108 protein-coding genes, 3 pseudogenes and 2 riboswitches (1 of these 113 only partly in view) are annotated in these 112,527 nt (G+C 70.9%); of the genes and pseudogenes, 53 read left to right on the top strand and 58 right to left on the bottom strand.

All coding sequences use genetic code 11. The features are described from left to right. The 3 genes from infC to ACFPCV_RS36635 all read right to left on the bottom strand — a co-directional run. Positions 1–324 carry the 5' portion of a translation initiation factor IF-3 gene (gene infC, locus ACFPCV_RS36645; RefSeq protein ID WP_378061939.1) on the bottom strand. It extends 231 nt beyond the left edge of the window, so the window shows 324 of its 555 coding nt (coding positions 1–324); its start codon is at positions 322–324; its stop codon lies off the left edge, out of view. 289 nt (positions 325–613) lie between these two features. Then, positions 614–1,288 carry a response regulator gene (locus tag ACFPCV_RS36640; RefSeq protein ID WP_378061900.1) on the bottom strand — a complete coding sequence of 225 codons (675 nt, stop codon included), beginning with the start codon at positions 1,286–1,288 and terminating at the stop codon, positions 614–616. Beyond that, positions 1,285–2,889: an ATP-binding protein gene (locus ACFPCV_RS36635; protein WP_378061898.1), complete on the bottom strand. Its 1,605-nt coding sequence runs from the start codon at positions 2,887–2,889 to the stop codon at positions 1,285–1,287. Before ACFPCV_RS36635 ends, ACFPCV_RS36640 begins: the two co-directional genes overlap by 4 nt. Before the next feature lie 149 nt (positions 2,890–3,038). Between ACFPCV_RS36635 and ACFPCV_RS36630 the strand changes: the two genes are divergently transcribed. Next, the gene (locus ACFPCV_RS36630) at positions 3,039–4,382 is read left to right on the top strand and encodes a cation:dicarboxylate symporter family transporter (RefSeq protein WP_378061896.1); all 1,344 of its coding nucleotides are present in this window, start codon (positions 3,039–3,041) and stop codon (positions 4,380–4,382) included. A gap of 33 nt (positions 4,383–4,415) precedes the next feature. Here ACFPCV_RS36630 and ACFPCV_RS36625 read toward each other — a convergent pair whose 3' ends face one another. Next, positions 4,416–4,874 (bottom strand): pyridoxamine 5'-phosphate oxidase family protein, encoded by a 459-nt coding sequence (locus ACFPCV_RS36625; RefSeq protein WP_378061894.1) that lies wholly within the window; start codon positions 4,872–4,874, stop codon positions 4,416–4,418. A gap of 44 nt (positions 4,875–4,918) precedes the next feature. Here ACFPCV_RS36625 and ACFPCV_RS36620 point away from each other — a divergent pair, with 44 nt between their 5' ends. Next, entirely contained in the window at positions 4,919–5,497 is a 579-nt protein-coding gene (locus ACFPCV_RS36620; RefSeq protein WP_378061892.1) for a TetR/AcrR family transcriptional regulator, read from the top strand. On the opposite strand, the gene ACFPCV_RS36615 is transcribed toward ACFPCV_RS36620, so the two are convergent. Beyond that, positions 5,481–6,443 (bottom strand): AraC family transcriptional regulator, encoded by a 963-nt coding sequence (locus ACFPCV_RS36615; RefSeq protein WP_378061890.1) that lies wholly within the window; start codon positions 6,441–6,443, stop codon positions 5,481–5,483. The two genes, ACFPCV_RS36620 and ACFPCV_RS36615, sit on opposite strands and share 17 nt — an antisense overlap. 127 nt (positions 6,444–6,570) lie before the next feature. Between ACFPCV_RS36615 and ACFPCV_RS36610 the strand changes: the two genes are divergently transcribed. After that, a complete protein-coding gene (locus ACFPCV_RS36610; RefSeq protein WP_378061889.1) occupies positions 6,571–7,389 on the top strand; it encodes an SDR family oxidoreductase in 819 nt (272 codons plus the stop codon). A 314-nt stretch (positions 7,390–7,703) separates the two neighbouring features. Beyond that, complete coding sequence (locus ACFPCV_RS36605; protein WP_378061888.1) at positions 7,704–8,579, top strand: oxidoreductase; 876 nt, start codon at positions 7,704–7,706, stop codon at positions 8,577–8,579. A gap of 9 nt (positions 8,580–8,588) precedes the next feature. Here the strand turns inward: ACFPCV_RS36605 and uvrA are convergent, their stop codons facing one another. Continuing rightward, positions 8,589–11,441 (bottom strand): excinuclease ABC subunit UvrA, encoded by a 2,853-nt coding sequence (gene uvrA / locus ACFPCV_RS36600; protein ID WP_378061886.1) that lies wholly within the window; start codon positions 11,439–11,441, stop codon positions 8,589–8,591. A gap of 187 nt (positions 11,442–11,628) precedes the next feature. Between uvrA and ACFPCV_RS36595 the strand changes: the two genes are divergently transcribed. Then, the gene (locus tag ACFPCV_RS36595) at positions 11,629–12,423 is read left to right on the top strand and encodes a maleylpyruvate isomerase family mycothiol-dependent enzyme (protein ID WP_378061884.1); all 795 of its coding nucleotides are present in this window, start codon (positions 11,629–11,631) and stop codon (positions 12,421–12,423) included. A 201-nt stretch (positions 12,424–12,624) separates the two neighbouring features. Here the strand turns inward: ACFPCV_RS36595 and ACFPCV_RS36590 are convergent, their stop codons facing one another. Further along, on the bottom strand, positions 12,625–13,167 hold the full coding sequence (locus tag ACFPCV_RS36590) for a DUF1349 domain-containing protein (protein WP_378061882.1): 543 nt from the start codon (positions 13,165–13,167) through the stop codon (positions 12,625–12,627). A 47-nt stretch (positions 13,168–13,214) separates the two neighbouring features. Here ACFPCV_RS36590 and ACFPCV_RS36585 point away from each other — a divergent pair, with 47 nt between their 5' ends. Continuing rightward, on the top strand, positions 13,215–13,892 hold the full coding sequence (locus ACFPCV_RS36585) for an MBL fold metallo-hydrolase (RefSeq protein WP_378061881.1): 678 nt from the start codon (positions 13,215–13,217) through the stop codon (positions 13,890–13,892). Positions 13,893–13,929: 37 nt separating this feature from the next. On the opposite strand, the gene ACFPCV_RS36580 is transcribed toward ACFPCV_RS36585, so the two are convergent. Then, positions 13,930–14,286, bottom strand: coding sequence for a hypothetical protein (locus ACFPCV_RS36580; RefSeq protein WP_378061879.1), 357 nt, complete (start codon positions 14,284–14,286; stop codon positions 13,930–13,932). A gap of 181 nt (positions 14,287–14,467) precedes the next feature. Here ACFPCV_RS36580 and ACFPCV_RS36575 point away from each other — a divergent pair, with 181 nt between their 5' ends. From ACFPCV_RS36575 to ACFPCV_RS36545, 7 genes and pseudogenes are all read left to right on the top strand, one after another. After that, complete coding sequence (locus ACFPCV_RS36575; RefSeq protein WP_378061877.1) at positions 14,468–14,734, top strand: type II toxin-antitoxin system Phd/YefM family antitoxin; 267 nt, start codon at positions 14,468–14,470, stop codon at positions 14,732–14,734. Then, complete coding sequence (locus ACFPCV_RS36570; protein WP_378061876.1) at positions 14,724–15,188, top strand: type II toxin-antitoxin system VapC family toxin; 465 nt, start codon at positions 14,724–14,726, stop codon at positions 15,186–15,188. Before ACFPCV_RS36575 ends, ACFPCV_RS36570 begins: the two co-directional genes overlap by 11 nt. Before the next feature lie 29 nt (positions 15,189–15,217). After that, positions 15,218–15,408, top strand: a pseudogene (locus tag ACFPCV_RS36565) (MBL fold metallo-hydrolase); the annotation flags it as partial. Between the two features lie 151 nt (positions 15,409–15,559). Beyond that, a complete protein-coding gene (locus tag ACFPCV_RS36560) occupies positions 15,560–16,810 on the top strand; it encodes an ATP-binding protein (protein WP_378061874.1) in 1,251 nt (416 codons plus the stop codon). A gap of 134 nt (positions 16,811–16,944) precedes the next feature. Then, complete coding sequence (locus ACFPCV_RS36555) at positions 16,945–17,844, top strand: hypothetical protein (protein ID WP_378061872.1); 900 nt, start codon at positions 16,945–16,947, stop codon at positions 17,842–17,844. A 137-nt stretch (positions 17,845–17,981) separates the two neighbouring features. Further along, complete coding sequence (locus ACFPCV_RS36550) at positions 17,982–18,185, top strand: cold-shock protein (protein ID WP_378061870.1); 204 nt, start codon at positions 17,982–17,984, stop codon at positions 18,183–18,185. A 167-nt stretch (positions 18,186–18,352) separates the two neighbouring features. Continuing rightward, on the top strand, positions 18,353–18,832 hold the full coding sequence (locus ACFPCV_RS36545) for a hypothetical protein (RefSeq protein ID WP_378061868.1): 480 nt from the start codon (positions 18,353–18,355) through the stop codon (positions 18,830–18,832). Between the two features lie 51 nt (positions 18,833–18,883). Here ACFPCV_RS36545 and ACFPCV_RS36540 read toward each other — a convergent pair. Further along, positions 18,884–18,940 (bottom strand): annotated as a pseudogene (locus ACFPCV_RS36540) (SEC-C metal-binding domain-containing protein); the annotation flags it as partial. Between the two features lie 330 nt (positions 18,941–19,270). On the opposite strand from ACFPCV_RS36540, the gene ACFPCV_RS36535 reads away from it, so the two are divergent. Further along, on the top strand, positions 19,271–20,020 hold the full coding sequence (locus ACFPCV_RS36535) for a GNAT family N-acetyltransferase (RefSeq protein WP_378061866.1): 750 nt from the start codon (positions 19,271–19,273) through the stop codon (positions 20,018–20,020). Here ACFPCV_RS36535 and ACFPCV_RS36530 read toward each other — a convergent pair. The 3 genes from ACFPCV_RS36530 to ACFPCV_RS36520 are packed head-to-tail and all read right to left on the bottom strand — an operon-like array spanning position 19,981 to position 22,867. After that, positions 19,981–20,922, bottom strand: a complete 942-nt coding sequence (locus tag ACFPCV_RS36530) for a phosphotransferase (protein WP_378061864.1) — start codon at positions 20,920–20,922, stop codon at positions 19,981–19,983. The two genes, ACFPCV_RS36535 and ACFPCV_RS36530, sit on opposite strands and share 40 nt — an antisense overlap. Positions 20,923–20,966: 44 nt before the next feature. Then, positions 20,967–22,142 (bottom strand): DUF4268 domain-containing protein, encoded by a 1,176-nt coding sequence (locus ACFPCV_RS36525; RefSeq protein WP_378061863.1) that lies wholly within the window; start codon positions 22,140–22,142, stop codon positions 20,967–20,969. Positions 22,143–22,174: 32 nt separating this feature from the next. Further along, entirely contained in the window at positions 22,175–22,867 is a 693-nt protein-coding gene (locus ACFPCV_RS36520; RefSeq protein WP_378061862.1) for a DUF429 domain-containing protein, read from the bottom strand. Between ACFPCV_RS36520 and rnhA the strand changes: the two genes are divergently transcribed. Beyond that, entirely contained in the window at positions 22,857–23,303 is a 447-nt protein-coding gene (gene rnhA / locus ACFPCV_RS36515; RefSeq protein WP_378061860.1) for a ribonuclease HI, read from the top strand. The two genes, ACFPCV_RS36520 and rnhA, sit on opposite strands and share 11 nt — an antisense overlap. 41 nt (positions 23,304–23,344) lie before the next feature. Beyond that, on the top strand, positions 23,345–24,130 hold the full coding sequence (locus tag ACFPCV_RS36510; protein WP_378061859.1) for a nucleotidyltransferase domain-containing protein: 786 nt from the start codon (positions 23,345–23,347) through the stop codon (positions 24,128–24,130). Here the strand turns inward: ACFPCV_RS36510 and ACFPCV_RS36505 are convergent. Then, positions 24,099–25,274, bottom strand: a complete 1,176-nt coding sequence (locus ACFPCV_RS36505) for an aminotransferase-like domain-containing protein (protein ID WP_378061857.1) — start codon at positions 25,272–25,274, stop codon at positions 24,099–24,101. The two genes, ACFPCV_RS36510 and ACFPCV_RS36505, sit on opposite strands and share 32 nt — an antisense overlap. 118 nt (positions 25,275–25,392) lie before the next feature. On the opposite strand from ACFPCV_RS36505, the gene ACFPCV_RS36500 reads away from it, so the two are divergent. Next, on the top strand, positions 25,393–25,767 hold the full coding sequence (locus ACFPCV_RS36500; protein ID WP_378061855.1) for an FKBP-type peptidyl-prolyl cis-trans isomerase: 375 nt from the start codon (positions 25,393–25,395) through the stop codon (positions 25,765–25,767). Between the two features lie 36 nt (positions 25,768–25,803). On the opposite strand, the gene ACFPCV_RS36495 is transcribed toward ACFPCV_RS36500, so the two are convergent. After that, complete coding sequence (locus tag ACFPCV_RS36495; RefSeq protein ID WP_378061853.1) at positions 25,804–26,574, bottom strand: alpha/beta fold hydrolase; 771 nt, start codon at positions 26,572–26,574, stop codon at positions 25,804–25,806. 38 nt (positions 26,575–26,612) lie between these two features. On the opposite strand from ACFPCV_RS36495, the gene ACFPCV_RS36490 reads away from it, so the two are divergent. After that, on the top strand, positions 26,613–26,738 hold the full coding sequence (locus ACFPCV_RS36490; RefSeq protein WP_378061852.1) for a hypothetical protein: 126 nt from the start codon (positions 26,613–26,615) through the stop codon (positions 26,736–26,738). Here ACFPCV_RS36490 and ACFPCV_RS36485 read toward each other — a convergent pair. From ACFPCV_RS36485 to ACFPCV_RS36475, 3 genes and pseudogenes are all read right to left on the bottom strand, one after another. Then, the gene (locus ACFPCV_RS36485) at positions 26,717–27,265 is read right to left on the bottom strand and encodes a hypothetical protein (protein WP_378061851.1); all 549 of its coding nucleotides are present in this window, start codon (positions 27,263–27,265) and stop codon (positions 26,717–26,719) included. The two genes, ACFPCV_RS36490 and ACFPCV_RS36485, sit on opposite strands and share 22 nt — an antisense overlap. Positions 27,266–27,427: 162 nt before the next feature. Further along, a pseudogene (locus ACFPCV_RS36480) lies at positions 27,428–28,820 on the bottom strand (MFS transporter). 176 nt (positions 28,821–28,996) lie between these two features. Next, positions 28,997–30,994, bottom strand: a complete 1,998-nt coding sequence (locus ACFPCV_RS36475) for a beta-propeller domain-containing protein (protein WP_378061850.1) — start codon at positions 30,992–30,994, stop codon at positions 28,997–28,999. 150 nt (positions 30,995–31,144) lie between these two features. On the opposite strand from ACFPCV_RS36475, the gene ACFPCV_RS36470 reads away from it, so the two are divergent. After that, positions 31,145–31,732 carry a nucleoside/nucleotide kinase family protein gene (locus ACFPCV_RS36470; protein WP_378061848.1) on the top strand — a complete coding sequence of 196 codons (588 nt, stop codon included), beginning with the start codon at positions 31,145–31,147 and terminating at the stop codon, positions 31,730–31,732. A 51-nt stretch (positions 31,733–31,783) separates the two neighbouring features. Here the strand turns inward: ACFPCV_RS36470 and ACFPCV_RS36465 are convergent, their stop codons facing one another. The 3 genes from ACFPCV_RS36465 to ACFPCV_RS36455 are packed head-to-tail and all read right to left on the bottom strand — an operon-like array spanning position 31,784 to position 34,938. After that, the gene (locus ACFPCV_RS36465) at positions 31,784–32,056 is read right to left on the bottom strand and encodes a DUF4342 domain-containing protein (RefSeq protein WP_378061847.1); all 273 of its coding nucleotides are present in this window, start codon (positions 32,054–32,056) and stop codon (positions 31,784–31,786) included. After that, positions 32,040–33,533, bottom strand: a complete 1,494-nt coding sequence (locus ACFPCV_RS36460) for an FGGY-family carbohydrate kinase (RefSeq protein WP_378061845.1) — start codon at positions 33,531–33,533, stop codon at positions 32,040–32,042. Before ACFPCV_RS36460 ends, ACFPCV_RS36465 begins: the two co-directional genes overlap by 17 nt. Continuing rightward, positions 33,526–34,938: an L-fucose/L-arabinose isomerase family protein gene (locus tag ACFPCV_RS36455; RefSeq protein ID WP_378061844.1), complete on the bottom strand. Its 1,413-nt coding sequence runs from the start codon at positions 34,936–34,938 to the stop codon at positions 33,526–33,528. The genes ACFPCV_RS36460 and ACFPCV_RS36455 overlap by 8 nt, the downstream gene beginning before the upstream one ends. Before the next feature lie 168 nt (positions 34,939–35,106). Here ACFPCV_RS36455 and ACFPCV_RS36450 point away from each other — a divergent pair, with 168 nt between their 5' ends. Then, the gene (locus tag ACFPCV_RS36450) at positions 35,107–36,102 is read left to right on the top strand and encodes a LacI family DNA-binding transcriptional regulator (RefSeq protein WP_378061842.1); all 996 of its coding nucleotides are present in this window, start codon (positions 35,107–35,109) and stop codon (positions 36,100–36,102) included. A gap of 113 nt (positions 36,103–36,215) precedes the next feature. On the opposite strand, the gene ACFPCV_RS36445 is transcribed toward ACFPCV_RS36450, so the two are convergent. From ACFPCV_RS36445 to ACFPCV_RS36430, 4 genes are all read right to left on the bottom strand, one after another. After that, on the bottom strand, positions 36,216–38,684 hold the full coding sequence (locus ACFPCV_RS36445) for a glycoside hydrolase family 172 protein (RefSeq protein WP_378061840.1): 2,469 nt from the start codon (positions 38,682–38,684) through the stop codon (positions 36,216–36,218). After that, the gene (locus ACFPCV_RS36440) at positions 38,684–39,688 is read right to left on the bottom strand and encodes a substrate-binding domain-containing protein (protein ID WP_378061839.1); all 1,005 of its coding nucleotides are present in this window, start codon (positions 39,686–39,688) and stop codon (positions 38,684–38,686) included. The genes ACFPCV_RS36445 and ACFPCV_RS36440 overlap by 1 nt, the downstream gene beginning before the upstream one ends. Positions 39,689–39,739: 51 nt before the next feature. After that, positions 39,740–40,708: an ABC transporter permease gene (locus ACFPCV_RS36435; RefSeq protein WP_378061937.1), complete on the bottom strand. Its 969-nt coding sequence runs from the start codon at positions 40,706–40,708 to the stop codon at positions 39,740–39,742. 74 nt (positions 40,709–40,782) lie between these two features. Continuing rightward, positions 40,783–42,351, bottom strand: coding sequence for a sugar ABC transporter ATP-binding protein (locus ACFPCV_RS36430; RefSeq protein ID WP_378061837.1), 1,569 nt, complete (start codon positions 42,349–42,351; stop codon positions 40,783–40,785). Positions 42,352–42,498: 147 nt separating this feature from the next. On the opposite strand from ACFPCV_RS36430, the gene ACFPCV_RS36425 reads away from it, so the two are divergent. The 3 genes from ACFPCV_RS36425 to ACFPCV_RS36415 all read left to right on the top strand — a co-directional run bounded on the left by ACFPCV_RS36425 (position 42,499) and on the right by ACFPCV_RS36415 (position 44,077). Further along, positions 42,499–43,074 carry a DNA-binding protein gene (locus ACFPCV_RS36425; RefSeq protein ID WP_378061836.1) on the top strand — a complete coding sequence of 192 codons (576 nt, stop codon included), beginning with the start codon at positions 42,499–42,501 and terminating at the stop codon, positions 43,072–43,074. A gap of 1 nt (position 43,075) precedes the next feature. Continuing rightward, positions 43,076–43,729 carry an RES family NAD+ phosphorylase gene (locus ACFPCV_RS36420; protein ID WP_378061835.1) on the top strand — a complete coding sequence of 218 codons (654 nt, stop codon included), beginning with the start codon at positions 43,076–43,078 and terminating at the stop codon, positions 43,727–43,729. Between the two features lie 120 nt (positions 43,730–43,849). Then, positions 43,850–44,077, top strand: a complete 228-nt coding sequence (locus ACFPCV_RS36415) for a hypothetical protein (protein WP_378061834.1) — start codon at positions 43,850–43,852, stop codon at positions 44,075–44,077. A 4-nt stretch (positions 44,078–44,081) separates the two neighbouring features. Here the strand turns inward: ACFPCV_RS36415 and ACFPCV_RS36410 are convergent, their stop codons facing one another. Beyond that, positions 44,082–45,173 carry a TerC family protein gene (locus tag ACFPCV_RS36410; protein ID WP_378061833.1) on the bottom strand — a complete coding sequence of 364 codons (1,092 nt, stop codon included), beginning with the start codon at positions 45,171–45,173 and terminating at the stop codon, positions 44,082–44,084. 212 nt (positions 45,174–45,385) lie between these two features. Here ACFPCV_RS36410 and ACFPCV_RS36405 point away from each other — a divergent pair, with 212 nt between their 5' ends. Further along, positions 45,386–48,388 carry an alpha/beta fold hydrolase gene (locus ACFPCV_RS36405; protein ID WP_378061832.1) on the top strand — a complete coding sequence of 1,001 codons (3,003 nt, stop codon included), beginning with the start codon at positions 45,386–45,388 and terminating at the stop codon, positions 48,386–48,388. 109 nt (positions 48,389–48,497) lie between these two features. Next, the gene (locus ACFPCV_RS36400) at positions 48,498–49,445 is read left to right on the top strand and encodes an ABC transporter permease (RefSeq protein WP_378061831.1); all 948 of its coding nucleotides are present in this window, start codon (positions 48,498–48,500) and stop codon (positions 49,443–49,445) included. A 437-nt stretch (positions 49,446–49,882) separates the two neighbouring features. Here the strand turns inward: ACFPCV_RS36400 and ACFPCV_RS36395 are convergent, their stop codons facing one another. Together ACFPCV_RS36395 and ACFPCV_RS36390 are read right to left on the bottom strand one after the other, a co-directional pair. Next, positions 49,883–51,814: a vWA domain-containing protein gene (locus tag ACFPCV_RS36395; RefSeq protein WP_378061829.1), complete on the bottom strand. Its 1,932-nt coding sequence runs from the start codon at positions 51,812–51,814 to the stop codon at positions 49,883–49,885. A 22-nt stretch (positions 51,815–51,836) separates the two neighbouring features. Further along, positions 51,837–53,252, bottom strand: coding sequence for a sigma 54-interacting transcriptional regulator (locus ACFPCV_RS36390; protein WP_378061827.1), 1,416 nt, complete (start codon positions 53,250–53,252; stop codon positions 51,837–51,839). A 377-nt stretch (positions 53,253–53,629) separates the two neighbouring features. Here ACFPCV_RS36390 and ACFPCV_RS36385 point away from each other — a divergent pair, with 377 nt between their 5' ends. The 3 genes from ACFPCV_RS36385 to ACFPCV_RS36375 are packed head-to-tail and all read left to right on the top strand — an operon-like array spanning position 53,630 to position 55,572. Then, complete coding sequence (locus tag ACFPCV_RS36385) at positions 53,630–54,112, top strand: YcxB family protein (protein ID WP_378061825.1); 483 nt, start codon at positions 53,630–53,632, stop codon at positions 54,110–54,112. Between the two features lie 47 nt (positions 54,113–54,159). Continuing rightward, positions 54,160–54,957: a hypothetical protein gene (locus ACFPCV_RS36380; RefSeq protein ID WP_378061823.1), complete on the top strand. Its 798-nt coding sequence runs from the start codon at positions 54,160–54,162 to the stop codon at positions 54,955–54,957. Positions 54,958–54,993: 36 nt separating this feature from the next. Further along, positions 54,994–55,572, top strand: a complete 579-nt coding sequence (locus ACFPCV_RS36375) for a hypothetical protein (RefSeq protein WP_378061822.1) — start codon at positions 54,994–54,996, stop codon at positions 55,570–55,572. On the opposite strand, the gene ACFPCV_RS36370 is transcribed toward ACFPCV_RS36375, so the two are convergent. The 6 genes from ACFPCV_RS36370 to ACFPCV_RS36345 form a co-directional block, all read right to left on the bottom strand. Further along, positions 55,554–56,588, bottom strand: a complete 1,035-nt coding sequence (locus tag ACFPCV_RS36370) for a ferrochelatase (protein WP_378061821.1) — start codon at positions 56,586–56,588, stop codon at positions 55,554–55,556. The genes ACFPCV_RS36375 and ACFPCV_RS36370 overlap by 19 nt on opposite strands. A gap of 32 nt (positions 56,589–56,620) precedes the next feature. Beyond that, complete coding sequence (fabI, locus tag ACFPCV_RS36365; RefSeq protein ID WP_378061935.1) at positions 56,621–57,388, bottom strand: enoyl-ACP reductase FabI; 768 nt, start codon at positions 57,386–57,388, stop codon at positions 56,621–56,623. Positions 57,389–57,588: 200 nt separating this feature from the next. Further along, positions 57,589–58,293, bottom strand: coding sequence for a 3-oxoacyl-ACP reductase FabG (gene fabG, locus ACFPCV_RS36360; RefSeq protein WP_378061819.1), 705 nt, complete (start codon positions 58,291–58,293; stop codon positions 57,589–57,591). A gap of 102 nt (positions 58,294–58,395) precedes the next feature. After that, complete coding sequence (locus ACFPCV_RS36355; protein WP_378061818.1) at positions 58,396–59,388, bottom strand: VWA domain-containing protein; 993 nt, start codon at positions 59,386–59,388, stop codon at positions 58,396–58,398. Beyond that, the gene (locus ACFPCV_RS36350; RefSeq protein ID WP_378061933.1) at positions 59,388–60,272 is read right to left on the bottom strand and encodes a DUF58 domain-containing protein; all 885 of its coding nucleotides are present in this window, start codon (positions 60,270–60,272) and stop codon (positions 59,388–59,390) included. The genes ACFPCV_RS36355 and ACFPCV_RS36350 overlap by 1 nt, the downstream gene beginning before the upstream one ends. Positions 60,273–60,357: 85 nt before the next feature. Beyond that, positions 60,358–61,428, bottom strand: coding sequence for an AAA family ATPase (locus ACFPCV_RS36345; protein WP_378061817.1), 1,071 nt, complete (start codon positions 61,426–61,428; stop codon positions 60,358–60,360). Between the two features lie 111 nt (positions 61,429–61,539). Here ACFPCV_RS36345 and ACFPCV_RS36340 point away from each other — a divergent pair, with 111 nt between their 5' ends. Continuing rightward, complete coding sequence (locus tag ACFPCV_RS36340) at positions 61,540–61,878, top strand: TfoX/Sxy family protein (RefSeq protein ID WP_378061816.1); 339 nt, start codon at positions 61,540–61,542, stop codon at positions 61,876–61,878. Positions 61,879–61,935: 57 nt separating this feature from the next. Here ACFPCV_RS36340 and ACFPCV_RS36335 read toward each other — a convergent pair whose 3' ends face one another. After that, positions 61,936–63,177, bottom strand: a complete 1,242-nt coding sequence (locus tag ACFPCV_RS36335; protein ID WP_378061931.1) for an NlpC/P60 family protein — start codon at positions 63,175–63,177, stop codon at positions 61,936–61,938. 275 nt (positions 63,178–63,452) lie between these two features. Between ACFPCV_RS36335 and ACFPCV_RS36330 the strand changes: the two genes are divergently transcribed. Both ACFPCV_RS36330 and ACFPCV_RS36325 read left to right on the top strand, forming a co-directional pair. Further along, positions 63,453–63,929, top strand: a complete 477-nt coding sequence (locus ACFPCV_RS36330; RefSeq protein WP_378061814.1) for a hypothetical protein — start codon at positions 63,453–63,455, stop codon at positions 63,927–63,929. Next, a complete protein-coding gene (locus ACFPCV_RS36325) occupies positions 63,926–65,413 on the top strand; it encodes a flagellar basal body protein FliL (protein WP_378061812.1) in 1,488 nt (495 codons plus the stop codon). The genes ACFPCV_RS36330 and ACFPCV_RS36325 overlap by 4 nt, the downstream gene beginning before the upstream one ends. Before the next feature lie 77 nt (positions 65,414–65,490). Here ACFPCV_RS36325 and ACFPCV_RS36320 read toward each other — a convergent pair whose 3' ends face one another. Then, complete coding sequence (locus ACFPCV_RS36320) at positions 65,491–65,856, bottom strand: VOC family protein (RefSeq protein WP_378061810.1); 366 nt, start codon at positions 65,854–65,856, stop codon at positions 65,491–65,493. Between the two features lie 100 nt (positions 65,857–65,956). Between ACFPCV_RS36320 and ACFPCV_RS36315 the strand changes: the two genes are divergently transcribed. Further along, on the top strand, positions 65,957–68,761 hold the full coding sequence (locus ACFPCV_RS36315) for an aconitate hydratase (protein WP_378061809.1): 2,805 nt from the start codon (positions 65,957–65,959) through the stop codon (positions 68,759–68,761). 141 nt (positions 68,762–68,902) lie between these two features. Here ACFPCV_RS36315 and ACFPCV_RS36310 read toward each other — a convergent pair whose 3' ends face one another. The 6 genes from ACFPCV_RS36310 to egtA form a co-directional block, all read right to left on the bottom strand. Then, positions 68,903–69,802, bottom strand: a complete 900-nt coding sequence (locus ACFPCV_RS36310) for a DNA-3-methyladenine glycosylase family protein (protein ID WP_378061807.1) — start codon at positions 69,800–69,802, stop codon at positions 68,903–68,905. A 108-nt stretch (positions 69,803–69,910) separates the two neighbouring features. Then, positions 69,911–70,099: a hypothetical protein gene (locus tag ACFPCV_RS36305; protein WP_378061806.1), complete on the bottom strand. Its 189-nt coding sequence runs from the start codon at positions 70,097–70,099 to the stop codon at positions 69,911–69,913. Between the two features lie 241 nt (positions 70,100–70,340). After that, positions 70,341–71,309 carry an L-histidine N(alpha)-methyltransferase gene (gene egtD, locus ACFPCV_RS36300; protein ID WP_378061804.1) on the bottom strand — a complete coding sequence of 323 codons (969 nt, stop codon included), beginning with the start codon at positions 71,307–71,309 and terminating at the stop codon, positions 70,341–70,343. After that, on the bottom strand, positions 71,306–72,052 hold the full coding sequence (gene egtC, locus ACFPCV_RS36295) for an ergothioneine biosynthesis protein EgtC (protein ID WP_378061802.1): 747 nt from the start codon (positions 72,050–72,052) through the stop codon (positions 71,306–71,308). The genes egtD and egtC overlap by 4 nt, the downstream gene beginning before the upstream one ends. Before the next feature lie 3 nt (positions 72,053–72,055). Continuing rightward, a complete protein-coding gene (gene egtB, locus ACFPCV_RS36290) occupies positions 72,056–73,381 on the bottom strand; it encodes an ergothioneine biosynthesis protein EgtB (protein WP_378061800.1) in 1,326 nt (441 codons plus the stop codon). Beyond that, positions 73,378–74,604, bottom strand: a complete 1,227-nt coding sequence (egtA, locus tag ACFPCV_RS36285; RefSeq protein WP_378061798.1) for an ergothioneine biosynthesis glutamate--cysteine ligase EgtA — start codon at positions 74,602–74,604, stop codon at positions 73,378–73,380. The genes egtB and egtA overlap by 4 nt, the downstream gene beginning before the upstream one ends. A gap of 168 nt (positions 74,605–74,772) precedes the next feature. Between egtA and ACFPCV_RS36280 the strand changes: the two genes are divergently transcribed. The 4 genes from ACFPCV_RS36280 to ACFPCV_RS36265 all read left to right on the top strand — a co-directional run bounded on the left by ACFPCV_RS36280 (position 74,773) and on the right by ACFPCV_RS36265 (position 78,533). Next, the gene (locus tag ACFPCV_RS36280; RefSeq protein ID WP_378061797.1) at positions 74,773–75,351 is read left to right on the top strand and encodes a TetR/AcrR family transcriptional regulator; all 579 of its coding nucleotides are present in this window, start codon (positions 74,773–74,775) and stop codon (positions 75,349–75,351) included. A gap of 9 nt (positions 75,352–75,360) precedes the next feature. Continuing rightward, on the top strand, positions 75,361–75,924 hold the full coding sequence (locus ACFPCV_RS36275) for a TIGR03086 family metal-binding protein (protein WP_378061795.1): 564 nt from the start codon (positions 75,361–75,363) through the stop codon (positions 75,922–75,924). 145 nt (positions 75,925–76,069) lie between these two features. Next, positions 76,070–77,422: a hemolysin family protein gene (locus tag ACFPCV_RS36270; RefSeq protein WP_378061793.1), complete on the top strand. Its 1,353-nt coding sequence runs from the start codon at positions 76,070–76,072 to the stop codon at positions 77,420–77,422. 61 nt (positions 77,423–77,483) lie between these two features. Beyond that, the gene (locus ACFPCV_RS36265) at positions 77,484–78,533 is read left to right on the top strand and encodes a hemolysin family protein (RefSeq protein WP_378061791.1); all 1,050 of its coding nucleotides are present in this window, start codon (positions 77,484–77,486) and stop codon (positions 78,531–78,533) included. Positions 78,534–78,619: 86 nt separating this feature from the next. On the opposite strand, the gene ACFPCV_RS36260 is transcribed toward ACFPCV_RS36265, so the two are convergent. Continuing rightward, a complete protein-coding gene (locus tag ACFPCV_RS36260) occupies positions 78,620–79,546 on the bottom strand; it encodes a DMT family transporter (RefSeq protein ID WP_378061789.1) in 927 nt (308 codons plus the stop codon). On the opposite strand from ACFPCV_RS36260, the gene ACFPCV_RS36255 reads away from it, so the two are divergent. From ACFPCV_RS36255 to ACFPCV_RS36240, 4 genes are all read left to right on the top strand, one after another. Then, complete coding sequence (locus ACFPCV_RS36255) at positions 79,545–80,936, top strand: aminotransferase-like domain-containing protein (RefSeq protein WP_378061787.1); 1,392 nt, start codon at positions 79,545–79,547, stop codon at positions 80,934–80,936. The genes ACFPCV_RS36260 and ACFPCV_RS36255 overlap by 2 nt on opposite strands. A gap of 155 nt (positions 80,937–81,091) precedes the next feature. Beyond that, positions 81,092–81,943 (top strand): 3-methyladenine DNA glycosylase, encoded by an 852-nt coding sequence (locus ACFPCV_RS36250; protein WP_378061785.1) that lies wholly within the window; start codon positions 81,092–81,094, stop codon positions 81,941–81,943. Next, positions 81,940–82,434 (top strand): SecDF P1 head subdomain-containing protein, encoded by a 495-nt coding sequence (locus tag ACFPCV_RS36245; protein WP_378061783.1) that lies wholly within the window; start codon positions 81,940–81,942, stop codon positions 82,432–82,434. The genes ACFPCV_RS36250 and ACFPCV_RS36245 overlap by 4 nt, the downstream gene beginning before the upstream one ends. A gap of 98 nt (positions 82,435–82,532) precedes the next feature. Beyond that, positions 82,533–83,636 (top strand): serine hydrolase domain-containing protein, encoded by a 1,104-nt coding sequence (locus ACFPCV_RS36240; protein WP_378061781.1) that lies wholly within the window; start codon positions 82,533–82,535, stop codon positions 83,634–83,636. A 250-nt stretch (positions 83,637–83,886) separates the two neighbouring features. On the opposite strand, the gene gcvP is transcribed toward ACFPCV_RS36240, so the two are convergent. From gcvP to ACFPCV_RS36190, 10 genes are all read right to left on the bottom strand, one after another. Beyond that, positions 83,887–86,754, bottom strand: a complete 2,868-nt coding sequence (gcvP, locus tag ACFPCV_RS36235; protein ID WP_378061779.1) for an aminomethyl-transferring glycine dehydrogenase — start codon at positions 86,752–86,754, stop codon at positions 83,887–83,889. Between the two features lie 41 nt (positions 86,755–86,795). Continuing rightward, a riboswitch (glycine riboswitch) is annotated at positions 86,796–86,905 on the bottom strand. Further along, positions 86,906–86,996, bottom strand: a riboswitch (glycine riboswitch). Between the two features lie 157 nt (positions 86,997–87,153). Next, positions 87,154–87,711: a MerR family transcriptional regulator gene (locus tag ACFPCV_RS36230; RefSeq protein WP_378061777.1), complete on the bottom strand. Its 558-nt coding sequence runs from the start codon at positions 87,709–87,711 to the stop codon at positions 87,154–87,156. 274 nt (positions 87,712–87,985) lie between these two features. Next, positions 87,986–88,459, bottom strand: coding sequence for a bifunctional nuclease family protein (locus ACFPCV_RS36225; protein WP_133907224.1), 474 nt, complete (start codon positions 88,457–88,459; stop codon positions 87,986–87,988). Positions 88,460–88,622: 163 nt separating this feature from the next. Beyond that, positions 88,623–89,321 carry a transcriptional regulator FtsR gene (ftsR, locus tag ACFPCV_RS36220; RefSeq protein WP_378061775.1) on the bottom strand — a complete coding sequence of 233 codons (699 nt, stop codon included), beginning with the start codon at positions 89,319–89,321 and terminating at the stop codon, positions 88,623–88,625. A 19-nt stretch (positions 89,322–89,340) separates the two neighbouring features. Further along, a complete protein-coding gene (garA, locus tag ACFPCV_RS36215) occupies positions 89,341–89,787 on the bottom strand; it encodes a glycogen accumulation regulator GarA (RefSeq protein ID WP_378061773.1) in 447 nt (148 codons plus the stop codon). Between the two features lie 84 nt (positions 89,788–89,871). Beyond that, positions 89,872–90,252: a glycine cleavage system protein GcvH gene (gene gcvH, locus ACFPCV_RS36210; protein WP_378061772.1), complete on the bottom strand. Its 381-nt coding sequence runs from the start codon at positions 90,250–90,252 to the stop codon at positions 89,872–89,874. Between the two features lie 37 nt (positions 90,253–90,289). Next, a complete protein-coding gene (locus ACFPCV_RS36205) occupies positions 90,290–90,886 on the bottom strand; it encodes a CDP-alcohol phosphatidyltransferase family protein (RefSeq protein ID WP_378061771.1) in 597 nt (198 codons plus the stop codon). Positions 90,887–90,907: 21 nt separating this feature from the next. Further along, positions 90,908–91,102: a hypothetical protein gene (locus tag ACFPCV_RS36200; RefSeq protein ID WP_378061769.1), complete on the bottom strand. Its 195-nt coding sequence runs from the start codon at positions 91,100–91,102 to the stop codon at positions 90,908–90,910. Positions 91,103–91,123: 21 nt separating this feature from the next. Then, the gene (locus ACFPCV_RS36195; RefSeq protein WP_378061768.1) at positions 91,124–92,008 is read right to left on the bottom strand and encodes a class I SAM-dependent methyltransferase; all 885 of its coding nucleotides are present in this window, start codon (positions 92,006–92,008) and stop codon (positions 91,124–91,126) included. A 247-nt stretch (positions 92,009–92,255) separates the two neighbouring features. After that, entirely contained in the window at positions 92,256–92,414 is a 159-nt protein-coding gene (locus ACFPCV_RS36190) for a hypothetical protein (protein WP_378061767.1), read from the bottom strand. Between the two features lie 158 nt (positions 92,415–92,572). On the opposite strand from ACFPCV_RS36190, the gene ACFPCV_RS36185 reads away from it, so the two are divergent. Then, complete coding sequence (locus ACFPCV_RS36185; RefSeq protein WP_378061766.1) at positions 92,573–93,397, top strand: crotonase/enoyl-CoA hydratase family protein; 825 nt, start codon at positions 92,573–92,575, stop codon at positions 93,395–93,397. A gap of 13 nt (positions 93,398–93,410) precedes the next feature. Beyond that, positions 93,411–95,120 carry an AMP-binding protein gene (locus ACFPCV_RS36180; protein WP_378061765.1) on the top strand — a complete coding sequence of 570 codons (1,710 nt, stop codon included), beginning with the start codon at positions 93,411–93,413 and terminating at the stop codon, positions 95,118–95,120. 57 nt (positions 95,121–95,177) lie between these two features. Here the strand turns inward: ACFPCV_RS36180 and ACFPCV_RS36175 are convergent, their stop codons facing one another. Continuing rightward, complete coding sequence (locus ACFPCV_RS36175; RefSeq protein WP_378061763.1) at positions 95,178–96,542, bottom strand: hypothetical protein; 1,365 nt, start codon at positions 96,540–96,542, stop codon at positions 95,178–95,180. Positions 96,543–96,669: 127 nt separating this feature from the next. On the opposite strand from ACFPCV_RS36175, the gene ACFPCV_RS36170 reads away from it, so the two are divergent. Beyond that, the gene (locus tag ACFPCV_RS36170; protein ID WP_378061762.1) at positions 96,670–97,278 is read left to right on the top strand and encodes an AMP-binding protein; all 609 of its coding nucleotides are present in this window, start codon (positions 96,670–96,672) and stop codon (positions 97,276–97,278) included. 199 nt (positions 97,279–97,477) lie between these two features. Here the strand turns inward: ACFPCV_RS36170 and uvrB are convergent, their stop codons facing one another. After that, positions 97,478–99,619, bottom strand: a complete 2,142-nt coding sequence (uvrB, locus tag ACFPCV_RS36165; RefSeq protein ID WP_378061761.1) for an excinuclease ABC subunit UvrB — start codon at positions 99,617–99,619, stop codon at positions 97,478–97,480. 58 nt (positions 99,620–99,677) lie between these two features. Next, a complete protein-coding gene (locus ACFPCV_RS36160; RefSeq protein WP_378061760.1) occupies positions 99,678–100,787 on the bottom strand; it encodes a DUF5685 family protein in 1,110 nt (369 codons plus the stop codon). Between the two features lie 91 nt (positions 100,788–100,878). On the opposite strand from ACFPCV_RS36160, the gene ACFPCV_RS36155 reads away from it, so the two are divergent. The 7 genes from ACFPCV_RS36155 to moaA all read left to right on the top strand — a co-directional run bounded on the left by ACFPCV_RS36155 (position 100,879) and on the right by moaA (position 106,847). After that, entirely contained in the window at positions 100,879–101,385 is a 507-nt protein-coding gene (locus ACFPCV_RS36155) for a ribonuclease FAU-1 family protein (RefSeq protein WP_378061758.1), read from the top strand. 142 nt (positions 101,386–101,527) lie between these two features. Next, a complete protein-coding gene (locus ACFPCV_RS36150; protein WP_378061757.1) occupies positions 101,528–102,046 on the top strand; it encodes a ribonuclease FAU-1 family protein in 519 nt (172 codons plus the stop codon). Positions 102,047–102,149: 103 nt separating this feature from the next. After that, positions 102,150–103,058, top strand: a complete 909-nt coding sequence (locus ACFPCV_RS36145) for an ABC transporter ATP-binding protein (protein ID WP_378061755.1) — start codon at positions 102,150–102,152, stop codon at positions 103,056–103,058. Positions 103,059–103,067: 9 nt separating this feature from the next. Further along, positions 103,068–103,808, top strand: coding sequence for an ABC transporter permease (locus tag ACFPCV_RS36140; protein ID WP_378061753.1), 741 nt, complete (start codon positions 103,068–103,070; stop codon positions 103,806–103,808). A gap of 3 nt (positions 103,809–103,811) precedes the next feature. Beyond that, positions 103,812–105,086, top strand: a complete 1,275-nt coding sequence (locus ACFPCV_RS36135) for a sensor histidine kinase (RefSeq protein ID WP_378061752.1) — start codon at positions 103,812–103,814, stop codon at positions 105,084–105,086. After that, positions 105,083–105,712, top strand: a complete 630-nt coding sequence (locus ACFPCV_RS36130) for a response regulator (protein WP_378061751.1) — start codon at positions 105,083–105,085, stop codon at positions 105,710–105,712. The genes ACFPCV_RS36135 and ACFPCV_RS36130 overlap by 4 nt, the downstream gene beginning before the upstream one ends. A 94-nt stretch (positions 105,713–105,806) precedes the next feature. Continuing rightward, entirely contained in the window at positions 105,807–106,847 is a 1,041-nt protein-coding gene (moaA, locus tag ACFPCV_RS36125) for a GTP 3',8-cyclase MoaA (RefSeq protein WP_378061749.1), read from the top strand. Here moaA and coaE read toward each other — a convergent pair. Then, positions 106,844–108,037, bottom strand: a complete 1,194-nt coding sequence (gene coaE / locus ACFPCV_RS36120; RefSeq protein ID WP_378061748.1) for a dephospho-CoA kinase — start codon at positions 108,035–108,037, stop codon at positions 106,844–106,846. The genes moaA and coaE overlap by 4 nt on opposite strands. A gap of 38 nt (positions 108,038–108,075) precedes the next feature. Next, positions 108,076–108,381, bottom strand: a complete 306-nt coding sequence (locus ACFPCV_RS36115) for a hypothetical protein (protein WP_378061747.1) — start codon at positions 108,379–108,381, stop codon at positions 108,076–108,078. Between the two features lie 114 nt (positions 108,382–108,495). On the opposite strand from ACFPCV_RS36115, the gene ACFPCV_RS36110 reads away from it, so the two are divergent. Further along, positions 108,496–108,669, top strand: a complete 174-nt coding sequence (locus ACFPCV_RS36110) for a hypothetical protein (RefSeq protein ID WP_378061745.1) — start codon at positions 108,496–108,498, stop codon at positions 108,667–108,669. A 108-nt stretch (positions 108,670–108,777) separates the two neighbouring features. On the opposite strand, the gene rpsA is transcribed toward ACFPCV_RS36110, so the two are convergent. Next, positions 108,778–110,277, bottom strand: coding sequence for a 30S ribosomal protein S1 (rpsA, locus tag ACFPCV_RS36105; RefSeq protein ID WP_378061744.1), 1,500 nt, complete (start codon positions 110,275–110,277; stop codon positions 108,778–108,780). 291 nt (positions 110,278–110,568) lie between these two features. Here rpsA and ACFPCV_RS36100 point away from each other — a divergent pair, with 291 nt between their 5' ends. Together ACFPCV_RS36100 and ACFPCV_RS36095 are read left to right on the top strand one after the other, a co-directional pair. Further along, positions 110,569–111,426 carry a class I SAM-dependent methyltransferase gene (locus ACFPCV_RS36100; RefSeq protein WP_378061929.1) on the top strand — a complete coding sequence of 286 codons (858 nt, stop codon included), beginning with the start codon at positions 110,569–110,571 and terminating at the stop codon, positions 111,424–111,426. Continuing rightward, entirely contained in the window at positions 111,423–112,358 is a 936-nt protein-coding gene (locus ACFPCV_RS36095) for a GNAT family N-acetyltransferase (protein WP_378061742.1), read from the top strand. Before ACFPCV_RS36100 ends, ACFPCV_RS36095 begins: the two co-directional genes overlap by 4 nt. Positions 112,359–112,527 lie beyond the last annotated feature (169 nt).

Raw genomic sequence — 112,527 nt, 5'->3', positions numbered from 1 at the left:
GCGCATCACGTGCCCGCGCTTGGTCTCGTAGTCGTGGGTGTCGATCTTCGGGCGGAGCTTCTGCTCCTTGATCACGGTGAGCTGCTGGTTTCGACGCGACTCGCGAGCCTTCTGCGCGCTCTCGTACTTGAACTTGCCGAAGTCCATGAGCTTGCAGACGGGCGGGCGAGCCTGCGGGGCAACCTCCACGAGGTCCAGGTCCGCTTCCTGAGCGAGCCGCAGTGCGTCTTCGATGCGCACGATGCCGACCTGCTCGCCGTTCGGTCCGACCAGGCGGACTTCCGGGACTCGGATGCGGTCGTTGATACGTGTCTCGGAGCTGATGGGGCCTCCTCGGGCCGGGTTCGTCTTCTCATCCGCGACCCTCGCGGATCCCCATCAAGCACGAAGCCCCGGTCGTCTGATGACGAACGGGGCCCGCTTCCGATCACCCGTCACGCATGACGGGCACACCGCGCCCTGAGTGCCGGAGCTGTCCGGCACAGGTCGCGGCGACCGGAACCCGGCCACGGTGTGACTCGGGTGGGAGCGGGGCTCCACTTGGTCAGCCTCGCAAGCAAGGCTGGTCGCGTCGTTCAGAATAACACCCCTGCCCGGCCGGTTGTTCCACCGGTCAGGTCCTGGCCCACTGGTAGCGCAGTTCGGGGCGTCCCACCTGACCATACCTCGGTTGCCGGAGGGCCATCCCGTGGTCGGCCAGGTACTCCAGGTACCGGCGCGCGGTCACGCGGGACATGCCGAGCGCGTCCCCCGCCGCGCTCGCCGACAGGCCGTCGTCCGCGCCACGCAGCGCGGCGGCCACCGCGTCGAGGGTCGGCGCACTCATGCCCTTCGGCAACCGCGCGCCCTCGGTGCCGCGCAGCGTGGCGAAGAGGTGGTCGACGCCGGTCTGGTCGGCCTCCTCCGCACGGTCGACGCCGCGCCGGAACCGCGCGTACCGCTCGAGCTTGTCGCGCAGGGTCGCGAAGGTGAACGGCTTCAGCAGGTACTGCACGACGCCGCTGGACACCGCGGCCCGCACCAGTGCGAGGTCCCGCGCGGAGGTCACCATGATCACGTCGACGAGCCTGCCCTCGGCCCGGAGCGTCCGGCACAGGTCGAGCCCGTTGCCGTCGGGCAGGTACTGGTCGAGCAGCAGCAGGTCCACGTCCAGCCGCCCGAGCGCCCGCCGTGCCTCCCCCGCCGAGTGCACGACGCCGGCGACGGCGAACCCGGCGACCCGCTCGACGTAGAGCCGGTGCGCGTCGGCGGCGACGAGGTCGTCCTCGACCACGAGCACGGAGATCACCTCGGTACCAGAGCGGTGGGGAGCCGGACCGTGAACACCGCGCCGCGTTCTCCCTGGTTCACCTCGATCGTGCCGTTGCAGCGCAGCACCGCCTGCCGCACCAGCGCGAGCCCGATGCCGCGGCCGTGTCCCGTGCCGCCGGCCTTCGTGGACCAGCCGCGGTCGAACGCCACCTCGCCCGCCGCGAGCCCGGGGCCGGTGTCCTCGATCCGCAGCAGCAGCGCGCCGTCCTCGGCGCGGGCGGTGACGAACACCTTGGGCGCCCTCAGCTGGGCGGCGCCGCCCTCGACCGCCGCGTCGAGCGCGTTGTCGATGAGGTTGCCGAGGATCGTGACCACGTCCCTCGGCGCGAGCGTGCCGCCGAGCACCGTGTCATCGATCTCCGTCTCCGGCGTGATCACCAGCTCGATGCCGCGTTCGTTCGCCTCCGCCGCCTTGCCGAGCAGCAGCGCGGCGAGCACGGGTTCGGACACCGCGTCCACCACGCGGTCGGTGAGCTGCTGCGCGAGGGCGAGCTCGGCGGTGGCGAACTCGACGGCGTCGTCGTAGCGGCCGAGCTCCACCAGCGACACCACCGTGTGCAGCCGGTTCGCGGCCTCGTGCGCCTGCGAGCGCAGCGACTCGGCGAACCCGCGGACCGAGTCCAGCTCGCCGGTCAGCGCCTGCAGGTCGGTGTGGTCCCGCAGCGTGACGACCGTGCCGTGCGCGCGGTTGCCGGACCGGACCGGCGTGCAGTTCACGACCAGCACCCGCCGCTCGGTCAGGTGGATCTCGTCGCGGGTGGTGCGGTCCGGCGCCATGCTCGCGACCATCGCGGCGGGCAGCCCCAGATCGGACAGCACTGCGCCCTCGACCTGGCCGTCCAGGTCGAGCAGTTCGCGGGCGCCGTCGTTGCACAGCGTCACCCGGCCGGCCTGGTCGACCAGCAGGAGGCCCTCGCGGACGGTGTGCAGGATCGCCTCGTGGTACTCCAGGCGCCTGCCCAGCTCGGCGGGACCGAGGCCGTGGGTCTGCCTGGCGAGCCGCCTGCTGACCAGGTAGGTGCCGGTCATGCCGACCGCCAGCGTCACCAGTGCCACCAGCACGAGCGGCACGAGCCGGTCGCTGACCTGCCCGGCGATCGCGTCGAGCGTGATGCCGACGCTGACGAGCGCCACGATCCGGTCGCCGTCGCGGACCGGGACCACCGCGCGGACCGACGGGCCGAGCGTGCCGGTGTAGGTCTCGGTGAAGACCTTCCCCGCGAGCGCCTCGTCGATGTGGCCGAGGAACCGCTCGCCGATGCGCGCCGGGTCCGGGTGCGTGAAGCGGCGGCCGTCGGGGTCCATGATCGTGATGAAGTCCACGCCGGTGTCGCGGCGAACGCGCTCGGCGAAGGGCTGCAGTATCGCGCTCGGCTCCCTCGCCAGCACGGCGTCGACGACGGCGGGCGAGTCTGCGATGGTCAGCGCGACCGACACCACCTCTTCCCGCGTGGAGTCCTCGGTCCGGTCGGCGACGTCGAGGTAGGCGAGCACCGCCCCGGCGACGACCAGCATCCCGACGATGATCACCTGGATCACCAGCAGTTGCCGCGCGAGGCTCCAGCGCTCACCTGTCATGCGCACCAGTGTGTCCCGCCTCACATGATCTTGAAAGCTCGTCTACTCAATGAACACAAAGGTGACCCAGGTCATACGGGTTCGCACAATGCCCGTGGTCGCTGCGCGAGCTTCGCCCCGCAGCACACCCGTCCCTGCCAGGAGGTCCTGTGTCCAGCGTCGAACAACCGGTCCGGCCACGCCGTCGTGACCGGACCCACTTCCTCTACATCGCCGTGGTGGCCGCCGTCGCTGCCGGCATCCTGATCGGCCTGGTGTGGCCGGCGGTCGGGAAGGAACTGAAACCGCTCGGCACCGGGTTCGTCAACCTGATCAAGATGATGATCAGCCCGATCATCTTCTGCACGATCGTGCTGGGCGTCGGCTCCGTGGCCAAGGCGGCGAAGGTCGGCAAGGTCGGCACGCTCGCCATCGGCTACTTCCTCCTGATGTCGACGGTGGCGCTGGTCATCGGCCTCGTCGTCGGCAACATCCTGCACCCGGGCGAGGGGTTGCGGCTCACCGAGAGCGTCCGCGAGGCGGGCAAGGAACAGGTGGCCGAGTCGGAGGGCACGGTCGACTTCCTGCTCGGCATCATCCCGGAGACGCTCGTGTCGGCGTTCACCCAGGGCTCGGTGCTGCAGACGCTGCTCGTCGCGCTGCTGGCCGGGTTCGCGCTGCAGGCGATGGGCGCGAAGGGTGAGCCGATCCTGCGCGGGGTCGGGCACCTCCAGCGGCTGGTCTTCCGGATCCTCGCGATGATCATGTGGGTGGCGCCGGTCGGCGCGTTCGGCGCGATCGCGGCCGTGGTCGGCGAGACCGGCGTCGACGCGCTGAAGAGCCTCGCGATCATCATGATCGGCTTCTACGCGACCTGCCTGCTGTTCGTGTTCGTGGTCCTGTCGTCGCTGCTGTGGCTGGTCGCGCGGATGAACATCCTGACACTGTTCCGCTACCTGTCGCGGGAGTTCCTGCTGATCCTGTCGACCTCGTCGTCGGAGGTGGCGCTGCCGAGGCTGATCGCGAAGATGGAGCACCTCGGTGTGAGCAAGCCGGTCGCGGGGATCACGATCCCGACCGGGTACTCGTTCAACCTCGACGGCACGGCGATCTACCTGACCATGGCGACCCTGTTCGTCGCGGAGGCGATGGCCGCGCCGCTGTCGGTCGGCGAGCAGATCGGGCTGCTGCTGTTCATGATCATCGCGTCGAAGGGCGCGGCCGGCGTGACCGGCGCGGGCCTCGCGACGCTCGCCGGTGGTCTCCAGTCACACCGGCCGGAACTGGTCGACGGCGTGGGTCTCATCGTGGGCATCGACCGGTTCATGTCCGAGGCGCGGGCACTGACCAACTTCGCGGGCAACTCGGTCGCGACGGTGCTCGTCGGCACGTGGACCAGGGAGTTCGACCGCGACCAGGCGAACCGGGTGCTGTCGGGTGCGGACCCGTTCGACGAGAGGACACTGGTCGACGACCACGCGGTCACCGAACCCGCCAGGGAACCGAGCAGGTAGGACCGGGCGGCCCTTCGCGACGCGGAGGGCCGCCTACTTCCTCGTGCGCCGCCGGTAGCCGCGGCCCTCGTGCCAGGACTCGATCACCAGGTGGTCGGCGGGGGTGCCGACGTGGGCCAGGGCGACCTCGGCGATGTCGATGCGGAAGTACCCCGCACCGGGCTCCGCGCCCTCGGCGGGCGGCGCCACCTCGATCGCCCTGCCTGCGAGCTTGGCGTCACCCAGCCACGTCGTGGGGTCCTCCGGCGGGTCGACCGAGGGGCTGTGCACGGCGACGCGGGGGTCGCGCCGCACGTCGAGCAGCTTCATCGAGCCGCCCATCATGCCGAGGGTGACCTCGCCGTCCTTGAAGTCCAGTTCGGATCCGCTGATCCGCGGCGACCCGTCCTTGCGCAGGGTCGCGATCGTCTTGTGGATGCCTGCCGCGAACCGGCTCCGCACCCGCTCGGCGAACTCCGGAGCGTCCGCCTCGATTTCCCGCCACGTCGCCATGGCGCCGATCCTACGCCGTTTCCGAACCGTGGTTCAATAACTGTGTGGCCCGCCCCCGCAAGGTTTCCGACGACGAGCTGATGGCCGCGTGCGGCCGGGCCATAGGCCGGTTCGGCCCGGGGTTCACGCTCGCGCAGGTCGCCGGGGAGGCGGGCGTCGCGGTGGGCACGGTGGCGGGCCGGTTCGGCTCGAAGCGGAGACTGCTGCTGGCGATGATGACCACCGGCGCCGAGGGCGTGGCCCCGCTGTTGCGCGCGGCCGCCGAGGGCCGGCCCCCGCTCGACGCGATCACGGCGGCGGTCCTGGCCACGACGGAAGGCGTCGCCGACCCGGCGAGCACGTCCAACCACCTCGGTCAGCTGGGGATCGATCTGGCGGATCCCGCGCTGCGGGCAGGTTTCGCCCGCCTGCGGGCCGCGGTGCGCGCGGTGCTGACGGACCTGTTCACCGCGGCGGACCTGCCCGGGGCTCCCCCACCGGCGCAGGCGGCCCGCATCGTCGCCGCGATGGCGCACGGCGCGCTGATGGACTGGGCACTCGCCCCGGAGGGCGCGGTCGCGGACGTGCTCAGGGCCGACCTCGCCGCGGTGCTCGCCGGGTGGCGGGTCAGCCCGCCTGCCTGAACTCCTGTTTCCTCGCCGCGCCGGGTGAGACGCCCAGCACCCGCTTGAACGCCCGCGCGAACGCGGCTTCGGAGCGGTAGCCGAGCTTGCGGGCGAGCTCCGCTGTGGTGGCTCTGCCCTCCTCGCAGGAGCGCAGAGCCACCTGCATCCGCCAGCGCGTCACGTACGACATCACCGGCTCCCCCACCACCTTCGTGAACCGCGCGGAGAACGCCGAACGGGACATCGCCAGCTCACTCGCCAGTTCGGCGACCGTCCACGCGTGGTCGGGCCTGCGGTGGATCAGCGCGAGCGCGCGACCGAGCTGCGGGTCGTGCAGTGCGCCGAGCCAGCCGGTGCGGGCGGCGGGGTCGGACTCGAGCCACACACGGATCGCCTGGATGACGAGGATGTCCGACAGGCGGGTGATCACTTCCTCGCCGCCGGGCCGCAGCTCCTTCGCCTCAGCCGCCATGAGCCGCAGCAGGCTCGGCAGCCAGCTGTCCGGTGCGGCGTCGGCTGCCTCGATGTGCAGGGTCTGCGGCAGCACCTCGATCAGGTGCCGCGCGCCTGGCTGGTCGAACCGGATGGCGCCGCAGATCATGTGCGTCGTCGCGCCGCCACCGCCGTGCCGCAGCGACTCGTACCGGTCGCTGACCAGGTCGCGGGGCAGGTCCATGACGTTCGGCGTCGCCACGCCCGGCTCGCTGAGCAGCGCGTGCCCCTGCCCGTGCGGCACGAGGACCAGCTCGTGCGGGCCCATGGCGCGGGGCGGGCCGTCGTCGGTGCGCAGCAGGCAGGAGCCCGCGGTCACGACGTGGAACCACAGGTGCCCCGGCATCGCGGGCATCGTCGCGCCCCACGGCGCGGACAACTCCGTGCGGCAGTAGAACGCGCCGTTCATCCGGAGCAGGTGCAGTGCCTCACCAAGTGGATCAGTGGGCGCCCACGGGTCGAAGCCCTTCATGGGCAGGACTGTACTGGACATCCAAGACATCTGGACGATCGAGCATGGAATCGCGCCAAGCAGTCATGGATTCTCCAGCCAAGCGGTGGTCTGCTGGATGTACTGCCAAAGAGCAACGGAGGATGACATGAACACACTCGTGCTGGGCGCCAACGGCAAGACCGGGCGACGGGTCGCGGACCGCCTGACCGCACGCGGCGTGCCGGTGCGGCGGGGCACCAGGGCGGGCACGCCGCGATTCGACTGGGAAGAACCCGGGACCTGGTCGCCGGCGCTGGCCGGGGTGGACGCGGTGTACGTGTCGTACTTCCCGGACCTGGCGGTGCCGGGCGCGGTGGACGCGGTGCGTGAACTGACCGACCTGGCGGAGAAGGCGGGCGTGCGGCGACTGGTGCTGCTGTCCGGTCGTGGCGAGACGGAGGCGCAGGCCGCCGAGGACGTGGTGCGGGCGGGCGGTATCGAGTGGACGGTGGTCCGCTGCGCGTGGTTCAACCAGAACTTCTCGGAGGGCCACCTGCTGGACCCGCTGCTGGGTGGCGACGTGGCGCTGCCCGCTGAGGAGGTGCGGGAGCCGTTCCTCGACGTCGAGGACATCGCGGACGTGGCTGTCGCCGCGCTGACCGAACCGGGCCACGGCGGCCGGACGTACGAGATGACCGGCCCACGGCTGCTGACGTTCGCGGAAGCGGTGGCTGAGATCGCCGAGGCCACCGGCAGACCGCTCACCTACCGGCCGACAGACCTGGGCACCTACCTGGCCGCCACGGGGATGCCCGAGGACGTGACCGGTCTGCTGGGCTACCTGTTCAGCGAGTTGCTGGACGGCAGGAACGCGTGGGTCGGCGACGGTGTGGAGCAGGCACTGGGCCGCCCGGCGAAGGACTTCAGCGAGTTCGTGCGGGATAACGTGCCGGTGTGGCAGGTGACGGCTCAGCCGGCGAGGTAGGCACGGAGCGCGCTGGCCACACCAGTCCGGGTAGCCCGCGACGTCGACGAGCGCGGCGAAGACCCGCCCGGCGGCGCGCACGGACCAGACGCCGCGGAAGCGGTAGTCGTTGAGCGACACCGTTCGTGTGAGCCGGGGCTAGGGCGTGTCCCGCGGATCTTGATCGCGGTATTCGCGCCCATCTGGCCGCTGGCCGCGTTGCCGGAAAGCCCGAGTACAACCCGGTACGAGGGCCTTCCTCCGCCTTGCCAGCGACCAGATGGATCACGAATCCCATCGACCAAGATCCACGGGACACGCCCTAGGGTGCTGCCATGGCGAAGTGGACACCGGCCGACATGCCACCGCAGAAGGACCGCACGGTGATCGTCACGGGTGCGAACAGCGGCATCGGCCAGGCGGCGGCCGCGGCCTTCGCGTCGGCGGGCGCCAGGGTGATCCTGGCGTGCCGCGACGTCGACAAGGGCAACGCGGCGGCGGCGACCATGGCCGACACCGTCGAGGTGCGGGCACTGGACCTGGCGAACCTGGCCTCGGTGCACGAGTTCGCGAAGTCGGTCGACGAGCCGGTCGACGTGCTGGTGAACAACGCGGGTGTGATGGCGATCCCCCACCGCCGCACCGCCGACGGTTTCGAGAAGCAGATCGGCACCAACCACCTCGGCCACTTCGCACTGACGGGCCTGCTCCTGGACCGGCTCCGCGACCGGGTCGTCACGGTGTCCAGCACCATGCACTGGGCGGGCAAGGTCGACCTGACGGACCTGAACTGGGAACGGCGCCGCTACCAGCGGTGGCTCGCGTACAACCAGTCGAAGCTCGCGAACCTGCTGTTCACCCACGAGCTGGCCCGCAGGCTGACGGAAGCGGGGTCACCGCTGAAGGCACACGCGGCCCACCCCGGCTACGCGTCGACCAACCTCCAGTCCCACACGGAAACCCTGCTGGACATGGTCATGGCTCTGGGCAACCGCCTGGTGGCCCAGAGCGCGAAGATGGGCGCCCTGCCCACCCTGTACGCGGCGACGATGGACCTGCCGAACGGCTCCTTCGCCGGCCCTGGCGGCATCACCACCCAGCACGGCTACCCGAAGCTGGTCCGGTCGAGCAGAGCCGCCCACGACAGGGAAACCGCGGCAGGGCTGTGGAGCCTGTCGGAGAAACTGACGGACGTGACGTTCACCATCTGAAGAACGACCTCACAGCACAGTCTTCAAGAACTGCCCGGTGTACGAGGACGACATACCGGCGACGTCCTCGGGCGTGCCCTCGGCGATGACCATCCCGCCACCGGAGCCGCCCTCGGGTCCCATGTCCACGATCCAGTCCGACGTCTTGATCACGTCGAGGTTGTGCTCGATCACGATCACCGTGTTGCCCTTGTCCACCAACCCGTTGATCACGCCGATCAACTTGCGGATGTCCTCGAAGTGCAACCCGGTCGTCGGCTCGTCGAGGACGTACACCGTCTTCCCGGTGGACCGCTTCTGCAGCTCGGACGCCAGCTTCACGCGCTGCGCCTCACCACCGGACAACGTCGGCGCGGGCTGTCCCAGCCGGACGTAACCCAGGCCCACGTCCACCAACGTCTTCAGGTGCCGGTGGATCGCCCGGATCGGCTCGAAGAACTTCTCCGCCTCCTCGATCGGCATGTCGAGGACCTCGGAGATGGTCTTGCCCTTGTAGTGCACCTCGAGCGTCTCGCGGTTGTACCGCGCGCCCTTGCAGACCTCGCACGGCACGTACACGTCCGGCAGGAAGTTCATCTCGATCTTGATGGTGCCGTCGCCCGCGCACGCCTCGCAGCGGCCGCCCTTGACGTTGAACGAGAACCGGCCCGGCTGGTAGCCGCGCACCTTCGCCTCGGTCGTGGCCGCGAACAGCTTGCGGACGTGGTCGAACACGCCCGTGTACGTCGCCGGGTTGGACCTCGGCGTGCGGCCGATCGGCGACTGGTCGACGCGCACCAGCTTGTCGACCAGGGTCAGCCCGTTGATGCGGGTGTGCCTGCCGGGGACCTGCCGCGCGCCGTTCAGCTTGTTCGCGAGGACGGTCGCCAGGATGTCGTTGACGAGCGTCGACTTGCCGGACCCGGACACGCCGGTGACCGACACCAGGCAGCCGAGCGGGAACGACACGTCGATGTTGCGCAGGTTGTGCTCCCGCGCACCGACCACCGTCAGCTGCCGCTTCCTGTCGACCGGCCTGCGGATCGCGGGCACCTCGATCCGCTGGCGCCCGGACAGGTACGCGCCGGTCAGCGACTTCTTGTTCTTCAACAGCTTCTCGTACGGTCCGCTGTGGACGATCTCGCCGCCGTGCTCGCCCGCGCCCGGCCCGATGTCGACCACCCAGTCCGACGAGCGGATGGTGTCCTCGTCGTGCTCGACCACGATCAGCGTGTTGCCGAGGTTGCGCAGGCGGGTCAGCGTCTCGATCAGCCGGTGGTTGTCGCGCTGGTGCAGGCCGATCGACGGCTCGTCCAGCACGTACAGCACGCCCACCAGCCCGGACCCAATCTGCGTCGCGAGCCGGATGCGCTGCGCCTCGCCACCGGACAGCGTGCCCGCGGCCCGGTCGAGCGACAGGTAGTCCAGGCCGACGTCGAGCAGGAACCGCAGCCGCGCCTGGATCTCCTTCAGCACGGCGCCCGCGATCATGGTCTCGCGCCTGCCGAGCTTGAGCCCGGCGAGGAAGTCCGAGCACTCGCCGATCGACAGCGCCGACACCTCGGCGATGGACCGCTCGCCCTGCGACTTGTGCGACAGCGTGACCGCGAGGATCTCCGGCTTGAGCCGCGTGCCCTCACAGGCCGGGCACGGCACCTCCCGCATGTAGCCCTCGTACTTCTCCCGCATGTACTCGGACTCGGTCTGCTCCTGGCGCCGCTCCAGGAACGGGATCACGCCCTCGTAGTTGGCGTAGTAGGAGCGTTCGCGGCCGTACCGGTTGCGGTACCGGACGTGCACCTGGTCGGCCGTGCCGTGCAGGACCGCCTTCTGTGCCCTGGCTGGCAGCTTGCGCCACGGGGTGTCCATGCGGAACCCGACGGCCTCGGCGAGGGAGGTCAGCAGGCGGTGGAAGTACTCGGCGGTCTGCCCGCCCGCCCACGGCGCGATGGCGCCGTCGCCAAGGCTCAGCTCGTCGTCCGGCACGACCAGCTCCGGGTCGACCTCCTGCCGGACCCCGATGCCGGTGCAGACCGGGCACGCGCCGTACGGCGAGTTGAACGAGAACGACCTCGGTTCGAGGTCCTCGATCGCGAGCGGGTGGCCGTTGGGGCAGGCCAGGTTCTCGGAGAAACCGCGGATGCGGTGCGGGTCGTTCTCCGGCAGGTCGACGAACTCCAGCTCGACGAGGCCGTCGGCCAGCCGCAGCGCGGTCTCGACCGAGTCGGTGAGCCGCCGCTTGGAGCTCGCCTTCACCGAGAGCCGGTCGATCACGACCTGGATGTCGTGCTTCTCCTGCTTCTTCAGCTTCGGCGGGTCGGTCAGCTGGTGTACGACCCCGTCGATGCGCGCGCGGGAGTAGCCCTGGGACTGCAGCGACGAGAACAGGTCGACGTACTCGCCCTTGCGGCCGCGGATGACCGGTGCGAGGACCTGGAAGCGCAGGCCCTCGTCCATCGCCATGACCTGGTCGACGATCTGCTGCGGCGTCTGCTTGCTGATCGCCTCGCCACACTGCGGGCAGTGCGGCTTGCCCGCGCGCGCGAACAGCAGGCGCAGGTAGTCGTAGACCTCGGTGATCGTGCCGACGGTCGACCGGGGGTTGCGGTTGGTCGACTTCTGGTCGATCGACACCGCGGGCGAGAGCCCCTCGATGAAGTCGACGTCCGGTTTGTCCATCTGGCCGAGGAACTGCCGGGCGTACGCGGACAGTGACTCCACGTACCGGCGCTGGCCCTCCGCGAAGATCGTGTCGAACGCCAGGCTCGACTTGCCCGAGCCGGACAGCCCGGTGAACACGATCATGCTGTCCCTGGGCAGGTCGATGTCAACGCCGCGCAGGTTGTGCTCCCTGGCGCCGCGGACGACGAGGCGGTCAGCCACTGAAGTCCCTTCGAAGTTCTGTTCTCACTGGTCACGGACCGGTTCAGGGACCGAGGACCATGGCCGGGGTCATGCTAGAACGGGGCACCGACAATTTTCCGGTTCGCTCGGTGACTACCGGTCAACTGCCGCGCTCACCTACGCTGGAGTAACCAGGTCTGCCACCGAACACGCGGGAATGGGCGGTATGAGCATCTCACCTGAAGCATCCGTCGGGCAGAACGACGTACCCGCGCAGCGGCGCGCTGACGAACGCTCGGCAGCGGAACGCGCGGTACGCCTGCTTCCCTTGGTGCGACAGGCGACGGAGAGACTCGACCACGTTGTCGCGGGACTCGACGAGAACACCGTCCACCAGCCGAGCGGGCTGCCCGGATGGTCGAGGGCCCACGTCGTGTCCCACCTCGCCCGCAACGCCGACGGGCTGGTCAATCTCTTGACCTGGGCACGCACCGGCGTCGAGCATCCAATGTACGCCAGCACCGCGGACCGCGACGCGGACATCGAGGAGGGCGCGGGACGGCTCGCCCAGATCCTGGTCGAGGACCTCCGCGCCGCGAGCGACCGGCTGATGGTCGCCGCCACCGGCATGCCGGAGCACGCGTGGTCCGCGCCGGTCATGGCCAGGCTGCCCGCCTCGTTCCCCGCGGCCAACATCCCGTCGATGCGCCTGCACGAGGTGTGGGTGCACCTGGTGGACCTGGACGCCGGGTTCTCGTTCGACCAGGTTCCCAACGACCACCTCGAACACCTCGTCGCCGAGGCCGTCACCCGGCACATCAACCGGCCAGACGGCAAGCGTGTACGCCTCACCGTCGAGCTGCCCGGCGACCGCGAGCGCGTGTGGGACCTCGTGAACGGCGGCGAAGAACCCCGCCACGACGTGACCGGGGACGCCGCGACCGCGCTCGCGTGGCTGACCGGCCGCTCCGACGGCACCGGCCTGCGCGGAGACGTCCCCGTCCTGCCCGCCTGGGGCTAGAGTCCCTGGCTGACCGAGTCCGTGTGGGCGCTGCGGTTGGGGCGGGCGCGTCGACGGCGCGGGCTGATGCCCTGAAAGGCGCGTTCACGGCGCTGAGCGCCCTGAACGGCCCATTCACGGCACTCGTTGCGCCGTCGAAGGGCTCCCCACCATCCCCGGGACCTGCCCGTCCAGGCAACGCCGACTCACGGAATCAATCGGCTAGATCGCGATGTTCTCGAATCGGGTGGTGAACCCCTTCCCGGTCGGTGACGCGCACATCACACCGGCGAGCACCGACAGTTCCGGCGGGAAGTAGGCGAGCCGCAGCATCGTCGCGGGTGGCGCACCGTTCAGGCCGTAGGAGATGGTGACCGTGTCCCCGGTCCGCGCGGCCTTGACGGTGACCGACGCGGCCGGCTCGGCGAGCGCCACGACCGACCAGTCGGACACGTCGCGCGTGACCACCGCCGAGACCTGCTGCTGCCCGTCGACCAGCTCGACACCGCTCTTGATCCAGTTCTTCTCGTCGAGCCGGATCGCGACGCCCGCCTGGTCGTACTGCTCGGTGTAGTCACCCGTGAAGGTGGCGGTCAGCTCGAAGTCCCCGGCCTTGTCGATGCCCAGGATGTGCCCGGTGTCCCGGACGTAGCCGTAATGGGTGGTGTGCCAGAAGTCCGTGCCGGGGTCGGTCGTGACCGTGTTCCCGCTCCACCGCGCGGGCTCGTTGAACCAGCGCCAGCCACTCTTGATGAGGTCCTCCACGAGGCCATGCTGTCAGCCCTCCGGCCCGGGCCGCTAGGGTCCGTGGCGTGGACGTTGTCGAGGAGTACACCGGTCATGTCGAGCCGGGCGGCCCCGCCGCCCGGCGCACGCTGGACGCCCTGACGATCACCAAGATCTCGGTCGGCCCGATGGACAACAACGCGTACCTCCTCGTGTGCAGGCGGACGCACGAAGCACTGCTGGTGGACGCCGCGAACGACCCGGAACGCCTTTCGGACCTCATCGGCCACGGCGACGACCGGCCCACCCTCCGCACCATCGTGACCACCCACCAGCACGAGGACCACTGGGGCGCACTGGGCGCCGTCGCCGGCGCCTACGGCGCGAACACCATCGCCCACGAGGCCGACGCCGACGTGCTCCCCGTGCCGCCGGACCAGTACGTCACCCAGGGCGACACCGTGCCGGTCGGCGACGCCGTGCTCGAGGTCATCCACCTCCGTGGCCACACCCCCGGCTCCGTCGCCCTCCTGTACCGCGACCCGGCGGGCCACCCCCACCTCTTCACGGGCGACTCCCTCTTCCCCGGCGGTGTGGGGCGGACGACGTCGCCGGAGAACTTCACGTCGTTGATCAACGACGTGAAGTCGCGGATCTTCGACCAACTTCCGGACGACACCTGGTTCTACCCAGGGCACGGCGACGACTCCACGCTCGGCGAGGAGCGCCCCAAACTCGACGAGTGGTGCGAACGCGGCTGGTAGTGCAGCCTCGACCTACGGTGAGCTGCGCCCAGGGTGACTAGACCTCACCTTCATCGGCGAGGAGTGCACGGCACTGAACGCATGTGACGTTCGACAATGGCTCACGCAAACGCCACTTCACCCGACGGGTGCCAGCACGCGAGCACAGCGTTGATGACGCGACCCTCGTTCGCACATTCTTCTGCCGCACCTCGGCAGCGTGCCGTCTCGTGGATGAATGCACCGTCTCGACCGGCGTATAGAACACGATCTCACCGTAGGCAGGCTCGTCGATTTCCTCCACGACCTTGGTGTTCTCGACCAGGATCGTAAAGTCTCCGCGCACCAGTTCCACGGTCTCGCCAGGTCCTGGCAACTCTTCCGGGGAGACGGTGATCGTCAGATCTTCGCTCATACATTCCTCCGGGCTGCGTTGCGCAGTCACTCCGTACGCGACCAAGGTCGCCAGATATCGCCGTGCGTTACAGACCGCTGGTACCGCGCCGACACCGACGCTGCTCGGCTATGTGGCGTGCCGCAGCCCAGCAAGCGTGCCACAAGGTGCCACCGGGTGGCACATCGCGTACCATGGCGACATGGCTCAGCCTGAGATCAACCAGCGGGACCTTCGCAGCCGGTCCAAAGAGATCATGGACGCCGTCGCGGGTGGTCAATCCTTCACGGTCACTCGTGACGGGCATGAAATCGGAGAGCTGATTCCGTTGCGTCGGCGCCGACGCTTCGTAGCTCGAGATGAGTTCACCGCCATGTCACGTAACGCCGTGAGCGTGGACATCACTGCGTTCCGCGCGGACCAGGATGCCGCAGCAGATTCGGAGGCCGTCGATCCCTATGAGCAGTAGCCCCCATCGCCAGGGCCTCCTCGACACGACCATCCTGATCCTTCGCCGCTGGGTCGATCCAGCCGAGTTGCCGGAGGAAATGGCGATCAGCGCGATAACGCTCGCCGAACTCTCCGCAGGTCCACACCAGGTACGACCGAACAGCGAGCAGAACACCTATGACGAGCACGCGGAACGCGCCCGACGCCTTGACATACTCCAACGTGCCGAGCACGAGTTCGACCCGATCCCCTTCGGTGTCGAGGCAGCCAGGACCTACGGCCGAGTGACTGCCTCGGTGGTCGCCGTCGGACGAAAGCCACGACGCCGCATCGGCGACCTGATGATCGCGGCGACGGCCATCGCTGAGGACCTTTCTCTGTTCACAACGAATCCCGGTGACTTCGACGGGCTTCATGACCTGCTCACCGTCGTGCCAGTCGCCCGGCCTGTCGTACCTCATGAAGGTCGCTGACCATCACCCCTGTTGTTCACCGTCAGTGCGACTCGCTGTTCCCGGGCGGTGTGGGCAGGACGACGTCACCGGAGAACTTCACGTCCCTGCTCAACGACGTGAAGTCCCGGATCTTCGACAACTCCCGGACGACACCTGGTTCTACCCCGGCCACGGCGACGACTCCACCCTCGGCGCCGAGCGCCCGAAACTCGACGAGTGGCGCAAGCGCGGCTGGTGAGTTGCCCTTGCGGAGCGTCCAGGCCACCACGTGTCGCCCGTCCAGCTGACCGAACAAATACCGTCTAGATGACCAGGATCCGGTCGGCTAGATGACCACGCAACGACCGTCCAGATGACCGTTGATCTTGCTCGTGCGGCACACTGTCACCATGCCTGCGCCTCCCGGCCTGATCCCTCGCCGCGCCGAATCCCTGGTTCACGAAGCGCTCGGAGATACGCGTGTCGTTCTCGTCAACGGCGCTCGCCAGGCCGGCAAGAGCACGTTGACCAGGCTCGCCACCGAACGCCAGCCGACAGTGCTCCGGCTTCTCGACGACCCGGCCACGTTGCGGGCCGCCAAGGACGACCCAACCGGGTTCGTGGAGCACGACAGCCTGATGGTCATCGATGAGATACAGCTGGTTCCGGAGCTACTTCAACCGATCAAGGTGTCCGTCGATCTGGACCCGACACCCGGCCGCTACCTCCTGACAGGCTCCTCACGCATCCTGGCCATGCGAACTCTCCCCGACGCGTTGCCCGGCCGGATGGAGGTGATCGAGCTGTGGCCGTTCTCCCAGGGAGAGCTGCACGGGGCTCCCGACAGGTTTGTGGACGCCGCTTTCAGGCACGGACCCCGGCTCGACCACTCATCGGACCTGCGCCGCCGTGACTACCTGGAGCGTCTCGTCGTCGGCGGCTTCCCAGAAGCCACCCGTCGCGCTCCCCGCCGCCGAACCGCCTTCTTCGACTCCTACCTGTCGACCCTGATCGAACGCGACGTCCTGGAACTGGCCAGCATCGAGCGCCGAGGTGACTTGCTCAAACTGATCGCACTGCTTGCCGGACGCGCCGGCGGCCTGCTGGAACCGACCACACTCGCCGCTCAGTCCGGAATACCGCGAACCACACTCGTGCGCTACTTGGAGTTGCTGGCGTCGGTCTTTCTCATCAAGAGCATTCCGGCCTGGTCATCCGGACAGACGCGCCGGGCCGTGGGTACCCCGAAACTCGCGTTCGTGGATACCGGCATTGCCAGCCATCTCATCGGGCAAGATCCCATACGGCTGGGGGAACCGGGCGGAGCGGCCGGGGCGATGATGGAGAACTTCGTCGTCATGGAACTCGCCCGCCAGCTCACCTGGTCCGAGGAGCGTGGACGGCTGTATCACTACCGCACCAAGGACAAGCAGGAAGTCGAGGCGGTCATCGAAACACCCGACGGCAGGGTGATCGGAGTAGAGGTCAAGGCGGGCGCCACAGTGCGCACCGAGGACCTGGCCGGCTTGCGGAATCTTGCAGGCCATCTCGGTGATCGGTTCGTCGCCGGCTACGTGCTCTACACCGGGCAGCAGACCTTGCCGTTCGGCGAGAAGATCAGGGCTCTACCGGTGGATGCGCTGTGGCGCCTCACCCCGTGAGTTCGGGCCGCGGCGCAACCGGTGTGCACCGCAGACGCGACTCGCTGTTCCCCTGACGTACGTCGCCGGGAGAAGACCGGTACCGGTCCGAAAGCTTCAAGACGCCCGGTTGCGGGCAGGCGACAATCGAAGGCGTGACTGTCGACATCGCTGCTGCCGCTTCCTTCATGGCCACGCACGCCAGGCTGCTCGACCGGCGTCGGTTCGAGTACTTGTCCGGGCGGGGGGACGCCGGGGCTGTGCTCGCCGCCGTCGACGGGTACCGGAACGCTGACGGCGGGTACGGCTGGGGGCTTGAGCCTGACCTGCGGGCGCCCGAGAGCCAGCCCGGTGGGGCGTTGCACGCGCTCGAGGTCTTCGCCGAGGTCGGGCCCGCCGGCCGGGCGGTGGAGGTCTGCGACTGGCTCGGGCGGGTGGCCCTGCCCGACGGGGGTGTGCCGTTCGCGGTGCCCGTGGCCGACTCGGCCGGGTGTGCGCCGTTCTGGGCGCGGGCCGATCCGCGGGTCTCGTCGCTGCAGAGCACTGCCTTTGTCGCCGGGGTGGCGTGGCGGGTGGCCGCAGCGGACGAGCGGGTGGCCGGGCACCCGTGGTTGGCGGCCGCCACCCGGTACTGCCTTGACGCCATCGCCGCGCTGGAGGAGGCGCCGCACGCGATCGAGCTCCGGTTCGCGGTCGGGTTTCTCGACGCGGTGTCCGGGGTGTCCGACGAGGCCGGGCCACTGCTCGACAGGCTGCGAACCTTCATCCCGGCCGACGGGTTGTTGCCAGTTGCCGGTGGCAAGGAGGGCGAGACCATGCGGCCGCTGGACTTCGCGCCGTTGCCGGGGCAGCAGAGCCGGCAGCTGTTCCACGACGACGTCATCGCCGCTGACCTGCGGCGACTCGCCGACGGGCAGCAGGACGACGGCGGTTGGGCGGTCGACTTCGACAGCCACTCCCCCGCCGCGGCGCTCGAGTGGCGGGGGTACGCGACCGTGGAAGCCGTGTCGATCTTGCGTGCGAACGGCACGATCCCAGCGGATCGTGTACTGTAGAACGTGGTCGTTGGTTTTGTGTTCGTGTCATTGCGCGCTCGCGAAACATTGTTGCGGGCGTTCGCACCTCCTCCGTGTGGTCGGACCTTCCGCCGCAGACAGCGGCGTACGTATCACCACAAAGTTGAGGAAGAAATATGGCTCAGGGCACCGTGAAGTGGTTCAACTCCGAAAAGGGCTTCGGCTTCATCGCGCCGGACGACGGCAGCGCCGACGTCTTCGTGCACTACTCGGAGATCCAGGGCGGCGGCTTCAAGTCGCTCGACGAGAACCAGCGCGTGCAGTTCGAGGTTGGCCAGGGCCAGAAGGGCCCGCAGGCGACCGGCGTCACCGTTCTCTGACGTACCCCCAGCGCTAAGCGGCCGGCAGGTCCACCCCCATCGGGTGAACCTGCCGGCCGCCCGCTTTTACCGTCCCCGGGTGCTTCGACAGGAGTAACCGCCTCGGCCATTGTGCGGCAGATCTCGTTCCCGCGTAACGACTTCCGCGCCCCGGCGACAGACCAGACATGGGTTTGGCCGACTGGCTGCGGGACCGCCTCGTCGCGGGTCCAAGCGGAACGGGAATACCCGACACCTCCCCCTCCGCCCGGCGTCCGCACTGGATGCGTGACGGCATGCGGGCCACCGAGATCACCGGCGCCGACGAACTGCGTGTGGTCGGCCTGCCCGGCCACCAGGACGTGCTGTGGTCGATCGTCGGCCGGGACGCGCCCACGCCGGTGTGGCAGGACATCCACGCGCTGCTGGTCGCCGAGCACGGCAACCCGTTCGACCGGAACGCGGTCGCCGTGTGGGTCGGCGGGCACCGGATCGGCAAACTCCCCGACGACGAGGCGGGCAGGCTCCGGGCCGGGCTCATCCGCCTGCAGCGGCGACACCGCAGGGCCGTCGCGCTGCCGGGCCACGTCGGCGGGGACCACTCGCACGGCCTCGGCGTGTACCTGACCTTCGACGCGGACGCGTTCGGCGTCCGTCAGCGGACGTAGTAGTCGCCCATGGTGTCGTCGTAGCGGCCGGTCGGCCTGCAGCACCGGCGGAAACCGCCGCCCCGAGCCGCACGGGCACGGGTCGTTGCCGCCGAGTTTCTCGACCAGTTCCTTGTCCGCGCCAACGATCCGGTCGCCGCGCTTGACCCTGGTCTCGCTAGAGGGAACCCCCTGCGGCGCTTGCTGGTTCGCTCAAAAGGACGCCTCGGCGTCGTGGTCGTTGCGCATGGCTGCCTCCTCTGTCCGATGCTCCCACGCTAGCGGGGCTGTCACCCGGAATTCGGTTGGTGCGCGGGCAGGCGCGTGCCAGACTGGCCACGAACCCGACGGACCGAGATAGGGAACGCCTCATGCCTGACGCCCGCGATGGGCGTCGCCTGTAGTGCCGGTGGCGCCGTTCCGCTGTCGATTCCCATGCTCGTGAAAGGGTTCCCCATCTTGTCTGCTCTGCAGTCACACATGCGCCGGGCCGCCGCGGCCGGGCGCGACACCGAACAGGTCGGTCCGTTCCTCGCCACGTTCTCGCGGCGCTCGGCCAACCCGTTCCTCAACTACGCCATCCCCGACGACGGCGCGCGGCCGTCACGGTCCGATGTAGACGGTCTGAGGGACGCCTACGCGCGGCGCGACTTGTCGCCACGCGTGGAGTTCATGGCCGACACCGCGCCGGAGGCCGAGCGGGCGCTGCTCGCCGCGGGCTGGTCGGTCGAACGGCGCATCCCCGTCATGCTGTGCGCGCCGGGGTCCGCGCTCACGGTGCCTGCTCCCGCCGGGATCGAGCTGGTCGTGCCCGGCACCGACGACGAGGTCCAGGCCATGCTCGCAGTCCAGTACGAAGTGTTCGGCGAGTCGCCGGACGTGCCGGACGACGAGGTCGTGAAGACCCGCGAACAGCTGCGCACCGGCGGTTTCGCCGTGCTGGCAAGGGATGCGGCGACCGGTGCGCCGGCCGGCGGCGGCGTAGCCGAGGTGATCGTCGACGGGACGACCGAGGTCGCCGGCATCGCGGTGCCGGCGCCCTACCGCAGGCGCGGGATCGGTGCGGCGCTGACCGCATTCCTCACCTCAGCCGTGCACGACGCGGGCGCGCGGACGGTGTTCCTCACTCCCGCCGGGATACCAGAACAGCGGATGTACGCCCGCGCGGGCTACACACCGACGGGTGACATGCTGCACGTCAGCCGCTGAGTTCGCGCAGCCACGACACCACGACGTCCGCCCGGGCCTGCTGGAACGCACGCAGTGACGGCAGGCCCGGGCGGCGCCAGGTGCCTGGCGGCGTCGACGAAGAACCCGCCGAACCCCGCGAGGACACCGACGAGGTCGGCGCGGTCGGCGTCGACCGTGGCCAGGTCGGGGTCGCCGCCGTACAGGCGGATGTTGAGCAGCAGCAGGAGCGTGTCGAGCCACCGGGGGCCACGGGCGCCCCACGGCCAGTCGACGACGGTGACGGTGCCGTCGTCACCGATCAGCAGGTTGTCGGCACGCAGGTCGGTGTGGGTGAGGGTGTCACCGGCGAGCGCGGCGAGACCGTGGTCGGCGCGGCGGCACAGGTCGCCGAGGTGCCCGGCGACCCAGGGGTCGAGTTCGGCTGGTGGGTCGTCGCGGAGCCGGTGCCAGCCGGCGAAGTCGGGCGCGAGCAGGTCGCGGGTGGCGGGTGCGTCCGGGATCGGGCACGGGGTGAGCACGCGAGCCAGGTCGGCGAGCGTGGCGCGGACCGCGGTCACGTGCGCGGGGTCGTCCCAGGACGGGTGACGGCCGTCGACGTCGGTGAGCACCAGCGCGACCCAGTCGCCGTCGTCGTGGACGCCGAGGAGCTTCGGCGTCGGCGCTGCGAGCGGCAAGGCGGCGGTGACGACGGCCTCCTGCCGGTGCAGGCGCGGGCTGTGCTCGTTCAGCACGGCACCGACGGCCTTGACGAACGCGCGCCCGCCGTCGGCGGTGCGGACCCGGTCCGCGGTACCCGGCGAGAACCCACCGGCCTGGGAGACGGCGTCGGTCACCGGCGCGCCCAGGATCTCCTCGACCGCGTGCCGCACGGACCCGGGCAGGTCACGCCACCCGATCCGCGTCCCGGAAGCCACCACCATGCTGACGATGGTCACCGATCGGCCCGACGATCCGCATCCCGATTTCACACGTCCGTGCTGTCCGGAGGTGCCACGACGGTCGGCACACCACCCACGGCGTCGACCGCCGCGCGAAGCCGCAACTGGGTGTCTTCCAGCCACCGGTGCACCTGCGGCCACCCGGCCCGGTCGGTGATCTTGGGACCGTTCAGCCGCGTCTCGATCCGGCATCCCTTGTTCTTCGGGAGTTCGTCGAAGAACAGCTCACCGCCGAATCCGGCCATGATCTCGTCACGGCGCTCGTGGAGGACTCGCCACCGCGCGAGGTTGGTCGCCGGGTCGACGTGTTCGAAGTACAACTCGGACCGGCACCCGAACATCGCGTAGGACAACCCCCAGACAGCTCCGGTGACGCCGGCCGGCATGTTCCACCAGTTCTGGGCGGGCGGATTCGACTTCGTCCAGCCGTGCCGTTCGACGACCGGCTTGAACTCCGTCCAGAACTGCCGGTACAGCTCCTGTTTTGGGGTCAGGCCGATGGCCCCGTTCTCGGACTCGACGTCATGGACCGGCTGAACGGGCATGACAGGCGGTGCGCCGAGCACCGTCGCGATGGCGGCAGCGATCAGTTCCACGTGCTCGATCGTCTGCATCACCTCGTCGGCGGAGATCGAAAGCCGCGTCGTGCCGTCCTCCGGGTCGCGATCGGTTTCGTGCGCGATCCTGTTCCGGCGATTGACGATGTTCCTGAGGCACTCCACGGCCTCGGCCTGCGACTTCAGGTCGCCATTCCCGTTGGCGGCGAGAACCTTCCCAACGCTCGGCCACAACGGCTCAGTGCTGACGTGCCCGAGTGCCTGCCTGATCTTGTCCGGCGCCTGGAACGACTGGTGGCCGAAATGACTGCGCAGGTGCGTGGCGAACGCCTCCTGCAGCGTCACCGAGCCGTGGTGGTGCACGTCCTCGAACATCTGCATCGGAATCTGCAGGTCGAAGAATCGGGGCGGTCGCGGTTGGTCGACGTTGAGTGCGAACCCGAGCGCACGGTCGTACAGCTCACGGTGAACCCAGTGATCCAACGCCGAGACCGCTTGCACCCAGGCTGCGCGATACAGGTCGCCCACGTCGAACTTGCGGGTGCCGAGCTTCTCGAGGAGATTTCCTCCGCTGACAAGGTCGCGGGCGTAGTTCAGGTTGTCTCGCAGCCCCTGGAATGCCGCGGTCGTCCATCCTTCTTCCATACTTGGTCAAATAGTGGAAACCACCATGATCGTTACCGCCAGATCGCCACCGGGAAATCGTCGAACTCGGCCGGTGCGTCGGGCAGTGACAAGGCGGTGCCCGACGCGACACGGGCGGCCGTCCAGGCGACGGCCGCCGCGTCGAGGACATCGTCAGGGGCCGCTTGGCGGCCTGCCTCACCAAGGTCGGCTGGGAGGTGGATGCTCTGATCGGCGAGGAGCCCACGGCGGTGTTCGAGTCCTGCCCACGTCTTCTTGGAGTCGGGCAGCGGTTCGCCCGCCATCTGCCGGAAGGTCAACTCGGGGTGCGGCTCGACGACGCGGCACGGCGCCGTTCGGCACCACGCGTCCACCTCACGGATCTTCGGGAACAGGCCGAATGCCTGCATGGACATGCCCTCCCCCGCGAGTTCGCGGTTGACCGCGCTCGCGCGCTCGTGGGTCGGTTCGGTCAGGGCCGTGCGGACCGGCGTCAGGAAGACAGAGGACCAACGGCTGCCGAGCAGTTTGCGGGCCTCGACGTCAGCGGCTCGGCGGCCACGCTCGGGGAAACCGATCGGAATGTCGATCGCGACGATGGCGGGCTCGGTCTCGGCGACCAGATCGGCCACGTGCCGGGCGAAGTGGGCGGTGACGTCCTGGCCGAGGCGGATCCCGATCCAACCGGACTTGCACGCGTCCACCCCGAGGACCGGGTTGGCTAGGCTCCACGCTGTGTCGAACACCGTGGAGATATACACCGACGGCGCGTGCAGCGGGAACCCCGGACCGGGTGGGTGGGGCGCCGTGCTCAAGTACGGCGAGCACGAGAAGGAGCTCTACGGGGCCGAGCCGACCGTCACCACCAACAACCGCATGGAACTGATGGCGCCGATCGTCGCGCTGGAAAGCCTTACGCGGCCGTCGGTGGTCGCGATGTACACCGACTCCACGTACGTGCGGAACGGGATCATGCAGTGGCTGCCCAAGTGGAAGAGCAACGGGTGGCAGACGTCGGCGAAGCAGCCGGTGAAGAACGCCGACCTGTGGCGGCGGCTCGACGATGCCGTGAAACCGCATGAGGTGCAGTGGTTCTGGGTGAAGGGGCACGCCGGGCACCCGGAGAACGAGCGCGCCGACCAGCTCGCCGTCAAGGGCTCCCACGAGGCCGCGGGCCGGTAAATCGGCGGCGCACCAACACAATCGCGTGCCACCATGCGCGCATGAACCACACCGAGCACGGAAACCGTGATCTCGCCGTGCGCGGCGAGATCCTGCGTACCGTCGTGGGCTCCGGTGTGCACGGAATCGCGATCGCCGGCACCGACGACCACGACGAGATGGGTGTCTACATCGAGCCGCCCGCCAACGTCGTCGGCACGGACGATCCGGCGGAGCACTACGTTTTCCGCACGCAGCCGGAAGGCGCGCGGTCCGGGCCGGGTGACACCGACCTGGTGAGCTACTCGCTGCACAAGTACCTGCGGCTCGCGATGAAGGGCAACCCGACGGCGCTGCTGCCGCTGTACGCGCCTCGCGACGCCGTCATCACGAGCACGCCGCTTGGCGAGGAACTGCGGGCACTCGCGTCGAAGGTGCTGTCACGCGCGGCGGTGCACCGGTTCCTCGGTTACCTCGCCGCGCAGCGGGAGCGGCTACTCGGCCGCGGCGGCCACGGCAGGGCGCCGAGTCGTCCCGAGCTGGTGGCGAAGTACGGCTACGACGTGAAGTATGCGTCGCACGCGCTGCGCCTCGCCTACCAGGGTCTCGAGGTGGCGCGGGACGCGCGGCTCACGCTGCCCATGGCAGACGCCGAGCGGGAGCGGGTGCTGCGGGTGAAGCGGGGCGACGTCCGCGATCTCGACGAGGTGCTCGCCGAGATCGCCGTCGTCCAGGCCGAGGTCGAGGACCTGCTCGGCACCGGGAGGACGCCGCTGCCCGACGAGCCGGATCGGCAGGCGGTCTCCGAGTGGGCCATCAGCGCTCACCGTCGGCACTGGGGCTGGTGAACACGGCCGCCAGCCTGCGCATGCCCTCGGTGATCTCCTCCGGCGGGTTCGTCGTGAACGAGAGCCGCATCGTCGCCGTGTCGGGTGTGGTCGCGAAGAACGGGGCGCCCGGCACGAACGCGACGTTGTGCGTCAGCGCCCGCTTGAGCACGTCGGTGGTGTCGACCTCGCCCGGCAGGCGCAGCCACACGAACATGCCACCGTCCGGGTCCGTCCACTCGGTACCCGCCGGGACCGTGTCCGGGAGCGCCGCGATCATCGTGTCGCGGCGTTCCAGGTAGGCGGCGCACAGCCCGGCCACGTGCGCGTCGAGGTCGGCGCTCGTCAGGTACACGGCCGCGGCGGCCTGGTCGATCGTGCTCGTGTGCAGGTCGGCGGCCTGCTTGGCGATCACCGCGGCAGGCATCAGCGACCTCGGCGCCCGCAGCCAGCCCAGCCGCAGGCCGGGCGCGCCGATCTTGGACAGGCTGCCGAGGTGGAGCACCTTCTCGCCGTAGGACGCCAGCTGCGGCACCCGCTCGCCGCGGTACCGCAGCTCGCCGTACGGGTCGTCCTCCACCACCCACACGTCGTGCCGGTCCGCGAGCGCCGCGATCTCCTGCCTGCGCGCGGCAGGCAGCGTCCTCCCGCTGGGGTTGGCGAACGTCGGCACCAGGTACACCAGCGTCGGCCGGTCCCGCTCCAGCACCTCCGCCAGCGCCGACGGGACCACGCCGTGCTCGTCGCTCGCCACCGGCACGACCCGCGCGCCCGCCAGCTGGAAGCACTGCAGCGCCGCGAGATACGTGGGTTCCTCGACCGCGACCACGTCACCCGGTTCGAGCAGCGTGGTCGCGACCAGCGTGAGCGCCTGCTGCGAACCGGTGGTGACGAGAAGGTCGGCACCGGTGGTCGGCAGGCCGCGGCGCGTCATCCGCTCCGCGATCAGCTCGCGCAGCAGGGGGTCGCCCTCGGTCGTCGCGTACTGGAGGTTGCGCCGGTCTTCCGCGGCCTTGGCGAACGCCGCGCGCCAACCATCCACATCGAACAGTTCCAGTGCTGGCAGCCCGCCCGCGAAGGAGATCACCTCCGGCCGCAGGGTGAGGGCGAGAAGGTCACGGACGGGCGAACTCTTCACGCCGTGGAGCCGACGGGCCGGAGACATGCCGCGATGTTAACGAACGCTCACGTGCGGGTGCCAGTACCAGCCCACGGGGCGGGAGAACGAGGTGGCTGGTTGGATGGACCGGTACGCCACAAGCACCAACCAAGGAGGAACACGCATGGCGCTCGAGAAGCCCGTTGTCGACCCCGTCGATGGTCCGGCCCCGGCCGACCTGGTCGTCGAGGACATCACGGTCGGCGACGGCGACGAGGCGAAGCCGGGCCAGAGCGTGAGCGTCCACTATGTCGGCGTCGCGCACTCGACCGGTGAGCAGTTCGACGCGTCGTGGGACCGCGGCTCACCGTTCAGCTTCGCGCTCGGCGCGGGCCAGGTCATCGCGGGCTGGGACCGTGGCGTGGCAGGCATGAAGGTCGGCGGCCGCCGCAGGCTGGTCATCCCGCCGCACCTCGGCTACGGCGACCGCGGCGCGGGCGGCGCGATCAAGGGCGGCGAGACCCTCATCTTCGTGGTGGACCTGCTCGGCGTCCGTTAGAGCCCCGACCGCCCTGGCGCCCGCCGGGGCCTCGCGCTACTGGCCGAGCGCGTCCGTCGCCGAGGCCAGGAGTCTGTCCATGATCGGCCACAACGCGAGCGGGTTCTCGACGTGGACGTTGTGGCCGGTCGCGGGCAGCACCACACCGTCCGGGGCGACCGCACGCAACTGGTCCGGCGGACACATCGGGTCGTTCTCCCCCGCCGCCAGGACCGTCGTGCCCTTCGCGGCCGCGAGCAGCGCTGGCACGTCCGGCGCGCCGACGCCGAACGCCTTCTGGTCGACCGCCACCCGCCAGCCGTCCGGTCCATCGCTGACCCCGGCGTCGACGCGGGGCGAGTCCGGCGGCACCAGCCCGGCCAGTCCGGAGAGCCTCAGCCAGCGGTCGACCGCCTGCTCGCGGGTGGCGAACACCCGCTCCTGCCTTCCTGCGACCTCGGCGGCCTTGGCCAGCTCCGCCGCCGACCAGTTCAGCTTGATGCCGACGCCGCACGCGGCCGCGACGTCGAGGCCGTAGGAGCCGTCGGCCAGCGTCAGCGCCAGCACGCCGCCGAGCGAGTGACCGAGCACCACCACCCGCCGCCCGGCGGGCACCACCTCGGCGACCGCGGCCGCCATCGACGAGAACGTGTACTCGGCGAGCCGCTCCGAACGGCCGTGTCCTGGCAGGTCGGGTGCGAGCGTCTCACCCGGCCAGTTGCGTTCCAGCAGGTCGTGCCACACCTCGCCGGTCGCGCCGAGGCCGTGGAGCAGCAGCAGGACGGGGTCGCCGCCGAAGTCGTGCCGTGCGAGGTGCAGGTTCGTCACCCTCTGATCCTGCCGCATGGCGGGGCAGAATGGTGATCGTGCCGAGCGACACCGATGCCATCGTCAACCCGGACACCTGCCTGCGCGGCGTCCCGCCGGACCACCAGGCGCTCGCGTTCGTGCGGCAGATGCTGCTCTCCGCTCAGCACCCACCACAGTTGTAGTACGTGACGTCCCAGTGGTTGCTTTCCAGGAAGTAGATGTTGCCCGACCCCGACTGCCACTTGTTGCCACCGATGTAGCCGAAGTTGTTGCGGATGTAGTTGCCGACGCAGGAGTACAGGCTGTAGTCCAGCTTGTAGCCGTTCCAGTGGCTGTAGGTGCCGCTCGCGTGCCCGGTCTCGGTGCCACCGGTGATGTTCAGCGCGCACCCGCTCGCCGACTTGAGCGTCTGCGCGCCCTGGATGGTCGCCAGGTTGACCTGATCGAACGACGTGCACGTCGGGTTGTTGCGGTTGCTGCAGTTGCCGCTGGAGGACCACGTGATGCCCGACGAGCGCAGCCGCGAGGTCGCCTGCGAGTGGGTCAGCTTCGTGACGTACGGCCCGACGTCGGCCGTGACGGCCGGGCGGTCGAAGACCGGATCGGTCTCCCCCTGCTGCACGGATGCCTGCGCACCCGTGGTCGTGAGCAGTAACGCGGTGGCCGCCGATGCGGCGACGACAAGCGCTCGGACCACGATGTTCCGCATGTCGATCTCTCCGTTCCACGGGCAGTGCCGACCCGCCTGCGCACGCCGCGACGGGCCCTTTGTCAGGAATGAGCGAAGGAAAGCGGCCCACTGACCGCGACGGGTATCAGCAGGGGCCGCGCGCCGCGATCGGTGGAACGCTTCCGCACAGCACGTTAGTAGTTACTGACCGGATGTTATAGGGCTTGATGAGAAATTTTCCAACTCGGTGTTCCCATGGTTCCCAATGTGTCCACGACGTTCCGCTATCGCGAGCACCAGGGCGACCAGGATCAGCGCGACCGCGGCGAGCATCGCCACCGCGAAACCCGTGGCCGGGGCGGCCGCGGCCGCGACGCCGTGGAACACCGCCGCCAGCAACGCGGTGCCGACCGCCGACCCGATCCGCTGCCCGGTCTGGAGCACCCCGCTCGCGACCCCCGACATGCGGGCAGGCACGCGCGCGAGCGTAAGCGTCGTGTTCGGGGAGATCACCGCGCCGCCGCCGATGCCCGCGACGAGCAGCGGCAGCGCGATCGCCCAGATCAGGTGGGACCGGTCGACGGTGAACCCGAGCAGCGCGACCGTGGCGAGCCCGGCCACGATGAGGACGAGGCCCGTGATCGTGACGCGCCTGCCGTACCGGTCCACCAGCCTGCCCGCGAGCCACGCGGACACCGCGGAGCCCAGCGAGAACGGGGTGACCGCGAGCCCCGACTCCAGCGGAGTGAGGCCGAGGTCGGACTGGAAGTACACGGCGAACACCAGCCAGATGCCGGAGAACCCGCAGAAGTACACGGCGGCGAGCGTGGCGCCGGATGGGTAGCCGGGCGTCGCCGTGAACAGGCGCGTGTCGACCAGCGGGACCCGGTCTGCGCCGCCTGCGCCGCTCCCACAGCAGGAACGCCCAGCCAAGCGGCACCGCGACCAGGAACAGCCACCAGAACCGGCGGAAGCCGTCCGACTCGGACAGCACCACCGGGAACAGCACGCACAGCACGGTGAGCCCGAGCAGCAGGATGCCCGCGAAGTCGATGTCGGTGCCCGTGGTGCGCCGCGGCGTTCTCGGCACCAGCAGCACCGCGAGCAGGAGCGTCAGCAGCCCGAACGGCAGGTTCACGAGGAACACCCAGCGCCAGCCGTCCGGCTCGCCCGCGACCCCGAGGATGAACCCGCCGATCACCGGTCCCGCCGCGGTGGACAGCCCGATGGTGGCGCCGAGCAGGCCGAACGCCCTGCCGCGTTCCGCGCCGCGGAACAGGTCCTGGATGAGCCCGCCGTTCTGCGGTGTGACCAGCCCGCCGACGAGGCCCTGCAGCAGCCGCGCGACCACGAGCATGGTCAGCGACGACGCGAGGCCGGCGAACACACTGGTCGCGACGAAGGCGGTCAGGGCGACGAGGTACATGTTCCGCCGCCCGAACGCGTCCCCGAGCCGCCCGCCCGCGACCAGCGCCAGGCCGAACGTGAGCGGGTAGCCGGAGACCACCCACTGCACCCCGGCCGCCGAGGCGCCGAGCCCCTCCTGGATGGACGGGATCGCGACGGTGACGATGCTGACGTCGAGCAGGATCATGAACCCGCCCGCGAGGGTCACCACCAGTGCACGCCACCGCCGAGGATCGGTGCCTGGCTCGTGGTCGGTCGGCTGTGTCGCTGCTCGGCTCACCACTGATGTCTACCCACACCGGCACGCGTGTACCACTTGTGTGATCGACAGCAAATGCTGAAACGGACCTATCCGCGCACCGGTCAGGTGAACGCGACCCACGCCAGCTGACCGAGCGAGTCGAGATCGCTCACCAGCACCCCCGCCTCCGACACCGTCCACAGCTCGTCGCCGATCACCATGGCACGCCGCGGCGCCATGGGCACGCCGTCGTAGCGGTCCGACGTGTGGGTCAGCATCCCGGTCTGCCGGAACGAGTTCCCGTCCACCTTCAGCACCAGCGCACCCGCGGTCATCCGCTCCGGCTCGCCGCCGGTGACCGCGACGCCCCCGGACACCGGGACGACCAGCAAACCCTTGTCCGGCCAGTAGAGGAACGCGTGCGGGTCGCCCTCGACCTCCGTCCACGAGTCCTCGAGGTGGTACTGCGCGAGCCGGGTCGCGCCCGGTTTCGTCGTGTCGAACAGGGAGATCTGCGCGCCCGTCACGCGGCCGCTCGTGTCGGCCTCCTGCCCGACGCCGATCAGCCTGCCCTCACCGGCCGGGTGCAGGTAGGCGGAGTAGCCGGTGATCTTCAGCTCGCCGGTCACCTTCGGCGCCGCCGGATCCGAGAGGTCCACTGTGTACAGTGGGTCGGTCTGCCGGAACGTCACGACGTAGGCGGTGTCCCCGAAGTAGCGGACCGCATAGATCCGTTCCCCCACCCCGAGGCCGTCGACGAGGCCGACCCGGTCGAGGGTGTTCCCATCGCGCCGCAACACGGTGATCCGGCTCTGCGAGCCCGACCGATCCGAGGTCGTGGTCGCGACGCGCAGATCACCGTCGTGTTCGGACAGCGAGTACTGGTTGAGCAGCGTGCCGTCCACACCACCGGACGCGACGTGCACCGGTTTGCCCGCACCCGAGATGTCGAACTGGTACAGCTCGGTGCGCCCGCCGTCCGCGCGGGTGCCGCCCATGGCGTGGGCGACGTGGTCGTCCGCGACGTACAGGTTCGCACCGGTGCCGTACACGGTGTCGCCGTCGGCGACGATCGTCACGGGGTCGCCGGTCCCGAGGTCCTTCGTCAGGTCGAACGTCAGCACCGTCAGCATCGCGGTCGCCGAGTAGTCCACCGGATGGCTGACGTCCGCGCAGTCGGTCAGCTGCCCGGTCGTGGCGCCCGTGCCGGTCTCGAGCCGGTAGGCGGGCAGCCAGTCCGCGATGGTCGAGTTCGCCACGACGTCCTTGTTGGCGAGCATGGCGTGCGCAGGGCCCGCCTCCTCGCCTGGATAGGTGAACTCCAGCCTGGGGACCGACCGCACGACGACGCGGGCGACGGCACCGACCTGGCGCGCGTCGAGGTAGCTGCCGTCGAGCGACAGCGTGCCGAGCACCCTGCCGGTGCCGGTGAGGTCGACGAGTGTGAGCGTCGAGGCGTACTGGAACGTGTCGGTGGGAGCGGGTTTCGGGGTCCTCCTCGGTGCGGGTTCGCCCGGCGCGATGCCGGGGGTGTCGTAGGCGATCGCGTCGCCGCCGGACATCACGAGCGCACGGTCGCCCGCGAGCAACAGCTGGGTCGGGTGACCGCCCTCCAGCGACACGGCCGCGGTCTGCGCGCGGGACGCGACGTCCACGACCCGCACCACGCCGTCGGCGACGCTGACCACCCGCCTGCCGTCGGTCTTCACGAGGTCGGGTTCGTCGACGCCCTGCTCGTGCACGTTCGTCGTCGAGTGCTCGGGTGCGGCCTGTTTCGACGCCGCCGAGTCCTCGGCGGGCGCTGCGCCCGGAGCGGCGGGTGCCTCGGCACGGCCGCCCGCCGCGGGCAGGTCGCCGTCCTCCATCTCCACGAAGGTGCCCTCGTCCAGCCCGTACGGGCCCACCCTCGGCAGGACCCGTGACTTCATCTCCGCGAGCGCGGCGTCGCAGGTGTCGAAGGAGACCAGGCTGATCCCGTGCCGCACAGGTGGTCCGCCGTCACCGTCACGGTCGTCGTTCGCGCCGACGACCAGCGCGCCGATCGTCACACCCACACCGAGGGCAACCACCACCGCCGCGGTCAGCGCGAGCCGCGGCCTGCCGGATAAGTCGTGCTTCATGCCGCCAGGACGGACCACGGTGGCGATTGCGTTGCTCGTTCGGGCGAAGACCTTGGAAATCGACCGGTTACACGGTTCACTGACGGCATGCGCCCCTGCCATCACGTAGCGGAAGCGATACTCGCGCTTCCGGCAGACCGGGTCCGCCGGGTGACGATCGACGGGGTCGACGGGGCCGGCAAGACCTACTTCGCCGACGAACTCCGCGCCGAGTTGTCCTCCCGCGGCGCCACGGTGATCCGCGCGACGACCGACGGCTTCCTGAACTCGCCGCGGACGCGGCACCGCCGGGGCCGCGACTCGCCGGAGGGCTACTACCGCGACTCGTTCGACTACGGCCGGATGTGCCGCCTGCTGCTCGACCCGCTGAGCCCTGGCGGCAACCGCGAGTACGTGCGCGCAGTCTACGACGTGCGCCGCGAACGGGAGATCCGGATGCTGCCGGAACTGGCGCCCGACGACGCGATCCTCGTCGTCGACGGCATCTTCACCCACCGCGACGAGCTGAACAGGTACTGGGACTACTCCGTCTGGCTGGAGGTCCCCTTCACGGTCTCCATCCCCCGCGGCGCGAAACGCGGCTACGGCGACCCGGACCCGGCCGCGCCGAAGAACCGCCGCTACATCGCGGGCCAGCGCCTGTACATGGCGGAGTGCAACCCGCAGACCAGGGCGACCCTGGTCATCGACAACACGGACCTGAACAACCCGCTGCTGCTCCCGGACCCGCCGGGGTGACGCCTACCCGGGGTCGGTGAGGCAGCCGGTGCCTGCCCATGCGGGGACGGCTCAGGATGCGGGCTCGTCCTCGGCGGGCACCACGCCCGGCTCGGTGTGTTCCACCTGGATCCGCCAGCCGCCTGCCAGGGCCAGCGCGCCGCCAGCCGCCATCAGCATCGGGAAGAACACCGCCGCCACGACGCCCGCGTTCACCGGGACGTCGAGGATCTTGCGGCCGGACTTGTCGGTCACCACCAACCGGCGGACGTTGCCCTCGCGGACCAGCTCGCCGATCCGGTCGACCAGCGCCTGGACCCCGGTGCCCTCAGCTTCGTGCCCCATCGTCGCCCCCACCTGACGCGTTCTGCTGTCCGGCCAGGAAGTGTGCCACGTCCGAGGTGGCCGGGTACAGCTCGCGGTACCGGGCGTAGAAGTCGTCGTAGACACCGGCACCGGAGGGGTGAACCACGTGGTCGTCCGGGTTCCAGCCGGTCACGTCGACCCCGGCCGCGCCGGCCGCCAGCATCGCGTCGCCGAGGCACGCGCCGACCGTCTCGGCGGGCACGACCTGCGCCGCGCCGGTCACGTCCGACACGATCCGCGTCCACAGCCCGCCCTGCGTGCCGCCGCCGACCGCGACCAGCCGCCGCGCCGGGCCACCGGCCGCGCGCATGACCTCCAGGTTGTGCCGCACCCCGTACGCGATGCCTTCGAGCGCCGCCCGGTACAGCTCCGCCCGCCCGTGCCCGAGCGTCAGCCCGGCGATGATCCCGCGTGCGTCCGGGTCGAAGATCGGTGTCCGCTCACCCGCGAAGTACGGCAGCAGCAACAGCCCTCTGCTCCCGGGCGGCACCCGCGCCGCCTCGGCCACCAGCGTCGCGAAGTCCGCGCCGACGAGCCTGCGCAGCCAGTCGGTGACCGCACCGGAGGTGGCCATGCCCGCGGCGAGCGACCACGTGCCAGGGTGCACGCCGCTCGTGGTCCACAGCGCGGGGTGCGGCGACGGGGCCGCGACCACCTGGACGAGGAACATCGTGGTGCCGTACATGACCATCACGTCACCGGGTTCGCGCACGCCGACGCTCGTCGCCTCGGCCCACGCGTCGACCGTGCCCGCGGTCACCGGCAGCCCTTCCGGCAGCCCGGTCTCCCGCGCGGCGGCCGAGGTGACCGTGCCGACGACCTCCGTCGGCCACGCCAGCTCCGGCAGCCGCAGCCCCGGCGCGACCACCGCGGCCCAGTCGTGTGCCCAGTCGAACGCCGTCTGGTCGTACATCGGGTCGCACTGGCTCGCCGAGTGGTGGTCGAGCACGTACCGCCCGGTCAGCCGGTGCACCAGGTAGGAGCTGGCCATGAGCAGCAGCTCGGTGTGCTCGTACACCTCGGGTTCGTGCCGCGCGAGCCACCGCAGCTTCGGCCCGACCGCCTGGCTGGAGAGCGGGGTGCCGCCGCGTCGCAGGATCTCCTCGGCACCCAGCTCTCCGGTCAGTTCCCCGATCTCCTCGGTGGCGCGCGTGTCGACGCCGTAGAGGATCGCGGGGCGCAGCGGTCTCCCCGTGCCGTCGGCGGGCAGCAGCACCGGGCCGATGCCGCTCACGGCGAGGCCCGCGATCCGGTGGCCGGTCGCCGTCAGCTCCCTGGTGAGCGCGAGGAAGTCGGCCCACCACACGCCGTCGGCGTCGTGCTCGGCCCAGCCGGGGCGCGGCGTGGCGGTGTCGTGCGCCCGGCTCGCGCGCGCGACGATCGCGCCGTCCGCGGTGACGAGCACGCCCTTGGAGCTGGCCGTGCCGATGTCGATCCCGCAGTAGACCTCAGCCACGGGCGAACTCGTCGAGGGTCACGTCGAGCAGTTCGCACACCGCCCGCAGCTCCGCCCGCCGGTCGCCGGGGACGGCGTGGATGTGGTTGGCGCCGAAGCGGGACAGGAACACCTCGGCGGGCGCGTCGAGCCGCGCGAACGCGTGCGGCCACTCCGGCGTCGACATCTTCGTCAGCGCTTCGGTGGTGGCGTCGTCGTAGTTCTCGAACTCGCCGAGCATGAGCTGCAGCCGGTAGCGGCCGTCGTTGCGGGTCAGCCGCGCGAGGGTCATCTGACCGGGTGCCGCGATGTGCTGCACGGACGCACCGCCCGCTGGGAAGAAGAACACCTCCGGGTACAGGTGCACCTTCGCGAGGTTCTCGGCCGGGTCGTCACTGCGGGCGGCGTACCAGGTGGCGTGCTGGCCGGAGTTGCACAGGTCCCAGATGTCCCGGTCGCCGTGGTAGTGCCGCACGTCGGCGAACAGCACCGGTGTGCGCGCGATGTGTTTGAGGATCTGCATGGTCAGCGCGCCGTCCATGTCCGCCTCGGTCGCGCACACGTGCGGTTCCTTGGGCCCGTTCCAGTCGTAGGGGTCGTTGAGGAACGCCTCCGCGATGTCCATGGTGGCGAAGTACTGGGTCAGCTCCGGCTGGCCCTTGATGCCGGTGAAGTCGAGGTGCCACTCGTCGATGAGCTCACGCATCGCCAGGTAGGAGCCGATCTGACGCTCCAGCAGCTCCTCGGTCAGCTTCCTGCCGTCGTAGTGCACGGTGGCGTGCTGCTCCAGCCACTGCCTGGCCCTGGTCTTCTCCGCCTGGTCGGCGGCATCGGCGCGGCGGACGATCTCCCACTGGTCGATCTCCTCGACGTCCACGCCGAACTGCTTCTGCCACTGGTCGGTGTTGGCGGTGGCGGTGTTCATGCCCATCGGGCGGCCGCCGATCCGGCCGAACGTCTGCCCGCGCAGCGCCCTGACCGCGGCCGCGGCGGTGGCGCGCACGCCGATGGCGGCGATCAGGTCGCTGTCCTCCGGGTCGCCCCACAGGCGGGTGTGTGCGCGGCCGACCTGGTCGAGCGCGCCTCCCGCGGCCAGCATGCCGACCATGCCGGGCTGGACCGGGTCGATGTTGGCGAGCAGCAGCAGCGGGCTGGTGAGCTGGCCCGCGGCGAGCATCGTGAAGTGCGGGAACGCCCACACGCAGTAGTGCAGCACGGTCAGGTCGACACCGGCGGCCTCGACCTCGCGGGCCACCGAGGTGGCGATGGTGTTCGCGGAGACCGGCTGCCGCGCGCGGACCACCTCGTGCCCGGCGGCTTCGAGCCCGCGGACCAACTTGTCCTCGCCCGCCAGGATGAACTCGGCGATGCCGCCGTGGACGTAGTCCCGCCCGTCCGAAATGTTGATCACGCCGATCCGGGCCACCGGTGTCCTCCTGCGTCGTTGAAGTCGGTCCCTGCGCTGCTCCGACAAGGCGCGACGCGCGGTGCGCACCTGTGGAGTAATCGTTTTCTCAGAAGCTATTCTTAGGCCCGGACCGTGTCAATAGCGGTCCGCGTAGGGTCTCGTCAGAGGCTGGAAGCGAGGCGGTAAGTGGCGACCATCAGTGACGTTGCCGAACTGGCCGGCGTGTCGACGGCGACGGTGTCCCGTGCGCTGAACGGCAAGTCCACAGTGGACCCCGAGTTGGCCGCGCGGGTGCTGGCGGCCGCCAGGGAGCTGGGCTACCAGCCCAACGGCCCCGCGCGGAACCTGCGACGCCAGGAGGCGGCCGTCCTCGCGCTCGTCATCAGCGACGTGGAGAACCCCTTCTTCACCGCGATCGCACGCGGCGTCGAGGACGTCGCGCACTCGGTCGGGTACTCGGTCGTGCTGTGCAACACCGACGAGGACGCGGTGAAGGAGCGCAAGTACGTCGACGTGGCGATCCAGGAACGGGTCGCGGGCGTGATCATCTCCCCCACGGCCACGGCGGCCGGGGTGGAACAGCTCACCCGGCGCGGCACCCCCGTGGTCGCGGTCGACCGCCCGCTGCCCGACCGCGAGTGCGACACCGTGCTGGTCGACACCAGGCTCGCGGCCAGGCAGGCGACCACCCACCTCGTCGAACAGGGCTACGGACGGATCGGCTGCGTCACCGGCCCGTCCGGGCTGCGCACGGCGGACGACCGCCTGGCCGGTTACCGTGACGCGCTCCGGTCGAGCAAGCAGCGCAGTTCACCACGCCTGGTGCGACGCACGGAGTTCAAGGCGGCCGGCGCACAGAAGGCGGCCGCGGACCTGTTCGCACAGGAGGAACCACCGGACGCGCTGCTGGTGGCCAACTCGGCGATGGCGATCGGCGTACTGGAGGCTCTGCGGGCCCACGCCCTGCGCCCCGGCCGCGACGTGGGCGTCGTCGCCTTCGACGACGTGCCGTGGGCGGGCCTGGTGGACCCGCCGATGACGGTCGTCGCCCAGCCCGCGTACGAGATCGGCACGGTCGCGGCACAGCTGCTGCTGGCCCGCATCGCCGACAACACCCGCGCCCCGACGACCACCACACTGGGCGCCCGCCTGATCGAACGCGGCAGCACCGTCCGCGCCTGACCTGCCCGCGACCGGGCGACTGGGTGCAGCGGTGCCATGCCCCGAAAGGCGCTTCCGGGACGTTCAACGTCCTGAAAGCGTCTTTCGGGGCATCGGCTGCTTCGCCGGGGCCCTCAGCCGCGGGACAGGACCCGGTAGGTGGCCGCCGACCAGGCGGGCCCGTCCGGCGCGGGCCGGATGGTCACGGTCACCGACGACTTCCCTCCGGTCGCCGACGCGGGTAGCTCGAAGCTGTCCTCCAGCCACCGCGAGTGGGTGTTGCCGAGCGGTTGCAGCCACTCGCCGACGCGCTTGCCGTTCACCAGTACCGTCGCGCGCTGGTATGCCGCGTTCTGGTCCCCCAGCCGCAGCAACCGGACGCCCTTGTTGTCGCGTGCCATCTCGACCGTGAACGACACCTCGCCCGTCGCCGTGGTGACGTCCCTGGTCACCGGAGTGGTGTCGCCCCGGCCCTCGAACGTCGAGGTGAGCGGTCCCCGGGTCTCACCGGCCGCCTCGTACCCGTGTGCGGCGCGGCTCTCGTCGGACGTGGCGTCCACCGCGTCGGTCTCGGTCAGCGACTTCCCGGTGGTGCCGTACCAGTACGCGGTCGAGCTGTAGTCCGCCGGCTCGTTGTCCGCCGGGCCGTGCTCGATGTCGAAGCGCAGGGACGCGCCGAAGGACACCGCGTCGGCGACCATCAGCCGGTAGGCCCCCGTGCAGTCGTACCGGCAGCCGTCGCCGTCCAGCTCGTAGGCCGGGTTGCCGGCCTCCGGCATGACGAACGTCGTGCCGTCACGGAAGTACCAGCCGGACTCGTAGAAGTCCTCGCTGCCGGTGCCGTACAGCGTCGGGCTCGCCGCGCCGTCGACGTACACGGTCTCGTCGCCCTCCAGGTAGTTGCGGCGGTTACCGGCCGGGATGTTGCCGCGCATCGAGTGCGTCACGCCGTAGAACACCCCGGTGCCCTCGGCCTCCAGGAAGTTCCACGACCGGTCCGGCACCGTGTCGCCGCGCCGGTGCGTGGCGTTGAAGTAGCCGAGGCGGCCCGACGACAACCCGCCCGCCACCGCGCGGTCCCGCGCCGAGGTCACCTCGACGACGGCACCCGTGATCGGCACGCCACTGCCGTTGACCAGCTCGAACGTCGCCGAGCGGCCGTAGGGCATCGGCCACCACGCGGTGTACCAGCCCTCCGCCGTCGCGTCGATCGACGAGAACAGGGTGCGGGTGTCGTACTCGCCGATGCCGGAGCCGAAGAACTCGCCGACCGGTGCGTCCACAGTGGTCCTGCCGTCGAACGTGGCTCGCAGCCGCGCGCCTTCCAGCAGCGCGTCGGACCGCGTCACCTGCGCGGGGTCGGCCGGGTAGCGGTACACCCGCGTGCCTTCCCAGCTCTGGTTGCGGATCGTGTACCCGTGCGCCTCCTCCTCGCCGTCGTGGCCGGGGCCGAGGTCCAGCACGTCGGTACGGGTCCATGTGTCCCCGAGCCGGGAGTGCACGTCGTAGCGGAACTCGTTGACATCCAGCGCCGAGGACACGTACTCGACGCCGACCTTCAGCGACGACTTGCCCCTCGCCACCGCGGCAGGCACGTCGATCACCTGGTCGACCCACTGCCCGTTCCGCACCGGTCCACTGTCGACGGTGCCGATCTCCCTGCCGTCGACGGTGATCCGCGCGACCTGGTTGGCGATCACCGGGTCGACGCGGCGGGTGAGCCGCACCCCGTTGTTGTTCCTGTCCACGGCCACGGTGAACGCGCTGCTGCCACCGGCGCCGAACGCGCGGCCGTCGTTGCCGACCCGCGGGCTCGCCACCACCTCGGGCAGCCGCACCCGCACCTGCGACACCCAGCCGGAGCCGGACAGCGACGCGACCGAAGCGGCCGCACCAGGCGCGACGTCACCGGAGAACCGCTGCGCCCCGGCGCCCGGCAGCGCGGGTTTCGGGTCACGGACACCGAAGCCCCGCAACCGGTTCACCACGTCCTGCGCCGCGTCGCGTGGGTTGAACGTGGTCACGCCGCGCGCGTCGGGGAACTCGCGGTAGGTGACGTGGTAGAAGAACGGGTCCTTCTGCACGGTGACCCGCATCGACTCCCGGTAGGGCATCGGCACCTTGATCACCGAGCCGCCCGCGGTGTCGTCGCCGTTGCCGACCAGCGGCCACACGAACGGCGCACCCGCCCTGCCGTCGACGAGTTCCTGCAGCAGCTCGTCGACAACGACACGGCCGTCCAGCTCGACCCTGATGCGTCCGTTGTGGACCATCGAGCCGTAGTCGCGGGTGAACCACATCGAATCGATCTCACCCGCGCCCCGGCGTTCGGCGATCACACAGCCGTCGGAGGAGTGGCGCAGGCACGAGTAGGTGTTGTCGAAACCGTCGTCGTTGCCGCCGGTCCGGTCGTAGCTGGAGAACTGCCGCACCTGGCTGTCCTGGCGCAGCTGGGCGGCGGCCGTGAGGTCGCGGTAGGTCTGCCAGCCGACCGGGCCCCTGGCGGACAGCACGTCCTGTGTGGACGGATCGGCGGGCGCGGCCGGCGCCGTCACGAAGGCGGCGGCGCCGAGCACGGCCGCGAGCACGATTCTGCCGCGCATCAGCTGTTGGCCTCGTTGTAGACGGTGGCCGCGTTGTCGACGGTGATCAGCTCCGTCTCCAGCGTCTGCTCCTTCGGCACGGCCTGGCAGTCGACGAGCAGCTTCTTGGCCGTGTCGACGGCTTCCCGGCCACCGGTCGGGTAGATCAGCGTGGCCGACAGCCGCCCCTGCTCGACCGCCTTGAGACCGCCGGACGGGATCGGCAGGCCGTCGATACCGATGAACTTCATGTTCTTCTCGATGCCCGCGGCCTTCGCGGCGAGGTACGCACCCTCGGCCATCGGGTCGTTGTGCGCGTACAGCACCTGGATGTCCGGGTGCGCCTTGAACAACGCGTCGGCCTGCGACTGGCCCTTCTCCCGCAGCCAGTCACCGTCGACGCTCTGGACGATCTCGATGTCCTTGCCCTCGATGCCCGCACGGAACCCGTCACCACGCTCCTTGGCCGGGGTCGAGCCGGCCAGACCGCGGATCTCACCGACCTTGCCGCCGTCGGGGAGCAGCGTCGAGGCCACGTACTCGCCCGCCGTGCGGCCGATCTCCACGTTGTCCGCGCCGATCCAGGTGGTGTAGGCGTCGCCGTCGACCTTGCGGTCCAGCACGATCACCGGGATGCCCTTGTTGTAGGCCTTCGCCACCACCGACGTCAGCGGTGTCGCCTCGTTCGGGCTGATGATCAGCAGGTCGATCTGCTTGGTGAGGAAGTTCTCCACATCGGACACCTGTTTGGCGTTGTCCTGCTGCGCGTCGGCGAACTCCACGCTGAACTGCGGCACCTCCGCCGCGGCGGCCTTGATGTCGTCGTCCATCCGCTGCCGGTACGGCTCGGCGACGTTGGCCTGGCTCATGCCGATCGTGTACTTGCCGTCGGGACCACCGCACTCGCTCTCCTGCGCTCCCGCGTTCCCCTGCCCGCTGTTCTCGCTGGTCGTTCCACATGCGACGGACAGGCTTAACGCGGTGGCCGCGGTGAGCACGGCGGCCACGGCACGACGACGGGCCATGTCGGATCCTCTTTTCGTTGTGTGACAGACGGTGTGTGGCAGTGCGATGTGTCAGACGCTGGGCCGCAGGCGTTGCAGCCCGGCCGCGACGACGATGACGAGCCCCTTGACGAGCAGCTGGACGTTCGGGTCCACACCGTGGAGGCCGAGGAAGTTGTTGAGCACACCGAGGAGCAGCGCGCCGGCGACCGTGCCGACGACCGAGCCCCGGCCACCCATCAGGCTGGTGCCGCCGATGACGACGGCCGCGATCGCGTCCAGCTCGTAGCCGAACCCGTCGTTGGGGCTGCCCTGGTTGAGCTGGCCGGCGTGCACGATGCCGGCCAGTGCCGCCAGGAACCCGCAGATGCAGAACACGGTGATCTTCACGCGGGTCACCGGAACCCCGGAGAGCCGCGCGGCCTTCTCGTTGCCGCCGATCGCGTACACGTGCCGGGCGAACGCGCTGGTGCGCAGGAACACGATCGCGACGACCGCGACCACCACGAAGATCAGCGCGGGAATCGGCACGATCCCGTTGAACGTGCGCTCCCCCAGCAGCGAGAACGCCACCGGCGCCTCACCAGGCCCCTCGCCGTACGCGATGGCCACCCCCTGCCCGCCCGACCAGATGCGGGCGATCCCCCTGGCGATCTGCATGCCCGCGAGCGTCACGATGAACGCCTGTATGCCGAACAGTGCGGACGCGAGCCCTTGCAGGAAGCCGAAGAACAGCCCGATCAGCAGCACGATCACGACGGTGGCGGCGACGCCGAAGTCGTCGTTCACCATCAGCACTGCCGAGCCGACCGCGGCGAGCCCGAGCACCGCGCCGACGGACAGGTCGATGCCGCCGACGAGGATCACGAACGTCATCCCGACCGCCATGATCCCGATCTCGGACATCGCGCGGACGACGTTGGCGAGGTTGTCGGCGTCGAGGAACAGCAGCTCCCCGTTGTGCCGCGGCGAGAACACCACGGCCACGACGAACACCGCGACCAGCCCGAACAGGCTCTGGAAGCGGAACAGCGTGGACACGAAGTCCGTGCGCGTCCTCCGCTGCGACGGCGGTTCCGGGTCGGCACCGGCCTGCTTCGTGGTCACCTCGCCGCTCACGCCTCTCCTCCCGGAACATCCACCGCCAGTGCCGCGCCGCCCTCGCCCATCGACGCGGCCAGCAGGTCGGCCTCACCCGCCTGCCTCGTGTCCAGCTCACGCACGCTGCGCCCGCCCGACAGCACCACCACCCGGTCACACACGCCGACCAGCTCCGCCAGCTCCGACGACGCGAGCAGCACCCCGATCCCCTGCTGCGCCGCCTCGCCGAGCAGTTGGTAGATCTCCGCCTTCGCGCCGACGTCCACCCCTCTGGTCGGCTCGTCGAGCAGCAGCAGCACCGGCTCGGTCAGCAGCATCCGGCCGAACACCACCTTCTGCTGGTTGCCGCCCGACAGCGTGCCGACCGCGTCGCCGATCGAGCCGAGCTTGACCTTCAGCTCCGACACGATCCGCCGCACCGCACCGTGCTCCCGCGCCCTCGGCACGAACCCGGCGGTGCCGATCCGGTCCACGATGGACAACACGGTGTTCGCGGTCACCGAGTGCTCCAGCGAAAGGCCCGCGACCCGCCGGTCCTCCGGCACGAGCGCCATGCCCGCGCGCACCGAATGCCGCGCGCCGCGCGGGTGGAAAGGCTTGCCGCGGAACAGGATCTCGCCACGCAGTGTCCCGGCCGGGCCCGCGCCGTACAGGGTCTCGAGCAGCTCCGTGCGTCCCGAACCGAGCAGCCCGCCCACGCCGACGATCTCGCCGCGCCGGACGGTGAGGCTGATGCCGTCGGGTTCCCGCCGCCCGGACCGCTCCCGTCTGGGGGTCAGCACGAGGTCGGTGACCCGCAGGATCTCCTCGCCGGGATCGACGTCGCGGGTGCGGAACATGGTTTGCACCGGTCTGCCGACCATGGCCTCAGCCGCGGCCTCGGCGGTCAGCTCGCGGGCGTCGAACCCGGCGACCACGGCACCGTTGCGCAGCACGGTCGCCCGGTCGGCGATGCGGCCGATCTCGTCCATGCGGTGGGAGATGTAGACGATCCCGACACCCGACCTGCGCAGCTCGGAGATCACCGTGAACATCTGCTCGACCTCGGCCGACGAGAGCGCGGACGTCGGCTCGTCCATGATCAGGACCTTGGCGGAAAGCGACAGCGCCTTGGCGATCGTCACCAGCTGCTGCTCGCCGGTGCGCAGCTCGCCGACCGGTCTGCGCGGGTCGAGCGCGACACCGCACCGCTCCAGGAGCCCCCTGGTCACCTGGTTCATGCGGCGCCGGTCGACCGTGCGCAGCCGGGTCCGCACCTCGCGGCCGAGGAAGATGTTCTCCGCCACCGAGAGGGCGGGTACGAGGTCCAGTTCCTGGTGGATCATCGCGACGCCCGCGCGCTGTGCGTCGGCAGGCGCGGTGAAGCGCACCGGCTCACCGTTGATCGAGACCGTGCCGTCGTGGTCGGTGACGTCGCCGGACAGGATCTTCATGAGCGTCGACTTGCCCGCGCCGTTCTCGCCGAGCAGCGCGTGCACCTCACCGGCTCGCACCGTGAGGTGGATGTCGCGGCAGGCGCGCACACCGCCGTACGACTTGCTGATGCCGATCATCTCGACCAGCGGGCTGACAGCGTTGTCCATGCTCCCTCGTCGCCAGTCTTCAGCGTCTGGGAAATCGATTACCCGAGACGCTAGGGGCGGGGCAGGACCGTGTCAAGGGGCACACTCACCACCGCTCACACGGGTGCCGTGCGCACGTTCGCGCACGGCCGTGCTAGCCTGAAGGGTATGTCTGCTCTGCGGTCCGCCCTTGCGCGTGCCGGGCTGCGCGTGGAGGCGGACGAGTTTCTCGCACTGGTCGAGGACGCCGCCAAGCGGCTCTCCCCCCTCGACCCGCGCCCGGCCGACTACTTCACCGCCGAGCAGCGCACCGCGCTCACCTCGGTGGGGCTGGACCTCGCGCCGCAACGGCGGGGCGAACGGGACGTGCGTGCCCGGACGGTCGCCCTGCAGGCGGTCCTGCGCGACACCGCGCTGACCGTGGCCGGCGCGGCGGAACGGATCGGCGTCGACGCCAGCCGGATCCGGCACCGGCTCGCGGCGGGCCAACTCGTCGGATGGAAGGACCGCGGCGGCTGGCGGCTGCCGGTGTGGCAGTTCACCGACGACGACGTCCTGCCCGGCCTCGCGACCGTGCTCGCCGAGGTGCCGGCCGACCAGCCCGCGCTGGTGGTGGCCGCGTTCATGACCACGCCGCAGGCCGCGCTCGGCGATCCGCCGGTGGCGCCGAGGGAGTGGCTGATGGCAGGCGGGGCACCGGAGAAGATCGCCCGGCTCGTTTCGGTACTGGGGACGCCTGCCTGACGTGTCCCGACTCCCCCTGCCCCCTTCGCCCGCCGTGCTGCGCGCGCGTCTGCGCCCGCACGAGGACGTCGTCGCGCTGCCGACCTCCACCCGGCTCGTCCGGGTGTTCGTCGCCGCGGGCGCGCACCAACAGCGGTGGAACACCTTCCGCCACACCGGTCCGCTGCCGCACGCCAGGTTCGACCCGCACCCGCCGCCCCCGAACGGCGGCGTGGTCGCCGCGGCCGGGCACGGCGTGCTGTACTTCGGCCTGTCCGTGCGGACCTCCATCGCCGAGGTGTTCCAGGCCTCGTCCATCGTGGACCGCTCGACGCGGCGGCCGCACCTCGCCGTGTTCGCTCCGGTCCGCCCGCTGCGACTGCTCGACCTCTGCGGCCTCTGGCCGACCAGGGCAGGCGCGTCGCAGGAGATCTCCAGCGGCCCGAAGGACATCACGCAGGCATGGGCGCGGGCGATCCGCGACGCGTTCGGAGACCTCGACGGGCTGTGGTACCGCTCGTCGATGGACTCCGGCGACCCGGCGGTCTGCCTGTGGGACCCGCCGGCAGGCGACGCGATGCCGCTGACGCCGGAGGTGCTGCTGCCGCTGGACTACCCGGGCCTCGACCTGCCGCTGGCCCGCATCTGCGACTCGCTCAACTACGTACTCAACTGAGGGTGGAGCCGGGGTGGCCCCTCGGTGGAATCCGGGTCGTCCCCGGGTGTTTCGAAGACGCCGCGAACTTACCGTAAGGATCGAGCCGGCTCGTGAGTCACATCACACAAGGAGGTCGTGATGAACGAGTCAACCGAAAGACCCGAGAACATGCCGAACCGCCCGCGTGTGTGGCTGGTCGGCCGGATCGGGAACACCCCCGGCCCAGCCGACCTGCCCGCCGTCCGGGACACCTGGTTGCGCACCTGGCTGCCCGGTGCCGACGGGATCTACCACACCGCGGACGGCAGGCACCACGCCACCTGGGCCGAGTTGCACGCGCGGTGCGACCTCGTCGAGGTGGCGTGATCGGTCACCTGCCCGTCGTCCGGTCGGTGGCGGTGTCACCGGCCTCGAGCGGCGGCCGGTCGGTCTCCGTCAACTCGCCCCGTTCGATGTCGGAGGCGATCGCCGAGGGTGACTCCGCCTTCCGTCCGTCCCTGCGGGTCTTCATCAGGCTCGCGACGGCGGTGATGAACAGGACGCCGATGATCACCGACAGGGACAGCGGGATGCCGATGGTCGGCACGTTGAGGTGCTCGCCGCCGTTGATGAACGACAGCGTGTTGGTGTGGAGCGCCTCGAGGATCATCTTCACGCCGATGAAGCCGAGGATGACCGCGAGCCCGATCGACAGGTAGACAAGGCGCCGCAGCAGGCCGCCGAGCAGGAAGTACAGCTGGCGGAGGCCCATCAGCGCGAACGCGTTGGCCGCGAAGACCAGGAACGGCTCCTTGGTGAGGCCGAAGATGGCCGGGATCGAGTCGACCGCGAACATGATGTCCGCCGAGCCGATCGCGATCATCACGATGAACATCGGCGTCGCGAAGCGCTTGCCGTCGATCTTCGTGAACACTTTCGAGTGGTGGTATTCGTCGGTGACGGGGAAGAGCTTGCGGGCCAGCTTCGTGACCCGGTTCTCCTCGTAGTCCTCGCCGTCGTCGTGGCCGATGCCCGAGCCGGACAGCTTGACCGCCGTGTAGACGAGGAACGCGCCGAACACGTAGAACACCCAGCTGAACTCGGAGATCGCCGCCGCGCCGATGGCGATGAAGATGCCCCGGAAGACCAGCGCGAGCAGGATGCCGACGAGCAGGACCTTGTGCTGGTGGATGGACGGCACCTTGAAGGCCGACATGATCACCAGGAAGATGAACAGGTTGTCCACCGAGAGGGAGTACTCGGTGATGTACCCCGCGAAGTACTCGCCTGCGTGGGTGCCGCCGGAGAACATCCAGATGCCGATGCCGAACAGCACCGCGCAGGCGACGTAGAAGGTGACCCAGCGAGCCGCCTCACCGACACCGACCTCGTGCGGCTTGCGGTCGACGATCACCAGGTCGATCGCAAGTAGCACGAGGAGGCCGCCGATGGTGGCAAACCAGATCCACACGGGAACGCTCATCCAATGAACCTCCGGTTCAACGGTTCTTACCGACAACCGGAGGTCTCTTCCGCGGGCCACATGGCCAGCCGGGGGCGCCGGGCCCTGCCTATTACCCAGGTCCGTGTTGACGACGCCGCCGCGAAGGAATACTCCCCTCCAACACAGCCATTGTGGTGGTCACGATCGAAACGCACCAGTCAGGCCGGGTTGTCGAACATCACATTCGGGCGATGCGGACGAAACGGTCGGGGGTTCTCAGCTCCTCTCAGGAACCGTCCAATACGTTGCTCAGCGTGCCCCGTATTCCACGTCCTCAACCTCGGTGGGTCGCCGCCGGACTGGTCGCCGTCCTCGCCGCCGCCGGTGGCCTCGTCTGGCTGAACAGTGGCGACGACCCGGCCCAGGTCCAGACCCGAGAGCTGACGCTGACCGGCGCCCAGGGTCCAGGCGACCCGGCCGCCGTCCGGCTCGACGCCACGCTGTACCTGCCGGAGGAGACACCCGCGCCCGCGGTCATCGTGGCGCACGGGTTCGGCGGCTCGAAGGAGAGCGTGGACGGCGACGCGCGTGAGCTGGCGCAACGCGGGTTCGTCGCGCTCGCCTACTCCGCGCGCGGGTTTGGCCGCAGCGAGGGGCAGATCGGGCTGAACTCGCCCCGGTACGAGGTCGCGGACGCGTCGAAGCTCGTCGACTGGCTCGGCGAACAGCCCGAGGTCACCCAGGACGGCGACGGCGACCCGAAGGTCGGCGTGACCGGCGGCTCCTACGGCGGTTCGCTGTCGCTGCTGCTCGCGGGCACCGACAAACGCGTCGACGCGCTGGCGCCCTCGATCACCTACAACGACCTCAGCCAGGCGCTGCTGCCCAACTCGGCCACCACCGGCGACACGGTCCCCGGCACGCCGGCGGCCAACGCGTTCGCAGACGACGGCGTGTTCAAGCGGTCATGGGCCGGCATCTTCTTCGCCTCCGGCGCGGGCGGCGGCGGGCTCGCCGACCCGAGAGCGGACGCGGTGGAGGAAGGCGACGAGGACGACGACATCGACCTGCCGTCGGGCAACACGGGTGGTACCGACGCGGGCGGCGACGGCGACACCGACAGCGGCGCCGGTGCGGACGGTGGGGCCGACGGTGCGACCGCGGGTGCCGCGACGGCCGGGCAGCCGGGCGCCGGGCAGCAGAGCGGGAACCCGTGCGGGAAGTTCCGCCCCGAGTTCTGCGCGGCCTACGCCGAGGTGGCGACCACCGGCCGGGCGAGCGAGCAGACCGTGGAACTGCTGCGGTCGGTGTCCCCCATGCAGGTCACCAAGAACATCACCCAGCCGACGATGCTGGTGCAGGGCGAGCAGGACACGCTGTTCGGTCTCGACCAGGCCGACGCCAACGCCAGGCAGATCGCCGAGGCGGGCGGCAAGGTGAAGGTCGTCTGGTACACCGGCGGGCACGACGGCGGCCGGCCGGGCCCCGAACTGCGTGGTGAGATCGCCGACTGGTTCGACTTCCACCTCCGCGGCCAGGGCAGCGACCCCGGCGAGGGGCTGTCGTACGCGGTGCAGGGCGCGCTGCGGGTGCAGGGCGCCCCTTCGGTGCGGACCGTCAGCACCGACGCCTACCCCGGCCTCGACGGCAACGCCGCGACCGAGCGCAGGAGCGTGCCGGTCTTCGGCGAGGAGCAGACGATCGTCAACCCGCCGGGCGGCAACCCGGCGTCGGTGAGCAGCCTGCCGGGGCTCGGCTCGATCATCGGCAGCTCGTCGCGGCTGGTCGGCCGGGTGTCGATCGACCTGCCGGGACAGGCGGCGCGGTTCCAGAGCAGGCCGCTGGACTCGCAGTTGCTGATCGCGGGGGCCAGCACCGTGCGGCTGCGGGTGGCCGCGGTCCCCGGCGCGGCGCCGCCGGCCACGGAAGGCGCGGTGCTGTTCGCGAAGCTGTACGACGTGAGTCCCGACGGCGTCCGGGTCCTGCCGGGCTCCGCGGTGTCGCCGTTCCGGATCCCGGCGCTGCCCGCGGACGGCTCGCCGGTCGAGGTGACCGTGACACTGCCGGGCATCGTCCGGCCCGTCGAGACCGACCGGACCATCGAGCTGGTGGTCAGCACCACCGACCAGGCGTACGCGCCGTCCACGCAGGCGGCGGCCTACCGGGTGGCGGTCGTCGACGGAACGGCCGTCGAGGCGCCGGTCGTGTCCGGCACGCGCTCGGACAGCGGCCCGCCGGCCGGCCCGATGATCGGCATCGCGGTGGTGCTCGGCCTGGTCGTGGCCGCGGCGATCTGGGGTGCGATCCGCAGGCGCCGGTCGACCGACCTGGATCCCGGCCTGGTGGACGTGCCGCTGGTGATCGAGGGGCTGTCGAAGAAGTACCCGGGTGGCGTGACCGCGGTCGACGACCTGTCGTTCCGCGTCGAGGCCGGCCAGGTGCTGGGTCTCCTCGGGCCGAACGGCGCGGGCAAGACCACGTCGCTGCGGATGCTGATGGGCCTGATCCAGCCGAGCGACGGCAACATCCGGGTGTTCGGGCACAAGGTGTACTCCGGTGCGCCGGTGCTGTCCCGGATCGGCTCGTTCGTCGAGGGCGCCGGGTTCCTGCCGCACCTGTCCGGGCGGGAGAACCTGGAGCTGTACTGGGCGGCGACCGGCAGGCCGCCGGACAGGGCGCACATCGAGGAGGCCCTGGAGATCGCGGGCCTCGGCAAGGCGGTGCACCGGCGGGTGCGGACCTACAGCCAGGGCATGCGGCAGCGGCTCGCGATCGCGCAGGCCATGCTCGGCCTGCCCGACCTGCTGGTGCTCGACGAACCGACCAACGGGCTGGACCCGCCACAGATCCACCAGATGCGGGCCGTGCTGCGGCGGTACGCGTCGACCGGCCGGACCGTGGTGGTCTCCTCGCACCTGCTCGCCGAGGTGGAGCAGACCTGTGACCACGTGGTGGTCATGCACCAGGGCAGGCTGGTCGCGTCTGGCGAGGTCGAGGAGATCGTCGGCGGCAGCGGCGAGGCGACGTTCCGGGTGGACCGTCCGGCGGAGGCCGCCGAGGTGCTGCGCGCGGTGGACGGCGTGGACGGCGTCGAGGTGGACGGCAACCAGGTCCACGCGGACCTCGACGGCCTGCCCCGCGCCGAGGCGCTGGCCAAGCTGGTCGGCGCGGGTGTCGCGGTGGAACAGGCAGGCCCCCGGCGCAGGCTCGAGGACGCGTTCCTGCAGCTGGTCGGAGAGGAGACGTCCCGGTGACCGAGGTGAACGAGGCGCGTGAGAGCGACGGAGCGCGCGCCGTCCGGACTGACGAGCAGCGCAGGGAGCTCGGCCACGAGCGACCGGGCAGCGCAGGGGGGAAGACGGCGTGGTAGCGGAGGAGCGGCACACGCGGTTGGACACGGTGCACACGGACGAGGCGGCGATCGAGCAGCTCGCGGCGGCCGCGTCGCACGAGGAACAGGGTGTGCAGGCGGACGGCTCGGTCACGGGCTACCGCGCGGGCCGGACGCTGCGGCTGCGGGTCGAGCTGGTCCGCCAGCTGCGGCGGCGCCGGGTGCAGCTGGTGCTGGGGTTCCTGGTGCTGCTGCCGTGGATCCTGTGGGCGGCGTTCGAGTTCGGCACGGACACGAGCGGCAACCGGTCCGGTGGGTTCGTCGACCTGGCGACCTCGTCCGCGCCGAACTTCGTGGTGTTCGTGCTGTTCGCGGTGTCGAGCTTCCTGCTGCCGATGATCGTGGCGCTGTTCTTCGGCGACACGATCGCCAGTGAGGCGTCGTGGTCGAGCCTGAAGTACCTGCTCGCCATGCCGGTCCCCCGGCACCGCCTGATGCGGCAGAAGGCGATCGCGTCCGGCCTGCTGTCGTTCTTCGCGGTCGCGCTGCTGCCCGCCGTGGCGCTGCTCGTCGGCGTGATCTTCTACGGCACGGGTGAGGCGGTCAGCCCCACCGGGGACGCGATCCCGTTCTCCGACGCGATGATGGCGCTGCTGTTCACCGTGCTGTACCTGGCGGTGCACCTGCTGTGGGTGGCCGGGCTGGCGCTGTTCCTGACGGTGTCGACGGACGCGCCGCTTGGCGCGGTCGGCGGCACGGTGCTGGTGGCGATCCTGTCGTCGATCCTGGACCAGATCACGGCGCTGGAGGGGCTGCGGAACTACCTGCCGACGCACTACGCCTTCGCGTGGTCGGACCTGATCTCGACGGACATCGACTGGTCGAACATGGCGGCGGGCGCGTTCTCGGCGGTGGCGTACGGGGCGTTCTTCGGTCTGCTCGCCGCTCGCCGGTTCCGCACGAAGGACATCACGTCGTGACGTGACCGCGGCATGATCGCGCGGGCAGGTGGGGAACGCCGCGCGGGTCGTGGACATCGACCCGCGCGGCGTTCCCACACCGTTGCCGGGCTGCCGTGCACCGTGCCGGTGCTCGCCCGCTGATTGCCGCCGCGCCCGAACGGGTCGCCGACTGGCACGTCCGAGCGGCCGCAGGGAGGCGTTCCATGGCCCGACCCGTGCACTTCGAGATCCACGCGACCGACCCCGAACAGGCGAAAGCCTTCTACGGGAACGGGTTCGGCTGACCGATCGAACAGTGGGGCACCAACCCGTACTGGACGGTCAACACCGGTGAGGGCCCCGGCATCAATGGCGGTTTGCTGCCGCGCGAGGGTCCCCACCCCGGCCACCGAGACTCCGGTCGGCTCCTTCGTGATCACGGTCGAGGTACCCGACCTGACCGCCACGATGGCGGACTAGCCCCGGCGGCCCCGCAGGTAGTCGCCGACCACCGCGGCGCCGAGGCCGTCGAGGTCCGGGGCCACCACGCGCCCGCCGCTGCGGCGGGCGATCATGTCGACGAACTGTTCCAGGCGCGGGTCCTCGCCCAGCATGAAGACCGTCACCGACGCGCCGAGCTTCGCCAGGGCGTCCACCTCGGCCAGCGTCTTGCGCAGCGTTCTCGGCAGCGGCGGGTACGAGAACTCCGCCTCCCCGTCCGGTTCCAGGTGCGCGGTCGGCTCGCCGTCGGTCACCACCAGCACCACCGGCTGCGCGTCCGCGTGCTTGCGCAGGTGCCGCCCGGCGAGGAGCAGCGCGTGGTGCAGGTTCGTGCCCTGCTCCCACACCCCCTCCAGCCCGACCAGCTCCGGCAGCTCCACCGACGCCGCGTGGCGCCCGAACGTGATGAGCTGCAACGCGTCCGTGCGGAACCGGGTCGAGATCAGCTGGTGCAGCGCGAGCGCGGTGCGCTTCATCGGCACCCACCGCCCGTCCTGCACCATCGACCACGACGTGTCGACGCACAGCGCGACCGCGGCGCGGGTGCGCTGCTCGGTCTCCACGACCTCGACGTCGGCCACGTCCAGCGACACCGGGCCGCCTGCCGACCGCGACACCGCGTTGCGCACCGTCCGCGCGGTGTCCCACGGCGCGGTGTCCCCGAACTCCCACGGCCTGGTCGCGCCGGTCGGCTCACCGGCGGCCCCGGACAGCGCCGAGTCCCGTTGCCCGGTGCGCCGGGCCATGGCGAGCACGTCCTTCAGCGCTGTCTGGCCGAGACGCCGCAACGCCTTTGGCGACAGGCGAAGCGACCCGTCGGGGGCCCGTTCGAGCAGCCCCTGCGCACGCAGCTGCTGTTCCAGCTCGGCGAGCCGCCGGGCGTCCACCCTGGCCTCGTCGCCAAGCTGGCGTTCCAGCGCCTCCAGGTCGATGTCCTCCAGCCGCGCACCGGGGTAGGACTGCGACAGCTGCTCGGCCAGCGCGTCCAGTTCGGCGAGGTCGGCCATCGCCTCCGCGCCCTCGCCCATGCCCAGCGGCTGGTTGCCCCGGAACCGCGCCGAGCCGGTCCAGTCCTCGCCGGGGCGCAGCGCACGCAGGTTGGCGTCGAGCGTCGCCACCTGCTCGACCAGCCGGGGGTCGCCCAACGCGGACGCCATCAGCTCCGACAGCTCGGCCCGCTGCTGGTCGGACATCGAGTTCATCATCCGCTGCGCGGCGGCCGCGCGGGCGGCGAGCGCGTCGACCAGCTCCTCGGTGTTGCGCGGGTTCTCCGGGAAGAACTCGCCGTGCCCGCGCATGAAGTCCTGGAACTGCTGGGTCGTGTCGTCGCCTCGCAGGTGGGCCAGCAGGAGGTCGTTCAGGTCCGCCATCATCGCGCGGATCCGCTCGGTGTCCTCCTGGCTCATGTGCTGCATGGCCTGCTTCATGCCCTGGAACCGGGACTCCATCAGCTCCTGGCCGAGCAGGTCGCGAATCTGCCGGTACTTCTCGCGTGCCGCAGCGGACCGCCAGTCGTACTCGGACAGCTCCCGGACCGCGGCGGCGGTGCCCGATGGCAGCGCGTCGAGCTGTGCCTCCCGGAACCGGGCGTCGTCGTCCGGGTCCGGGAACAGCGCGGTCTTCTCCTGCGCCACCGCCTCGTCGAGCAGCTGCCGCACCTGCCGCAGCGTCCCGTCGAGGTTGTGGCGGCGCTGGATCCCCGACCGCTTCTCCCACAGCTTCCTGGTCAGCTCGTCCAGGCCGGCGGTCTCCCCGGTGCCGCGCCGGAGCAGCTCCTCCAGCGCGGACCGGGGGGACCGGCCGTCCATGACGTCCCGCCCGATCGCGTCGAGCGCGTCCCGCAGGTCCACCGGTGGCGCGAGCGGGTCGGGACCGTCGTAGTACCGGCCGTAGGTGAAGCGGGTCACAACGCCCCCTCGCAAGCTCCGCTCACGGCCCGTACACCGTGGTGCCGTCGTTGCTGTCGGAGTCCTTCGCGAGCTTGCGCCGCAGGTACAGCGATTCGAGCGCCAGCTCGATGGCCGCCGCGATCCGGCCGGGGTGGTCCTTCGGCGACACGTTCAGCCGGGCCGCGACCTCGTGCAGCACCGGCAGCTCGGGCAGTGCCTCGAGCACCTCGCTACCCGCCACCCGCTCGCCGGTGGCGACCAGGTGCCCGTCGACCACCGCGTCCACCAGGGGCCGCAGGTCGAGACCCGCGAACCGGTCCTTGGCGGTCTCGGCGACCGCGCGGCGCAACAGGTGCGTCAGGTGCTCGGTCTCGCGGCCCTCCTCGCCGGACTCGAACTCGAGCTTGCCGCGCAGCACGGCGGGCACCGAATCGAGGTCGATGGGCCGTGCCACCGCCGGGTGCTCGTCGATCAGCGCGGACCGGCGCAGCGCGGCGGCGGCGACGGTCTCGGCGGCGGCCACGGCGAACCGCGCGGAGACCCCGGAGCGCTGGTCGATCGCCGACGACTCACGCAGGTTGCGCACGAACCGGGCCAGCACCTCGAGCAGCTCGTCGCCGACCTCGGCGACCAGGCTCGCCTCCTGCTTGATCACGTCCACCTCGGCGGCGACGGACAACGGGTAGTGCGTGACCACCTCGGCGCCGAACCGGTCCTTCAGCGGGGTGATGATGCGGCCGCGGTTGGTGTAGTCCTCCGGGTTGGAGGTGGCGACCAGCAGCACGTCGAGCGGCAGCCGCAGCGTGTAGCCGCGGACCTGGATGTCCCGCTCCTCCATGACGTTCAGCAGCGCCACCTGGATCCGCTCCGCCAGGTCCGGCAGCTCGTTGATCGCGACGATGCCGCGGTGCGCCCTCGGCACCAGTCCGAAGTGGATGGTCTCGGGGTCGCCGAGGGTGCGGCCCTGCGCGACCTTCACCGGGTCGACGTCGCCGATCAGGTCGCCGACGGACGTGTCCGGGGTGGCGAGCTTCTCGGCGTACCGCTGCGACCGGTGCCGCCACGCGACCGGCAGATCGTCGCCCAGCTCCGCCGCGCGCCTGCGCGACTCCGGCGTGATCGGGTCGAGCGGGTGCTCACCCAGCTCCGAGCCCTCGATCACGGGCGTCCACTCGTCGAGCAGGCCGACCATGGTGCGCAGCAGCCGGGTCTTGCCCTGGCCGCGCTCACCGAGCAGCACGACGTCGTGACCCGCGATGAGCGCGCGCTCCAGCTGCGGCACGACGGTCTTGCCGAACCCGACGATGCCGGGCCACGGGTCGCGCCCCGCGCGCAACGCGGCCAGCAGGTTGTCACGGATCTCGGTCTTCACGCCGCGCGGCAGGTGTCCTGCCGCGCGCAGTTCGCCCGCGGTGCGCGGGAGGTTCTCGGGTGGGGTGGGAACAGCGCCTGTCACCGTTACGACGCTACGCACGTTCGGCCGATCAGTCGACGTGGAGTGACTCCAGCCGCCGGCCCACCGGTCCACCTCCCCGGAATCGCGACCCGGCGACACCCGCGGACAGCGGGGTGGTTGGCCCAGTGCCGTCAATGGGCCGTTCAGGGCGCCCAGCGCCCTGAACGCGCCTTTCAGGGCATTGCCACGCGGTCCAGAGGGGCTCCCGAGACCTGCCCGTCCGGCGAGGACAAACCCACAACGCCAACCGGAACCAGGCAACGCACCGGGCCGATCCGACGCGACCAGCACACGACGACCGACCGCCCACTCACACGGAATCAATCCTCTAGCCTGGCTGCTGCCGCCGCACCACCCGACCTGGAGGATCACACCCGATGGCGCTCGAGCTGAGATGGGATCCCGCGCCGTCGGACTGGAACGACGCGCTGCGCGCGGTCTACCCGATCTACCGGTGGGCGCCGTGGTTCGCGCTGGCGCTGGCCGCGCTGGCGGTGGTGCTGCTGATCGCGGGCCAGCCGATCCCCGGCGGATTCGGGCTGGTCTGCGCGGCGATCATCGTGGCGCTGCCGGTGCTCGGCGTGCGGACCCAGTTCCGCCGCAACCCGGTGGCGGCGGCGACCGTGACGGCGACGGTGGACGACCAGTCGCTGCGGATGATGACGATCGACGGCACCGCCTACACCGACCTGCGGTGGCAGACCATCGACGGCTGGGTGGAGACCAAGCACAACTTCGTGCTGCGTACGGGCGAGTCGGCGCTGTTCCCGGTGCCGGGCCGGGCCTTCGGCGCGCAGGAGGATCTCGACGGTTTCCGGGACCTGCTCAAGGACCGTCTCGGCGAGCCGTCGAGGCGCTGAACAACCACCCGGGGAACAGCCGACCATCGTCGCGTAATCTTCTCCCCGTGTCATCCCCCAGCGCGACTTTGGCGGTGTGGAGCTCGGCTTGGCTGAGTGGCGCCGCCGCCGCGGACGATGTGCTCGACGCCCTGCAGGACTGGGCCGAGTTCCATGAGGTGGTCGCCGCGGACGAGCGGCTCGCCACCACCCTCGAGATTCCCCTCCGTGGCACGGCAGGCGGGTCCCCCGCCGCGTTGCTCGCGGCACTGCGCCGGTCCGGCGCGGTGACCGCGGAGCTCGTGATGCCGGTCCCCGGTGACGTGCGCGGTCTCGGCGGGGCGGGCCAGTTCGCCGCCCACGCGTTACGCGCAGGCGAGGCGGTGGTGCTGAACGGGCTCGGCGCCGTGCCCGAGAAGCTCGGCAAGAAGGTCGACACCGGCATCATCCGCTGGACCGTCTACGAGATCGAGCGCACCACCCCGACCCCGAACATCCCGATCGGCGAGGCTGAGCACGAGCTGACCGGCGCCATGCGCGTCGCGGCGGGCATGCTCATCGAGCTCGGCGTGGCCAAGCAGCGCGCGGGTGTGCGTGAGGAGCTACAGGCCCGCATCGCCGAGCGCACGGGCGCGCGGTGGCCCGATGGCATGCCGCAGCGCGCGCTGCGGGTGCTGCAGCGCGCGGCCGAGGTGGCGGCGATCCTGGAGCTGGCGATGGAGGACGAGCCGGGCGGCGCGTTGTCCGCGTCGGCGGCGCACAAGCGTGCCGAGGCCCTGCGCCCGCTGTTCCAGGCCGTCCGCCTGGCCCGCTGCGCGGCGGTCGCCGACGCGGTCCGCGCGCTCGACGTCTCCGATGCCCACTGAGCGGGTAGGCCGGGTCAAGGGTCGCGGAGCGAGGCCATGCTCATCGAGCAGCGGTTGCACCAAGGGATTCGGGACGGCTCCATCACGGTGATGTTCCGCCGCTGGAAACGACGGCAGGTCACCGCGGGGAACACCTACCGGACCGCGGCCGGGCGCGTCGTCGTGGCCGAGGTGACCGAGGTGGCGCCGAGCCGCATCCGCAGCGCCGACGCGCGCGCCGCGGGTTACCCGTCCGTGGCCGCGGCGGTGGCGGATCTGCGTGGCACGCCCGGGGATCCGGTGTTCCTGCTGCGTCTGCGCCTGGCCGAGGACGAGGATCCGCGCACCGCGCTCGCCGCGGCCGCTGAACTGTCCACTGAGGACGTCGCGGAGATCGCGCTGCGCCTGGAACGACTGGACCGCGCGAGCAACCACGGCCCGTGGACCGCGGCGACGCTCGACGCCATCCGGCGCAGGCCCGCCGTCCGGGCAGGCGACCTCGCGGCCGGACTGGGCCGCGAGACGCCCCCGTTCAAAGTGGACGTGCGCAAGCTCAAGAACCTCGGCCTGACACTGAGCCTGGAGGTCGGCTACCGCCTCTCCCCACGCGGCGAGGCCTACCTCCGCGAGCGCTGAGGCGGCTCACAGCACCCGACGGCACACGGTGCGCCGTTGACCGTGCGGCCCGCCACCGGGAAGTCCGACAGCTTCCGCGCCGGTGCGTCCGACAGGTGCTCCCGCACCAGCTCCACCACCAGTCGCGCGAACCTCGGGTCGCTGCTCGGTGCCGCCGCACGGGCGAAGCCCATGCCCAGCTCCCTCGCCTTGTCCCTGGCCTCCCTGTCCAGGTCCCACACGACCTCGAGGTGGTCGCTCACGAACCCGACCGGGCACAGGACCACGGCGGGCACCCCCTTGGCGTGCAGGGCATCCAGGTGGTCGAGGATGTCCGGCTCCAGCCACGGCACCCGCGGCGGCCCAGACCGGGACTGCCACACCACGTCGTACTCCCCGGCCCCCAGGTCGGCCGCGACCAGCCAGGCCGCCTCCGCCACCTGCTTCGAGTACCGGTGCCCACCGGACTCGGGCGGGCCCGCGGCCTGGTCGGCCGAGATCGGCACCGAATGGGCGGTGAACACGAGCCGGTACTCGCCGTCGATCTGCTCGGCAGCGGCCCGGACCGCGTCCGCGAACGCCGAGACGAACAGCGGGTGGTCGAAGAACTGCCGCAGCTTCGTCAGCTCCGGCGCGCCCTCCCCCACGGCGGCACGCGCACGCAGGATGTCCTCGTCGTACTGCCTGCACGCCGAGTACCCGCCGTAGGCACTGGTCGGGAACACCAGCGCCGAGGTGACGCCGTCCCGGGCCATCGCGGCGACGGTGTCCTCCACCATCGGGTGCCAGTTGCGGTTGCCGAAGTACACCGGCAGGTCGATGCCCAGCGCGGCCAGCTCCGCCTCGACGGCCTCGATCGCGGCACGGTTCAGCGCGTTGATCGGGGACACGCCGCCGAACCCGAGGTAGTGCTGCTCGACCTCGTCGAGCCGCTCCGGCGGCACCCCGCGTCCCCTGGTCACGTTCTCCAGGAACGGTCGCACGTCCGCGGGCTTCTCGGGCCCGCCGAACGACAGCCACAGCAACGCGTCAGGCATGATCCTCGCTCCGCAGGGTCCGCTTCACGAAACTACTGGCCCGTCGCGTGCACTCCGCCGTCGACCATGATCATCGAGCCGGTCGTGGCGGGCAGCCAGTCCGACAGCACCGCGCAGATCGTCTTCGCGACCGGGGTTGCGTCCTCGGCGTCCCAGCCGAGCGGCGCGCGGTCGCCCCAGCCGTCCTCCAGCTCGCCGAAGCCGGGGATCGACTTGGCGGCCATCGTCTTCACCGGTCCCGCGGCCACCAGGTTCACCCGGATCCCCTTCGGCCCGAGGTCCCGGGCCAGGTACCGGTTCACCGACTCGAGCGCGGCCTTCGCGACGCCCATCCAGTTGTAGGCGGGCCACGCGACGCGCGCGTCGAAGTCCATGCCGACGATCGAGCCACCCGGCCCCATCAGCGGCAGGCACGCGACGGCCAGCGACTTGAACGAGTACGCCGACACCTCGATCGCGACCGAGACGTCCTCGCGCGGCGCGTCCAGGAACGGTGTGCCCAGGCAGGTCTGCGGGGCGAATCCGATCGAGTGCAGCACGCCGTCGAGTCCGTCCACGTGCTCCCGGACCCGGTCGGCCAGCGTGTCGAGGTGCTCGTTGTCCTGCACGTCCAGCTCGATCACCGGCGCGGCCTGCGGTAGCCGCTTCGCGATCCGCTCCACGAGGCTCATCCGGCCGAAGCCGGTCAGCACGACCGTCGCACCCTGTTCCTGCGCGGCCTTGGCCGCGTGGAACGCGATCGACGCGTCGGTGATGACACCGGTGATGAGCAGGCGCTTGCCTTCGAGCAGACCGGGCACGAAACCGTCCTCCTGGCTGAGCGGAGCTTGCGGAGCGAACATCAGGACTGAGCGGAGCTTGCGGAGCGAACATCAGGACTGAGCGGAGCTTGCGGAGCGAACATCAGGACTGAGCGGAGCTTGCGGAGCGAACATCAGGACTGAGCGGAGCTTGCGGAGCGAACATCAGGGCTGATCAGATCCGTTGGAACCTCAGTCTGTCAGTGCCCCATACCGAGGCCGCCGTCGACCGGCAGGACCGCGCCGTTGACGTACGCGGCGGCGTCGGAGGCGAGGAACGTGACCGCGGCGGCCACCTCGTCCACCTGCCCGTAGCGGCCGGCCGGGACGCTCGCGAGGATCGACTTCTTGCGGTCCTCGGTGACCGCGTCGGTCATGTCGGTCGCGATGAAGCCGGGCGCGATCACGTTCGCGGTGATGTTGCGGCCGCCGAGCTCACGGGTGATCGAGCGGGCCACGCCGATCAGGCCCGCCTTGCTGGCCGCGTAGTTCACCTGACCAGGACTGCCCGCCATGCCGACCACCGACGAGATGAACACCATCCGGCCCCAGCGGGCCTTGAGCATGGCGCGGGCCGCGCGCTTCGCGACGCGGAACGCGCCGGTCAGGTTGGCGTCGAGGACGCTGGTGAACTGCTCCTCGGTCATCCGCATCAGCAGTGTGTCGTCGGTGATGCCCGCGTTGGCGACCAGCACCTCGACCGGGCCGTGCTTCGCCTCGATCTCCGTGAACGCCGCGTCCACCTGCTCGGTGTCGGTGACGTCGCACCGCACCCCGAACAGGTCCTCCGGTGGCGGCTTGCCCCGGTAGGTCACCGCGACGTCGTCGCCCTGCGCGGCGAACGCCCTGGCGATCGCCAGGCCGATCCCCCGGTTGCCACCGGTTACCAGTACTGAACGACCCACCGTGAACTCCTTGCGCGTACCACCGCCACGTCCGCACGCAAGGCTATCCGTTCCCCGTTCCCTGGTCCCGCCGACTCCACGAAGGTGTCGGCGGGACCACCGTCATGGCAGGCGCTGCCCGATGAACAGTGCGCTGCCCGCGGCGACCAGAGCGGCGAGGGTGCCGAGCATCAGCCACGGTCTGCTCGCGTCCGCGTTCTTGGTCTCGTACCCGATCTGTTCCCCGAGCGTGTCGTACACCCGGTGCAACTGGTCGGCGGTGGCGGCCTTGTAGAACTCGCCGCCGGAGAGCTCCGCGATCTCCTTCATGGACTCGTCGTCCACCGGCACCGGCTGGCTCTTGCCGTCGATCGTGACCGCGCCGTCGCCGGTGCCGAACGAGATCGTCGACACCGGGATCTTCTGGTCCTTGGCCGCCCGCGCCGCGGTGAACGCGCCTCTCGGGTCGTCGCCGTCGTCGGTCGGGACGGTCTGCTTCCCGTCCGTCATCAGCACGATGCGGGCCGGTGGCGCGCCGGTCGCGCCGCCGACGATCTGCGCGAAGCCCTCGATCGACTGCAACGCGGCGAAGATCGCCTCGCCGGTCGCGGTCGACTCGGCGAGCTTCAGGTTGTCGATGGCCTTCGAGACGCTCGTGCGGTCGGTCGTCGGCGACACCATCACGCTCGCGGTGCCCGCGAACGAGATCAGGCCCAGGTTGATGCCGGGGGTGAGGCCGTTCGCGAAGTCCTTCGCCGCGTCCTGGGCGGCACGCAGCCGGGTCGGCGGCACGTCCGTCGCCTCCATGGACAGCGACACGTCGATCACCAGCATCACCGTCGCCCGGTTGCGCGGGACGCGCTGCGTGTCGGTCGGGCCCGCCATCGCCGTGGTCAGCAGCATCAGCGCGATCACCAGCACCACGGGCGGGAGGTGCCGGATCCAGCCCAGCCGCTTCGGCGCGACCTTCTCCAGCAGCTCCAGGTTGGTGAACCGCATCGTGCGCTTGCGCCGCATCCGCTGGACCATGACGTACCCGGCGACGATCGCCGCGACCAGGATCAGCAGCAGGAACCACCATGGCGCGGTGAAACCGCCGAAGCTGAGACCGAGCATCAGGCCACTCCTCCCCCTGACCACCGTCGCTTGCGGGCGACGACGAAACGTACGGTGTCGGCGATCCAGTCCGAGTCGGTGCGCAGCACCAGGTGCCCGGCGCCGGCGCCGCGGATCGCGGCCGCGACCCGGGCCCGGTGCTCGGCGGCCGCCGCGGCGAACTCCCTGCGCAGCAACGCGGAGGCGTGCACCTCGCGCTGGCGGCCCGACTCCGGGTCGGACAGCACCACGGTGCCCACCTCGGGCAGGTCGACGTCGCGCGGGTCGAGCACCTCGATCGCGATCAGCTCGTGCCGGGTGGACAGACCGCGCAGCGGCCGCTGCCAGTCGATGTCGCCGAGGAAGTCGGAGACCACCACGGCGAGTCCCCTGCGGCGCGGCGGGCGGCGCAGCTGTTCCAGTGCGTCCCGCAGGTCACCCCTGGTGCCCTCTGGCGCGCGGGGGGTCTCGGCGACCTTGCGGACCAGGCCGCGGGCGTGCGCGAGCCCACCACGGGCAGGCACCCTGGTGGTCCTCTCGCCGGTGCCGATGATCGCGCCGATCCGGTTGCCGCCACCGCCGGTCAGGTGCGCGATCGCGGCGGTCGCGGCGACCACGAGGTCCCGCTTCTCACACGCGGCGGTGCCGAAGTCGAGGCTCGCGGACAAATCGGCCACCAGCCACGTCTCCAGCTCGCGGTCGGCGACCGTCTCGCGGATGTGCGGCTCGGTCGTGCGCGCGGTGACCGCCCAGTCCATCCGGCGCACGTCGTCGCCGGGCTGGTAGACGCGGGCCTCCCCCGGCTCGGAGCCCGGCCCCGGCACGAGCCCGAGGTGGTTGCCCTGGAGCAGCCCGTCGAGTCTGCGGCGCACGTCCAGTTCGAGCAGCCGCAGCCCGTGCTCCATCCGGTCCCCGTGCAGGATCGGCGGTGCCCACGACGGCCGCTCCTTCTCCCTGCTCACTGTTTCCCCGGTTCCCTCTCGCCCACGACTAGCGGCCCACCCCGACCGGCGGTGGCTGCACCCCGCCCGACTGCGGGCGGGCGGAGACCTGCGGCAACGGCACGGTCTGCAGCACGCGGGACACGATGTGGTCGACCGGCACCCCGTCGGCGAGCGCGTCGTAGGACAGCACGAGGCGGTGGCGCAGCACGTCCGGCACCACGTCCACGACGTCCTGCGGCAGCACGTAGTCGCGACCGCGGATCAGGGCCAGCGCGCGGGACGCGGAGACGATGCCGAGGCTGGCGCGCGGCGACGCGCCGTAAGCCACCCAGCCCGCGACGTCCTGCAGGCCGTGCTCGGCCGGGGTGCGGGTCGCGAGGACCACGCGCACGGTGTAGTCGACGAGCGCGTGGTGCACGAAGACCCGCGCGGCGACGTCCTGGAGCCGGACCAGCTCGGCCGGGCTCAGCACCTGCTGGGGCTCCGGCGGGGTCACGCCCATCCGGTAGACGATCTCGCGCTCCTCCTCGGCCGTCGGGTAGTCGACGATGATCTTGAAGAGGAACCGGTCGCGCTGCGCCTCCGGCAGCGGGTACACGCCCTCGTTCTCGATGGGGTTCTGCGTGGCCAGCACGAGGAACGGGTCGGGCATCGGGAAGGTCTGGCCGCCGATCGACACGTGCCGCTCGGCCATCACCTCCAGCATCGCCGACTGCACCTTCGCCGGCGCGCGGTTGATCTCGTCGGCGAGCACGAAGTTCGCGACGACCGGCCCGAGCTCGACGTCGAACTTCTCGGCGCCCTGCCGGTAGATCCGGGTGCCGAGGATGTCGGCCGGCACCAGGTCCGGGGTGAACTGCACACGCGTGAACGAACCGCCGACGACCTTCGCGAAGGTCTCGACCGCCAGGGTCTTCGCGACCCCCGGCACCCCCTCGAGGAGCAGGTGCCCCTTGGACAGCAGGCCGACGAGCATCCGCTCGACCAGCCGATCCTGACCCACGATGACCCGCTTGACCTCGAACACGGTGCGTTCGAGGAGCTGAGCGTCCCGCGCCGGGGTGCTGGCGGGCGCGTCGCCCGCCGATCCGTTCACCGACTCCGCCGGCTCGGTCACTGACCAACCTCCTCGTGAAGCGTCATTTCTCCGGTTACTAGGCAACCGGACGAGCGGTGTGACGGCTGTGAACTGCCCAGGACCGCCGGTGGGCGGGGGCATACTCCGGCCATGGCGTACGACACCGATCTGGCCGACCGGATCCGCGAGCTGGTCGCCGCCGAACACGGGGTCGACGAGCGGCGCATGTTCGGCGGCCTCGCGTTCCTGATCAACGGCAACCTGTCCGTCGCGGCCGGCAACAAGGGCGGTCTGCTGGTCCGCGTGCCCCCACCCGAGTCCGACGCGCTGGCCGGCGACGACCGGGTCACCCCGATGGTGCTGGCAGGCCGGCCGAGGCGCGGCTGGCTGCACGTGGCCGCCACGGCCGACGATGACGACTGGGTCGGGCAGTGGGTGGCCCGCGGCGTCGCCTTCGCCAGGACACTGCCCGCGAAGGGCGGCCGCTGACCTGGGCGATCCGGCCGGTTTCGCGGTGCGGGCGGGCTCACCCCGGTGTGACCGGCGTCAGAGCAGTCTGGTCGCGTAGCCGACGATGCCGCCGTAGCGGACGGAGGTGATCCGGACGCGGGAGCCCGAGTACGGCGCCTCGATCATCTGGCCGTTGCCGATGTAGAGGGCGACGTGGTGGATGCGTCCGCGCGTCGACCAGAACAGCATGTCGCCGGGGGCCTTCTGGGACAGCGGCACCCGCCTGCCCGCGTTCGCCTGGTAGCCGCTGTAGTGCGGTAGCCGCTTCCCGACCGCGGCGAACGCGTAGATCATCAGGCCGGAGCAGTCGAAGCCGACCTTGTTGTAGTCGCCGTGCGCGTCTGCGACGCCGCCGTCGCGGATGCCCCTGGTCGGGCCGTGGGCGTTGCCGCCGCCCCAGGCGTACGGGACGCCGAGCTGCGACATCGCGCGGTTGATCACCGCCCGGACACCGCCGGACGCCGGTGGCAGGGCCACTCCCCCGCCGCCACCACCACCGCCGCCACCGGACGGGCGGGTCTGCGCGGCTTCCTCCGCCTGCTTGACGGCTAGCCAGTCGAGGTAGCGCTGCCGCTGGTTCGACAGGCCCGACGCGTTGGCCTGTGCCGCGGTGAGCTGTGCCTCCGCGGCACTCTTCTGCGACTCGAGCCGGGCGGTGGCCGCTGCCTGGTCGAGCCGCGCCTGCTGCGCGTCGGCGGTGGCGGCGTCGGCCGCCTGCTTGGCAGCCTGTGCCGCCACCTGCTTCTGGTTCGCGAGGTCGAGCGCCTTGCGCGCGGCGGAGTCCTTGTTGGCCTTGTCGGTCCTGGCCACCTCCATGGCGTCCAGTGCGTCGAGCCTGCTCTTGCCGACCGCCTCCAGCAGCTGCGCGCGCTGGAGCAGGTCATCCGGGCTCTTCGAGCCGATGTAGGCGGACATCGAGCCGACCGCCGAGCCCTGCTTGTAGCTGCCCGCGGCGAACTGGTCGAGCTGCTCGCGGGCGAGGTCCACGTCGGACGACGCGGTGTCGGCCGCCACCTTCGCCGCGTCGGCGTCCACCTTCGCCTTGGCGGCCTCGTCCTCCGCCGCCTGCAGGTCGACGAGGGCGCGGTTGGCGTCCTCCATCTTCAGCGCCACCTCGGCCTGCAGCTGCGTGAGCTGGGCCTCCGCCTGCGCGACCTGGTTGGTGAGCCTGCCGACCTTCGTGGCCTTCTCCCGTGCGTCGGCCTTGCTGGCGCCCAGCTCGGAGTCGCTGGGGTTCGGCGGCGGTGGCGGGACGGCGACCGCTGTGCCCGCGCCCATGCTCACTACGAGCAACAGTGACGCCGCGACGATACGAAGCCCGGTACCGGCCACCCCACTCACGCCGCAAACCCTCCTTCGCGCCGACGCGCGGTCCCCTGAACAGCGGGGACAGCGAACTCACTGTGCCACTGTGGACAGATCGCGCACCAGCCGCAACACCGGCAACTCGCACAACATGCGTAACTTTCACCCCTGTGGGCACCCCAGGCACACCGAGAGTTGTCACGGAGGGTGTCCCGCGCGGGTGGCACGAGTGCTGCGACCATGGCGGCGTGCTCTCGCGAACCGGGGCCGCGCGGCACCCGCCCGCCGCCGCGCTCACCGCGGCCGGCCTGACGACGGTCGGGATCGGCACGTTCCTGCCGTGGGTGGTCTCGGGGACCGTGCTGCGCGACAGCTACCAGTCGATCGCGGTCATCCGCACCGTCGGGGTGCTCGACGGGAACCCGCTCGCGCTGCTGCTCGACGCGTGGACACTGCTGATCCCGGTGATCACGCTCTGCATTGTCGTGTACGCGGTGGGTTTCCGCAGGTCGGCCGCAACGATTTCCACCGTTGTGGCGATAATCAGCGGAACCGTGGCGGGGTTCGCCACCGTCCTAGGCGGTGGCGAGGACATCAGCCTCGGCATCTCGAGCACCGGCCCCGTGACGACGCTGATCGGGTCCGTACTGGCACTGGTCGGGGTCGTCGGCATCTTCACAGGCCGGCGCAGCAGCGCGACCGAAGACGCAGGAGGGGAACCGTGACCTATCCAGGTTCTGGCGGCCAGTGGCAGCCGAACGATCCGAACCAGCAGGGCCCGGGTGGCTACCCGCAGCAGGGGTACGGCCAGCAGCCCGGCTACCCGCAGCAGGGCGGTTACCCACAGCAGGGCGGTTACCCACAGACCGGACCACAGCCCCCGCAGGGTGGCTACCCGCAGACCGGCCCGCAGGGGTTCCAGCAGCCGCAGACCGGCCCGCAGGGCTTCCAGCAGCCCTACGGGCAGCCGAACTTCGGCGGTCTGGGCGGCGAGCCGCCCAAGAAGCGGGGCAAGGGCCCGATCATCGGCGCGATCGCCGCGGTGGTCGTGGTCGCGCTCGGCGTCGGCGCGACGATCTTCGTGCTCAACCGCAGCGGCAGCGACCAGGCAGGCCAGGACAACCCGACGCAGGCGGCGACCAACCTGGTCAACAGCCTCAGCCAGGGTGACGTGCTCGGCGTGCTGGAGAGCCTGACGCCCGCGGAGTCCGCGCTGCTCGTCGACTTCAACTCGCGGACCACCGAGCGCCTCAAGGAGCTGAAGGTCTACAAGGAGGACGCCGACCCGAACAAGCTGCACGGCGCGTCGGTCGAGGCGACCAACCTCAAGTACGACGAGCAGGGCGCGGAGAAGGTCAACGACCATTTGACCATCACCAAGCTCATCGGCGGCACCGTGTCGCTCCGCTCGGACGTCAGCGAACTGCCGCTCACCGAGGAGTTCATGGACGCGGCGTTCCCGGACGGCATGGTGAGCACCGAGCCGACCGACGAGAAGGTCGACATCGCCGAGGTCGTCAAGGAGTCCGGCGAGCCGATCCGCATCGCGACCGTCAAGGTCGACGACAAGTGGTACCCGAGCCTCTTCTACACGGTCGCCGACTACGCGCTGCTGGAGTCGGGCGAGGAGTGGCCGTCGGAGCCGATCGCGAACAACGGCGCGGGCAGCGCGGAAGAAGCGGTCGAGGAGATGGTGCAGGCCTCGATCAACGCCGACGTCGAGCGGGTCATCGAGCTGCTGCCGCCGGACGAGATGGGCGCACTGCACGACGCGGGCCCGGTCCTGGTCGAGGCGGCCGGCAGGCCGTCGCCCGCCCCGGTCGAGGTCACCAGCCTGGAGACCGATTCGGCGGCCGCCGAGACCGGCGGCATGCGCGTCACGCTGAAGGAGGTCGAGGTCAGGGCCGAGGGCCAGACCTTCCGCGTGGTCAAGGACGGCGACTGCTACACCGCCGAGGCCGAGGGCGAGACGCAGCAGCTGTGCGCCGCCGACATGGCCAAGGAGATCGGCGGCACCGACATGCCTGCCGACGTCCGGCAGGCGCTGGCCAACCTCGCGTCCGGCATGCTCAAGAACACCGGCGTGGTCGCCACCGAGTTCGACGGCAAGTGGTACGTCAGCCCGCTGCGCACCTACAGCGAGCTGGGCCTGACCGCCCTGTCCGACCTGACGCCGGAAGACGTGCTCGCGCTCGTCTCCATGGGCTAGCCCGCCTCCCGGAATTGTCGCGGGCAAGCAGCGGCGGCCCGGCACTCCCCACGGGGGTGCCGGGCCGTTTCGCGTGCTCAGCCCGCCAGGAACTCGAGCCTGTTGCCGACCGGGTCGCTCGTGTGGAAGCGGCGGCGGCCGGGGATCTCAGCCGGGTCGGCCCACCGGATCTCGTGGCCCGCGGCCGTGATCGCGGCCGCCATGGCGTCGACGTCCACGACGAAGGCCGGGTGGGCCTTCTTCGCCGGGCGGAAGTCCTCCTCGACGCCGACGTGCAGCTCGGCGTCCGGGCCGCCGAGGCCGGGGACCCGGAACCAGCAGCCGCCCCTGGCCGCGAGCAGCGGCGGTTTCGGCAGCTCAGTCCAGCCCAGCACCCCGGTGTAGTACCCGCGCAGGTGATCTTCGCTGCCGACCGGCGCGGCGATCTGTACGTGGTGCAGCATGGGTGGGACCCTCCCTTGGCGTCGAATACAGGACAAGCGTACTGTTTGACGTGAGAGAGGTCGTTCCCGAACCACACACCACCGGCCAATGGAGTTGGACGTGACCGCACCAGCAAGCAAGGACACCTTCGGCGCCCGCCAATCGCTGACCGTCGGCGATGCCTCGCACGAGGTGTTCCGGCTCGATGCCGTCAAGGGCTCCGAACGTCTCCCGTACAGCCTGAAGATCCTGCTCGAGAACCTGCTGCGCACCGAGGACGGCGTGAACATCACCGCCGACCACGTCAACGCGCTCGCGGGCTGGGACCCGGCGGCCGAGCCGTCGACGGAGATCCAGTTCACGCCGGGCCGCGTGGTCATGCAGGACTTCACCGGCGTGCCGTGCGTGGTGGACCTCGCGACCATGCGTGAGGCGGTCACCACGCTGGGCGGCGACCCGGCCAAGGTCAACCCGCTCGCACCCGCCGAACTGGTGATCGACCACTCGGTGATCGCGGACATCTTCGGCCGCCCCGACGCGTTCGAGCGCAACGTCGACCTGGAGTACGAGCGCAACAAGGAGCGCTACCAGTTCCTGCGCTGGGGCCAGAGCGCGTTCGACGAGTTCAAGGTCGTGCCGCCGGGCACCGGCATCGTGCACCAGGTCAACATCGAGCACCTCGCGCGCGTGGTGATGACCAGGGGCGGGCAGGCCTACCCGGACACGCTGGTCGGCACCGACAGCCACACCACGATGGTCAACGGCCTCGGCGTGCTCGGCTGGGGCGTCGGCGGCATCGAGGCGGAGGCCGCGATGCTCGGCCAGCCGGTGTCGATGCTCATCCCGCGCGTGGTCGGCTTCAAGCTCGACGGTGAGCTGCCCCCGGGTGCCACCGCGACCGACCTGGTGCTGACCATCACCGAGATGCTGCGTGAGCACGGCGTGGTCGGCAAGTTCGTCGAGTTCTACGGCGCAGGCGTGCCGGCCGTGCCGCTCGCGAACCGCGCCACGATCGGCAACATGAGCCCCGAGTTCGGCTCCACCTGCGCGATCTTCCCGATCGACGGCGAGACGGTGGACTACCTGAAGTTCACCGGCCGCTCCGCGGAGCAGGTCGCGCTGGTCGAGGCGTACGCCAAGGAACAGGGCCTCTGGCACGACCCGTCGGTCGAGCCCGCCTTCTCCGAGACGCTGTCGCTCGACCTGTCCACGGTGGTGCCGTCGATCGCGGGCCCCAAGCGCCCGCAGGACCGCATCGCGCTGACCGACGCGAAGCCCGCGTTCCGCTCCGCGCTGCGCAACTACACCACCGGCGCCGAGAACGACTCCACAGTGGACGAGGCGTCGAAGGAGTCCTTCCCCGCGTCCGACTCCCCCACGTACACCGATGGCGGCAACGGCGACGGCACACCGGCGCACTTCACCGCCGCCGAGGGTGCGCAGGGCCGCCCGAGCCGCCCGACGAAGGTCACGCTCGACGGCGCGGGTTTCGAACTGGACCACGGCGCGGTCGCGATCGCCGCGATCACGTCGTGCACGAACACGTCGAACCCGTCGGTGATGCTCGGCGCCGCGCTGCTCGCGAAGAAGGCGGTCGAGAAGGGCCTGTCCCGCAAGCCGTGGGTCAAGACCACGCTCGCGCCGGGCTCGAAGGTCGTCATGGACTACTACGAGCGCGCGGGCCTGCTGCCCTACCTGGAGAAGCTGGGCTTCCACCTGGTCGGCTACGGCTGCACCACGTGCATCGGCAACTCGGGCCCGCTTCAGGACGAGATCTCCGCCGCGGTCAACGAGGCCGACCTCGCGGTCGTGTCGGTGCTGTCCGGCAACCGCAACTTCGAGGGCCGGATCAACCCGGACATCAAGATGAACTACCTCGCGTCCCCGCCACTGGTGGTCGCGTACGCGCTGGCCGGTTCGATGGACAAGGACATCACCACCGAGCCCCTCGGCACCGGCAACGACGGTGAGCCGGTGTACCTGTCGGACATCTGGCCCAGCCCGCAGGAGATCCAGGACGTGGTCGCGTCGGCCATCTCCTCGGAGATGTTCTCGAAGGACTACGCGGACGTGTTCGCGGGCGACGAGCGGTGGCAGTCGCTCCCGACCCCGTCCGGCAACACCTTCGAGTGGGACAGCGAGTCGACCTACGTGCGCAAGCCCCCGTACTTCGAGGGCATGGAGCCGACCCCGGCGCCGGTGACGGACATCGATGGCGCCCGAGTCCTCGCCCTGCTCGGCGACTCGGTGACGACGGACCACATCTCCCCGGCCGGTGCCATCAAGCAGGACTCGCCCGCGGGCAGGTACCTGACCGAGCACGGCGTCGAGCGCAAGGACTTCAACTCGTACGGCTCCCGCCGGGGCAACCACGAGGTGATGATCCGGGGCACCTTCGCCAACATCCGCCTGAGGAACCTCCTCCTCGACGACGTCCAGGGCGGTTTCACCCGCAACTTCCTGGCAGGCGGCGAACAGACCACGATCTACGACGCGTCGGTCGCCTACGCGGAGGCGGGCGTGCCGCTGGTGGTGCTCGCGGGCAAGGAGTACGGGTCGGGCTCGTCCCGCGACTGGGCGGCGAAGGGCACCTCCCTCCTCGGCGTGCGCGCCGTGATCGCGGAGTCGTTCGAACGCATCCACCGCTCGAACCTGATCGGCATGGGTGTGCTGCCCCTGCAGTTCCCGGCCGGCGAGTCGGCCACGTCCCTCGGCCTCGACGGCACGGAGACCTACTCCGTCGAAGGTGTCACGAAGCTCAACGACGGCGGAAACCCCCGCACCGTCAAGGTGAGCGCCACCCGAGAGGACGGCACCACCAAGGAGTTCGACGCGGTGGTCCGCATCGACACCCCGGGCGAAGCCGACTACTACCGCAACGGCGGCATCATGCAGTACGTACTGCGGAAGATGGTCAACAGCTAGGACCTTCCCGACCGGTGCCCGGCGACGAGATGTCGCCGGGCACCTTGTCGTTGCGGGACAAGGAACGGCTCGCAGGGCAGCGCCACCGGGCCGGGCCACCTCCCAGCGGGCTCTCGACTGCCCCGAAGGACGGCTCACGTGTCAACCACGTTCCTCCCGCTGTACCCGGAGCAGCAACGACACCCACGTCCGGAAAGGACGCCAGTCATCCGCGACCTCCCGCAGCTCGGCCCTGGTGCCGACCGGATAGACGCGCCGCATCTCCTCGTGCAGCCGGGTTTCCGCTTCGGGAAAGCCGTCCGGGTGTGCGGCCCCGCGCAACAGCACCAGCTCCGCAGAGAAGTCGCCGATGCCCGGCAACGTCCGCAGCCGCGCCAGCGCCTCCGCCACCGGTACGGACCTCAGCTCCTCGGCGTCCAGCCGGCCCGCCTCCGCCGCCTCCGCGATCGCCTTCAGCCGGTCGCTCTTCGTTTCGCTCACCATCGGCACCCGGGGCTGGGCACGCAGCACCGCGGGTGACGGGAACGACGGCAACTCCACTCCGTGCACATCGACCGTCGAACCCAGCTCGATCGCCAGCTTTCGTTTGATCGTCGCCGCCTGGGTCATCCGGATCCGGTGGGCGATGACGGCGAAACACGCCGCCTCGTACGGCGAGTGGAACGCCACCGGCCGCAGGCCCGGGTAGCGCGCCAGCAACTCGCCCACCACCGGATCTCGCGCGGCGACAGCCGCGAAGCCCGTGCCGTCCACGTCCAGCGACAGGATCCGGCGCGCGGCCGCCACCGCCTTGTCCACGTCGGACGGTTCGCCGCGGACGGCTATGCGTACCGGGCCGTTGGGGAACGGTTGCCGCACCAGCACACCGACCGGTCGCCAGCTCGGCGCCACCGGGAACGCGAGCCGCAGCTCACCGGGACGGGACGCCGCGTCGGCGCGGGCGGCGGGTGCGAAGCCCTCCAGGAAGCGGGCGCTCGCCGTGAGGTCGAACGGGCCGTGGACGGGAACGTCAAGCCAGGTCACCTGGTCGATGGTTGTCATGGGGGACACGATGCCCCGGGGCACCGACAGAAACCGGCGGGGAGGCAAGCGAATGGGACACTCGTACGGAAAGGGTGGAGCTGGGGACGTGCGGGCCGGTCGCGGCGTTCAGTCAAGCCCGAGAGCAGGGTCCTTCTCCGGCCACCGGAGATCCAGCGGTCGCCTGTCCACCGCACGGGATTCGTCCCGCTCCTCCGCCGGGAAGCGCTCGTTCAGGTCGACCAGTGCGGGGGCCACGGCCATCAACACGATGACGGCCAGTCCGACGACGATGCCCAGGGTCGCGATGACGCTCATGTTCTTCCTCCCCTGTCGTTGCTGTGGTACCTCCAGGTTCGTCGTCCGGGCTGGTCGACGGATCGGCCGATGGGCCCGACGCCATCGGCCAACTGGTTCGACCGGTTCCCTTCCCGACCGCGCAGGCACCACGCGCACGTCGCGCTGGACCTGGTCGCCTCGTGCGGGCGAACCCGGCGCGGGCAGCGCGTTGCTGCCGCGCCGGGTCTGCCCGGGCGCCGTGCTGTGCGGCCGACGTCGGCTACTCGGCGGCCTGTGACAGTGAGACGCCGAAGCGGCCCAGCTTGTCGGTCCACCACTTGGTCAGCGCGAACCCGGCGTCCGCGAGTTCGCTCGCCACCCGGTCCGGTTGGAACTTCGACGAGACCTCGGTGCGCATCTCCTCACCCTCGGCGAAGTCGACCTCGAGGTTCATCGCCGGGATGCGCACCCGCATCGCGCGGGTGGCCCGCAGGCGCATCTCGATCCGCTCCTCCTCCTCGTTCCACACCGCCACGTGCTCGAACGCCGCCACGTCGAAGTCCGCGGCCAGCTCGCGGTTCAGCACGTGCAGCACGTTGCGGTTGAACTCCGCCGTCACGCCGTCGGCGTCGTCGTAGGCGCGGACCAGCGTGTCGCGGTCCTTCGCCAGGTCGGTGCCGAGCAGCAGCCACTCCCCCGGCGCCAGGTTGTCCCGCAGCGCGGACAGGAACTTCGCGCGTTCGACAGGCACGAAGTTGCCGATCGTGCCGCCGAGGAACACCACCATGCGGGGCGCGGCGCCCGGCAGCAACGCCAGGTGCTGGGTGAAGTCGCCCACCACGCCGTGCACGGCGGCAGGCGCGTACGCCGAGCGCAGGAACTCCACCGACGAGGTGAGCGCCGCCTCCGACACGTCCAGCGCCACGATCTCCCGCAGCGTTCCTCTGTCCCGCAACGCGTCCAGCAGCAGTCTGGTCTTCTCCGACGAGCCGGAACCCAGCTCCACCAGCGTCCGCGCGCTGCTCAGCCCGGCGATCTCCCCGGCCCGGTCGGTCAGCACCTCCCGTTCGGCACGGGTCGGGTAGTACTCCTCGAGCCGGGTGATCTCCTCGAACAGCTCACTCCCCCGCGCGTCGTAGAACCACTTGGGCGGCAACGTCTTCGGTGTCGCCGTCAGGCCCGTCAGCACATCCGAACGCAGGCCGCGTACGACGTCGTCCCGCGTCAGGTGCACGGTCAGGTCGGTCATGGGTCTCCCAGTCTCATAATGTCCACATTGGACGGTGTGGCGGTCACGAGGTGCCCGTCAGGGACCTCGTGCCAGCCCGGGTCCTCGTCGTACGGCTCGGAGGCGACCACCACCGCGCCGGGCAGCGAACGCACCCACAACGCGTGCGTCCACGCGGTCCCGACGACGGTCGAGCCGTCGGTCAGCAACAGGTTCAGCCGTGAGCCGGGCGCCGCCTCGGCCACCTCGGTGACCACCGACGCGACCGCCTTCTCCGGTGCCACCCCGGCCGAAAGCCGCGCCCGCACCAGCAGCCACAGCAGTGCGGAGTCGGTCGGCGCGTCCATCAGCAGCAGGTCGGTCACCGGCAACCGCGACGCGAGCGCCGCGACGGCCGACGGCCAGCCACGCACCAGACCGTTGTGGCTGAACAACCACCGGCCGCCGACGAAGGGCGCACACGCGGTCTCCACGACCGGCATGCCGATCGTGGCGGAGCGGACGGCCGCGAGCACCCCGCCCGTGATGACCGATCCGGCCAGCCCCGGCAGTGCGGCGTCGGTCCACATGGCCGCGGGGCGGCGCACCCGGACCGGTTCCGGCTCGCCCGTGTACCAGCCGATCCCGTACCCGTCCGCGTTCACGGTGCCGCCGCCCCGCATGTCACGGGGCGACCACGACTGCGCCAGCAACGAGTGCGGCGGCGTCAGCAGCAGGTCGGCGAGCCGCACGGGCTCGCCGACATAGGCAAGGTGCCTGCACACGGGTCAGGCCAGCTCCTCACGGGTCGCGTCCCGCGCACACCGGAACCCCGCGAAGATCTGCCGCCGGATGGGGTGGTCCCAGTTGCGGAACGTCGCCCGGCACGCGGCCGGGTCGGTGCCGAACGAGCCGCCGCGCAGCATCTTGTAGTCCCCGCCGAAGAACACCTCCGAGTACTCGCGGTACGGGAACGCCTCGAACCCCGGGTAGCCGTGGAAGCCGGTGTCGACCCACTCCCACACGTCCCCGATCAGCTGGTGCACCCCCAGCGGCGACACGCCGCCCGGGTACGCGCCGACCGGGGCTGGCGACAGGTGCCGCTGCCCCAGGTTCGCGTGCTCCTGGCCGGGATCCAAGTCGCCCCACGGGAACCGGCGGGACCTGCCGGTGGCCGGGTCGAAACGGGCCGCCTTCTCCCACTCCGGCTCGGTCGGCAGCCGCCTGCCTGCCCACGTGGCGTACGCCAGCGCCTCGTGGAAGCACACGTGCACCACCGGCTCGTCCGGCGGGATCGATTCGGTGTGCCCGAACCGGTCCCGCAGCCAGCCCGCACCGTCGCGCACCCAGAACCGCGGCGCGGTCAGGTCGGCCTTCACCCGGTACGCCCAGCCCTCCTCGGACCAGAACCGCTGGTCCTCGTACCCGCCTGCCGCGACGAACGCGAGGTACTGCTCGTTCGTCACCGGCGCGGTGTCGATGAAGAACGCGTCGACGTGCACGTCGTGCGCGGGTCGCTCGTTGTCCAGGGCCCACGCGTCGATCGAGGTGCCCATGGTGAACGGACCGGCAGGCACCAGCACCTCGGCGGTCGGCAGCGGGCGGCCGGGTGGCGGTGGTGGCGCGTGCAGCACCGGCGGGCCGGACCGCAGCTGGTGGGTGGCCAACATGGTCTCGTCGTGCTGCTGCTCGTGCTGGACGATCATGCCGAACGCGAACCCGCCCGCCTCCAGCCTGCGCCCGTCCAGCGGGCTGGAGGCGAGCACGTCGAACGCCTTGTCCCGCACCTCCCGCACGTACGCGCGGGCCTGCCCGGGGGACAGCAGCGGCAGCGCGGGCCGGTCGGCACGCGGGTGCTGGAACGCGTCGTACAGGTCGTCGATGTCCGGGCGCAGCGGCTCGCGGCCACCCACGTCACGGACCAGCCACAGCTCCTCCTGGCTGCCGATGTGGGCGAGGTCCCACACCAGCGGCGACATCAGCCTGGAGTGCTGGCGAACGAGATCGTCGTCGTCCACGGCGTCGGTCAGCGCCACGCTGCGGTCCCGCGCCCGCCGCAGCTGCACGGCAACGCGTGCCCGCAGCTCCTCGGTCCCCATGTCCGCCGCGGTCATCCCTTGCTCCTCACGATGAGACGGTCGAGGTCGGCGACGATCGCCGAGGTCAGGCCGGGCGGCAGGCCCATGCCGGGCAGCGCGGCGGCACCCAGCTCCAGCACCGTCGCCGCGGCGTCGGCGAGTGCGGCGTCGGCGAGCCCGTCGCGGGCCGCCGGCAGCCACCGGTCGCCGACCGGCAGGCAGGCGTCGAGCACGGCGTCGACCGTTCGCCGGTCCGACATCAGCGCGGCGAGCAGCGCGGTCGGGGTGACCCAGCCGCTGCCCGGCTGCGCGTCGAGGTAACGCACCTCGAGGTACCCGTGCGGGCGCACGGGCGGGAAGATGGTCGACAGGTGGTAGTCGAGGTCGTCGGTGGTCGGCGGCGTCGGCAGGCCGCCGGCCACCCAGTCGGCGAACGTGAGCCCGGCGGGCGTGTGCCAGCGTGCGCCCTCCCCGCGCACGCACAGAACGGGCGTGTCGAGCACGCGGCGGGCCCAGTCGGCGGCCGGGTCCGCGACGATCGCGGACGGGAGCGACCTGGCCGGGTCGGTGCCGAGCACCGCGCGCATCCGTGCCGACGCCCAGCCGGTCCGGTTGCCGGACAGCGTCGGGGAGTTCGCGAACGCGGCGACCAGCACCGGGCCGAGCGCGCTCACCGCCGCCCACCGGTCGGCGACCGTGTCCGCCTCACCGGCGTCCAGGCACACCTGTAGACCGGCGGTGCAGCACATCATGGTGATCCCGTGCGGCCCGATGGCCTCGAAGACGTGTTCCATCGCGGCGTAGCGCGGGGTGTCGAGGATTCTCGCCGGGGACCGGTGTGGGTCGACGGCCTTGTCGCCGAGGACCAGGCCCGCTTCCGCGAGGAGTTCGGTGAGAAACGCGAGGTCGGCGTGGACCGCGTCGAACAGCTCGGCGAGGGATGGTTGCGGTAGAGCGGAGATCTCCACCTGACCGCCGGGTTCGACGGTGAGCGGAGAGCCGGATGGCAGTGGGTCCTGAGGGCTGTCGGGGGTCAGTGTCCTGGGAGCGTGGGGGCCGAGCGCGGCGACCAGACGAGTGGCGTCCAGTGGCCGCCGCGGATCGTCCTCGTGGTGGACTATCCACTCGAGCTCGACCCCGTGCAGCTTCGGGGGGCCGTGCTTGAAGCAGACCGAGGCGACGTATGCCTCCGCCTCGACCCGGTCCCGCAGGCGGCGCCGGTCCGGCCCCGTGACCTGCGGATCTTGGACTGCTGTCACAGCAATCACCTCCGGAAATCGACGCTACACGCGCCCACCGACAATTACGTGACGGCGAAACGGCGACGGCGTGCACGACGATCCGGACGGTGGGAGGACCCGGGAGCCCGCCAACAGAAGACGTACGTACGGATTGCATCGCGGTGAATGGACTGCCACGATCAGTTGGTGCCACGGGTCAGCCAGGATCACCTCGACGCGCGCCGCCACCAGATCCTCGACGGGGCCCGCGTCTGCTTCGCGCGCTACGGCTACGAGGGCGCGACCGTGCGGCGGCTCGAGGAGGCGACCGGCCTGTCCCGCGGCGCGATCTTCCACCACTTCCGCGACAAGGAGTCGCTGTTCCTCGCGCTGGCCGAGGACGACGCGCTGCGCATGGCGGACGTGGTCGCGAAGGAGGGGCTCGTCCAGGTCATGCGTGACCTGCTGGCGACCAAGAACGGCGCCGACTGGCTGGGCAGCCGCCTCGAGCTGTCGCGGCGGCTGCGCACCGACCCGGAGTTCCGCGACCGCTGGGCGCAGCGGTCGCGCAACCTCACCATCGCCACCCGCGCGCGCCTCGTCCGCCAGCGCGAGGCAGGCAACCTGCGGGACGACGTGGACGTCGACGTCCTCACCGCGTACCTGGAGCTGGTGCTGGAAGGTCTCGTCTCCCACCTCGCCATGGGACTGCCCGCCGACGACCTGGAGCCGGTGCTGGACCTGGTGGAGGCGTCCGTCAGGCGGCGGGGCGGCGGGGCCGCATAGCCTGGGGACATGGATCTCCTCGACGCGCACGGGCAGGCCATGGACGTGTTCGGCCACGCCGTGCACAAGGTCGGGCTCACCGACTGGGACTCCCCCACCCCGTGCACCCAGTGGTCCGTGCGCGACCTCGTGAACCACCTCGTGGTGGAGCAGCTGTGGGTGCCCGAGGTGCTGGCCGGGCGGACCGTGGCCGAGGTCGGCGACCGGTTCGACGGCGACCAGCTCGGCGACGACCCGCTCGCGGCGTGGGACGAGGCGAGTGACGTGGCGCGGTCGGCCTGGCTGCAGCCAGGCGCGGTCGACCGCACCGTCCACCTCAGCTTCGGGGACGTGGACGCGGCCGAGTACGGCTGGCAGATGACCACCGACCTCGCGGTGCACGGCTGGGACCTGGCCACGGCGCTGGGCGCGGACGCGGGCATTCCGGACGAGCTGGCCGAGGCCGTGCTGGCGTACGTGGAGCCGCAGGTCGCCGCGTGGTCGGGCACCGGCATGTTCGCCGACCCGGTTCCGGTACCGTCCGACGCGCCCGCCGCGACGCGACTGGCAGGTCTGCTCGGACGTCGGCCATAGCCGCGACCGCCCTTTACACTGGTCACCATCCCGAAAGCGGATAGGAGTGACCTGAAACCGTGCCCGACGCACAGTCCCCCAGCGACAGTACCGAGCCGGGAGAACCCGGCTGCCATACGAGTCCGGTCCTCGGCGGTGACGTCGGATGACCGGATCAGTGCTGCAAGTCCTCGGCGTCCTCGCCATCATCGCTCTCACCTTCGGCACCGCGATCTTCGTCGCCGCCGAGTTCTCCCTCACCGCGCTGGAACGCAGCCAGGTGGAACACCAGCTGCGCACGGTCGGCGACGCCCGCGCGAAGCAGGTCCACAAGGCGCACCAGTCGCTGTCCTTCCAGCTCTCCGGCGCGCAGGTCGGCATCACGATCACGACCCTGACCATGGGTTACCTCGCCGAGCCGATCATCGCGGGCTGGATAACGCCGCTGCTCGACGTGCTCGGTGTGCCTGCCGGCGCGGCGCTGCCGATCTCGCTCGTGGTCGCGCTGATCATCGCGAACGTGATCTCGATGCTGTTCGGCGAGCTGGTGCCGAAGAACCTGGCGATCGCCCGGCCAATCGCCACCGCCCGCGCGGTCGCGGGCGCGCAGATCCGGTTCTCCACCGCGCTGCGGTGGTTCATCGACCTGCTCAACGGCGCGGCCAACTGGCTCGTGCGCAGGCTCGGCATCGAGCCCGCCGACGAGCTGGCGTCCGCGCGGTCGCCCCAGGAGCTGGGCTCGCTGGTCCGCACCAGCGCCGAGCACGGCACCATCGACCCCGGCACCGCGACGCTGCTCGACCGGTCGCTGCGGTTCGGTGACCGGTCGGCCGACGAGCTGATGACCCCGCGCGTGCAGGTCGAGTCGCTGCCGATGGACGCGACCGTGCTCGACCTGATCGAGCTGACCAGGCGGACCGGCTACTCGCGGTTCCCCGTGCACGAAGGAGACCTGGACGACGTTCGCGGTGTCGTGCACGTGAAGCAGGCGTTCAGCGTGCCCGTGGACCAGCGGGCCACGACGGCGGTCAGCAAGCTGGCGCTGCCCGCGCAGACCGTGCCGGAGAGCCTCGACGGCGACACGCTGCTCGACCGGCTGCGCGGGTCGGGGCTGCAGCTCGCGGTGGTCGTCGACGAGTACGGCGGCACCGCGGGCCTGGTCACGCTGGAGGACCTGGTCGAGGAGATCGTCGGCGACGTGCGGGACGAGCACGACCGGGGCGAGGTCAACCCGGTCCGCCCGCTCGGCCGCGACAGCTGGATGGTGTCCGGGCTGCTGCGGGACGACGAGCTGGCCGACGCCACCGGGTTCCGCATGCCCGAGGGCGACTACGAGACGCTCGCCGGCCTGGTGCTCGCGCGGCTGGGCCGCATCCCCGAGGTCAACGACGAGGTGCGGATCGACGGCTGGCGGATCACCGTGATGGCCATGGACCGGCACCGGGTGGCGGAGCTGCGCGTGGCGCGGATCCCCGACACCGAGCCGGCCGGGAACAGGGAAGAGGTGGCGGCGCGGTGAACGGAGTTCGCGAAGTGAACCAGCGGAGGCCGTGGCCGCTCGGAGCCCGCGGGGGGCGGTCATGACCGGCGGTGTCGCGATCCTGGTCGCCGTTTTCCTGCTGCTGCTCAACGCGTTCTTCGTCGGCGCCGAGTTCGCTCTGGTCAGCGCGCGGCGCGACCGGCTGGAGGCGATGGCGGAGCGGGGGGTCGACCGGGCGCGGATCGTCATGCGTGCCGCAGAGCACACGTCGATGATGATGGCCGGTGCGCAGCTGGGCATCACGCTGTGCACCATCGGTCTCGGCGCGCTCGGCGAACCGACCGTGGCGCACTACCTCGAGTTGGCGCTCGGCCCGCTGAACCTGCCCGCCGCCGTGCTGCACGCGGTGGCGTTCACGATCGCGCTGCTGTTCGTGTCGATCCTGCACATCGTGCTCGGCGAGATGGTCACCAAGAACATCGCGATCGCCGCGCCGGAGAAGACCGCGGTGTGGCTGACGCCGGTGCTGGTCGGCTGGGTCCGGCTGATCCGCCCGTTGATCGCGCTGCTCAACGCGGCCGCGAACGGCGTGCTGCGGCTGCTGAAGGTCGAGCCGAGGGACGAGATCGAGAGCGCCCACACGCCGGAGGAGCTCGCGAACATGATCGCGGACTCGCGGCGGGAGGGCCTGCTCGACCCGGCGGAGCACCGGCGGCTCACGCAGACGCTGTCGTCGGCGGAGCGGTCGGTGGCCGACGTGCTGGTGCCGCTCGACGAGGTCGAGACCGTGCCGCACCCGCCGACGGTCGGCGACATCGAGGAAGCGGTCAACCGCACCGGTTTCTCCCGGTTCCCGGTGCGGATGCCCGACGGCAGGCTGAACGGCTACCTGCACGTCAAGGATGTCCTGGACCAGGCCGACAAGGACCCGTCGACACCGGTGCCCTACCACCGGATCCGCGGGCTGCCGGAGATCCCGGCCGACTCGCGGCTCGACGAGGCGCTCGCCGCGCTGCGCCGGGCCCGCAGCCACGTCGCGAAGGCGGTGGCGGCGGACCGGACGGTGCTCGGGGTGGTGGCGCTGGAGGACCTGGTCGAGGAGTACGTGGGCACCGTGCGGGACGGCACCCACACCGACCCGGACACCTGATGCGGGACGGTGTCTCCGGGTTCCTTCCCGGCGACACCGTCCGCTGCCATCCGGGCTCGATGGGGGATTCGCGACCACCACGTTCGTCACCGGGGAGCCTGCGCTGTCCGATCCGCGGTGAGCCTGGCCCGCTGGGTCACCGCCACGGCGGCGATGACCAGTACCGCGGCGCCCGCGGTCGCGGGGCTGATGTGCTGGGAGAGCAGCAGCGCCGACCACATCAGCGTCAGCACCGGCTGCAGGAGCTGGAGCTGGGAGATGCGGGCGATGCCACCGAGCGCGAGGCCCCGGTACCACGCGTAGAACCCGGCGAACATGCTCACCGCGCTCACGTAGGCCAGGCCGAGCCACGCGTTCCCGTCCGGCGCGTGCCACGGGTCCGCGGCCAGCACGGTCACCGGTACCACCACCGGCAGCGCGATGAGTAGCGCCCACGAGATCACCTGCCAGCCGCCCAGCTCACGGGCCAGCGCACCGCCCTCGGTGTAGCCCAGCGCGGCCAGCCCGACGGCCGCGAGCAGCCACAGGTCCGCGACCCGGAGCTGACCGGCGCCCTGGATCACCGCGAACGTCAGCACGGTCACCATGCCGAACCCGCACGCCGCCCAGAACTGCCACCTCGGCCGCTCTCCCCCGCGCACCACCGCGAGCACCGCCGTGGCGGCGGGCAGGAGCCCGACGAGCACGGCACCGTGCGCGGAAGTGGTGTCCCGCAAGGCAAGCGAGCTGCACAGCGGGAAGCCGACGACCACGCCGACGGCGACGAGCACGAGCCGTCGCCACTGGGCCCGGGTCGGGCGGGGCACCCGTGCCACGAGCAGGCAGACCGCGCCGAGCAGTGCCGCCGGGACGGCCCTGCCGAGCCCGACTGTGACGGCGCCGAACGCGGGCAGCGCGGCCTCGGCCGCCGGGAACGTCAGGCTGAACGCCAGCACGCCGATGCTTCCCCACAGCACGCCCGCGCCGAGTACCGGGGCACGTCGGTCGAGAGTAGCGCTATCCTTCAGTGACATGTCCAACGATAGCAGTGTGGCCCGGCTGGCTCGTGCGCTGCGCGAGCACGCGGCCACGCTCGCACCAGGCGACCAGCTGCCGTCGAGCCGGGCCATCGTCGCGAGGTACGGCGTCAGCCCGGTCACCGTCGGCCGGGCACTCGCGCGGCTCGCGGCCGAGGGCACGGTGGTCACCGAACCGGGCCGCGGCACGTTCGTCGCGCCGAGGCACACGCCCGCGGCGGACGTCGGCTGGCAGACCGTCGCGCTCGGCGACGCCCGCGTCAACACCGCCCACCTCGCGCGCATCCTCGAGGTACCGGCGCCCGGCACGCTCGTCCTGTCCTCCGGTTACCTCGCCGACGACCTGCAGCCCACCCGCTTCCTCGCCACCGCGGCGGCCCGCGCCGCGCGCAGGCCGGGGGTGTGGGGCCGGGTGCCGCCTGCCGGGCTGCCGGAGCTGCGGGCCGCGTTCGCCGCCACGATCGGCGTCGACGCCGGTGACGTCACCGTGGTCTCTGGCGGCCAGTCCGGTCTGTCGACCGCGTTCCGGGCGCTGGCCCCGCCCGGTGCGCCGGTACTGCTGGAGGCGCCGACCTACCTCGGCGCGGTCGCCGCCGCGCAGGCCGCCGACCTGCGGCCGGTCCCCGTGCCGTCGGACACCGAAGGGCTGCGGCCGGACCTGCTGGCCGAGGCGTTCGCCCGCACCGGCGCCGCGCTGTTGTACGCACAGCCGACCTTCGCCAACCCGACCGGCGCCGTGCTCGCCCCCGCCCGCAGGCAGGAGGTGCTCGACGTGGTGCGCGCGGCCGGCGCGTTCCTGATCGAGGACGACTGGGCCCGCCACCTCGCGCTGGACCGGACCGTGCCGCCCCCGCTGCTGCGCGACGACCGGGACGGGCACGTCGTGTACCTGACGTCGCTGACGAAACCGGTCGCGCCGAGCCTGCGGATCGGCGCGCTGGTCGCCCGCGGCCCGGCGGCGGGCAGGCTCGCCGCGATCCGCCGGGTCGAGGACCTGTTCATCGCCAGGCCGCTCCAGGAGATCGCGGTCGAGCTGTTCGGCTCCCCCGCCTGGCAGCGCCACCTGACCACGCTGCGCGCGGCGCTGCGGGAACGGCGGGACGCACTCGTCGCGGGACTGCGCCGCGACCTGCCGGGCGTGGAGCTGACCCAGGTGCCCTCAGGCGGCCTGCACGTGTGGGTGCGGCTGCCCGCCGGTGTCGACGAGGTCGACCTCGTCGCGCGGGCCCGCAAACGGGACGTCGTCGTCGAACCGGGTCACCCGTACTTCGTGACCGAGCCACCCGGCCCGCACCTGCGTCTCACCTACGCGGCCGCGACCCCGGCCGAGCTGACCGAGGCGACCAGCAGACTCGCCCAGGAGCTGGTCCGCCTCCCCGGGACCTGAAGTGCCGGTCCCGGCCCGGCGACACCCGCGGACCGCAGGCGGTCGGTGGTCCAGCGCGTCACGTTCCCCTGAGGTGGCTGCTGACCGGGCACAGACTTTTCCACAAAGATCCAAAGGACACGCTCCGGTACCCTCGGAGCACTACCGTGAAGGCCGTGAACCGCACGCTCCTGCAACCCGCCGAGTGGCCCGCGCGCCGGGACGCGCACGTCGCGCGGGTGCGGCGGTGGACAGAACCCCTGCGGGCACGCCGTTCCAGGGGCGAGCGGCACCCGGTGCTGGACTTCCTGTTCACCTACTACTCGCACCGCCCGGCCAAGCTGCTGCGCTGGCATCCCGGCCCCGGCGTCGAACTGGCCGAGGCCGACGAGTTCCTGCGGTGGCCCGCGTACCGGCGCACCGAAGGTGGCGTGGTGCTGGGCCCGCTGCCCGACTCGCGGCGGCCTGCCGTCGAGTTCGTCCACGCGCTGCTGACCGCGACCGCGGCACGCAAGCCACACCTCGGCTGTTTCGGGCTGCACGAGTGGGCGATGGTGTACCGGGCCTCCGACGTGCGGCACGAGAACTGGCCGCTGCGGCTGGGCGCGGACGGCACCGACGCGGTCGTCGAGTCGCTTCCCGTGCGGTGCACGCACTTCGACGCGTTCCGGTTCTTCACCGAGGCCGCCCGCCCGCTGAACTCCCTGCAGCCGCGGCGTGCCGACCAGATCGCGCTCGAACAGCCCGGCTGCCTGCACGCGGGGATGGATTTGTACAAGTGGGCGTACAAGCTCGACCCGTACGTCCCGTCCGAGCTGGTCGCCGACTGTTTCGAGCTGGCACTGGACATCCGCTCCCTCGACATGCGCGCGAGCCCCTACGACCTCGCCCCGCTCGGCTACGCTCCGGTGCGGATCGAGACGGCGGCGGGGCGGGCCCGGTACCGGCGCGAACAGGCCGGGTTCACCGAGCGGGCGCAGCCGCTGCGGGCGAGGCTGACGGGGCTGTGCGAGGAGTTGCTGGGATGAGATCCCTTGTCGTCGTGGTGCTGGCCGCGCTGCTGCTGACCGGGTGCACGTCACGGGTCGGTGGCGACCCCGACGGTGGTGACCCGACCGCCGCCGGACCGGTGGACCTGGCCGTGCCCATCGAGCTGCGTCCCGTGCTGGCGACGGAGTCGACGGACCCGGCGGTGATCGTGCTGACCACCGAGGACGGCGAGCGGCTCACGCTGGCCGAGCCGATCCTCACGATCCGCAGCCTGGACAAGGCGGAGGTCGTCCACGAACAGAACGCCGGCACCTGGGTGCTGGACCTCGACCTGGACGAGGCCGACGGCAGGACGTTCGGCGACTGGACCACCGACCACACCGGTGAGCGCCTCGCGATGGTCGCGGACGACGAGGTGCTCATGGCACCGCAGATCCAGGCCGCCATCACGGGCGGCGAGATCCAGATCGCCGCGAACTACACGCGCGACGACGCGGAAGCGCTCCTGGAGCGGATCACCGGAAGGTAGGGCTTTCCCCACCACGGCTCAGGGGGTTCGCCGGATGTCGGTGCGCCCGCCAGGTCCGTAGCGTTCGGCACGATGTCCACGCAAAGGGGGATTGTGCCGTGCTGACAAGGAAATCCACGCGTGTCCTGGCTGGTTCGCTCGCGCTGGCACTCGGCTTCGCGGCCACCGTGCCCGCCGGCGCCGAGCCACGCGGCGACCACGCCGACGTCCAGGCGATCGTCGACGGCTTCACCTCGGCCGGTGCGCCCGGCGCGATGGTGTACGCGCAGGACCGGCACGGCCGCTGGTCGGTCACGAGCGGCACCCGCGAGCTGGGCACCGACCGGCCGATCCGGCCGAGGGACCGGGTGCGGGTCGCCAGCAACACCAAGATGTTCCTCGCCGCGACGGTGCTGCAGCTCGTCGGCGAGGGCAGGGTCGCGCTGTCCGCGCCCGTCGAGGCGTACCTGCCGGGTCTGGTGCGCGGCAACGGCTACGACGGCACGAAGATCACCGTACGGCAGCTGTTGCGGCACACCAGCGGGATGGCCGACTACGTCGCGGACGTGCTGGGTGACCCGGACGCGAACAATCACCCCTGGCGGCCGGAGGAGCTGGTCGCGCTCGGGTTGAGCCACCCGCCGCTGTTCGCGCCGGGCAACGGGTGGGCCTACTCCAACACCGGGTACATCGTGCTCGGCATGATCGTCGAGGCGGTGACCGGCAACGACGTGGGTGCGGAGATCACCGACCGGCTGATCCGGCCACTGCGGCTGTGGCAGACCTCGTACCCGGCGGCCGGCGACAAGCGGATCCGGGGGCCGCACGCGCACGGGTACCACGCGTTCCCGGGGCAACCGGTCACGGACGTCACCGAGCTGGAGCCGAGCCTGCCCGGCGCCGCGGGCGCGCTCGTCTCGACCGGCCCGGACATGACCCGGTTCGTGCGGGCCCTGTTGTCCGGCAAGGTGTTGCACCCGCACCTGCTCGCCGAGATGCGGGAGACCGTGCCGGCACGGGGATACGACTACGGCCTCGGGATCGGCGAGATCCCGCTGCCCTGCGGCGGAACCGCGTGGGGCCACGCGGGCAACCTGCCCGGCTTCGACACGTTCACCGCGGCCACCGACGACGGTCGCGCGGTGTTCGTGGTGGCCAACGGCCGCCTCGCCGACGGCAGCGTCGCGGACACCCGCCACGCGGCCGAGACCGCGCTGTGCTGAGTCGAATTCCGTGAAGTCGGTGCTGCCTGTCCGGTGGGTTGTCCTCGCCGGACGGGCAGGTCTCGGGGGTGGCGCGGGCGGGGCCCGCTGCGCGGGCCCGGGGTTTGGTGCTGTGAAAGGCGCGTTGACGGCGCGGCAATGCCCTGAAAGGCGCGTTCAGGGCGCTGGGAGCCCTGAACGGCCCATTCACGGCATCGGCCCTGATGACGGGGGGCAAGCCACTTCACATGATCTTCACGGAATCGATCGTCTAGTAGGCCTCGATGGGTGGGCAGGAGCAGACCAGGTTGCGGTCGCCCTTCGCGCCGTCGATGCGCCGCACCGGCGGCCACAGCTTCGGTCCTGCCGCCCCCTGCGGGTACACGGCCTCCTCGCGGCTGTACGCGTGCTCCCACTTGCCTGCGACCGACTCCGCCGTGTGCGGTGCGCCGCGCAGCGGGTTGTCCTCCAGCGGCCAGTCGCCGCGGCCGACCCGGTCGATCTCGTGCCGGATGGCGATCATGGCGTCGCAGAAGCGGTCCAGCTCCGCGAGGTCCTCGCTCTCGGTCGGCTCCACCATCAGCGTGCCCGCGACCGGGAACGACATCGTCGGCGCGTGCAGGCCGTAGTCGGCGAGCCGCTTCGCGACGTCGTCGACGGTGATGCCGGTGGCCTTGGTGATGCCGCGCAGGTCGAGGATGCACTCGTGCGCGACGAAACCGCCGATCCCCGCGTACAGCACCGGGAAGTGCTCGTTCAGGCGCTTCGCGACGTAGTTCGCCGCCGCCACCGCGGTCATCGTCGCGCGCCGCAGCCCGGCGCCGCCCATCATCCGCACGTACGCCCACGAGATCGGCAGGATCGACGCGCTGCCCCACGGCGCCGCGCTGATCGGCCCGACGCCGGTCTCCGGGCCGGCCGCCGGCTGCAGCGGGTGGTTCGGCAGGTACGGCGCGAGGTGCTCGCGCACACCGATCGGGCCGACACCGGGACCGCCGCCGCCGTGCGGGATGCAGAACGTCTTGTGCAGGTTCAGGTGCGAGACGTCCGCGCCGAACTTGCCGAAGCGCGCCAGCCCGATGAGCGCGTTGAGGTTCGCACCGTCCACATAGACCTGACCGCCCGCGTCGTGCACCAGCTCGCACACGGTCCGCACGGTGTCCTCGTACACGCCGTGCGTCGACGGGTAGGTGACCATGATCGCGGCCAGGTCGTCCCGGTGCGCGTCCACAGTGGACCTGAGGTGGTCGAGGTCGATGTTTCCGCCTGCGTCACAGCGAACCACGACGACCCGCATGCCCGCCATCGCGGCGCTGGCGGCGTTGGTGCCGTGCGCGCTCGCCGGGATGAGGCAGACGTCGCGGGCACCCTGCCCGTTCGCGCGGTGGTAGGCGCGGATCGCGAGCAGACCGGCGAACTCGCCCTGGCTGCCCGCGTTCGGCTGCAGACTGACCGCGTCGTACCCGGTGAGCCGCGCGAGCCAGTCCTCGAGGTCGGTCACGATGTCGAGGAGCCCGGCGGCGTCGGCGGCCGGCGCGAACGGGTGCAGCCCGGCGAACTCCGGCCAGGTGATCGGCTCCATCTCGGCGGTCGCGTTGAGCTTCATCGTGCACGACCCCAGTGGGATCATGGACCGGTCGAGCGCGACGTCCTTGTCCGACAACGCACGCAGGTACCGCAGCAGCGCGGTTTCCGAGCGGTGCGTCGCGAACACGGGATGGGTGAGGTACTCGGACGTGCGGGCGAGCGTCGCCGGGTAGGCGTCGTCGGTGTCGATGTCGAGCTGCTCGATGTCGCCGGCCACGCCGAAGGAGGCCCACAGCTTGCGCACGTGGTCGCGCGTGGTGGTCTCGTCGCAGGCGACGGCCACCCGGTCGGGCGAGACGCGCCGGATGTTGATGCCCCGGTCGCGCGCGTTGCCGACGACCTCGTCGGCACGGCCGGGCACCTCGACGAGCACGGTGTCGAAGAAGTGGTCGTGCACCACGGTCACCGCGCCCTGCCGCAGCCCCGCCGCGAGCACGGCGGCCATCCGGTGGGCGCGGGTCGCGATGTTCCGCAGGCCCTCCGGCCCGTGGTAGACGGCGTACATGGACGCGACGATCGCGAGCAGCACCTGTGCGGTGCAGATGTTGCTGGTGGCCTTCTCCCGGCGGATGTGCTGCTCACGGGTCTGCAGCGCGAGCCGGTAGGCGCGGTTGCCGTCGGCGTCGACGCTCACCCCGACCAGGCGGCCGGGCAGCTGCCGCTCCAGCCCCTGCCGCACCGCGAGGTACCCGGCGTGCGGGCCGCCGAAGCCCATCGGCACCCCGAACCGCTGGGTCGACCCGGCGACCACGTCGGCCCCGATCTCCCCCGGCGCCCGCAGCAGCGTCAGCGACAGGATGTCCGCGGCGACGACGACCTGGGCGCCGCGTTCGTGCGCGGCCTCGATGAGCGCGGCGTGGTCGCGCACCGCACCGCTCGCGCCGGGGTAGGACAGCAGGACACCGAAGAACTCCCCGTCCGGCAGGCCGTTGGCCAGGTCGGCGACCTCGACCTCGATCCCGAGCGGCTCGGCCCTGGTCTCGATCACGGCGATGGTCTGCGGGAACGTGTCGGCGTCGACGAGGAACCGGGCGGACTTGGCCTTCCCGGCCCTGCGCACGAGGGTCATGCCCTCGGCGGCGGCCGTGGACTCGTCGAGCATGGAGGCGTTGGCGAGCGGCAGCCCGGTGAGGTCGGCCACCATCGTCTGGAAGTTCAGCAGCGCTTCGAGCCTGCCCTGGGAGATCTCGGGCTGGTAGGGCGTGTACGCGGTGTACCAGGCCGGCGACTCCAGCACGTTGCGGAGGATGACCGGCGGCGTGACGGTGCCGTAGTAGCCGAGCCCGATCATCGAGGTCAACGGCGTGTTCTTCGCCGCGAGCCCACGCAGCTCGGCCAGCGCCTGGGCCTCGGAGGCCGGCGCGGGCAGCCCGAGGTCGGGGTTCCCCTCCCGGATGGAGTCGGGCACGGCCCGCTCCACCAGCTCCTCCAGCGACCCGACGCCGATGACGTCGAGCATCCGCGCCAACTCGGCGGGCCGGGGCCCGATGTGCCGGTCAGCGAACTGGGTGCCGTCCTCGAGGGCGGCGAGTGGGATCCGGTCCTGGGTCATCTGCGCGCCTCCGGAGCGTGGGGTGGGCATGCGTCTTGCTGCCCTCCCCCTCTGTCCGTGCACGGTACGACGTGCGCCTGAGAGCTTCATCCAGATCGTCTGGACTTGCACCTTCGGCGGGTCCGGTCGCCCGGACCACTTTCCAGAGGCGTCTACCCTCGCGGTTCGGGTGCCTGAGAGGTTCCGGGGAGGGGTTGCTCCTTCGGCGCCGAGCCAGGCTCGGTCTCTCCCGCGCGGGATCAGCGACTACGCCGGTAGCCTACCCCCTCCGGTCACCGCGCCGCCGCCGGGAAGAACCGCGCTCCGCCCGCGTTCGAGCCGCGCACGAGCCGGGTCGTCGTCGAGGACGACCCGCCCGCCCTGCCCCTCACGCAGCCGGTGTCGACGCCGCTCGGCGGATCAGCCGACGTTGCGTGCCTTGCGGCGGGCGGTCAACTCGTCGTCGACGACGGTCTCGATGACGCCACCGTCGGCACGCTCGGCGGGGAACTCGTGGATCGTCCCGTTGATCTCCTGCATGGCGCCGGACACGGCGATGCCGAAGACGCCCTGGCCGCCCTGCAGCAGATCGACGATCTCCTCCGGCGACGTGCACTCGTAGACCGTGGTGCCGTCCGAGAACAGCGTGATCCTGGCCAGGTCACGGACCCCTCGGCGGCGCAGGTGCTCCACGGCGACCCGGATGTTCTGCAGTGACACCCCGGTGTCCAGCAGGCGCTTGACCACCTTCAGGACCAGGATGTCCTTGAACGAGTACAGCCGGGCCGAGCCGGAACCGTGCGCGCTCCGTATCGTCGGGGCCACCAGCCCGGTCCGCGCCCAGTAGTCCAGCTGGCGGTAGGTGATGCCGGCGATCTGACAAGCCGCGGGTCCGCGGTAGCCGACGAGCTCGTCGGGCCCGGACTGGTCCGGAAACAGCTCGCCCTGCTCTCCGGTGACGGGACCTTCCTCGACCACGCCTGCCTCCAGTCTCCTGCCACGCGCGAGCCGTCAGCTCGTCGATACGACGGTAGGTCGGCGGGGGGACAGGGTCAACGCGACGCGCGGGCGACGGGTCGCAAACCTAAACCTGATGTGGAGACTTTGTTACCGATCAGGAACCTGCCCCGCGACCCGTGGTCACGCGGGACATCCACCAGGATCTGCTCGGCCCTCAGCGCCGCGACCGTCTTCGTGCGGAACACCCGCACCCGGGCCCCGAGCTTTCCCGGCCGTCTCGCGAGCAGGCCCGTCAGGTGTCCGCGCCGCGGAAGTCCTCCGGCGAGACGCTGTCGAGGAACTCGCGGAACTTCTCGACCTCGTCCTCCTGCTCGTCCGGGATGATCAGCCCGGCCTCCTGGAGCACGGAATCCTCCGCGTGGATCGGCACCCCGACCCGCAGCGCGAGCGCCACCGAGTCACTCGGCCGCGCCGACACCCGGATGTCGCCGTCGAAGACGAGCTCCGCGAAGAACGTGCCCTCTCGCAGGTCGGTGATCCGCACCTGCTCGAGCTCCCGGCCCAACGCCCCGATCACGTCCTTGAGCAGGTCGTGCGTGAGAGGCCGAGCAGGCCGCACACCCTGCTGCTCGAGTGCGATGGCCGTCGCCTCCACCGAGCCGATCCAGATCGGGAGGTATCGCTCGCCTTCGGTTTCGCGCAGCAGCAAGATCGGTTGATTGGCGGGTAGCTCCACCCGCACGCCCACGACTCGCATCTCGCTCATCGGGTTCGCCTCCCTCCGACTGGCTCAGCGAGGATGTGCACCACATCTTCGAGCATCGCTTATCGACGACCCCGACGCTACCCGCCATCCGGTTTCGACGCTTGTGCAATCCGGAGACGATCCAGTGCCGATGCCATATCGTGCCAACGAGCTGGTCTTCAGCTTACTTCCCGGCGATGCTCCGCAAACCCGCCTTGACGAGCAACGTGTGCAGGCCCACGGAGAGCGCGGCCAGCTCACGGACCGCTTTGTCCGCTTTGTCGTTCTCCTTGCGGCGCATGGGTGCCACGATCTGCTCGACGAGCCCGACCTCCCGGTCGGCCGCAGCGCGGAAACCCCGCAGATGACGGGGTTCGACGCCGAAGTCGGCCAGTGCCCGGACGACCGAGGCGACCTGCGCCGCCTCGCTGTCGTACAGACCCGCCGCGCCAGGTCTGACCAGCCCGTACTGCTCCAGCTCGCCCAGCGTGGCCGAGTCGATGCCCGCGGTGGTGAGCAGTTCCTCGCGGGTCATCCGGCGCCGCGACTGCTCGGCGAAGTCCTCAACGGCGGGCAGTCCGTCCCCTGACACCGCCGACAGGACACGCGGCGGCTCTGCCGACTCCGCGGCGTCCAACTGTTCCTTGATGACCTTGAGCGGCAGGTAGTGGTCGCGCTGCGCGGCCAGCACGAAACGCAACCGGTCCACGTCCGCGGTCGTGAACTGCCGGTACCCGGAGGCGGTGCGGGCCGGCTGTACCAGCCCTTCCGCCTCCAGGAACCGGATCTTCGAGATGGTGACGTCCGGGAACTCCTCGCGCAGCCTGCCGAGCACCGCACCGATGCTCAGCCGGTCGCCAGCCGGTCGACCGGCTGCCGTCACGTCTGACCTCCGCTGAGTCCTAGGACGCGTTGGCGCCGGTGAGGAACACGAGGCGGAACTTGCCGATCTGTACCTCGTCGCCGCCCGCGAGGACGGCCTGGTCCACCGGCTCCCGGTTCACGTAGGTGCCGTTGAGGCTGCCGACGTCGATCACCACGAACTCGCCGCCCTCACGCCGGAACTCGGCGTGCCTGCGGGAGACCGTGACGTCGTCGAGGAAGATGTCACTGTCCGGGTGCCGCCCCGCGCTCGTGGTGTCGCGGTCGAGCAGGAAGCGGGACCCCGCGTTCGGCCCGCGTTTGACGACCAGGAGAGCGGAACCCGCCGGTAGAGCGTCGACACCGGCGACGGAAGGCTCCGGGGCTGGCGTCTCGGTTCCCTCGGTCTCGAGGAAGTCGGCCCGGAAGACGGAAGTCCGCTCCGGCGACTGCTCCGGCGGCACGCCGGGCCCGTCGTTGGTGCTCACCTGAGCTCTCCTCCTGCTGGTGCTTCATGTCCTCAGTCAACCTACCGTGCGCGATCAGCGCGTGATCCGGTGACTCCCCTGGGCCTACTTGTCGGTGAGTTCCTGGTAGGCGGCGGCGTCCATCAGGTCGTCGAGCACGGCGACGTCGGCGGCGGCGATCTCGACGATCCAGCCATCACCGTACGGGGCGGAGTTGATCAGTTCCGGCGACTCGTCGAGCGCGTTGTTGACCGCGGTCACCTCGCCGGAAACGGGCGCGAAGATCTCCGAGACGCTCTTGGTGGACTCGACCTCGCCGAGCGGCGCACCGGCCTCGACCTTCTCCCCCACCTTGGGCAGTTCGACGAACACCACGTCACCAAGCTGGTCCTGGGCGTAGTCGGTGATGCCGACGCGCACGGTGCTGCCCTCGGTGACGGCGAGCCACTCGTGCTCTTCTGTGTACTTGAGGTTTTCCGGCGTCACTGAACTTCCTCCGCGAGGCTTGGTGTTTGGCCGAAGCTTAGATGGGCCGGGCCGGCAGTGGTGAGCGCAGTGCCATGCGTGTCTGCACCAGGTAGAGCACGCCGGACCAGACGAACAACGCGCTGCCCCACACGATGAACGCGTAGGCGGCCGGCCGGACGATCGTGGCGAAGTCGGAACCGCCCTGCGCGATCAGCAGCAGCGGCATCGCGTACATGAGGTTGAACGTGGCGGCCTTGCCGATGTAGGTGACCTCCGGCGGGCCGAAACCGTTGCGCTTGAGCACCCAGATGCACACGCCGACGACGAGGTCGCGGCCGACCAGGACCAGCGCGAACCACAACGGGATGATGTCGCGCAGCACGAACGCGACTACCGTGGCCAGCGTGTACAGCCGGTCGGCGGCGGGGTCGAGGATCGCGCCGAGCCTGCTGGCCTGGTTGAGCCAGCGGGCGAGCTTGCCGTCGGCCCAGTCGGACACGCCGCTGTAGACCAGCACGGCCAGTGCCCAGCCGTCGGCCTGCGGGCCCAGCAGCAGCCACAGGAACACGGGAACCAGCGCCAGGCGGATCACGCTGAGCAGGTTCGGGATGGTGAGCCACCGGTCCGGTAGCTCTTCGGGCACAGAAGCCATGCCCCGCAGCGTATTCGCCGGTCAGCGAGCCATGCGGGTCAGGCTCCAGCCCCTGCGGTGCACGTCCGCGTCGGTGAACGACCGAGGCCGCCCCTTGTCGTCGACTCCCACCCAGCGCGCGTCCTCGCGGACGAGCGCGTGCCCCTGGCACCACACGACGCGGCCCTGTGCGGTGGGAAGCGGTGCTGCCGTGCTGGTCTTGCCGTTCTCAGCCATGTCCTCGCTGCCTGTGGTTGATCAGTCCCTCCCGCCGGGTCTTTCGCCTCTGGCCCGCGATTCGTTATCCAGTTCGTTATCAAACGCCCACATGGTGGACATCGGCGCCACGGCGACTACATAGCGGAACGACTTCGGCAGGCACACGACGCCGTCCGGGCGAACGGCTCCTGCAACGGAGTCGGTGAAGGCCGCGCGCACGGGTTTCTCCCCCGCCAGCCGGATCGCCCGCAGGATCGGCTCGCTGCCGAGCATGGCGGTCCATGCCGCGCCGACGCTCGCGTACGTGGCCCGGCGGCCCACCTCGCCGCCGCGCAGGACGACGAGCCCGGCGGCGCGCAGCGCGCCGTCGAGGCCATCGCCGGTGTCAGTGCCGGTGCCAGTGCCGGTGTCGGTGCCGGGGGCCGGGCCGAGGAGGCCGAGCCCGCGCAGGTGGCCCGCGAAGGTCTCGGCCCAGCCGCCGGGCGGCCGGACCCAGCCGCCGACCGCGACCCGGCCACCGGGCCGGACCACCCGCACCAGCTCGGTCAGCACGGTCTCGCGGTCCGTCCCGTTGTGCGCGAGGGCTCCCATCGCCACCACGTCGAACGTGCTGTCGTCGAACGGCAGCACGTCCCCCGGTTCGACGAGCCCGCCGGCCCGCAGGTCGGCGTCCGGGAGCGCCCATCGAGCGATCTCCAGCCGCTCGAAGGCGGTGTCCGTGCCCGCGACCAGCGCGCCCCGCTGCTCGGCGGCACACAGGAACAGCCCGACCCCGCAGCCGACGTCCAGCAGCCGCTGCCCGTCGAGCCCGCCGAGTGCGGCCAGGACCGCCCGGTGCAGCGGCCGGAGCTCCTGCTCCGGCAGCGGCGGCCAGTCCTGTTCGCTGTCCTGCAACGGATACCCGTACACCGTTCTGGCGATCATGTCGCGCTCCCTGCCCGTCGCGGGCAATACTCCCGGTCCGGGAGAGCAGGCACATCGGGCATAGCCTCAGATCGGCCGCCCGGCTGACTTAGGCGCCGTGACACACACCACAGTGGCACCTCGAAGCGGCAGGCTCGCGCTGGTCGAGGGCGGATTCACGAAGATGTCCTCGAGGACGCTTTCTGGGTGTTGAGCGTCCCTGCGTCTTCCGGGACACGACGTCCGCCCGGGAAGCGGGCCGGACGGGTCAGTCCGCGCGGTGGCGGCGTCTCGTCGGGGCGGTCTGCTGCTGTTCCTCCGCGGCGGGCGGCTGGTCCTGCGGGGTGGCACGCGGCTCCGCCCGCTGTGCCATCTCGCGCAGCAGTTGGTCGAAGATCGGCGTCGACATCACGGTCTCCCGTGTCATGCGCGCCCTCCTTAACGTGAAGATCCGCCTGGACCGGACGGTAGCGCCCAGGCCGACCCAGACTGCCAAACCCCCGCCGACACGATCGGGCGAACTCTGTGTACCGGTAGGACATACTGCGGGTACGAATCAGGCCGACTGGACGGGTGAGGGGCCGCATGACCGACAACCTGGTATCGCTCGAGGTCGACATCGCCGACGGTGTCGCCGAGGTGACGCTGCTCGGGCCCGGCAAGGGCAACGCGATGGGACCCGACTTCTGGCGGGAGCTGCCGCTGGTCTTCGGCGAGCTGGACCGGGACGAGGCCGTGCGGGCGGTCGTGCTCACCGGCAGTGGCCGCAACTTCTCCTACGGCCTGGACCTGCCCGCCATGTCCGGCAGCTGGGGGCCGATGCTCGCCGACAAGTCGCTCGCGAAGCCGAGGGCCGGCTTCCTCGACGAGGTCCGGGCGCTGCAGCGGGCCGTGACGGCGATCGCCGAGTGCCGCAAGCCGGTGATCGCGGCGGTCAGCGGGTGGTGCATCGGCGGCGGGGTGGACGTGATCGCGGCCGCCGACATCCGGTTGGCGAGTGCCGACGCGAAGTTCAGCGTCCGCGAGGTCAAGGTCGCGATCGTCGCCGACCTCGGCAGTCTCCAGCGGCTGTCGGGCATCGTCGGCGAGGGGCACCTGCGTGAGCTCGCCTACACCGGCAGGGACATCGACGCGGCCCGCGCCGAGAAGATCAACCTGGTCAACGACGTGTACCCGGACCAGGCCGCGGTGCTGGCCGCGGCGCGGGAGCTGGCGACCGACATCGCGGCGAACCCGCCGCTCGTGGTGCAGGGGGTGAAGGACGTGCTCGGCCACAAGCGGGAGGCCGAGGTGGCCGACGGTCTGCGGTACGTGGCCGCGTGGAACGCGGCGTTCCTGCCCAGTGAGGATCTCGGTGAGGCGGTCGCCGCCTTCGTCGAGCGGCGGGCTCCGAAGTTCAACGGGAAGTAGGAGGGCACCGAGGGTGAGCAGCGCAGCCACCGAGACGTTCCGTGCGGCACGGGACTTTCTGCTGGAACACCGGACGGACTACCTGCGCGCGAGCGCGGAGTTCGAATGGCCCGACCTGAGCGAGTTCAACTGGGCCATCGACTGGTTCGACGCGGTGGCCGCGACGGAACCGACCGCGTCGAGACTCGCGCTGTGGATCGTCGAGGAGGACGGCAGCGAGCTGAAGTGGACGTTCGCGGACGTCTCCCGCAAGTCGAACCAGGTGGCGAACTGGTTGCGCGCCAACGGGGTGCGGCGCGGTGACCGGCTCATCCTCATGCTCGGCAACCAGGGCGAGCTGTGGCTCACGATCCTTGCCGCCATGAAGCTCGGCGCGGTGCTGATCCCGGCGTCGACACTGCTCGGCGCCGCGGACCTGCGGGACCGGGTGGACCGTGGCCGGGCCGCGCACGTGGTGGTGCGGGCGGCCGACACGGAGAAGTTCGCGGACGTGCCAGGGCAGTACACCCGTATCGCGGTGGGCGAGCCGGTCGACGGGTGGCTGGACTTCGCCGACGCGGAGGGCCACTCGCCCGACTTCACGCCGGACGGGGTCACCGGGGCCGGCGACACACTGCTGCTGTACTTCACCTCGGGCACCACGGCGCGACCGAAGCTGGTGCGGCACACGCACGTGTCCTACCCGGTCGGCCACCTGTCCACGATGTACTGGATCGGCCTCGAGCCGGGCGACGTGCACCTCAACATCTCCTCGCCCGGCTGGGCCAAGCACGCGTGGAGCAACGTGTTCGCGCCGTGGATCGCCGAGGCCACGGTCTTCATCCACAACTACACCCGCTTCGACGCGGTCGGGCTGATGAACGTCATGGACCGCTGCGGTGTCACGTCGTTCTGCGCGCCGCCGACGGTGTGGCGGATGCTGATCCAGGCCGACCTGACCGTGCTGAAGACGCCGCCGAGGAAGGTGGTCGGCGCGGGCGAGCCGCTCAACCCCGAGGTGATCGAGCAGGTCGGCAAGTCGTGGGGGGTGACCATCCGCGACGGGTTCGGGCAGACGGAGACCTCGGTGCAGGTCGCGAACACACCGGGCCAGCCGGTGAAGCCCGGCTCGATGGGCCGCGCGCTGCCGGGCTTCGGCATCGCGCTGGTGGGCGCGTCCGGGGTGCCGACCGACGAGGGCGAGATCTGCATCGACCTCTCGCGGCGGCCGGTCGGCCTGATGAGCGGCTACGCGGACGACGAGGAGCGCACGGCCGAGGCGATGCGCGACGGCTTCTACCACACCGGGGACGTGGGTTCCCGCGACGCGGACGGCTACATCACCTACGTCGGCCGTGCGGACGACGTGTTCAAGGCGTCCGACTACCGCATCTCCCCGTTCGAGCTGGAGAGCGTGCTGATCGAGCACGACGCGGTGGCCGAGGCGGCGGTGGTCCCGTCGCCGGACCCGATCCGGCTCGCGGTGCCGAAGGCGTACGTGGTGCTGGCCGCCGGCCACTCCCCCGACGCCGACACGGCCCGCTCGATCCTCTCGTTCGCGCGCGAGAACCTGGCGCCCTACAAGCGGATCCGCCGGCTGGAGTTCACCGACCTGCCGAAGACGATCTCCGGCAAGATCCGTCGCGTCGAACTGCGGGGCCGCGAGCACGAGGTCCACGCCGACCCGGACGCGCGGGTGGCTGGCGAGTACCGCGAGGAGGACTTCCCCGACCTGCGTTCCTGACCACCACCGGCACCCGGGCCCCCGAGGCCCCGGTCAGGACCTGCCCGAGCCGAATGGTCATGCCCGCTGGGCGAGGCTGCCACCCGGGGCGTGGCGGCGCGCGGTGAAGAAGGCCGCGACGGCGAGTGCGCCAGCCGCCACGGCCAGCGCCGACGCCACCGCGAGGTCGGCCGTGGTGAGCGACGCGGCGACCGTCACGGCGACGTACCCGGCGAGCGCGGCGGTGACCGCGAGCGGCGCCGAGGGCCGCCACCCGATGGACACCCCGAGCACCAGCACCAGTACGAGCACCACGGCCTCTGGCCGGACGTCCGCGAGCGGGCCCCACGCCACCGCGCCGAGCACCACCGCCCCCACGGCCTGACCGGCTGGGGCGGTCTTCGCGCCGAACGCGAGCACCGCGGCCACCGCGCCGGTGAGCAGGACCGCCACGAGCGGGTCCAGCGGCAGGACACGCAACGCGAGGAAGGCGGCCGCCGCGAACACCGGCGGCGTCGGGTGCCTGCGCAGGAGCGGCACGGCCGCGAGCGCGACGAGGAGGGCGAGTGCGCCGAAGGGCTTCGCGACGCCCAGGCCGACCAACGCGACGACGGCGAGCGCGGGCCCGGCGGGTACGGGCAGCCAGTGCCCGAGCGCGCCCGCGAGCAGCACGGCGGCGAGCGCGAACAGCCCGGACGGCAACTGGAGGGCGATCGCGACGAGCCCGCTCGCGGCGACGGCGGCGGCTCCGGCGGCGGCGTGCGCCGACCGGGTGCCGCGCAGTGCGGGCAGGCGGGTGACGGCGGCACGGACCCCCGGCACCCGGATGGCGACCAGCGCCACGACGACGACCGCGGCGAGCGGCCACACGTGCGCGGGCTCGGGCACGGCGAGGACCGCGGCGGCGAGCAACCCGGTGACGAGGTCGCGCCGCACCGCGGCGGTCATGAGCAGCACCGCCGCGATCGCGGCCGCCGCGACCGACGGTTGCGCCAGGACGGCGACGCCGGCCGCGGCACCGGCGAGGTCACCCCACCAGGCCCGTTCCGGCGCGAACACCACTACGAGGGTGAGCGCCGCCGCCAGTACCAGGCTGTCCGGAAGCGCGAGGGCGATCAGCACGCCCGCGCCGGAGACCCAGAGCCGCGGCCCGGTGGCGGCGAGCGCGAGCAGCACCAACGCGGGCAGCCCGTAGCGCACCGGGTCGGTGTCGGCCGTGCCCCCGAGAAGCCCGGCGGCGACCGCGACCTGGGCCGTGCCTGCCGCCCTGGTGACCCCGTCGGCGGCCGGCAGCAGCGCGACCCCGGCCCCGGCCGCGGCCACCGCGACCGCCACCAGCACCTGGACCAGGACGTCGTCCAGCGCGGAGAACCCGAGGACGGCCGCACCGCCGGACACGAACGCGGCAGCGACCACGAGCACGGGCGCCAAGGACCGGGTCACCACCCTGTTCTAACGCAGACCGCGGGACCAGGCATGCTCAACGGCGGCCAACGGCCCCGCGTGGTCACGGGCACCGACAGCGCGATCCGCGAACGCCGGGTAAGCGACCCCACTGGCCGATCGGCCGGTGGCGGTGTTGAGCGGCGCGATGGCACTGGGTTCGGGTCTGCGGTCGGAGCTGTCGGAGCGCTTCGGCTGCCCGGTGGTGGACCTGTACGGGATCACGGAGGCGGGCCTGGTGGCGTGGCGCCCGGACAACGGCCCGCACCGCCTGCTGCCGAGAAGGCTGCACGTGGAGATCCTGTCCCCGACCGGCGACCCGTGCCCCCCGGGCGAACGCGGCGAGATCACCGTGACGTGCGGCGAGAACCCACTGCTCCCCCTGCTGCGTTACCGCACCGGCGACCACGCCACCCTGTCCGAGGTGGACGGCCGCCCGGTGCTGGTGGACCTGGAAGGCAGGGACCCGGTCCGCTACCGATCCGCGACCGGCAGGTGGGTCAACTCGATCGAGCTGACCCACGTGCTGTCCTCACTGGACCTCGTGGCGTGGCAACTGACACAGGACGCCGCCGGCCGGGTGACGATCGACGTGCACGGCCCGGCCGACGGTGTTGCGTCGGCGATCCACAGCCTGCTGGGCCAGGTCCCGGTCACCGTGAGGGAAACCAACCTGGCCCGGGACGCGAAACCCCAGCGCTACTCGTCGTCGATGCCGGGCGCGCTGGTCAGGTGAAAGGAGCAGCCATGACCGAACTCCGAGTTCAACAGCCTGGCCGAACTGGCCACCGCACTATAGGTAACAAATCGCGGTCCTGCACGCACGTTGTGTGGTGCCCGACGGCGCCCGCGCAGCGGGCCTTGCCCACGAACTCAACGGTGCGTCGTCCCCGCCCGGTCTCACGACGGACGCAGCACACGAGCAGGCAAACGTCTCACTTCACGCCCGCGGCGTCCATCCCACGCAGCTCCTTCTTCAGGTCCGCGATCTCGTCGCGCAACCGGGCGGCCAGCTCGAACTGCAGGTCCCGTGCCGCGTTCATCATCTGGTCCGTCAGCTGCTGCACGAGGTCGGCCAGCTCGGACCGCGCCATCGAGCCGACGTTCTCCTTCACGTACACACCCGAAGAACGGCCACCCGGCTCGCCCGCCGCGCGACGGCCCCGGGAGGCGTTGCGGCCAGAGCCGCCGATCGGGACCTCCTCCGCTTCCGACGCTTCCGTGTAGACGCGGTCGAGGATGTCGGCGATCTTCTTGCGCAGTGGCTGCGGGTCGAGGCCCCGTTCCTCGTTGTACGCGATCTGCTTGGCGCGCCTGCGGTTCGTCTCGTCGATGGCGTGCCGCATCGAGTCGGTGACGCGGTCCGCGTACATGTGGACCTGGCCCGACACGTTGCGGGCCGCGCGGCCGATGGTCTGGATCAGGCTGGTGCCGGACCGGAGGAAGCCCTCCTTGTCCGCGTCCAGGATGGAGACCAGCGAGACCTCCGGGAGGTCCAGGCCCTCGCGCAGCAGGTTGATGCCCACCAGCACGTCGAACTCGCCGAGCCGCAGTTGGCGGAGCAGCTCCACCCGGCGGAGGGTGTCCACCTCGGAGTGCAGGTAGCGGACCCGGATGCCCAGCTCGAGCAGGTAGTCGGTGAGGTCCTCGGACATCTTCTTCGTCAGCGTCGTGACCAGGACGCGTTCGTCGCGTTCGGCTCGGACGCGGATCTCGTGGACCAGGTCGTCGATCTGGCCCTCCGTCGGCTTGACGATCACCTCGGGGTCGATCAGGCCGGTGGGGCGGATGACCTGCTCGACGAACTCGCCGCCCGCCTGACCCATCTCGTACGGGCCCGGCGTCGCCGACAGGTACACCGTCTGACCGATGCGGTCCTGGAACTCCTCCCATGTGAGCGGGCGGTTGTCCATGGCGCTCGGCAGGCGGAAACCGTGCTCCACCAGGGTGCGCTTGCGGGACATGTCGCCTTCGTACATGCCGCCGACCTGCGGCACCGTCACGTGCGACTCGTCGATGACCAGCAGGTAGTCCTCTGGGAAGTAGTCGAGCAGCGTCGCGGGTGCGGTGCCCGCGGCGCGCCAGTCGATGTGCCGCGAGTAGTTCTCGATGCCGGAGCAGAAGCCGACCTGGCGCATCATCTCGATGTCGTAGGCGGTGCGCATGCGCAGCCGCTGCGCCTCCAGCAGCTTGCCCGCCTTCTCCATCTTGGCGAGCTGCTGCTCCAGCTCCTCCTCGATGCCCTTGATCGCGCGTTCCATGCGCTCCGGGCCCGCGACGTAGTGCGTCGCCGGGGAGATGCGGACCGTGTCGACCTGCTTGACGATGTCACCCGTCAGCGGGTGCAGGTAATACAGCGCCTCGACCTCGTCGCCGAAGAACTCGATGCGGACCGCGAGCTCCTCGTACGCCGGGATGATCTCCAGCGTGTCGCCGCGGACGCGGAACGTGCCGCGGGTGAACGACACGTCGTTGCGGGTGTACTGGACGTCGACCAGCGCACGCAGCAGCGTGTCGCGGTCGATCTCCTCACCGACGGCCAGTGCGATCGTCCGGTCGAGGTACTCCTGCGGGCTGCCGAGGCCGTAGATGCAGGACACCGACGCGACCACGATCACGTCCCGCCGCGACAGCAGGCTCCACGTGGCCGAGTGCCGCAGCCGCTCGACGTCCTCGTTGATCGACGAGTCCTTCTCGATGTAGGTGTCCGTCTGCGGGACGTACGCCTCCGGCTGGTAGTAGTCGTAGTAGCTGACGAAGTACTCGACCGCGTTGTCCGGGAAGAACTCGCGCAGCTCGTTGGCCAGCTGCGCGGCCAGGGTCTTGTTCGGCGCGATCAGCAGTGTCGGCCGTTGCAGCCGTTCGATCAGCCACGCGGTGGTCGCCGACTTGCCGGTGCCGGTGGCGCCGAGCAGGACGATGTCCTTCTCCCCCGCCGTGATCCGGCGCTCCAGATCGTCGATCGCCGCGGGCTGGTCACCGGCAGGCTCGTAGTCGGCGACCATGCGGAAGCGCCCCTCGGTGCGGGGGATGTCGCCGATGGGCCGGAACTCGGAGCTAGCAGTCACGATTGCCACGGAAACAGGCTACGCCGCAGCACCGACAGTTTTCGTTCGCCCAGGTCAGCGGCGGTTTTCAGCCGCAGTCGCAGCCACAGCAGTCGCAGCCGTCGCCCTTGCCGCCACAGCAGTCACAACCGTCGCAGCCGCCGCACGTGCCGTGCGGTTCGCCCGACCACGGGCCCGGCCACGGGTCGCGGCAGCAGTACTGGCAGGTGCAGCACTGCCACAGCGAGATCCCGCAGCCCTCGATCGCGCCCCGCCTGCGCGGCGGCACCCGGAACCTCGGCAGCCACAGCCCGCCGCCCTTGCCGTCGTGCACGTCGCCGTGCCCGCGCCGGTGCCCGAACGCGCGGATCACCGCCTGCTCCAGCTCGTGCACCAGCAGCGCGTGCACCAGCCCGCCGTCACGCAACGACACGTCCGCGAGCGCCAGCCGCACCCCGAGCACCGCGTCGTCGCACAGCCGTCTGGCCTCCTCGATCGACGTCCCGGTGGCGGTCAGCGGATTCCACGCGCCCGACCCGGTGTCCTCATCGAGGTCCTCGACCGCGTCCACGAGGTGCACCACGCGGCCGAACAGCCTGCCGACCTCCCGCAGTGGCACCACGTTGTCCTGGCGGCCCGCCAGCACAGCGGTATGGGCACACGCCTCCGCCGCCGCGGTCTCCGTCGGCTCCGTGACCAGCAGCAGGTCACCCGGCCCCGCCGCGGTCTCGACGGACGTCTGCCTGTCGACGGCCTCGAGCAACACGCCGGTGTCGAAGCCGACCCCGTCCCCCGACCTGCCGCCCTGGCGCGCCCACCGCGACGCCACCAGCCGCGCGGCACCCGCGACGGGCCGCCTGCCGAGGGTCCCGTCCCGGTCGTCGACGTGGTCGCGCACCTTCGCCGAGGCCAGCACCAGCGACGCCGCGGCGGCCAGCCGGGCGCCCGCGCCGACCGAGACCTCGGCAGACCGCATGCCCCGCAGCGGGCACGGCCCGGCGACGCGCCTCGGTTCCCCCTCCTGCGCCTGCGCGTCGACCAGTGCCGAGATGATCAGCCCGTCGTAGTTGGTGGCGGCACGGGCGAGCTGCCCGTGCTCGTCGCGGAGCGCGAGGCAGAGCCCGCACAGGTGCGCCCACCACGAGGTGCGCAGCGAGGAGGAAAGCCGGTGGCGGCAAGGTCTGATGATCCCGAACACGCCGCGAGGCTAACGAGCCGGTGATCACCGCATGACCACTTCGGCCACAGTCGCCCGCGAAACCGCGGGACGGGCCTGGCAATCTGGTCCCGTGACCGACCTGCACCCGCCCAAGATCGAACTGTTCGACGTCGCCGCGATGACCAACACCGACCCCAAGGGGTTCGTGCGGGCGGTGGACAGGTACGAGACCACCGAGTTCGGGCTGTACATGGCGCGACCGCTCGACGGGCACCCCGACATCGCCTACTTCCGCTCGTGGCTGCTCCCCGAACACGGGCTGCGGGTCAGCCGCTGGGTCGGGCACCCCGGGATCCGCCTCGACCACGACGTCTACATCGACATCGTCGACATCGAGAAGGGACCGGTCTGGCGCACCACCGACCTGTACCTGGACATCCTCGTGTTCGACCACAAGGACCTCCGCGTGCTCGACACCGACGAGCTCCTCGAGGCGCACACCGTCGGGTTCCTCGACCGGGTGACCGTCCAACGCGCGTTCGAACGGTCCTTCTCCGTGGTCGATGGCATCGCGGCCGTGGGCTACGACGTCGAGGCATGGTTGGACCTGCCGCTGACCTGGGGTGATGACGACTAGCGAGAGATGCACTCTCGGTCAATCGTTACTTCGCTTCCGGGTGATAGGTTCACCGGATCGGTATCTCTCCGCGCACGAGACGTGACATAACGAATCAAACCCATGGATCACTGACCGCATGCTGACGGCTACCCTTCGACGCGTGGGCACGGCGATCACCCCCCAGCTTGTCGACGTCGTCGACACCTTCACCGCGGCGCGCACGTACTCGTCGGGCACGACCCGACATCTGCGGACGTGCCAGGTGGAACGCTGGGGCCTGCGCACCGAGTGCCCGACGCCGGAGGACCCGTTCCACGACTCCGAGGTGACGTGGCTGATGCCCACGCTCAACCTCCGGCTCACCTGCCAGCGGCCGCGTTCCCGCCACGCCAAGGCCGGGCCGAGCGTGCTCACCGCGGTCCGCGCCACCAGCGACGGCCGGTACTGGCGGACCACCGACCTGCTGCTCGGGCTGGAGGCGCCGGCAGGACAGCGGGCCAGGATCGTCCGCTCCGAGGAGTTCGCCGCCGCGGTCGCGGGCCGGGTCCTGCTCGTCGGCGACGCCGACCTCGCGCTCTGCACGGTGCACCGGGTGCTCGAGGAGTTCAGCCAGTTCCGGCACGACCTGTCCGCGTGGCTGGCACACAAGCACATCTTCGACGTCTGGCCGCCCTACTGATCGGGGGTCAACCGATCGGTTGATCGGTTGACCAACCTCAGCCGCCGCATCGGCAGCCGCGCGGTCGATCCGGGGAAACCCCTGGTCACGGCACTCTTGCCGCATGGCAATCATCGAGGTCGACAACCTCGTCAAGCGCTACGGCGACACCACCGCCGTCGACGGCGTCAGCTTCGCCGTCGAAGAGGGCGAGATCTTCGGCATCCTGGGTCCCAACGGGGCGGGCAAGACCACGACCGTCGAGTGCATCGAGGGGTTGCGCTCGCCGGACAGCGGCACGATCCGGGTGTACGGGCTGGACCCGCGGCGCGACGAGGCCGAACTGCGCCACCTGCTCGGCGCACAGCTGCAGGAAAGTCAACTGCCCGACAAACTCCAGGTCGGTGAGGCGATGGAGCTGTACAGCTCCTTCTACCGCGATCCGGCCGACTGGCGCAGGCTCATCGACACCCTCCACCTCGCCGACAAGGTCGGCACCCAGTTCCGGCGGCTGTCCGGCGGCCAGAAGCAGCGGCTGTCGATAGCGCTGGCACTGATCGGCAACCCCAAGGTGGCGGTGCTCGACGAGCTCACCACCGGCCTCGACCCGCAGGCCCGCCGCGACGCGTGGGACCTGATCGAGGACATCCGCGCCCGCGGCGTCACGATCCTGCTGGTCACGCACTTCATGGAGGAGGCGGAACGGCTCTGCGACCGGCTCGCCGTGATCGACGCCGGCAAGGTCGTCGCGGTCGACTCGCCTGCCGGGCTGGTGTCCGCCGTCGACGACCGGCAACGCATCCGGTTCCGCCCGTCAGCACCGATCGACCACGCGCTGCTCACCGCGCTGCCCGAGGTCATGGGCGTCGAGCGGACCGGCGGCCAGCTCGTCGTCACCGGCACCGGTGACCTGCTGCTCGCCGTGACCACCACCCTCGCCCGCAACAAGGTCGTCGCCGCCGACCTGCGGGTCGAGCAGACCTCGCTGGACGACGCGTTCGTCGCGCTCACCGGCCGCAAGATCGACAACTGAGGAGCCATCGTGTCCGCCCTGTCCCGTCTCACACTGACCGAGACCAAGCTGTTCTTCCGGGAACCGCTCGCGGTGTTCTTCATGCTGGCGTTCCCACCGATCCTGCTGGTCATCTTCGGCGCCATCCCGTCGTTCCGGGAGCCGAACGCCGACATCGGCGGACTGCGGGTGATCGACCTGTACGTGCCGATCGTCATCGCGTTGGCCGTCGCCATGACCGCGCTGAGCGGGCTGCCGCAGATGCTCGCCTCCTACCGCGAGCAGGGCGTCCTGCGCCGCATGCGCACGACGCCGGTGAAGCCCGGGTGGATGCTCGGCGCGCAGCTGCTGATGTGCACCGCCGCGTCCGTGGCGGTGATGCTGGTGCTCCAGGCCATCGGCCGCGTCGCGTTCGACGTGGCCCTGCCCCGCCAGGTCGGCGCCTACCTGCTCGGCTACCTCCTGAGCGCGATGTCGATGCTGGCGCTGGGACTGCTGATCGCGGCGGTGGCACCGAGCGGCAAGGGCGCGAGCTCCATCGGGACGTTGCTGTTCTTCCCGGTGATGTTCTTCGCCGGGCTGTGGGCACCGCGCGAGACCATGCCCGAGGTGCTGCGGCGGATCAGCGACTTCACCCCGCTCGGCGCGGGCGTGCAATCATTGCAGGACGCCACCGCGGGTCACTGGCCCGCGCTGCTGCACCTGGCCGTGATGGCCGGCTGGATCATCGTCGCGGGCGGGCTGGCCGCGCGGTACTTCCGCTGGGAGTGATCGTTGAGCATCGAGGCCGAGCTGCGCGCGGAGTTCGACCGTTGGGAACGCAGGGAGAACACGGTCCTCACCGTCCTCCCGTACTGCCTTCTCGCGGTCAGCGTCCTGTTCGCGATGCTGCAGCCGATCGTGGGCCTGCCGAGGGTGAACTACCCGGTCGCGCTCGGCCTCACCGCCGTGGCCGTCCTCTGGCTGCTCCTGTTCCACACGTTCCGCCCGGAGTGGCAGCGGAACAACGCCCTGATGGGTCTGTACTACACGGGGTTCCTCCTGCTGGCCGCCGGCCTGGTGACGCTCTCCCCCTTGTTCGGCTTCTTCACCTTCGTCGGCTACATCCACGCGTTCCTCTACCTGAAAGGCCGCTGGCGTTACGTCGGTGTCGCCGCGACCGCGCCGATCGCGGCGGCGTCCTACATCGGCGGGGTGTCGAACATCACCGCCGACTCGTGGTGGGCATGGGCGGGCATCAGCTTGATCACCATGACGCTGGCCGGGGCGTTCTCCTACTTCGGTGACATGACCGACCAGCGCAACCACAAGCAGAAGCAGGCACTCGCCGAGCTGCACGAGGCCAACCTCAAGCTCGAGGCGGCGCTGGAGGAGAACGCGGGGCTGCACGCACAGCTGCTGGTGCAGGCCCGCGAGGCGGGGGTGCTCGACGAGCGGCAGCGCATGGCGCGGGAGATCCACGACACACTCGCACAGGGGCTGGCGGGCATCCTCGCCCAGCTGCAGGCCGCTGAGCAGGTGCCGGACGCCTGGCGCAGGCACGTCACGGCGGCGATGAACCTGGCGCGGGAGACCCTCACCGAGGCACGCAGGACGGTGCACGCGGTCGAGCCTTCGGTGCTCGCCGACGCCCGGCTTCCGGACGCGATCAGCGACGTGACCAGGCGCTGGTCGGAGACCAACAACATCGACGTGGTGCTGACCACCACCGGCGACGCGCGGCCGATGCACGCCGACGTCGAGGTGACGCTGCTGCGGACCGCGCAGGAGGCGCTCGCGAACGTGGCGAAGCACGCGCGAGCCAGCCGCGTCGGCCTGACACTGTCCTACATGGAGGACCTGGTGACCCTCGACGTGCGGGACGACGGCATCGGCTTCGAGCCGAACGCCAAGCGCGTGAACGGTTCCACGACCGGCGGCTTCGGACTGGCCGGCATGCGGCAGCGGGTGCAGCGGCTGGCGGGCAGGCTCGCCATCGAGTCCGAGCCAGGCGGCGGGACCGCGATCTCGGCTTCGGTGCCCGCGATCCCGGCCGGGGGTGCGGAGTGATCTCGCTGCTCATCGTCGACGACCACCCCGTCGTGCGGGACGGGCTGCGGGGCATGTTCTCCGCCGACCCCCGGTTCGAGGTGCTGGCCGAGGCCGGGGACGGCGCGGAGGCCATCGCGGCGGCCGAGGAGCTGCGGCCGGACGTCATCCTGATGGACCTGCGGATGCCGCGCACCGACGGCGTCACCGCGATCAAGGAGCTGGCGAAGCGAGGGGTGCCGTCCAGGGTGCTGGTGCTGACCACCTACGACACGGACAGTGACGTCCTGCCCGCGATCGAGGCGGGCGCCACCGGCTACCTGCTGAAGGACGCGCCACGCGACGAGCTTTTCCGCGCGGTGGAGGCGGCGGCACGCGGCCAGGCGGTGCTGTCCCCCTCGGTCGCGACCCGGCTGATGGGGCAGATGCGCCAGCCCGTGTCCGAATCGCTCTCTCAGCGGGAGCTGGAGGTGCTCGAGCTCATCGCGCGGGGCTCGACGAACCGGGAAGCGGCGAAACAGCTGTTCATCAGTGAAGCAACCGTGAAGACGCACCTGCTCCACGTGTATGCCAAGCTGGGCGTCAACGACCGGGCGGCCGCCGTGGCCACCGCGTTCTCCCGCGGCTATCTGACCGCGGAGCGCTGAATGCGCGCATTTTCAGAATAGCGGCGAATCGCGCAATAAATAATAACTATCACCATTATGGCGTAACTGCGGAAAGGGCTATAGATTGGGGCGCGTGGCCGAACGTGACGACGCGGGGATGGTGCTCGACACCTACCGTCGCCCGCTGCGCAACCTGCGGATCTCCGTGACCGACAGGTGCAACCTGCGATGCCGGTACTGCATGCCGGAAGCCGAGTACACCTGGCTGCCCCGGCGCGACCTGCTGACGTTCGAGGAGATCTCGACACTGGTCGACGTGTTCATGGATCTCGGCGTGGACAAGGTGCGGCTGACCGGCGGCGAGCCGCTGCTGCGCCGCGACGTCGCGGCGCTGGTGTCGATGCTCTCGGCCAAGCCGCTGCGCGACCTCGCGATGACCACCAACGGGGTGCTGCTGGCCGGGCACGTCGAGGAGCTGAAGAAGGCCGGGCTGAACCGGATCACCGTCAGCCTCGACACGCTGCGCGCCGACCGGTCCAAGACACTGTCGCAGCGCGCGACGCACCCCTCGGTGCTGAAGGGCATCGCGTCGGTCGCACCCGCCGGGTTCACCGACACCAAGATCGACACCGTGGCGCTGAACGGCATCAACGACGACGAACTGGTCGACCTGATCGAGTTCGGCAGGACCGTGCCGGCCGAGGTGCGGTTCATCGAGTACATGGACGTCGGCGGGGCCACCTCCTGGTCGCCGGAACTGGTGCTGTCACGCGCGGAGATGCTCAAGCGGCTGACCGCGCACTACGGGCCGATCACGCCGCTGCGCAACCACGACGCCGCCCCTGCGGACCGGTTCGAGCTGCCTGACGGGACCACGTTCGGCATCGTGTCGTCGACGACGAAGCCGTTCTGCGCGACGTGCGACCGGAGCAGGCTGACCGCGGACGGGCTGTGGTACCTGTGCCTGTACGCGATGGACGGCGTGAACCTGCGCGACCCGCTGCGCGAAGGCGCGTCGAAGACCGAGCTTTCGAAGATCATCACCGACGCGTGGACGGCGCGCACGGACCGCGGCGCGGTGGACCGGTTCGCGCAGCGGGACCGGACGCCGTTCATCCCGTTGACCGCGCTGAAGAACGACCCGCACCTGGAGATGCACACCCGCGGCGGCTAGCCGGCCTGCCAGCCGGTACGGCGCGCCCACTCCTCCGCGCGCGGGCCCGCCGCGTCGAACCACGCCTCCTTGGCCTCGGAGTAGTTGGCCGTGTCGTCGTCGGCGGTGTAGCGCGCCGCCAGTTCCCTCTTCGTGGCCAGGTAGTCGTCGCGCTCGGCGGGGTTGGCGCGCAGCCAGTCCGGGAGCAGCAGCGCATACCGCCACCCCGGGCTGCCCTCGACGCGGATGTGGACGTTCGCGAGCCTGCCGGGGTCGGCGGCGGCATGGAAGCGTTTGCGCCACTGCGCCACGTCCGGGGCGTAGGGCTTCGGGTTGTCGTGGTCGACCCCCGGCAGCTTCGGGAAGCCGGCCGCGGCGAGCCCGTCACCCATCGCGTCGGCGTCGGCAAGGGAGGCGACGGTGACCTGCAGGTCGATGACGTCCTTGGCGGGCAGCCCCGGCACCGACGTGGACCCGATGTGGTCGATGCGGCCGGCCAGGCCGCCCGCCGCCATCGCGATGCGTTCCCGCAGCCGCGCCGCCTGGGCGGGCCAGGCCGGGTCGGGCTCGACCAGGCGCGGGGTGCCGTACTTCGCGCGGCGACCGAGGCGGATGTTGGCCTCGTAGCGGACGAGGCGGTCGGCCCACAGCGCGTCGACGACGGCCAGCACCTCGTCGCGGCTGCCGCCGTTGTCGAGCCAGACGTCGGCGGCCGCGCGCCGCGCCTCCTCGGTGGCCTGTGCCCTGATGCGGGCGCGGGCGTCCTGCTCGGCCATGCCGCGGTCGCGGACGACGCGGTGCACCCGCTCCTCCTCCGGCGCGTCGACCACCAGGACCAGGTGGTAGGCGGGACCGAGGTGGTTCTCCACGAGCAGCGGCACGTCGTGGACGACGATCGCGTCCTGGGACGCCGCGGCCATCAGCTCGGCGGTCCGCGCGCCGATGCGCGGGTGGACGATGCCGTTGAGGGTGGTGCGGGCCGTCTCGTCGGTGAACACCCGTTGCGCGAGTCTGGCCCGGTCCAGCGCGCCGTCGCTGACCACGTCGTCGCCGAAGGCCTGCCGGATCTCGGCGAGCCCGTCGGTGCCGGGCTCGACGACCTCGCGGGCGATCCGGTCGGCGTCGATCACCACCGCGCCGTGTTCGGCGAGCCGCCGCGCCACCGTGGACTTGCCGGAGCCGATCCCGCCAGTGAGGCCTACGCGCAGCATGCCTGGCATTCTGGCAGCCCGTCCGCCGGGCCGCGGCGTCACCTGCTCGTGAGCGCGTGGTCCGCCACCTGGCCGAGCAACGCGCCCGCGTGGTCCTCCCGCACGAGCACCGGGATGACCTGCACTACGACGGTGACCCGGCCCCGGTTGGCGACGAGCAGCCAGTTGGCGTTCCTGATGAGCACCCCGCGGTCCTGGCCGACCTGGACATCGCTCACGGTCGCCCCCGCGGTCCGCTCGTCGGCGACGGTGGCGGTGAGCCGTTTGCGGGCGGACTCCTCGTTGACGTAGCTCGCGAGCCCGATCCAGACCTTCGCCTTCGCGGGCGGCTGCCCGGCGGGCACCCCGTAGTAGCAGTCGATCGGGCGGTGCGCCCGATGTCGCTCCGCGGCACCCCGATGACGGGCTGGACGGCACCGGTGACCAGGTTGTTCAGGTAGTGGGTCAGCTCGTCGACGGTGGCGACGGCACCGCAGGTGCCGGGGACCGTGCGCTCGGCACCCGCGTTCGCGGGGGCACTGCTGAACACGGGCACGGCAGGGCTGTTGCTGGGCGGCGCGGTGCGGGCACACCCACTGGTCACCAGCACCGCCCCCAGAACGACGAGCGCCGCACGCATCGCTCCACGGTAGGCGACCTGAACGGGGGCCGAGGTAACGAAACGGTCCGGCGCCACACAGGCGAAAGGCCCCACCGGTCCGGGGACCGGTGGGGCCTTGTCAGCTGGCTAGGCGCTCAGATCACACGCCGCCGGACAGCTTCTCGCGCAGTGCGGCGAGCTGCTCGTCGCTGGCGAGAGTGCCGCCGCTGCTCTTCGGCTTCTCGGCGCCCGCGCTCGAGTACTCGCGCTCGGTGCCACCGGCTTCCTCGGTGCCGCCCTCGGCCTCCGCGGCGGCCTCGGCCTCGGCCGCCTTCTTGACCTGGGCCATGTGCTGCTCGTAGCGCGTGTGGGCCTCGGCGTACTGCCGCTCCCACTCCTCGCGCTGCTTGTCGAAGCCTTCCTGCCACTCCTGGGTGTCCGGGTCGAACCCCTCGGGGTAGATGTAGTTCCCCTCCTGGTCGTACTCGGCCGCCATGCCGTACTGGGTCGGGTCGAACTCGGTGTCCGGGGTGAAGCCCTCGTTCGCCTGCTTCAGGGACAGCGAGATCCGGCGACGCTCCAGGTCGATGTCGATGACCTTGACCATGACGTCGTTGCCGACCTGCACGACCTGCTCCGGGATCTCCACGTGGCGCTCGGCCAGCTCGGAGATGTGGACCAGGCCCTCGATGCCCTCGTCCACGCGGACGAACGCACCGAACGGCACGAGCTTGGTGACCTTGCCCGGCACGATCTGGCCGATCGCGTGCGTGCGGGCGAACTGACGCCACGGGTCTTCCTGGGTGGCCTTCAGCGACAGGGAGACGCGCTCGCGCTCCATGTCGACGTCGAGCACCTCGACCGTGACCTCCTGGCCCACCTCGACGACCTCGGACGGGTGGTCGATGTGCTTCCAGGACAGCTCGGACACGTGCACCAGGCCGTCGACGCCGCCGAGGTCCACGAACGCACCGAAGTTGACGATCGAGGAGACGACACCCTTGCGGACCTGGCCGCGCTGCAGCTGGTTGAGGAACTCGCTGCGCACCTCGGACTGGGTCTGCTCAAGCCACGCACGGCGGGACAGGACCACGTTGTTGCGGTTCTTGTCCAGCTCGATGATCTTGGCTTCCAGCTCACGACCCACGTAGGGCTGGAGGTCACGCACACGACGCATCTCGACCAGCGATGCCGGAAGGAAGCCGCGCAGACCGATGTCGAGGATCAGGCCACCCTTGACCACCTCGATGACCGTGCCCTTGACCGGCTCGTCGCTCTCCTTGAGCGCCTCGATCGTGCCCCACGCGCGCTCGTACTGCGCGCGCTTCTTGGACAGGATCAGCCGGCCCTCCTTGTCCTCCTTCTGGAGAACCAGGGCCTCGACCTCGTCACCGACCTTGACGACCTCGTTGGGATCGACGTCATGCTTGATCGACAACTCACGAGAGGGAATGACCCCCTCGGTCTTGTAGCCGATGTCGAGCAGGACCTCGTCCCGATCGACCTTAACGATGGTGCCCTCGACGATGTCACCATCGTTGAAGTACTTGATGGTCTTGTCGATGGCGGCGAGGAAGTCCTCACCCGTCCCGACGTCGTTGATGGCGACCTGCTGGCGCGGCGCGGTGTCAGCCGGGACGATGGTGGTGTCGGTGGACATTAGCTAGGAGGCTCCGGTACGGCTTGGTTGAGAGTTGGCGGATGGGATTTGCAGTTGTCGTGGCACAGCGGCATAGTGCCGTCGGCGACGAACCCCGAACCAAACGAGACAACCACCGACAACGCCGCGCGACCGGATCTGATTCCCGTGGTGAACAGACGGCAGCACGAAACCACTGCGCAGGGGTATCCTACGCGGCCGCGCGCAGACCGGGCAAACCTGGTCCAGGGGATTTCGACTCGAGGGCCGTACCGAGGGGGACTGATGTCGACGCTGGAAGCAGGCGCCAGCATGCCGCAGGACGGCGAAAACGGGCCGCCACCACCGCAAAGGACGGCCGAGCGCCTGCTCGGGACCGTCGGCAGCGAGCGCCGCTGGGCCGGGTCCGCCGAGTCCGTGGCCGCGAACAGCGCCTGGTGGGACGCCGACGCCGACGACTACCACGTCGAGCACGGCGACTTCCTCGGCGTCGCCGACTTCGTGTGGTGCCCCGAGTCGCTGCGCGAGGAGGACGCCCGCCTGCTCGGTGACGTCGCCGGCCGCGACGTCCTCGAGGTCGGCTGTGGTTCCGCCCCGTGCGCGCGCTGGCTCGCCGGGCAGGGCGCGAACGTCACCGCGTTCGACCTGTCCACGGGCATGCTGCGCTACGCCGCCGCCGCGAACGAGGCCACCGGCATCGACGTGCCGCTGGTCCGCGCCAACGCGGAGTGCCTGCCCTTCGCCGACGCCTCGTTCGACATCGCGTGCTCCGCGTTCGGCGGGGTGCCGTTCGTCGCCGACCTGCCCGGCACGTTCCGCGAAGTCGCGCGCGTGCTGCGGCCCGGCGGCTCGTGGGTCTTCGCGGTCACTCACCCGATGCGGTGGATCTTCCCCGACGACCCCGGCCCGGACGGCCTGCGGGTGACCGGCTCGTACTTCGACCGCACCCCGTACGTCGAGGTCGACGACGACGGCAACGCGACCTACGTCGAGTACCACCGCACACTCGGCGACTTCGTGCGCGCGCTGAACTGGGCCGGGCTGACGCTGGTCGACCTCGTCGAGCCGGAGTGGCCGGACGGCCACACCGGGGAGTGGGGCCAGTGGAGCCCGCTGCGTGGCGCGCTCTTCCCCGGCACCGCGATCTTCCTCACCCGGCGCGCCGGGTGAGGGTTGCCGGTTCCCTGCTCGGCGCACAGACCACCAGGTTCGAGCAGGTGGACCCGCTGCTGCCGGCCGCGGCTCCCCCACCGCAGGGGCACGTCCTGACCGCGGCACTGCCCCGGGGCGACCGGGTGGCCGGTGTGCTCACCAACAGCGTGTTCGAGCCGGGCTCGGCCACCGCGCTGTGGTCGGCGCTGGCGCTGTGGGAGATGCACCCGCTGGTCGGCGCGGCGGGCGGCGCCGGTATGGCGGCGCTGCTGCGGGAGTGGGCCCGGCTCCAGGCCCGCACGGCGGCGGGGCCGGACTCCGCGTGCCTGCTCACGTGGCCGAGCCGGGACGCGGAGGCCGCGCAACCGCTGCTCGCGCACGGTTTCACGCCGCTGACGAGCCTCGCGGTGCGGCGCTTCCGGGCGGGCGCGCCGGTGCGGCGGGCCCCGCAGGCCGGGGTGACGACCCGGCTCGCGACCGCGGCGGATCTCGAGACGGTGCTCGCGCTCGAACTGGCCGAGCTGGCGTACTCGGCGCTGGTCGGCGCCGCCGTCGTGCGGCCGGACGCGGAGCGGGTGAAGCGCGCGACGGTGACGCGCCACCTCGACCAGGGCGACCCGATGTGGCTCGCGGAACGCGACGGTGTCCCGGTGGGCCTCGCGCACTGCAGGCTCATGGACGTGACGGCGGACTCGCTGTCCGGCACCCGCCTGCGACCGGGCCGCTGGGGTTACGTCAACTGCGTCTCGGTGACCGGCGAGGCGCGGGGGGCCGGGGTCGGCAGCGAGCTGATGGCCGTCGCGCACCACGAACTGCACCGCCGCGGCGCGACCGGCACGTTCCTCTACTACAACCCGCCCAACCCGCTGGCCTCGGTGTTCTGGGCCCGGCAGGGTTACCGGCCGCTGTGGACGAGCTGGGAGCTGCGCCCCGCGTCGGCACTGCGCTGAGCCACGAAACGACAGACCACGTGACGAAGCACGGCAGGCGCAGGGCGCGCAGCCCGGCAACGACCGCAACGAGTGCCGTCAATGGGCCGTTCAGGGCGCCCAGCGCCCTGGCTCGAAAATCGGGGGTGATCAGGGCGTGGGGCAGTGCCCTGGCTGAGCGGAGCGAGGT

Source organism: Actinophytocola glycyrrhizae, assembly GCF_042653545.1.
GTDB classification, from domain to species: Bacteria; Actinomycetota; Actinomycetes; order Mycobacteriales; family Pseudonocardiaceae; genus Actinophytocola; species Actinophytocola glycyrrhizae.
This window is presented reverse-complemented; position numbering and strand designations above follow the sequence as displayed.

What these genes read in the sequence shown, in the direction of transcription:
- ACFPCV_RS36440 (WP_378061839.1), bottom strand. Translation starts at nt 39,688, where the DNA reads ATGGCCCGTCGTCGTGCCGTGGCCGCCGTGCTCACCGCGGCCACCGCG.
- ACFPCV_RS36465 (WP_378061847.1), bottom strand. Translation starts at nt 32,056, where the DNA reads ATGGGGCACGAAGCTGAGGGCACCGGGGTCCAGGCGCTGGTCGACCGG.
- ACFPCV_RS36205 (WP_378061771.1), bottom strand. Translation starts at nt 90,886, where the DNA reads ATGGCTTCTGTGCCCGAAGAGCTACCGGACCGGTGGCTCACCATCCCG.
- ACFPCV_RS36570 (WP_378061876.1), top strand. Translation starts at nt 14,724, where the DNA reads ATGAGCAGTAGCCCCCATCGCCAGGGCCTCCTCGACACGACCATCCTG.
- ACFPCV_RS36575 (WP_378061877.1), top strand. Translation starts at nt 14,468, where the DNA reads ATGGCTCAGCCTGAGATCAACCAGCGGGACCTTCGCAGCCGGTCCAAA.
- ACFPCV_RS36545 (WP_378061868.1), top strand. Translation starts at nt 18,353, where the DNA reads ATGGGTTTGGCCGACTGGCTGCGGGACCGCCTCGTCGCGGGTCCAAGC.
- egtB (WP_378061800.1), bottom strand. Translation starts at nt 73,381, where the DNA reads ATGACCGCGGCGGACATGGGGACCGAGGAGCTGCGGGCACGCGTTGCC.
- ACFPCV_RS36415 (WP_378061834.1), top strand. Translation starts at nt 43,850, where the DNA reads ATGAACGAGTCAACCGAAAGACCCGAGAACATGCCGAACCGCCCGCGT.
- ACFPCV_RS36270 (WP_378061793.1), top strand. Translation starts at nt 76,070, where the DNA reads ATGACCGGATCAGTGCTGCAAGTCCTCGGCGTCCTCGCCATCATCGCT.
- ACFPCV_RS36580 (WP_378061879.1), bottom strand. Translation starts at nt 14,286, where the DNA reads ATGAGCGAAGATCTGACGATCACCGTCTCCCCGGAAGAGTTGCCAGGA.
- ACFPCV_RS36200 (WP_378061769.1), bottom strand. Translation starts at nt 91,102, where the DNA reads ATGGCTGAGAACGGCAAGACCAGCACGGCAGCACCGCTTCCCACCGCA.
- coaE (WP_378061748.1), bottom strand. Translation starts at nt 108,037, where the DNA reads ATGCTGCGCGTAGGCCTCACTGGCGGGATCGGCTCCGGCAAGTCCACG.
- ACFPCV_RS36335 (WP_378061931.1), bottom strand. Translation starts at nt 63,177, where the DNA reads ATGGGCGCGGGCACAGCGGTCGCCGTCCCGCCACCGCCGCCGAACCCC.
- ACFPCV_RS36320 (WP_378061810.1), bottom strand. Translation starts at nt 65,856, where the DNA reads ATGCTGCACCACGTACAGATCGCCGCGCCGGTCGGCAGCGAAGATCAC.
- ACFPCV_RS36445 (WP_378061840.1), bottom strand. Translation starts at nt 38,684, where the DNA reads ATGCGCGGCAGAATCGTGCTCGCGGCCGTGCTCGGCGCCGCCGCCTTC.
- ACFPCV_RS36260 (WP_378061789.1), bottom strand. Translation starts at nt 79,546, where the DNA reads ATGTCACTGAAGGATAGCGCTACTCTCGACCGACGTGCCCCGGTACTC.
- ACFPCV_RS36615 (WP_378061890.1), bottom strand. Translation starts at nt 6,443, where the DNA reads ATGAAGGGCTTCGACCCGTGGGCGCCCACTGATCCACTTGGTGAGGCA.
- ACFPCV_RS36560 (WP_378061874.1), top strand. Translation starts at nt 15,560, where the DNA reads ATGCCTGCGCCTCCCGGCCTGATCCCTCGCCGCGCCGAATCCCTGGTT.
- ACFPCV_RS36485 (WP_378061851.1), bottom strand. Translation starts at nt 27,265, where the DNA reads ATGCGGAACATCGTGGTCCGAGCGCTTGTCGTCGCCGCATCGGCGGCC.
- ACFPCV_RS36475 (WP_378061850.1), bottom strand. Translation starts at nt 30,994, where the DNA reads ATGAAGCACGACTTATCCGGCAGGCCGCGGCTCGCGCTGACCGCGGCG.
- ACFPCV_RS36405 (WP_378061832.1), top strand. Translation starts at nt 45,386, where the DNA reads ATGCGGACGAAACGGTCGGGGGTTCTCAGCTCCTCTCAGGAACCGTCC.
- ACFPCV_RS36605 (WP_378061888.1), top strand. Translation starts at nt 7,704, where the DNA reads ATGGCGAAGTGGACACCGGCCGACATGCCACCGCAGAAGGACCGCACG.
- ACFPCV_RS36275 (WP_378061795.1), top strand. Translation starts at nt 75,361, where the DNA reads ATGGATCTCCTCGACGCGCACGGGCAGGCCATGGACGTGTTCGGCCAC.
- ACFPCV_RS36265 (WP_378061791.1), top strand. Translation starts at nt 77,484, where the DNA reads ATGACCGGCGGTGTCGCGATCCTGGTCGCCGTTTTCCTGCTGCTGCTC.
- ACFPCV_RS36195 (WP_378061768.1), bottom strand. Translation starts at nt 92,008, where the DNA reads ATGATCGCCAGAACGGTGTACGGGTATCCGTTGCAGGACAGCGAACAG.
- ACFPCV_RS36410 (WP_378061833.1), bottom strand. Translation starts at nt 45,173, where the DNA reads ATGAGCGTTCCCGTGTGGATCTGGTTTGCCACCATCGGCGGCCTCCTC.
- rpsA (WP_378061744.1), bottom strand. Translation starts at nt 110,277, where the DNA reads ATGTCCACCGACACCACCATCGTCCCGGCTGACACCGCGCCGCGCCAG.
- ACFPCV_RS36385 (WP_378061825.1), top strand. Translation starts at nt 53,630, where the DNA reads ATGGCGCTCGAGCTGAGATGGGATCCCGCGCCGTCGGACTGGAACGAC.
- egtD (WP_378061804.1), bottom strand. Translation starts at nt 71,309, where the DNA reads ATGACCGACCTGACCGTGCACCTGACGCGGGACGACGTCGTACGCGGC.
- ACFPCV_RS36510 (WP_378061859.1), top strand. Translation starts at nt 23,345, where the DNA reads ATGAACCACACCGAGCACGGAAACCGTGATCTCGCCGTGCGCGGCGAG.
- ACFPCV_RS36525 (WP_378061863.1), bottom strand. Translation starts at nt 22,142, where the DNA reads ATGGAAGAAGGATGGACGACCGCGGCATTCCAGGGGCTGCGAGACAAC.
- ACFPCV_RS36505 (WP_378061857.1), bottom strand. Translation starts at nt 25,274, where the DNA reads ATGTCTCCGGCCCGTCGGCTCCACGGCGTGAAGAGTTCGCCCGTCCGT.
- ACFPCV_RS36550 (WP_378061870.1), top strand. Translation starts at nt 17,982, where the DNA reads ATGGCTCAGGGCACCGTGAAGTGGTTCAACTCCGAAAAGGGCTTCGGC.
- ACFPCV_RS36340 (WP_378061816.1), top strand. Translation starts at nt 61,540, where the DNA reads ATGGCGTACGACACCGATCTGGCCGACCGGATCCGCGAGCTGGTCGCC.
- ACFPCV_RS36185 (WP_378061766.1), top strand. Translation starts at nt 92,573, where the DNA reads ATGACCGACAACCTGGTATCGCTCGAGGTCGACATCGCCGACGGTGTC.
- ACFPCV_RS36500 (WP_378061855.1), top strand. Translation starts at nt 25,393, where the DNA reads ATGGCGCTCGAGAAGCCCGTTGTCGACCCCGTCGATGGTCCGGCCCCG.
- ACFPCV_RS36355 (WP_378061818.1), bottom strand. Translation starts at nt 59,388, where the DNA reads ATGCTCGGTCTCAGCTTCGGCGGTTTCACCGCGCCATGGTGGTTCCTG.
- ACFPCV_RS36425 (WP_378061836.1), top strand. Translation starts at nt 42,499, where the DNA reads ATGTCTGCTCTGCGGTCCGCCCTTGCGCGTGCCGGGCTGCGCGTGGAG.
- ACFPCV_RS36255 (WP_378061787.1), top strand. Translation starts at nt 79,545, where the DNA reads ATGTCCAACGATAGCAGTGTGGCCCGGCTGGCTCGTGCGCTGCGCGAG.
- ACFPCV_RS36245 (WP_378061783.1), top strand. Translation starts at nt 81,940, where the DNA reads ATGAGATCCCTTGTCGTCGTGGTGCTGGCCGCGCTGCTGCTGACCGGG.
- ACFPCV_RS36310 (WP_378061807.1), bottom strand. Translation starts at nt 69,802, where the DNA reads ATGACAACCATCGACCAGGTGACCTGGCTTGACGTTCCCGTCCACGGC.
- ACFPCV_RS36225 (WP_133907224.1), bottom strand. Translation starts at nt 88,459, where the DNA reads ATGAGCGAGATGCGAGTCGTGGGCGTGCGGGTGGAGCTACCCGCCAAT.
- ACFPCV_RS36595 (WP_378061884.1), top strand. Translation starts at nt 11,629, where the DNA reads ATGAGCATCTCACCTGAAGCATCCGTCGGGCAGAACGACGTACCCGCG.
- ACFPCV_RS36625 (WP_378061894.1), bottom strand. Translation starts at nt 4,874, where the DNA reads ATGGCGACGTGGCGGGAAATCGAGGCGGACGCTCCGGAGTTCGCCGAG.
- ACFPCV_RS36430 (WP_378061837.1), bottom strand. Translation starts at nt 42,351, where the DNA reads ATGGACAACGCTGTCAGCCCGCTGGTCGAGATGATCGGCATCAGCAAG.
- ACFPCV_RS36530 (WP_378061864.1), bottom strand. Translation starts at nt 20,922, where the DNA reads ATGGTGGTGGCTTCCGGGACGCGGATCGGGTGGCGTGACCTGCCCGGG.
- ACFPCV_RS36305 (WP_378061806.1), bottom strand. Translation starts at nt 70,099, where the DNA reads ATGAGCGTCATCGCGACCCTGGGCATCGTCGTCGGACTGGCCGTCATC.
- ACFPCV_RS36190 (WP_378061767.1), bottom strand. Translation starts at nt 92,414, where the DNA reads ATGACACGGGAGACCGTGATGTCGACGCCGATCTTCGACCAACTGCTG.
- ACFPCV_RS36375 (WP_378061822.1), top strand. Translation starts at nt 54,994, where the DNA reads ATGCTCATCGAGCAGCGGTTGCACCAAGGGATTCGGGACGGCTCCATC.
- gcvP (WP_378061779.1), bottom strand. Translation starts at nt 86,754, where the DNA reads ATGACCCAGGACCGGATCCCACTCGCCGCCCTCGAGGACGGCACCCAG.
- ACFPCV_RS36100 (WP_378061929.1), top strand. Translation starts at nt 110,569, where the DNA reads ATGCCGCAGGACGGCGAAAACGGGCCGCCACCACCGCAAAGGACGGCC.
- ACFPCV_RS36370 (WP_378061821.1), bottom strand. Translation starts at nt 56,588, where the DNA reads ATGCCTGACGCGTTGCTGTGGCTGTCGTTCGGCGGGCCCGAGAAGCCC.
- ACFPCV_RS36610 (WP_378061889.1), top strand. Translation starts at nt 6,571, where the DNA reads ATGAACACACTCGTGCTGGGCGCCAACGGCAAGACCGGGCGACGGGTC.
- ACFPCV_RS36350 (WP_378061933.1), bottom strand. Translation starts at nt 60,272, where the DNA reads ATGGAGCACGGGCTGCGGCTGCTCGAACTGGACGTGCGCCGCAGACTC.
- ACFPCV_RS36635 (WP_378061898.1), bottom strand. Translation starts at nt 2,889, where the DNA reads ATGACAGGTGAGCGCTGGAGCCTCGCGCGGCAACTGCTGGTGATCCAG.
- ACFPCV_RS36145 (WP_378061755.1), top strand. Translation starts at nt 102,150, where the DNA reads ATGGCAATCATCGAGGTCGACAACCTCGTCAAGCGCTACGGCGACACC.